Origin of the sequence: Cyanobium sp. CH-040, from assembly GCF_024346135.1 — a bacterium.
In the GTDB taxonomy this organism is placed as follows: domain Bacteria; phylum Cyanobacteriota; class Cyanobacteriia; order PCC-6307; family Cyanobiaceae; genus NIES-981.
Genome location: NZ_JAGQCJ010000002.1, coordinates 1 through 109,319, shown reverse-complemented (window position 1 = coordinate 109,319; position 109,319 = coordinate 1). Strand labels below are relative to the sequence as shown.

The window sequence follows — 109,319 nt, the reverse complement described above, 5'->3', positions numbered from 1 at the left end:
TCGTCCGCGAGGCTGGCCAGGGCGAGATCGGGCAGGCCGCTCTGGCGCGTGCCGAGCACCTGGCCCGGGCCACGCAGGCGCAGGTCCATCTCGGCGATCTCGAAGCCATCGCTGGAGCGCACCAGCACCTCCAGACGCTGCCGGGCCTGCGGATTGCGACCGTCATGCACGAGCAGGCAATGGGAGGCGGCGGCACCACGCCCCACCCGCCCGCGCAGCTGATGCAGCTGCGCCAGTCCGAAGCGCTCGGCGTGCTCGATCACCATCACGCTGGCCTCCGGCACGTCCACCCCCACCTCCACCACCGTGGTGCTCACCAGCAGCTGGGTGTCGCCCCGGGCGAAGGCGGTGATGGCCGTCTGCTTGTCGGCGCTGGCCATGCGGCCGTGCAGCAGGCCCACCCGCAGGTCGGGGAACACCTCGCCGGCCAGCTGGCGGTGCACCTCCACCGCCGAGCGCAGATCGCTCTTCTCCGACTCCTCTACCAACGGCAGCACCACATAGGCCCGCTGGCCCCGGGCCACCTCGGCGCGGATCAGGTCGTAGGCCTCCTGCCGCTGAGATGCCTTCAGCAGGCGGGTGCGCACGGGGGTGCGGCCGGGGGGCAGTTCATCGATCTGGCTCACCTCCAGGTCGCCATGGAGCGAGAGCGCCAGGGTGCGGGGGATAGGGGTGGCCGTCATCGTCAGCAGATGGGGCTGCAGGCCCTTGTGGAGCAGGCGGTCCCGCTGGCGCACCCCGAAGCGGTGCTGCTCGTCCACCACCACCAGCCCCAGGCGGGCGAACTGCACCGGGTCCTCGAGCAGGGCATGGGTGCCCACCAGCAGCTGCAGCTGTCCGTTGGCCAGGTCGTCGAGCAGCTGGCGCCGCCGCCGCGCCGGCGTGGCGCCGGTGAGCAACCCGCAGTTCACATGCAGCCGCGGCAGCCAGGCGGCCAGACGCGCATGGTGCTGCTCCGCCAGCACCTCGGTGGGAGCCATCAGCGCTCCCTGGCAGCCGGCCTCCACAGCGGTGAGCAGGGCGGCGACCGCCACCACGGTCTTGCCGCTGCCCACATCCCCCTGCAGGAGCCGCGCCATCGGCTGCTCGCGGGCCAGGTCGGCGCGGATCTCCGCCAGCACCCGTTCCTGGGCGGCGGTGAAACCGAAGGGCAGGAGCTCCAGGAAGCGCTGCACCACGCCCGCCCCGCCGGCGGGGCTGCCGGCGTGCGGGGCGGCGCCGGGCGCAAGCGGCGGAGCGGGTCTGGCGGTGAGCTGCCGCCGGCGCTGCAGCAGGCCGAGCTGCATGAGCAGGAACTCATCGAACACCAGCCGCCGCCGGCTGGCCTGCAGCTGGTCCCGGTTGGCGGGGGCGTGGATCTGCTGGAGGGCCGAGGCCCGTTCGATCAGGCCCTCGGCCTGGCGCACAGGCTCGGGGAGCGGATCCGGGCAGCCCGGCAGCAACGGCAGCACCGCAGCGATGGCCTGACGCAGACGATCGGCCCCCAGGCCCTCGGTGAGCCCGTACACCGGGATCAGACGGCCGATCTGGGTGGAGCGCACCGGGGCCTGGGGGCTGGAGAGCACCTCCATGAGGGGATCCTGGAACTGGGGCCCGTAGGGCCCGTCCTTCACCAGTCCGCTCACCGCCACGGTGGCGCCGCTGGGAAACTGGCGCTGCTGCAGTTTCAGCCAGGCGGGAGAGGTGAAGCGCTTGCCAGCGTAGAAGCGGCTCACCCGGATGCGGCCGGTGGGATCGGCCAGCTGCAGCTCCAGGATCGCCAGCTGCGGATTGCGCGGACTGACGAAGGTGCGGCAGCTGCGCACGGCAGCGACGATCGTGGCCGTGGTGCCGGGCTCCAGGGCATGGATGCGCACCAGGTTGGCGTAATCGAGATAGTCGCGGGGGTAGTAGTGGAGCAGATCTCGGGCCACGAACAGGCCCAGCTGCGCCATCCGGGTTGCGGTGCGTGGGCCCACACCGGGAATCTCCGCCAGGGGTGTGTCTGCCGTCAGCCGGGCCAGGGCAGCTGGGGCCGGGGCGGGCTCCACCAGGCGCAGCCGTGGGGGGCCCGGGGGATCCGCCGGCCTGCTGCGTTGCCGCCAAGCCTGCAGGCACTGGCGGCAGCGTGTCACCAGGTGCTGCCGTTGGCTCTGGGTGAGGTCGGAGTAGCGGGTGAATTGCTCAGCGAGCTCCAGCTCGGTGGCAGCCGGGCGCAACCCTTCCGGGGGCTGGCGCAGGCTGCGGGCAAGGAAGACGCTGAAGCGCTCACGCCGGCCGGTGAGGTCACCGAAGCCCCTGTCGGACTCCAGCTGCAGGGCCTGGTGAAGGGTGCGGAACCAGGACTCGGCGGCGGCCGGATCTACAGCTGTCGGTACCTGGGGTTGTCCTGGCGCCACAGCTGTTCCGCCTCGAGGGCCTGCAGACGGCGCCTGAGGCGCCGGTGCCGCTCCGCCATTCTGCGCACCTCCTGGCGGTGGCGTTGCAGGCGGCTGCGGCAGGTGCGCAGGCGCGGGTAGTCCAGCTCCAGGTCGGCCGTGCGCAGGAGCAGCGCCACCGACTCCAGTGAACCGGCCAGGGGGTCGGGAACGGGCAGCTGCAGGCGCAGCAGGTTGGCGGGGGCCGCCAGCTGCTCCAGTTGTCCGCTCAGGGCGGCCTCGAGGAGGTTGAGCGGCAGCAGGCTGTGGCTCAGGCCAGCTCGCAGCAGCTCGGCATTGAGGCCATGGGAGAGATCGAGCAGCCGGCGCGCCAGCGCCCGTTCGATGCCGTCGAGCCAGGTGAGCAGCTCCACCGGTTCACGGGGCAGCAGCCCTGAATCCCAGAGCGGGGGCGCACCTTCGCGCAGATGCCCAGCAGGGATTTCAGCGAAGGGATCGGCAGCCTGATCGGGGCCGTCGTCCGGGGAAGGGTCCGGAGGATCGCCGCCGGGTGCTTCGCCCCGGTCGCCGCCGGCTGGCCAGGCCTCGTGTCCCCGCCACCAGGTCATGGCGACGGGGGGGGCCAGACTCAGCCGCACGGAACCATCGGCTTCGCCGGCAGCGCCGGCCCCAGCATCGTGGTCGCTGTCGGCTGCGACAGCTCGCAGCTGGGTCAGCCACGCCTGCTGCCGCTGCTGGCGGCCGCTGGCCAGTGCAGCGGCGAGCTGGACCAGCTGTTCGACGGTGAACAGGCTGCCGGCCTGCCGCACCAGCGCCGCTGCGCGCTCATGCAGGCCGCGGCGCCGATCGGCAGGCAGCTCGCAGTAGCGCCGGGGGTGGAGGCGCGTGGCCAGATGAAACAGGGCCTTCTCCACGGCGTCCGGCAGGTGTTCGCGCAGCACCTGCAGGTAGAGGGCCAGGTCCCGGTAGAGCGCCGGATTGACGCCCTGCAGGGTCACGCTGGCGTGTTCGATCTGCCGTCGCACCTCGCTGAGGGCGTCGGCCTGGACCTGACCGCCGGACAGAGGAGATTCGGCTGTGATGGGTCTGGACTCAGGAGGCGCCGCTCATTGCGGCCACCTCGGCCGCGAAGTCGGCGGTTTCCACCTCGATGCCCTCGCCGAGGTTGAAGCGCACAAAACGGCGCACCTGCACGTTCTCGCCCACCTTGCCGGCCACCTGCTTCACCAGTTCAGACACGGTGATGGTGCTGTCCTTGATGTAAGGCTGATCCATCAGGGCCATTTCCTTGAGTCGCTTGCCGATGCGGCCGGCCACGATCTTCTCCTTCATCTCCTCCTTCTTACCGGCCAGGTCGTCACGACCCATCTCGATCTGCTTCTCGCGGTCAGCCACGTCGGCCGGGATGTCCTCGACCTTCACGTAATCGACGGAGGGACAGGCTGCGATCTGCATCGCCACGTTGCGGATCAGCTCCTGGAAGATCTCACCGCGGGCCACGAAATCGGTCTCGCAGTTCACCTCGACCAGAACACCCACGCGGGCACCGGTGTGAATGTAGGAGCCGATGGCGCCTTCGGCGGCGGTGCGGCCCGCCTTCTTCTCGGCGCTGGCGATGCCCTTCTGGCGCAGCCATTCGATCGCTTTTTCGGTATCGCCGTTGGTCTCGGCGAGAGCCTTCTTGCAATCCATCATCCCGGCGCCGGTCTTGTCGCGCAGGGTCTTGACGAGCTTCGCTGAAATCTCAGCCATGGGGTGAGGAATCTGGGGACGGAGAAGAGGGAGACGGTGGCAGCAGAGGGTGGCTGCAGAGGGTGGCAGCGCTGGTGCGGATGGGCGCCCAGCGCTCCCTTGAGCGAAGGGCTCAGCCCTCGTCGCTGTCGGTGGGCTCGCCGGAGCCATGGCGGCCTTCGTTGATGGCGTCGGCCAGACGGCTCAGCACCAGGTGCACGGAGCGGACGGCGTCATCGTTGCAGGGAATCGGCACATCGCAGAGGTCGGGATCGCAGTTGGTGTCGAGCATCGAGACCAGGGGGATGTCGAGCTTGCGGGCCTCGAGCACGGCATTGGACTCCCGGCGCTGGTCCACCAGCACCACCACATCGGGCAGGCGGCGCATGTTCTTGAGACCGCCCAGGTACTTCTGGAGGCGCTCCAGTTCACGGCGCAGCACGGCCGCCTCCTTCTTGGGGCGCATGGCGATGGCTCCGGAGCTCTCCATGCGCTCCAGGTCCTTGAGACGCTCGATGCGCGCGCGCATGGTGGTCCAGTTGGTGAGCATGCCGCCCAGCCAGCGCTGATTCACGTAGGCGGCTCCGCAGCGGGTGGCCTCCTGGGCGATCACTTCGGATGCCTGCTTCTTGGTGCCGACGAACAGGAAACGCTTGCCGCTGCGGGCTGCAGTGCGCACCCATTTGTAGGCGTTGTTCATGCAGACGGCGGTCTGCACGAGATCGATGATGTGAACGCCGTTGCGCGCGCAGTAGATGTAGCGCGACATCTTCGGGTTCCAGCGACGGGTCTGATGCCCGAAGTGGGCACCCGCCTCCATCATTTCGGCGAGAGTGACGACAGCCATGGTTGTGGGGTTTCGGGTTGGCCACCACCTGCCAGGGATCGCGCGGCGGCCGTGTGGGGAGACACCGGGAGCAGTCCCGGCACCCATGACCACGGGGCCATTGACGTGATCACCCGAAACGCGCAGGTGTGCGGTTTGAGGGAACCGGGTTAGCCTATCAAAACGGCGTCTGCACAACCGGGCCGTCTGCCGCGAGACGTTGCTGGCGCGCCTCCCGGAACAGAGCCCGCACGCCGATGCGATTGAGGGGCAGGCGCAGCAGCTCCATGGCCAGGGCTGGCCTGCCGTGACGGATCAGCCAGGCCAGCAGCGGCCTCAGGCTGCGTTCGTTGATCAGTCCGCCGGCCGTGAGCAGCTCCCACAGCACGCGGTGCAGCCAGGTGTACTGGATGATGAAGCGCACCCGGCGGGTGGGGTGCTTGCGGAAGAACACCAGGGCCATCCGGGCCCGCTCCCGCTCCACCCGGATGAGATCGGGGATCTGCGCGACCGTCAGGGCCGGATGCCAGTGATACCCCACCGCCTCCGGGCAGCGTACGAGCCGCACCCCGAGGCGCCGCAGTCGCTCGCCCAGCTCCAGGTCCTCCCAGCCGTAGAGGTGGAAGGCCGTGTCGAAGAGGCCGGCGCGCTCCAGCAACGCGCGCTCGATGGCCACATTGCCCGTGGCGAAATAGGCCCAGGAGAGATCCCGCAGCTTGTGGCGCTCGGAGGTGGGATCCTCGAAGTTCGCCGTGTTGATCACCGCTCCGTAGGTGAAGCAGAGGCGATCGCCGTGGCGCTGCCATGCACCGGCCAGGGCACGGGCATGGCTGACCAGGAAGTCGGGCCGCACCACCAGGTCGCTGTCGATGAACACCACCACCTCACCGCGGGCGGCGGCCACACCGCGGTTGCGGCCCGTGGCCGGGCCCCCGTGCCGCTGGCGGATCAGGCGCACATGGGGCAGCTGCCGGGCATGGCTCTCGATCCAGGCAACCGTGTCGTCGCTGGAGCCGTCATCCACCACCACCACCTCGAAGTCCCGCAGCGGTTCGACCAGCTGCTGCCGCTCCAGCGCCTCAAGGCACTGGCGCAGGATCGGCAGGCGGTTGTAGGTGGGAATGACGACGCTCAGGAACATGTCCCGGTTGCAAACAAAAAGGGGATCCCGTGGGATCCCCTGAGAGCGGGAGAGAGATGGGCCCGGATCAGTCGGCGGCGCCACCGTTGTTGGCCGTGCCGGTCACACCGTTGCCGACACCCTCGCCACGGCCGTCATTGCGCAGCTTGCGCTTCTTGAACTTGCGGGCGTAGGCACGGTTGCGCTCCTGCTTCTCCTTCTTCAGATTGCGGCGTTTCGCCATATGGACGGGCCCTCAGGGGTTTGCGAACCCTCACCCTAACCAACCGCCTCGGCGAGCGAACCGAACAGGCGACCGTCCTCCATGCGCAGCAGCCGGTCGGCCACGTCGAGGATGCGCGGATCGTGGGTCACCATCAGCACGGCGCAGCCCTGCTCCCGCGCCAGGCCCCGCAGCAGCTCCACCACATCGCGGCCGCTGCGGGAATCGAGGGCGGCGGTGGGTTCATCGGCCAGCAGCAGCTGCGGTTCGGCCGCCAGGGCACGGGCGATCGCCACCCGCTGCTTCTGACCACCGGAGAGATCGTGGGGGAGCTTGCCGAGATGGTCACCCAGCCCCACGGCCCGCAGCCACTCCCGGGCACGGTCGCGCCGGGCCCGGTAGCCCAGCTCCGGCAGCAGGTCGGCGCCCATCTGCACGTTCTGCTCCGCCGTGAGGCAACGCAGCAGGTTGTGGCCCTGGAAGATCATGCCGATGCGCCGGCGCAGCCGCTGGCGGCTGCCGCGACCGGCCCCCGCCAGCTCCTGGCCCAGCACACGCACCGATCCCTGCTGCACCTGCCGCAGGGCCCCCACCAGGGTGAGCAGGGTGGTCTTGCCGCAGCCGGAGGGGCCGGTGAGCAGCACCACCTCCCCCGGATCGATGTGCAGGTCCACGTCCTGCAGCACCTGGCGCGCCATGGCCCCCCGGCCGTAGCTGTGGCACAGCCCCCGCACCAGCACACCCATCAGAAGATCTCCGCCGGATCGGCATCGGCCAGCCGCCGCATCGCCAGCGCGGCCGAGGCCAGGCACATCACCAGGATCATCACCAGCACCACCAGGGCGCGGTCGAGGTTCATGTACACCGGCAGGCGGGTGCCGCTGCGCACCAGGGCATAGAGGCCGAGACCTGCGGCATAGGCCGGCAGGTACCCCAGCACCGCCAGCAGCAGCCCTTCGCGGCCCACCACCCGCAGCAGCGAGGGCAGGGGGTAGCCCATGGCCATCAGGGTGGCGTACTCGGGCAGGTGATCGCTCACGTCGGAGTGGAGGATCTGATACACGATCACGCAGCCGACGATGAACCCCATGGCGGCCCCGAGCGTGAAGATGAAGCCGATGGCGGTGCTGGTGCGCCAGTAGGTCTTCTCGAACTCCTCAAAGCCGGCCTTGGTGAACACCCGCACGTCCTCGGGGAGCAGCCGCCGCAGCCGCTCGGCGGCGGCGGCGGCGTCGGCGCCGGGCTCCAGACGGATCAGGCCGAGCTCGATGCTGCCGGGGGAGCTGGCGGGTGTGAGTTCGAGGAAGGTCTCGCGGCTGGTGATCATGTTGCCGTCAGCCCCGAAGGAGGGGCCCAGATTCACCAGGCCCTCCACCCGCACGCGGGTGCCGGCCACCTCCGTCTCCACCACCTCGCCGGCGCGGAAGCGCTCGGCGATCGGCCCGAACTCGGGCCGGGAGCGCTCATCGAAGAGCACCCGCCCGCGCTGGGTGAGCACCTGGGCCTGGCGGGTGAGGGCGGGATCGATGAACAGCGGGTCGGAGGGCTCGAAGCCGAGGGTGAGGATCGAGCGGGTGGTGCGCGTCTCTGGATTGCGCCAGAGCAGCAGGTTCCAGTGCACCGGTGTGATGCCGCGCACCGCCGGGTCGGCCATCGCCTGCACCAGCCGCCGGCGGGGGAAGGCGGCCATGCCGATCGAGCTGATCGTGCGCGGACTCATCAGCACCAGGTCGGCATCGAACTGCCGGTGGATCGTGACGCTCGCGTCGAACAGCCCGTCCCGGAAGCCCAGCTGCATGAACATCAGGATGCCGGCGAAGGAGATGCCGGCCAGAGCCACCGCCAGGCGCATCGGCTGACGGGTGAGCAGCAGCCAGGCCAGGGGAATGCGGCGGCCCCGCCATGCGCGCCAGACCATCAGTTCTCCATCCGGGCGATCACCCGCAGGCCGGTGAGATCGCGCACGCGCTGCGCGTCCTGAGGCTCGAGGGCCACCCGCACCTCGACGATGCGGGCATCGGCGTCCTTGGCGGGATCGGTGGAGAGCACCTCCCTCTGGCGCACCTGGGGGCTGACGCGCGTCACCCGCCCGCGCAGGCTGCCGCTGAAACCGCCGCTCTCGCTGGTGATCAGCACCGGCTGTTCGAGCCGCACCCGGTCCACGTCGCTTTCGTACACCTCGATCAGGGCCTCCATGCGTTCGCTGGCGCCCAGTTCCAGCACCCCGCGCTCACCCGGGCGTTCACCCAGGCGGGCATGCACCCGCAGCACGGTGCCGTCGATCGGGGCACGCAGCTCGGTGAGCACCAGATCAGCGGTGATCTTGCGCCGTTCGGCCTCGGCCTCCTGCAGCAGACCCCGCAGGGCCAGCAGATCGTTCTCGCGGCTGTCCAGCTCGGTGCCGGGGATGGCGCCGTTGCGGGCCAGCTCGCGGTAGCGGGCGATGTCCCGGCTCTGCACCGCCAGACGGGAGCGCAGGTTGGCGATGCGGGCGTCGAGGAGCTCGCGCTGGGCCTTCAGGGGCGGGCCGGTGTCGAACTCGGCCAGCAGCTGGCCGGCCTGCACCCGGGAGCCCTCCTGCACCAGCAGGCGGGTGATGCGGGGGCTGCCGCCGATGCCGCTGATCGGCGCCGCCAGCTGATGCACCTCACCGCTGGGATCGAGGCGCCCGAGGGCGGCCACCGGCTCGGGACGGTTCGGGGCGGCGGCTGGAGGGGGGCTGGCCTCAGGCTGACGGCCGGCGCCCTGACGCTGCAGCACCTGCGTCAGGCCGAAGCCCGCCAGCAGCGTCAGGGTGAGCAGCGAGCCAGCCAGCAGGACGGGCCGGCGCGAGCGGGTCAGGGCTGCGGAGGATCGTCGAAGAGCAGCTCCTCGATGTAGCGCTCCGCCCAGGCGGGATCGAAGGCCTTCTCGAGCACGCGGCGGGTCTTGTCGTTTTGTTTCTGTTGCTTGCAATAGCGGAGTTGACCCTGCCATCGCTCAACCGTAGCCGGATCATCGGCCCCCTGAACCGGGCAGCGGCGGCTGGCCTCGGCCAGGATGCCCAGGGCTTCCCCCACCTCCTCCACGAACGCCTCCTCCTCGGCCGCGCCGGCGGGGCGCACGAAGCGCACGTAGGGGGAGAAGATCGAGCCCCACGGGGGCAGGTCCCGGGGCTGGCTGTAGACGCGCGGGGAGCGGGCCTCCAGCGCGGCACGGATGGCCTCCGGCAGTGACCCGCTCACGGGCGAGAGGTCCATGATCGCCGCCGACACCCCGGCGGGGCTGGCGACGATGTCGGCTCCGAACACGGGCAGGTCGCAGCGCGGATCGGGGAACCACACGCAGTGCAGGATCTGCAGCCCAAGGCCCAGGCGCGCGGTCTCGAGGTGGAGCTTGCGCAGCCCCCGGCTGCGGTAGAGCTCATTGCGGATGAACAGCGCCTCGCCATCCAGGCTGCCGCTGATCGCCTCCAGCTCCGGATCCACCGGCAGGGCGGCCAGCTCCGGCAGCTCGGCCCAGGCGCTGCGGATCCGCTCAGCCAGCCGGTCCACCAGGGGGTGCAGCGGCAGTCCCGGAGGGGAGGAGGCAGTCACGGCGGCGACACCAGCCAGCAGAATGCGGATCCTGCCACGCGCCTGCCCGTTGCCCCTGGCCCCAGCACCTGTGCCCGCTCCGGCCCCGGATTCCGGATCCCCATCTCTGCCGGGCCTGGAGACGCCCCGGATGCAACGGCTGGCCAACGGCGCCCGGGTGGTGAGCGTCAACCTGCCGGATGCGCCCCTGGTGTGTCTCGATTTTTGGTGCCAGGCCGGCAGTGTGTTCGAGGCGGCCGGGGAGAGCGGCATGGCCCACTTCCTCGAGCACATGGTGTTCAAGGGCAGCGCCCATCTGCAGCCCGGTGAGTTCGACCGCCGCGTGGAGGCGCTCGGGGGCAGCAGCAATGCCGCCACCGGCTTCGACGATGTGCACTACCACCTGCTGATCCCGCCGGATGGCGCCGTGGAGGCGCTGGAGCTGCTGCTCGATCTGGTGCTCGAACCGCGCCTCGACGACCAGGCCTTCCAGATGGAGCGCCAGGTGGTGCTCGAGGAGCTCGCCCAGAGCGAGGACCAGCCCGAGGAGGTGGCCCTGCAGCAGCTGCTCGGAGCCGGCTGCCCGCAGCACGCCTATGGGGAGCCGATCCTCGGCCGCCGCGACCAGTTGCTGGCCCAGACGCCCGAGGCGATGGCGGCATTCCACCGTCGCCTGTACACGGCCGACCGCTGCCTGCTGATCCTCAGCGGCTGCCTCGACCCCGGAGCGGCCCATACGGTCGCCCTGCAGGAGCGCCTGGCGGCCAGCAGCCTGGCGCGGCTGGCGCCGGCCGCCACCGGCAGGCGGGCACTGCCGCCGCTGGCGGTGCGGCCTGGGGAGCATCGCCTGCGCCTGCCCCGGCTGGAATCGGCACGCCTGATGATGCTCTGGGAGCTGCCGGCGGCCGCCGACCTGCATGGGGTGATGGGCGCCGACCTGCTCACCACCCTGCTGGCGGAAGGCCGGCGCAGCCGGCTTGTGGACCGGCTGCGGGAGCGGCTGCGCCTGGTCGAGAGCATCGACCTCGACCTGCACGTGCTGGAGTGCGGCAGCCTGGGCCTGCTGGAGGCCATCGCCGAGGAGGAGGACCTGCCGGCCATCCGGCGGGAGATCGAGGCGGTGCTGCTGGAGCTGGCCGCGGAGGAGATTCCACCGGAGGAATGGGGTCGCAGCCGGCGCCTCGTGGCCAACGGCTATCGCTTCGGCCTGGAGTCGGCCGGCGGGGTTGCCGGCACCCTGGGCAGCCAGCACCTGTGGGGTCACGGGGTGTCCCTCGACGCTCCCCTCAGGGACCTGGAGGGCTGGGATGCACCGGCCCTGGTGCGCGAGGTGCTGCCGCTGCTGGCCCCCGAACGGGCCTGCGTGCTCGAGGCGGTGCCGGCATGACCCTCTCCGCAGCACCTCCCCACGGCTGGCAGCGCAGCCAGCTCCCCGGCGGGCTGCCGCTGCTGAGCCAGCTGCGCAGCGGGGCGGGCCTGGTGGCGGCGCGGCTGTGGATCCGCGGCGGCAGCAGCCGCGACCCCCACGGCCAGCGCGGTGCCATGCAGCTGCTGGCGGGCAGCATGACCCGTGGCGCCGGCGACTACGACACCGACGCACTGGCGGAACTGGTGGAAGGCCGCGGCGCCGGCCTGCGCACCGAGGCCAGCGAGGACGCGCTGGTGATGAGCCTCAAGTGCGCCAGCGAGGACGCGGCTGATCTGCTGCCTCTGCTCCTGGCGATGGCCGCCGAACCGCTCCTCAGCCCGGAGCAGGTGGAGCTGGAGCGGGAGCTCAATCTCCAGCACCTGCAGCGCCAGCGGGAGGACCCGTTCCAGCTCGCCCATGACGGGCTGCGGGGATTGCTGTACGGCGACGGTCCCTACGGCCACGACCCGCTGGGCGTGGAGGACGAGCTGGCACGGCTGGGCACGGCGGAGCTGCGCGCGCTGCTGCAGGACCTGGCTGAACCCGGCGCGTTGCTGGTGCTCTGCGGTGATCTCGATCAGCGGCTGCAGAACCGCCTCCAGGAGCTGCTCACCGCCCGACCCTGGCCCACCCGCGCTCCCCGCGCCGAGTCCTGGAGCGCAACGGCTTCGCCAGCGGCAACGCTGGCCCGGCAGGAGCAGGACACCGAGCAGCTGGTGGTGATGCTGGGCGCCGCCACCGTGCCGCTGGGCCACCCGGATGCCCTGCCCCTGCGCCTGCTGCAGGCGCATCTGGGGTTGGGGATGTCCAGCCGGCTCTTCCAGGTGATGCGCGAGCAGCGCGGCCTGGCCTATGACGTAGGGGTGCACATGCCGCCCCGCTGCGCCGCCGCGCCGTTCGTGATCCACCTCTCCAGTTCGCTGGCGCGAGCCCGCGAAGCCTGCGACGCGCTGATCGCGGAGTGGCAGCGGCTGTCAGCCGAGCTCCTCAGCGACGCGGAACTGGAGCTGGCCCTGGCCAAGTTCCGGGGTCAGGACGCCATGGGCCGACAGACCTGCGCCCAGGTGGCAGACCGTCAGGCCCTGGTGCTGGGCCATGGGCTCGGCGAACGCCACGTGGAGGACTGCCTGGAGCGGGCCGGGCGACTCAGGTCCCAGGACCTGCGCGCCGCCGCCCGGCGCTGGCTGGGCCGGCCCGTGCTCAGCCTCTGCGGTCCGGTGGCGGCCCTTGAGGCGGGTGAGCGGGCGTGGGCGGACCTCACCACCTGAGCCAGCCGGACGCGCAACCACGGCGGGCTCAGGTGGGCTGCAGATCCCCGGCCGCCAGCAGAAAGCTGCCGCGCCGGAAGCGCACGGCCACCAGGCCCAGGGCCCGTACCTCCACCACCTGTCCCACCTCATCCCGATCGACCAGATCGGGTGGGCGCAGCATCGGCATGGGATCAGCCGTCTTGAGGTAAGCGGGGCGTTCTCGCAGGCTCACCCGCTGCCCCACCGCCAGCTCCGGGGTGGAAGCTGCGGGAGCGTCATCGGAACGGATGGGTTCAACCATGGACATCCAGGGCAGTGCGGGAACAAAGGCCTGCACCCTGGCACGGGGCCCAAGACCACCGCTGCCGAGCCCATCAGGTGCATCAGCCTTCAGACTGTGGCGAACTGGACGCTGAGCCATTGAGGGCCCTGGCCAACTGGAGCGGAGCGATCGCCGGTCTGCTGCTGATCCTGCTCGGGGGCATGATCCAGGCTGCTGCACCCCTGCCGGTGGGCAAAGGCGGCTGGGCGGTCGTGGCCCTGCCGATCACCCTCCAGGTTCCCGCGCTGCTGCTCACCGCGCTGGTGTGCGGGCATCGCAGCGCCCTGCTGGCGGCGGTCGCCTACCTCAGCCTGGGTCTGCTGCAGCTGCCCGTGTTTCACAGCGGGGGCGGAGCGCGCTACCTGCTGGATCCGGGTTTCGGCTATCTGGCCGGCTTCGTGCCCGCCGGCTGGCTGGCGGGCAAGCTGGCCCGCCAGCCCGGCATGAATGATGTGCTCAAGCTCACGGGAACGGCGGCCTTCGGCCTGCTGGTGATCCAGCTCTGCGGGATGCTGAACCTGCTCCTGGGGGCCCTGGCCGGTCGCTGGAGGGGCGATCTCCTGCAGCTGCTGGTGAGCTTCAGCGTGGTCCCCCTGCCCTCCCAGCTGCTGCTGTGCACGGCCGTGGCTGTGGTGGCCCTGGCCCTGCGGCGTGTGCTGCTCGTGCAACCGTGAGCGGCCCAGCGCGCAGCCCCCGCCGCCTCAGCCTTGGGCTGGCCGCCGCGGTGGTGCTGGCCGACCAGCTCACCAAGGCGTGGGCCAGCGACCATCTGGCCGGGCGGCCGGCACGCCCGTTCATCCCCGGCCTGCTGGAGTTCACCCACACCACCAACACCGGTGCCGCCTTCAGCCTGTTCAGCGGGTCCTCGACGCTGCTGGGTCTGGTGAGCCTGGCGGTGGCCGTCGGCGTGACGGTGTGGATCTGGCGGCAGGGCCGCGCTCCCCACAGCCTGGCCCGCGGCCTGGCCCTGGGGCTGCTGCTCGGAGGGGCCATCGGCAACGGCATCGACCGCTGGCGGCTGGGCGCCGTCGTCGACTTCCTGGCCCTGATGCCGGTGTCCTTCCCGGTGTTCAATCTCGCCGATGTGGCCATCAACCTGGCTGTGCTCTGCTTCGTGATCGACCTGTTCGCGCCGGAGCCCGGTGATGGGCGCAGACGATGACCCAGGCTGATGGGCCAGGCCGCTGATCCACGCTCATGACTGAGGGCGTGCTGCTGGTGCACCTACCCGGCCGGGGCAGCACCCGGCTGTCCCTGCATGCGGGCGTGTACCGCATCGGCCGCGATGCCGGCTGCCAGGTGTCGATCCCCCATGCGGCCGTCAGCCGTCAGCATGCCCTGCTGGAGCAGGTGGGTCGCCACTGGCTGCTGCGCGACAGCGGCTCCACCAACGGGCTCTGGTGGCGCGGCCGGCGGGTGAGCGAGCTGTTGCTCAGCGACGGCGACAGCGTGCGCTTCGGCCCCAGCCAGCAGGCCGGGCTGCCGGAGCTGGAATTCCAGCAGCGTCCCCGACCCCGTCTGGCGAAGGTGGTGCGCGGCGCCAGCCTGGCGCTGGCCGGCGTGGCCGGCATCGGCCTTGCCACCCTGGCCCTGGCGGTGGCCCAGGTGCCCATCCGCGGCAGCCTGGCGCCGGTGCGCGGGCCCCTGAGCTTCTACGACCGCAGCGGCAAGCCGATCGCCAGCGCCGAAGGGCGCCAGCACCGGGAGCTGGCGGCCCTGCGCGACTATCCCCCGGTGCTGGTGGATGCGCTGCTGGCCAGTGAGGACAGCCGTTTCTGGTGGCACCCGGGCGTGGACCCGGTGGGCACCGCACGGGCCCTGGTGACCAACCTGATCGGCGGCCGGGTGCTGCAGGGCGGCAGCACGCTCACCCAGCAGCTCGCCCGCAGCCTCTACCCCGATCAGGTGGGCCAGGGGGAGACGCTGGGACGCAAGTGGCGCGAACTGCTGGTGTCGCTGCAGCTGGAGGCGCGCTTCAGCAAACGCGATCTGCTGCTCAGCTATCTCAACCGGGTGTATCTGGGCGTGGGCTGGGGCTTCGAGGATGCCAGCCGTCACTACTTCGGCAGGCCGGCCCGGGAGCTGAAGCTGGCGGAGGCGGCCCTGCTGGTGGGCCTGCTGCCCTCCCCGAACGGCTACGACCCCTGCTTCGACCCCCAGGCGGCCCTGAGCTCCCGCAACCAGGTGCTCCAGAAGATGGCCGATACGGGCCGCATCAGCCCCGATGCCGGCCGCCGGGCGCGGCGCAGTCCGGTGCAGCTGCATGCCGATGCCTGCCGCACCAGGGAGCTGGGCCGCGGAGCCCCCTTCTACACCGATCAGGTGCGCCGGGATCTGGAGGCGTCGGTGGGCCGCAGTGTCGCCGCCGAGGGCAATTTCCTCATCGACACCCATCTCGATACCGGCCTGCAGGAGCGGGTGGAGCGGCTGCTGCGCCGTCGCCTGGATGGCAGCCGCAGCCTGGGCGTCAGCGAGGGGGCTGTGGTGGTGCTGGATGCCGGCAGCGGCGGCATCCTGGCGCTGGCCGGAGGGCGCGACTACCAGCAGAGCCAGTTCAACCGGGCCACGATGGCCCTGCGCCAGCCCGGCAGCACCTTCAAGCTGTTCCCCTTTCTGGTGGCCCTCGAGCGGGGGGCCAACCCGGGCGACCCGGTGGACTGCGGCCCCCTGCGCTGGCGCGGGCAGACCTTCAGCAGCGACTGCAGCGGTTCGCTGACGCTGGTGAGCGCCTTCGCCCGCAGCAGCAACACCGCGGCGCTGCGCCTCGCCCAGCGGGTGGGCCTGGAGGCGGTGGTGCAGAAGGCCCGCGACCTGGGCATCACCAGCCCCCTGGACCCCGTTCCCGGCCTGGCCCTGGGCCAGAGCGAGGTGACGCTGCTGGAGCTCACCGCCGCCTATGCGGCCGTCGCCAACGATGGGGTGTGGCTGCCGCCCACCACGATCCGCAAGGTGGTGGATGGGGAAACGTGCCCGGGCGAGGAGCCGGATCAGTGCCGCAGACGGGCCGGTGGGGCTGGACGCGGAACAGCCCCTCCGGCTGCCACCGCCGCGCCCGCGGGCCGGCAGGCGGTGCCGCGGGAGACCGCCCGGCGCATGCAGCAGCTGATGCGTGCGGTGGTGCGTTCGGGCACGGGGACGGCCGCTTCCCTGGGCGGCCAGGAGGGGGGCAAGACCGGCACCACCAATGAGAACCGCGACCTGCTGTTCGTGGGCTACGACGCCGGCCGCAGACGGGTGATCGGCATCTGGCTGGGCAACGATGACAACAGCCCCACCAACGCCTCCAGCGCCCTGGCGGCAGGGCTCTGGGGCGAGATCATGCGCTCCGCCGGCAGCTAGGCAGGGGAGGTTCCGGCATGAAGCACCGCACCCGCCTCTGGATCGCCGCCGGCGTGCTGCTGCTGGCGCTGCTGGTGGTGGGCCTGGTGCTCCAGGCCTTCAACCAGCTGATCTGGCAGCTCAGCGGTGTGCTGCCCTACGGACTGGTGGGGCCGGTGGCCCTGCTGCTGGTGCTGGCGGTGGCGGCGCTGCTGGTGCAGCTGGCCTGGCCATGGCTGCGCCTGCTGCGGCCGGGCGGAGCCGCCGCCGCAGGCCGGGAGCGCGGCGGCAAGGGGGCATCCAGACCCGAGGCGCCCAGCACCAGCCGCGAGGCGGCGGCCCGCAACCTGGAGGCGATCGATCAGACCCTGGAGCGGGTGCGCGACGGCATCGCCCGTGAGGCCCTGCGTCAGGAGCGCCAGCGGATGGCCCGCGAACTGGAGCGCGGCGACCTGACCATCGTGGTGTTCGGCACGGGCTCCGCCGGCAAGACCTCCCTGATCCGGGCCCTGCTGCAGGACCTGGTGGGCAGCGTGGGAGCGCCGATGGGCTCCACCACAGAGGCCCAGCGCTACCGGCTGCGCCTGCGGGGGCTGGAGAGAGCCGTGTGGCTGGTGGACACCCCCGGCATCCTCGAGGCCGGTGCCAGCGGCCGGGAACGGGAGCAGCTCGCCCGGCAGCAGGCCAGCCGGACTGATCTGCTGCTGCTGGTGGTGGACGGCGACCTGCGCGCCAGCGAGGCGGAGGTGCTGCGCAGCCTGGCCGGCATGGGCAAGCGCCTGCTGCTGGTGCTGAACAAGTGCGATCTGCGCGGGGATCAGGAGGTGGAGCGGTTGCTGACGCTGCTGCGCCGCCGCGTCCAGGGCCTGCTGCCGCCGGAGGACGTGCTGCCCGCCAGCGCAGCCCCCCAGAGCGTGCCGATGCCTGGCGGGCGGCCGCTGCAGCCGCCCGCTGAGGTGGAGGTGCTGCTGCGGCGCATCGCCGCCGTGCTGCATGCCGACGGCGAGGAGCTGATCGCCGACAACCTGCTGCTGCAGTGCCGCACCCTCAGTGAGGCGAGCAGGTCCCTGCTGGCGCGTCAGCGCCGCGGTGACGCTGAGGCGGTGGTGGAGCGTTACATGTGGATCGGCGCCGGGGTGGTGGCGGTGACCCCCCTGCCGGGGCTGGATCTGCTGGGCGCCGCCGCCGTGAACGCCCAGATGGTGATCGAGCTGGGTCGCGTCCATGGCGTGACGCTGAGCCGGGAGAGCGCCCAGGACCTGGCCCTCTCCGTGGGGCGCACACTGGCGGCCCTGGGGCTGGTGAAGGGCGGCGTGGGACTGCTCTCCGCTGCGCTGAGCCTGAACCTGCCCGCGCTCGTCGTGAGCCGGGTGGTGCAGGCGGTGAGCGCCGCCTGGCTCACGCGGGTGGCGGGGGCCAGCTTCATCACCTACTTCGAGCGCGATCAGGACTGGGGCGACGGCGGCATGCAGGAGGTGGTGCAACGCCACTTCGACCTCAACCGCCGGGAAGGGGCCCTGCAGCGCTTCCTGCAGGAGGCCCTCAACCGTGTGGTGGAACCGTTGCGGCGGCGGGATCGCCAGCTGCCGCCCCGTCCTGAGGGGCGCTGAGCGGCGGCGTGCCGATCCGGGCCGGCGCCGCACCGAGGGCCTCCGGCGGGGGTGGCTGCAGCGGCCCGCGGCTGTCGAGCACCACGATCAGCAGCAGGTAGAGCACCCCCACCAGCACCGAGATGGCGCCGGTGACGATCGCCACCCAGCGGCCGCGGCGCTGCTGGGAGGAAGGTTGTGGCGGCAGGTCGGTCATGGCGTGGCCGGCAGGGTTGCCGCCACCAGGGCGGCCAGGCGCTCCAGTTCGGCGCTGCCGGTGTGGGGGTTGCCCAGCACCGCCTTGAGATGGTGGCGGCCGCGGTAGAGGGGGCGCGAGAGCATCAGGTCGTGCTCCAGGAGCCGCTGGCGTGCGGCCAGGCTCCAGCGCTCGGCGGCGGCGGCATCGCCGTGCTCCGGGGTGAAGGCGAGCAGGTGCAGGGGGCCACCCACCAGGCGCAGGCCGGGAATCGCCGCCAGCAGCTCCTGCAGCGCCCGCCGGCGCGCCACGGCACCATCCAGAAGCGCCTCGATGCCATCCAGCCCCAGCTGGCGCAGCCCCAGCCAGAGCTTCAGCACCTCCGCCGGCCGCGTGCCCTGGATGCCCTGCTCGCCGCCGTGGCCACCACCCCAGCTGGGCTCCATGTAGGGGAGACCGGTGCCGAAGGCAGTCTCCAGCAGGCGGGGCTCCGCCAGCAGCAACAGGGACGAGGTCTTGGTGATGCCCAGCAGCTTCTGGGGATTGACGGTGAGCGAATCGGCCTGCCCCAGCCCGGGCACGCGGCTGCGGTGGGCGTCGCTGAGGGCGAACACGGCCCCGATGGCCCCGTCCACATGCAGCCACACGCCGTGACGGCGACAGAGGGTGGCGATCGCCGGCAGCGGGTCCACGGCGCCGCGCACGGTGGTGCCCGCGGTGGCCACCACCGCGATCACCGGGATCCCACGCTGGGCCAGCCGCTGCAGCTGGCGCTCCAGATGGGCGGAATCCATGGCTCCGGTGGCGTCCACCGGCACCTGCTGAAGCGCCTCCGCCGGCAGACCCATCACCGCCAGGGACTTCGCCAGTGAGACGTGGGCGTCGGCACTGGCCAGCACCACGGCTTCGCTGCAGGCGGCGAGGTTCCTGCTGCGCCGGGCCGTGACCAGGGCCATCAGGTTGGAGAGGGTGCCGCCACTGGCCGGCACGCCACCGCTGCCCGGCGGCAGGCCGAGGCGTTCCGCCAGCCAGGCCATCAGGCTCCGCTCCAGGCGGGTGAGGGTGGGGGAGAGCTCCTCGGCCAGGAGATTGTTGTTCAGACCTGCGCAGACCAGCTCAGCGACGATCGAGGCACCGAGGGCGGGTGGATCGAGATGGGCCAGGGCGCCGGGATGGCCTGGGTTGTAGGCACCGTCCATCACCAGCTGCAGGTCGGCGAGCAGCTGATCGGCAGGCTGGGCCCCCTGGGCTGGCTCCACCGCCGGCATCAGGCTCAGGCCGGGAAGCGGCGGGCGCTGGCCTGCACTGGCCATCCAGGCGCAGAGCCGACTGCTGGCCTGCTCCAGGAAGTCCTGAAGGGCAGGGTCATGCCCTGGCGGGCTGGCGAAGGGCAGCGGTGGGATCCCCCGCTGGGCCTCTGGCGCGGGTGCCAACGGCGGATGATCAGACCGCACCATTGTCACCCGTTGGTTCCTCCATGGTGAGATGCGGCCCCGGCACCCCTGATCATCGGCTGTGGATGGCCCGCCTGCTGCGGCTGGCCGCGCGGGTGGGCGAGGGGGGCGAGATCCCCGTGGCGGCAGCGGTGCTCGATGGCTGCGGACGCTGCCTGGGCTGGGGCAGCAACCGTCGCCACCGCCAGGGCGATCCGCTCGGGCATGCGGAGATCACGGCGATCGGGCAGGCGGCCCGGGCCCTGGGCGACTGGCGCCTGAACGGCTGCACCCTGCTGGTGACGCTCGAGCCGTGCCCGATGTGTGCGGGGGCCGCGGTCCAGGCGCGCGTGGGCACGGTGGTGTATGGCGCCGCCGATCCCAAGCGTGGTGCCCTGGGCAGCACCCTGAACCTGGCCGCCCACACCAGCGCCCATCACCACATGCAGGTGATCGGCGGCGTCGAGGGGGAGAGCGCCCGGCACCAGCTGGAGGCGTGGTTCCGGAGGCGCCGGAGCGCAGCTGCCGCGCTCAGACGCTGACGACGGCGGGCTCTGTGGCGCCGGCACGGAACGCCGGCAGTTCGGTCTCGAACAGATTGAGCAGCCGGTCCACGTTCTCGGCCTGGCTGTTGTAGCCCATCAGACCGATGCGCCACACCTTGCCGGCCAGCGCGCCCAGGCCGCCGCCCACCTCGATGCCGTGCTTGTTGAGCAGGTGCAGGGTGAACGCCTTGCCGTCCACGCCCTCCGGAATGCGCACGGTGGTGAGGGTGGGCAGGCGCAGCTCGCGGGGAGCATGCAGATCCAGCCCCAGAGCCTCCAGACCCGCCCAGAGACGCTCGGCGTTGCGCTGATGGCGCGCCCAGACCTGCTCGAGGCCCTCGTCGGCCAGCAGGCGCAGGGCCTCACGCATGCCGAAGTTCATGTTCACCGGGGCGGTGTGGTGGTACACCCGGTCGCTGCCCCAATAGCGGTTGAGCAGGGTCACGTCCAGGTACCAGTTCGGCACCTTGCCGCTGCGGGCCTCCATCTTGGCTTCCGCCCGGGGGCCCATGGTGAAGGGCCCCAGACCCGGAGGGCAGCTGAGCCCCTTCTGGCTGCAGCTGTAAGCGAGATCCACCTTCCAGTCGTCCAGGAAGAGGGGCACCGCTCCCAGGGAGGTGACGGTGTCCAGCAGCAGCAGGCAATTGTGGCGACGGCAGAGATCGCCGATCCCCTCCATCGGCTGGCGGATGCCGGTGGAGGTCTCCGCATGCACGATCGCCAGCACCGCCGGACGGTGCAGCTCCAGGGCCGCCTCGATCTCCTCGAGGGTGAACGCCTCTCCCCACGGCCGCTCGATCGTCACCACCTCGGCGCGGTAGCGCTCGGCCATGTCCGCCAGGCGCAGACCGAAGTAGCCCTTCACCGCCACCAGCACCTTGTCGCCGGGCTCCACGGTGTTGGCCAGGGTGGCCTCCATGGCGGCGCTGCCGGTGCCGCTCATCGGCAGGGTGAGGCGATTGTCGGTCTGCCAGGCGTAGCGCAGCAGCTCCTGCACCTCACCCATGAGGTGCACGTAGAGCGGATCGAGGTGGCCGATCGGGGTGCGCGCCAGGGCCTGAAGCACCTGCGGGTGGGCGTTGGAAGGCCCGGGACCGAGCAGCAGACGATCGGGGGTGGCGATGGGATCGAGCTGGAGCCGATGGGCGGTGTTGACGGGAGGCAGCGCGGACAAGGGGCCGGATCGGGGAGCGGAACGGGGACAGTAGGCAGCCACCGCAGGGCGGCCGCGGAAGGGGGGCTGCTGCTCAGCGGGCCCGCACGTTGGCGGGCGCCAGCCCGCGGCAGAGATGGTCGAAGGGATCCCGCACCACGGCGGCCAGATCGGCGGCCTCGGCCATCCCGGTCTCCGCCAGCATCTCGCAGACGACGTCGGCCATCAGGGCGATGCTGCGCACGGTGGGGCCGGTGGGCACGCCCAGACTCTTGTACGTGTCATCCAGGCCATTGAGCACGCGCTCATCGAGGATCGCGGGGTCGGCCGCGATCAGGGCGTAGCTGGCGTAGCGCAGGAAGTAGTCCATGTCGCGCAGGCAGGCCGAGAGACGCCGGGTGGTGTAGGCGTTGCCACCGGGAAGGATCAGTTCGGGATCCTCCAGCCACAGGCGCTGGGCGGCCTCGCGCACGATCCCGGCGGCCTCGCGGTTGATCAGCTCCACCGCCGCCAGGCGCAGGGCCGACTGGGACAGGTAGGTGTTGATGCGGTCGATGGCCTCGCGGTCGAGGTAGCGCCCCAGCTGGTCGTAGCGCCCGATCAGACCGGTGATGGCATCCCGCATGGCTGGAGTGGATCGCATGTGCCCAGGCCGGAAGGTAGCACTCAGATCGGGCAAAATCCCTGACCTGACAGGGCTTCTGGCGGATCTGACAGAAACGGTTACGCAAGCGCCGGCCCGCCGGAACCGGCGTTTTGGTGTCAGCCGCTACAAAGCTGGCCCAGGCCGCTCCGTACGGTCCCGCCAGTCCGCCGCTGGGGCGGTCTGTCCCCCCGTTCTCCGCCATGGCCAAAACAGCCCAGGACGTGCTCCGTCAGATCCAGGACGAGGGCATCGAGCTGATCGACCTCAAGTTCGTGGATCTCCACGGCAAGTGGCAGCACCTCACCGTGAGCAAGGATCTCGTGGATGAGGATGCCTTCACGGACGGCGTGGCCTTCGACGGCTCCTCGATCCGCGGCTGGAAGGCGATCAACGAGTCGGACATGGCGATGGTGCCGGACCCCGACACCGCCTGGATCGACCCCTTCTACAGCCACAAGACCCTCAGCCTGATCTGCTCGATCCAGGAACCCCGCAGCGGCCAGCCCTACGGCCGCTGCCCCCGGGCGCTGGCTCAGAAGGCCCTCGACTATCTGGAATCGACCGGCATCGCCGACACGGCCTATTTCGGCCCGGAGCCGGAATTCTTCGTGTTCGACGACGTGCGCTACAGCTCCGGCAGCGGCAGCAGTTTCTACAGCGTCGATTCCATCGAAGCGCCGTGGAACACCTCACGGCTGGAGGAAGGCGGCAACCTGGCCTACAAGATCCAGCTGAAGGAGGGCTACTTCCCCGTCGCCCCGAACGACACCCTTCAGGACATGAGGACCGAGATGATCCTCACCATGGCGGCCCTGGGGGTGCCGATCGAGAAGCACCATCACGAGGTGGCCACGGCCCAGCACGAGCTGGGCATGAAGTTCGCCGAGCTGATCAGCGCGGCCGACAACGTCATGATCTACAAGTACGTGGTGCGCAACGTCGCCCGCAAGTACGGCAAGACGGCCACCTTCATGCCCAAGCCGGTGTTCGCCGACAACGGCAGCGGCATGCATGTGCACCAGAGCCTCTGGAAGGGCGGCAATCCCCTGTTCTTCGGCGAGGGCACCTACGCCAACCTCTCTCAGACGGCCCGCTGGTACATCGGCGGCCTGCTCAAGCACGCCCCCAGCTTCCTGGCCTTCACCAACCCCACCACGAACAGCTACAAGCGCCTGGTGCCGGGCTTCGAGGCTCCCGTCAACCTGGTGTACTCCCAGGGCAACCGCTCGGCCGCCGTGCGCATCCCGCTCACGGGCCCCAGCCCCAAGGCCAAGCGTCTGGAGTTCCGCTCCGGTGACGCCCTCTCCAATCCCTACCTGGGCTTTGCCGCCATGCTCATGGCCGGCATCGACGGCATCAAGAACCAGATCGACCCCGGCGACGGCACCGACGTCGACCTGTTCGAGCTCTCCGCCGAGGAACTGGCCCGGATCTCCACGGTGCCGGCCTCCCTCAACGGGTCACTGGAGGCCCTCGATGCCGACAAGCACTACCTGATGGAGGGCGGGGTGTTCACCGAGGACTTCATCAACAACTGGATCGCCATGAAGTACGAAGAGGTGCAGCAGCTGCGCCAGCGGCCGCACCCCCACGAGTTCGTGATGTACTACGACGCCTGATCCAGATCCCTGCCCCGGCCTTGCGGCCGGGGCTTTTTCATCGGTCGCCGCGACCGCAGCCCTCAGGGATGGCGGATCTGGGCGATGGCACTGTCATGCAGGTGCTTGAGGTGTGCCTCACGCACGGCCCAGGCCTGAACCTCATGGACGGCGTCGGCGCCGGGGTTGGGGTCGTGATGGCGCGTGATCTGAGCCAGCTGGGCCGCGTGCAGCCGGCGGTCGCGCTGATGGTGACGGGCCCAGGCCAGGAATTCCCGGGCCGGACCGCCCTGGCGCGCGGCATTGGCCGGCAGGGGGACGGCCACCGGAGCCGGGCCGGCGGGAATGCGGTTGGCGGTCATGGCGAGCGGGCTCCTTGCTCCGGTACCCACATTGTCGTGCAGCGCTGTATCAACCACTACAGATGGCCCGAAGGGCTTCATAGGTCTTCAACCTGCGCTCCCGCGCCGCTCGCGGCTGCCGTTTCCATCGGCTGGAATGGGCCTGCAACCGCCCTCACCCATGTCCGATCAGCTCACCAGGCTGGCCTACCGCACCCTGCAGCAGGGCAAGGCGCTGTTCGGCATCACCCACAAGGAGGTGACCAACCGCCTGATGGCCGTGCTCGCGCCCGATGGCAGCCCGCGCACCGTGCCCGTGCCGGCCGAGCTGATCTCCCGCCTGCAGGAGTCGATGGATGACCTCCATGCCCGTGACTGGCAGGAGGCCGAGCAGGGTCTCTACCCCGCCTCGCTCCTCTTTGACGCCCCCTGGCTCGATTGGGCGGGCCGCTACCCCCTGATCTGGCTGGATCTGCCCCAGATCTGGAACCGCCGGCGGGCCCGCCGGGTGCGCGACCTGCCCGATGGGGTCGATGCCTCGCTGTATCCCGACTACTACCTGCAGAACTTTCATCACCAGACCGACGGTTACCTGAGCGACCACTCCGCCGCCCTCTACGACCTCCAGGTGGAACTGTTGTTCAACGGCAGCGCCGACCCCATGCGCCGCCGGGTGATCGGTCCCCTGCTGAACGGTCTGCGCAGCTTCGGGGAGCGCCCTGCCGGTCGGATCCGGGTGCTGGACGTGGCCACCGGCACGGGCCGCACCCTGCGGCAGCTGCGCGGGGCGCTGCCGGAAGCCCAGCTGATGGGTCTGGATTTGTCCACCGCCTATCTGCGCCAGGCCAACCGCTGGCTGGCCCAGGTTCCCGGAGAGCTGCCCCAGCTGGTGCAGGGCAACGCCGAACACATGCCCTTCGCCGACGCCAGCGTGCAGGGCATCACCTGTGTGTTCCTGCTGCACGAGCTGCCCGGCGCTGCACGCCAGGGCGTGATCGAGGAGTGTTTCCGGCTGCTGGAGCCCGGGGGTGTGCTGGTGCTGGCCGATTCCATTCAGCTGGCGGATTCACCGCAGTTCTCGGCCGTGATGGAGAACTTCCGCCGCGTGTTCCACGAGCCCTACTACCGCGAGTACATCAGCGACGACATCCTCGGCCGGCTGCAGGCAGCCGGATTCGACGCGATCGAGGCCACCACCCACTTCATGACACGGGTCTGGTCGGCCCGCAAGCCGGCCAGCCCCCTGCAGCCCGCGAGCACCTAGGGGCGCAGCAGCCAGGCCAGCAGCAGCCCCAGGCCGCCCCAGCGCAGGGCCCTCCAGAACGCCGTGGCGCCGCCATCGGCCATGGTCAGTGGCGCCGGCAGGGGGTCGAGCAAGCGCTGGGCGACGGCCAGACGCTGCTGCTGGCGACGCTGGGCCACGCCGCTGCTGCGGCGGGCAAGGGAGGCCTGGGTGAACAGACCGTCCAGTAGATGCAGCAGCCGCACGGGGTGGCGGCGCCGGACGCGCAGCCGATGGCGACGGAACACAGGCGCAGCTGCGGAAGCCGATGCTGCCGGCGAGGTGGCGGAGGGCGGGGACACGGGTACAGGGCAGGGTCAGGCACCCGGAGTCGCGATGCCCACGACAGGATGGAACGCCGAGACTAGGGATGTCCATCGATGCGCGAGCAAGCAGCACAGCCCGCCGCGGAGTCTGGCGGCGAGACTCGCGGTCCCTGGCCGGACCAGGCCGCGGCCCTGGCCGAGGCGCTGCATCGTCAGCTGACGATCGCCGACCGGGACTGGCACGCCCTCAAGAGCCAGAGGCCACGCCGGGGTGCCGAACAGCTGGCCGCAGCCCTGGTGCAGTTGCTTCGGGGTGACGACCCCCGGCGCCGCTCCAGCACGCCGTCCCGCGAACAAGCCATCGCCCTGGTGGAACACGCCCTGCTCTGGCTGCGCGCGGAGGTCAGCGATCCCGGCTGCCCCAGCCACGGCCGCTGAGCACAGCCGCCGGCGAGAGGCGCTCGCGGCGCACGGCCAGCTGCAGCCGGTTGCCGCGAGGGCTCCAGCGCACGTCGTCGAAGCAATGGCGGATGAGGAACAGGCCCCGGCCCCCTTCGGCCTCCGGAGATTCGGGCAGGCAGGCCAGCCGCGTCCGGGAGCTCTCGGGCACACCGTCCCCCTCGTCCTGCACCTGCCAGACCAGCCAGCGGGGGGTTTCGATCCGGCGGATGCGCAGCAGCTTGCCGGGATCCCCGCCGTTGCCGTGGCGCACGGCATTGACCAGGGCCTCCTGGAGACCGAGGTGCAGCTCAGCCTGCAGGCGCAGGCAGGGGACCGGTTCCAGCAGCAGCTCCACCAGCGGGGCCAGCTGCAGCGTGGATGGGGTGATGAAGTCCGACCAGCGGAGCGTCATCCAGGTGGATCCGCAGGGGCCGAACCGACCCTAAGGCGGCCCATGGCCTCAGCCCAGGGGGTAGAAGGCAACAGCAACGAGACGGCAGCGCTGCTCAGCGCCTGCAGCGCTGCACCAGGGCCGGATGCTGCAGCAGGGCATCCATCAGGCGCACACCGCGCAGCTGGTTGATCAGGGGCATGTGACCCTCGGGGGCGTCGATCGTCCACTGAAAGCCGCCGGGGTAGCGGGACCACTGGGAGCCGTCCTTCCAGCCCAACCTGGGCCAGAGGCGTTCCCAGCGGCCGCCGGCGGCCTCCAGCAGCCTGGCCTGCACGGAAAAGCCGAAGCGCCCCCGGGAGAAACAGACCCAGAGGCGATCGAGAGCGTCCAGATCGGTGGCGGGCATGGCCGGCACCTCGCTGTAATACACATACCCCCGCTGCACGGCTCCCGAACCGGCCAGTTCCCGCAGCAGACTGCTGGTGATGCGGTCCGCCTGCTCGAACTCCTGCAGCGCCAGGGCCCGCTGCAGCGGGGCGTAATCCACACCCCGGGCGCTGGTGGTGGCCAGCCAGCCGCCGGGATAGCGGCTGAAGAAGGCCTCGCGCTGAGCGTCATCCCGAGCCACCAGCAACTGAATCAGACACCCCGCGGCCCAGTCGTCACCGGTGGGGTCGAGCGCGGCGATGTGATCGGGGATCAGGGGACGGATGGCCTCGGCCCGCTCCTCCAGCTGGGGCAGCAGGCGCCGCCGCTGCCGCTCGGCTCCGGCCTGGAAGCGGGCCAGCAGCTCCGAGGGGGTGTCCGAGGGACTGACGGTGGCAGTGACCGGAGGGCCGGAGAGCATGGAAACCGAACCAGATCGGGCCAGCGTGGGCCCACTATGTCAGCCACGAGCATCGCAGGCGCAGGTGGGCGACGGGGGAGCCCGGCAGGGAACCCGCGCGTAGGATCGGCCTTTGCTCAGCTGGCATGGCCGCAGCCATTCAGTTCTTCCGGGGCGTGGACGAGCCGGTCGTGCCCGACATCCGGCTCACCCGCTCGCGGGATGGGCGCACCGGCCAGGCCATGTTCGTGTTCGAGGAACCGGACGCCCTGGCCCCGGAAACCCTGGGCGACATCACCGGCATGTTCATGGTCGATGAGGAGGGTGAGATGGTGACCCGCGAGGTCAAGGCCCGGTTTGTGAACGGCAAGCCCAGCGCCCTGGAAGCCACCTACACCTGGAAGACCCTGCCGGACTTCGAGCGCTTCATGCGCTTCGCCCAGCGCTACGCCGACAGCCACGACCTGGGCTTCTCCGGCAGCCAGGGCGAGGAGCAGGCCGAGGCTGAAGGACAGGGTGACTAGGTCCTCCGGGGGCGCGCTCCAGCCCATGTCCTTCGGCCAGTGGCTGGGGCTGATCGCCCTCATGGCCGCTCTGGTGCTGCTCTGGAACCTGCGCCAGAGCCTGATTCTGATGTTCACGGCCGTGGTGGTGGCCATGGCCATCTGCACCCTGGTGGCCTGGGTGCAGCGGCGCCTGGGCTGCGGGCGCGGCCTGGCGCTGCTGCTCAGCCTGAGCCTGCTGCTGGTGATCACCGCCGTGCTCGCGACGGCGGTGATTCCCCCCTTCGTGGAACAGTTCGGCGAACTGATCGCCAAGCTGCCTGCGGCGGCCAACACCCTCTTCAATCTGCTGCGTGACGCCACGGCCAGCGCCACGCGGATGCTGTACGGCAGCTCCGATGGCGCCGTTGACCGCCTGCGCGAAGGGATGCTGCGCGATGGCCGGTTGCCGATCCCGGATCTGGGCCAGGGGGCGATGCAGATCGTCGGCCTGGCAGGCGGTGTGGGATCCGGGCTGCTGCAGCTCGTGTTCGTGCTGGCCGTGGCCCTGATGGTGGCGGTTCAGCCCACGGCCTACCGGGAGGTGGGGGTGCTGCTGGTGCCGTCCTTCTACCGACGCCGGTTCCGCAGCGTGCTGGTGCAGTGCGGCGAGGCGTTGAGCGGCTGGATGGTGGGGGTGATGATCTCGTCCCTGTGCGTGGGCGTGCTGGCCGCCATCGGTCTGTCGCTGCTGGGGGTGAACCTGGTGGCGGCCAACGCCCTGCTGGCCGGAATGCTGAACGTGATCCCTAACGTGGGGCCGACGCTCAGCACGGTGTTCCCCATGTCCGTGGCCCTGCTCGATTCACCCTGGAAGTCGCTGGCGGTGCTGCTGCTCTACGTGGCGATTCAGAACGTGGAGAGCTACCTGATCACCCCGTCGGTGATGCATCACCAGCTCAAGCTCCTGCCCGGTCTCACGCTTTCCGCCCAGGTGATCTTCACGATCATCTTCGGCCCCATCGGCCTGCTGATGGCCTTGCCCCTGGCGGTGTGCCTGCAGGTGCTGGTGCGGGAGATCCTCATCCACGACGTCCTCGACGACTGGAAGCGCCTGCGCCGCGCCGCCTGACCGTGGCCACAGGCCAGGCCCTCAGCGGTAGTGATGCCAGAGGCTGGGCTGCAGCAGCAGCACCGATACCGCCAGGGGGTGCGAGCGCACCAGAAATCCCAGGGCCGTGAAGGTGAAATGATCCGCCAGCAGGCGAAATTCCAGCCGCAGATCCAGCAGGGCGAGAACGGCCAGCAGCACGGGCACCAGGGGCCAGCGTCCCCAGGATCTGGAGTGACGGCGGGGCGTTTCGCTCACCGCCGCGCCAGCACAGGCAGAAGCGTTGGCGCCACGGCGATGCTCGACCAGGCACCCACCACGACGCCGATGGTGAGGGCGACGGCGAACCAGAAGAGCGTGCTGCCGCCGAAGAGGATCAGACCGAGCAGGGGCAGCAGGGTGGTGAAGCTGGTGAACAGCGAACGGGTGAGGGTGGCCGACACCGCCGCATCGGCCTGCTCAGCCAGGCCAATGTCCTGGAGCTGGGCACGTTTCTCGCGGATGCGGTCGAAGATCACCACCGTGTCGTTCACCGAATAGCCGGCCACGGTGAGCAGGGCGACGGCGAACAGGCTGTTCACCTCCACCCCGGCCAGCAGCCCCAGCCAGGCGAACACGCCGCAGGTGATCAGCACGTCGTGGGCCAGGCAGACCAGAGCCAGCACGGCGTAGAGGCGGTCGTAGCGCAGGGTGATGTAGGCCGAGATGCCCAGGAAGCTCACCAGCAGCGACACGAGGCTGGCCCGCAGCAACTGGGCACCGAGGGTGGGGCCGATGGTGTCGACGCCCAGGCCGCCAGGCTCGATGCCGCCGATGTCGTTCTGGAGACCCTCGATGACCGCCTGCGACTGGTCTGCCGTCAGGGTGGGAAGTCGCAGCACCACCTGGCGGCCGTCATCGAGCAGCTGGACCGTGCTGCTGCCCAGCCGGGGAGGCTGCTCGCCTTCCGCCGCGGGCAGCTCCAGCGCGGCCAGACGGCGCTGCAGGGCGGACACCGTGAGCGGCGGACAGTCACCCTGGCAGAGGCGCTCGATCTGAATCTGGGTGCCGCCGGTGAAATCGAGGCCGGCGCGCAGCGGGGCACCGATGGCGGGCGACAGCCAGGACAGCATCAGGCCGAGCACACTGAGGACCAGCGCCAGAGCGGAGATGGTCCAGAGGGAACGGCGGCGCTGGTTGACGCGCACCTGGAGCAGGGAGGAAAGGGGAGACATGGCTCAGGACGCGGCCGCGGGCAGCTCGTCCCGGGCGATGAAGTTGGTGGGGCGGCGCAGCGCCGGATAGCTCATCAGCAGGCGCAGCAGCACCCGGGTGCAGCTGAGGGCGCTGAACAGACTGATGAGCACACCGATGCCGAGGGTGACGGCAAAGCCCTTCACCAGCCCGGTGCCCAGGATGAACAGGGCCAGACAGCTGATCAGGGTGGTGATCTGACCATCGAGGATGCTGGAGAGGGCCTGGGTGAAGCCCGACTCGATGGAGCGGATGAGCGTGTTGCCCTCGCGCAGCTCGTCCTTGATGCGCTCGAAGATCAGCACGTTGGCATCCACCGCCATGCCCAGGGAGAGGATGAAACCGGCGATCCCCGGCAGGGTGAGGGTCACCGGAATCAGGGCATAGACCGCCAGGTTGAACAGGGCATAGAGGCTCAGGGCGAGCACCGCCACCACGCCGGCCAGGCGATAGACGAGCAGCATGAACAGGGCCACCAGCGCCAGCCCCACCAGAGCGGCCCGGAGGCTGGTGCGCACGTTCTCCGCGCCCAGGCTCGGCCCCACCGTGCGCACCTCGATCACGCGCACGGGCAACGGCAGCGAACCGCCCCGCAGCTGCACCTCGAGGTCGCGCGCCTCCTCGGCCGTGAAGTTGCCGGTGATGCTGGCGGCGCCGCCGGTGATGCCCGCGGCCTGGAACTCGGGCCCCACGCTGGCCTCACTGATCGAACGCCCATCCAGCACGATGCCCAGCAGGCGGCCGCTGCCGGCGATGGACTGGGTGAGGCGGGCGAACTGCTCGCCTCCCTCCCGCGTGAAGTTGAGGGTCACATCCCAGCCGCTGCCGGTCTGCTGCTGCTGACGGCCGGCGCTGACGAGCTCCTTGCCGGTGAGCGCCGCCGGCTCATAAAGAGTGACGATGCGGGTGTTCACCGCATCGAGGAGGAGTTCCAGCTGGCGGGTCTCGCCGCTACCGGCGGGAACGTCCACCCCGAGCTCGCGCAGAGCCTGGCCGAGGGCCTCATCCCCGAGACCGTCGCTGGCTCCGCTGTCGTCGCCGGTGTCGGCGGGCGGCGCGGAGGACTGCTCGGGGGTCTGGGAGGGGGGACGGCGGCGGGCCAGGACCGCCTGGGCCTGGCGCTTGAGGCCCAGCAGCGTGCGCATCTCCGCTTCGCTGCCGGGCTTCTGGGCGCGGAATTCGAGCAGGGCGGTGGTACCCAGCACGCGGGCAGCCCGGCTGGGGTCCTGCTCACCGGGAAGCTGGAGCACCAGCTGGTCGTCGCCAACCGTCTGAAGCGTGGACTCGGCCACGCCCAGACCGTTGATGCGGCGGTCGAGCACTTCCTTCACCGCCTCCAGCTGTTCGGGCTGCACCCGGCGGATGTCTCCGGCCGGCATCACCTGCAGGGAGAGCTGGCTGCCGCCGCGCAGGTCGAGACCGAGCTGCAGCGGGAACTGGAGCAGCAGGGCGCCGGCAGCGATCGCCAGCGCCAGGATGAGGGCGAGCCAGCCCTGTTGACGGGCCATCTCAGATCACGCCCGCTTTCAGCGCCCTGGCGGCCTCCACGATCTGGTGCGGCTGGATGATCGTGAGGTTCTCGAGGGTGCCGTTGTAGGGCGTGGGGATGTCCTGGGACGAAAGGCGCACCGGCCGGGCATCGAGGTCGTCGAAGCACTGCTCGGTGATCAGGGCCATCAGTTCGGCGCCGATGCCCCCGGTCTTCATGCACTCCTCCACGATCAGCACTTTGTGGGTCTTGCGGATCGAGGCCCGGATCGTCTCCATGTCGAAGGGCTTGAGGCTGATCAGATCGATCAGCTCCACATCCACGCCCTCAGCCTCGAGGGACTGCACGGCCTTGAGGCAGTGATGGCGCATGCGGGAGTAGGTGAGGATGGTGATATCCGTGCCCTCACGCACCACCTCGGCCTGATCGAGGGCGCAGATGTAATCCCCTTCGGGAAGCTCCTCGCTGAGGTTGTAGAGCAGCACGTGCTCGAAGAAGAGCACGGGGTTGTCGTCGCGGATCGCCGCCTTCATCAGGCCCTTGGCATTGGTGGGGGTGCTCACCGCCACGATCTTGATGCCGGGCACGGCGTGGAAGTAGGCCTCGAGGCGCTGGCTGTGCTCCGCGCCCAGCTGGCGCCCCACACCTCCGGGGCCACGCACCACGGCCGGGATCGTGTAGTTGCCGCCGCTGGTGTAACGGAGCATCCCCATGTTGTTGGAGATCTGGTTGAAGGCCAGCAGCAGAAAGCCCATGTTCATGCCTTCCACGATCGGCCGCAGACCGGTCATGGCCGCACCCACGGCCATGCCGGTGAAGGAGTTCTCGGCGATCGGTGTGTCGAGCACGCGCAGCTCGCCGTACTTTTCATACAGGTCCTTGGTGACCTTGTAGGAGCCGCCGTAGTGACCCACGTCCTCGCCCATGACACAGACGTGGGGATCGCGGGCCATCTCCTCGTCGATGGCCTCGCGGAGGGCGTTGAAGAGCAGCGTTTCGGCCACGCGTCGGCAGGGATCGGCAGGCGGCCAACCTATCTCAGCCGCGCGCGCCGCCCCGCCCTCAGCCGCCGGCGGCAAAGGTGCTGAGAATCAGCACCGACAACAGCATCCCCGGCAGCAGCAGGGTGATCAGCAGACCGAGGTCGTGGAGGGTCATGGCGGGGGCGCAGGTGACGACCCTAGGAACCGGGCCCTGCACTGTCACCGCTTGGTGAGCTGGAGCCCACCAGGCTGCGCAGGAAGGTGAGGCCGAGCCCCAGGGCGATGAAGCCGAAGCTGAAGGTGGCCAGGAAAGCCATGCCCACCAGCAGGGTCTTGAGGGCGGTGGCGATCGACTGGGCGATGCTCGAGGCGTAGTGGGGAGGGTGCAGGGCGTAATACAGCGCCAGGCGCCGGCTCAGGCCCAGGCAGAGCCAGCTCAGCAGCCCGGCCGTGAGGGCACCGGAGAGGAAGCTGAGGGGCCCCTTGGAAGGCGGCGCAGCGGGGCTGGTGTTGGCAGCAGCACTGGTGCCGGATGCAGGCGTGGGACTCGGGTCGGTCACGGCTCCAGCATGACGCCCGAGGCGCGGAAGCCGCACACCCAGCTCTCGAATCCCGCCGCCCCCAGATCCTCCGCCAGCAGGGCCTGGGCCGCCAGCGCCCGGGGCTGGCCGGCGAACAGGGCGAACAGGCTCGGGCCCGAGCCGCTCATCGCCACCGCCAGGCTCCCGGGCAGGCCGCGCAGGAGGGCCAGGCCCTCCCGGACACTGGCCACCTCGGGCTCCACCACCGCCTGCAGATCGTTGCGCAGCGTGGGCAGCGGACCGGGCTGCGGCAGGGCCTGAAGCAGCGGTCCGCGGCGCAGGGCCTCACGCCGGCGCTCGAAGGCCTCCTCGCCGCTGAGGTAGCTGCGCCCGCGCAGGTCGCGGAAACGGCCATAGGCCCAGGGCGTGCTCACGCTGGCGGCAGGGTGCTTGATCAGCAGCACGGCCAGGGAGGAGGAGGCACCCGGAAGCAGGGGCTCGAGCCGTTCTCCGCGGCCGAAGCAGAGCTGGGTGCCGCCGGCGAGGCAGAAGGGCACGTCGGACCCCAGACGGGCGGCCAGGGCGTGCAGGTCGCCATCCCCCAGTCCCAGCCCCCAGAGGGCGTTGAGCCCAACCAGGGCCGCAGCGGCATTGCTGGAGCCGCCGGCCAGCCCGGCTCCCACGGGGATGCGCTTGCGCAGTCTGATGCGGGCACCGAGCTCGGGCAGGCCGGAGCGCAGCCGCAGCAGTTCGGCGGCCTTGACGATCAGGTTGCTGCCGTCGGTGGGCAAGCCGGGGCGGTCGCACTCCAGGGTGATGGCGGCGTCGGCGCTGGATTCCAGCTCCAGGGCGTCGAGCAGGTCGATGGTCTGCATCACCATCGCCAGCTCATGGAAACCGTCGGGCCGCAGACCGAGCACCTCCAGGTGCAGGTTGATCTTGGCTGGCGACCACACCGTGAGTTCAACCATTGCCGACCTGCGGATCGCTGCTGCGGCGATTCAAGCCCGCCGCCAGGGCCACCCAGGCAGGCGGGGCAATCTCCTGCGGGCGCTGGGAGAGGGCGATGCCCACGGCCTCGGCCAGCTCCGCCAGCTCGGCGGGGGGCAGCAGGCCGGCCAGGGTGTTGCGCAGCATCTTGCGGCGGGAGGCGAAGCAGCGCTGCAGCAGCCGCTCCAGCTGACGTGCCAGCGGCGGATCGAGCCGGTCCGGCTCGGGCAGGGGGTCGAGGCGGATCACCTCGGACTGCACCCGCGGGGGTGGCCGGAAGCAGCGCGGCGGCACGGCACACACCCGGCGGCAGTGCGCCAGCAGCTGCAGCCGCACGCTCAGGGCCGAGTAGGCCCGGCTGCCGGGAGGGGCGCAGATGCGCTCGGCCACTTCCTGCTGCAGCAGCAGCACCAGCCTGCGGTAGGGCGGCGTGACGGGCCGGTCGAGGCGGCCCACCAGGCGCTCCAGCAGGGGGCCGGTGATGTTGTAGGGGATGTTGGCCACCACCTTGTCGGCGGGCGGCAGCTGCACCGCCAGGGCATCGCCGGCCACCAGGCTGAAGCGCGGATCGGCGCCGAAACGCTGCCGCAGCCCGTCCAGCAGATCCCGGTCCAGCTCCACCGCCAGCACCGCCGCCGCTGGCGAGCGCAGCAGACGTTCGCTGAGGGCGCCACGGCCGGGGCCGATCTCCAGGACGCGCTCACCCGGCAGCAGCTCCGCCGCCGCCACGATCCGCTCCAGCACCCCCTGATCCACCAGCCAGTGCTGGCCGAAGCGCTTGCGGGCCCGGTGGGCGCCAGAGGTCATGGTGAAGGGGCCTGAACGCTCCAGATTGCCTGGCGCCGTTCAGGCGGCGGAACAGGAACCGGCTGCCTCAGAAGCCGGCCCGGATCCAGCGGACGGCACCCTGCCGAGGCGGCAGGGGCACCAGGGCATACACCAGCTCCACGGTTCTGGCGGTGTCAGCGGGGTGCTCGGCCAGCCAGCACCGCCAGGCCCGCTCCAGCCGCCCGCGCTTGCCGGCCCGCAGGGCCGCCACGCCCCAGCCATCGACACCGCTGCACCGTCCCTTCACCTCCACGAGCAGCAGGCGCTCGTGCTTCTGGAGCACCAGATCCAGTTCTCCCCAGCGGCAGCGCCAGTTGCGGTCACGCAGCCGCCAGCCGCGCTGCTGCAGCAGCCTCAGGGCACGCTGCTCGGCCCAGCCACCGGAGAGTCGGGGGTGGGGCATCGGCGGCGCCGGCGGGGACGGTCCCTAGGGTTGCCCCAGCTGCAGCGCTGCCATGGCTTCCCAGCCCGAGGTTCCGGTTCGGCAGGCCGCCAGGGGTCGCGGGGCCGCCGGCTTCAGACTGCCGGCCCGGCTGCCGGCAGTGCTGCTGGGCCTGCTGCTGCCGGCGGTTCTGCTGCTGCTGCCGCTGCTGGCGGGAGCGGCGCCGGCGGCGGCGGCCGTGGATGTGGCCAAGCAGGTGCTGATCGGCGCCGACTACTCCGGCCAGGATCTGCGCGGCGCCACCTTCAACCTCACCAACCTGCGCGACGCCGACCTCTCCGGCTCCGACCTCCAGGGCGCCAGCCTGTTCGGGGCCAAGCTGCAGGACGCCGACCTAAGCGACACCAACCTGCGCGAGGCCACCCTCGATTCGGCGGTGTTCAACGGCACCGACCTCAGCAATGCCGTGCTGGTGGACGCCTTCGCCTTCAACACCCGCTTCGAGAATGTGACCATCGACGGAGCGGATTTCAGCAACGTGCCCCTGCGCGGCGATGCCCGCAAGGCCCTCTGTGCCGTGGCCCGCGGCACCAATCCGGTCACCGGCCGGGACACCCGGGCCAGCCTGGACTGCCCCTGAACCCCGACCCGGCACCATGAGCTTCGACCCCCGCAGCCTCGAGCGCCTGCGCCAGCTGGGCCGCAGCCTGCCGCAGCGCCTGCCTGCGCCGGAACCGCCACCAGCGGTCACCCCGTCTGCCACCCCGTCCGCCGCCGAGGGAAAGCGCCACAGGCTGGAGACGGAGATGGATCCGGAGGCGCTGTTCCATGAGCTGATGCGCACCAGTGCCGACGGCAGTGCACCGCCGCACCTGCTCGAGCGGCTGCGGGAACTCGAGGCGCGCCGCAGCCGGCCTGAAACTCCTCAGCCGGGCGCCGCGGCGACCGCGGGCCGAAGCACGGCAGCGGAGCAGGCAGCGGGCCGCGGGGCGGGGCGGACTCGGCGGCGCGGACCGGGAGCCCGGGGCGCCGGCCAACCCCAGCGCGGGCGCGAGCAGGCGGACCTCTACACCGCCTTCGAGCAGTTGCTCCTGGAAGACGACGAAATCTGAGATCCGGCGGCTGCGGACCTGACGGGCGCGGCCTCGATCCGTAGCCTGCCCATGGAGCGTGATCTCACTTCGCCACCATGACCATCCGCATCGGCATCAACGGCTTCGGCCGTATCGGTCGGCTTGCCTTTCGCCGCGCCTGCGCCGTGGCCGACGTGGAGGTGGTAGCGATCAACGACCTGATCGATGTGGACTATCTGGCCTACATGCTCCGCTACGACTCCACCCATGGCCGCTTCCACGGTGACGTGCGCGTGGAGAACGGCCAGCTGGTGGTGAACGGCCAGGCCATCCGCATCACCGCCGAACGCGACCCCGCCAACCTCGACTGGGCGGCGGTGGGGGCCGAGTACGTGCTCGAGTGCACCGGCTTCTTCCTCACCGCCGAGACGGCCGGCGCCCACCTCAGGGCCGGCGCCCGGCGGGTGGTGATGAGCGCCCCCTCCAAGGACGCCACGCCGATGTTCGTGATGGGGGTGAATCACGGCACCTACGCGGGACAGACGATCGTGTCCAACGCCAGCTGCACCACCAACTGCCTGGCGCCGGTGGCCAAGGTGCTGAACGACAACTTCGGCATCGTCGACGGCCTGATGACCACGGTGCATGCCGTCACCGCCACCCAGAAGACCGTGGACGGCCCCTCGGCGAAGGACTGGCGCGGCGGCCGCGGCGCCGGCCAGAACATCATTCCCAGCAGCACCGGTGCCGCCAAGGCGGTGGGCAAGGTGATCCCGGAGCTCAACGGCAAGCTCACCGGCATGGCCTTCCGGGTGCCCACGCCGGATGTGTCGGTGGTGGACCTCACGGTGAACCTGGCCAGACCCGCCAGCTACGAGGCCATCAAGGCGGCGATGAAGGCGGCCAGCGAGGGCCCCATGGCCGGCATCCTCGGTTACACGGAAGATGCGGTGGTGTCCAGCGATTTCGTGGGCGAAAGCTGCACCTCGGTGTTCGATGCCGGCGCCGGCATCGCCCTCACCGACACCTTCGTGAAGGTGGTGGCCTGGTATGACAACGAGTGGGGCTACAGCTGCAAGTGCATCGACCTCATCCGCCACATGGCCACCGTGAGCTGAGGCAGGCCGGGTGACAGGGGTGGCACTGGATCGGGGCCGACGCATCCCCCACCGGTGCCTGCTGCCAGCTCCGCCCTCATCTCCCTGATCGACCCCGCCACCGGCCGTCAGCGGCACTGGTGGCTGGGGGATGGGGGCGTTCCGCAACGGCTGGCCGGGCTGCTGGGGGCGCCCCTGCGCGCCACCGGCCTGCCGCCCCGCCGCTTCCCGGAATTCAGCGCGGTGTTCGCTCCCCTGCCACGGCTGACCGCAGGTGCTGCGGGGCCGGCGGCGCAGCAGGCCGTGTACCGGTATCTGATCCAGACCCATGCCGCCGGCGCCACGCTCAGCTGCTGGCGCCGCTACCCGGGCGGCATCGGCTGGCTGCGGCGCTGCGGTCCGGTGGCCCTGGGCCCGTTCGTGAGCCGATTTTAGGGCGCCGCGATCAACGCCGGTTCTCCCGCTGCATCCAGCTGATCCAGTCGGCCGAGATCTGCTGGGGGCATACGGCCTCGCACTCCAGATTGCTGCTGCAGCTGCCGAAGCCCTCGGCCGTCATCGCCGCCTGCATCGCCCGGGCCCGCCGGACCCGCTCCGGCTGGCCCTGGGGCAGCTGACCCAGGTGAGCCAGCTTAGCGGCCACGAACAGGCTGGCCGAGGCGTTGCGGCAGCTGGCCACACAGGCGCCGCAGCCGATGCAGGTGGCGGTGTCGAAAGCGGAGCGGGCCTGCTCCTGGCCCACCAGCATGGCGTTGGCCTCCGGCGCCTGGCCCGTGTTCACCGAGCAGTAGCCACCGGCGATCAGCAGCCGGTCGAGGGCGGCGCGCTCCACCACCAGATCCTGGATCGGGGGAAAGGCGCGGGCCCGCCAGGGCTCCAAGGTGAGGGTGGCACCGTCGCGGAACTGGCGCAGGTAGAGCTGGCACACCGTGGTGGCGGCCTGGGGACCGTGGGCCTGACCGTTCACCAGGAAGCCGCAGCTGCCGCAGATACCCTCGCGGCAGTCGTGCTCGAAGTGCACCGGCCGCTCGCCGGCGGCGATCAGCCGTTCGTTGAGCTGGTCGAGGGCCTCCAGTAGCGAGAGATCGACAGACACCTGCTCCAGCCGGTAGCTCTGGAAACCGCCCGGAGCCTCGGGCGACGCCTGGCGCCAGATGCGCAGGCCGAGGGAGATCGTGCGCGTCATCGGTAGCTGCGGGCGCTGGGCTGGAGCGCCGTGAAGGTGAGCGGTTCGCTGTGGCGGATCGGCTCGCGGCCGTCGCCCGTGGATTCCCAGGCGGCGATGTGGGCGAAGCGACCGTCGTCGCGCCGGGCTTCGCCGTCGGGGGTCTGGTGTTCCTCGCGGAAGTGGGCCCCGCAGGATTCCTCCCGGGCCAGGGCATCGCGCAGCATCAGCTGGGCCAGCCCGAAGAAGTCGGCCACCCGCAGCGCCTTCTCCAGCTCCGGGTTGGGCCCCTCGAACGACCCGGGCAGGCGCAGCTCGGCGTGGAAGCACTGCTCCAGCTCCGCCACCTCCGCCAGACCCGCTTGCAGTGCCGCGGCCGTGCGGCTGATGCCGCAGCGCTCGATCATCACCGCCCCCAGCTCGCGGTGGAAGGCGTCCACCGGCCGATCGCCCCGCACCGCCAGCAGGCCATCGATGCGGACCTGGGCGCGGGACCTGGCCTCGCGGCAGGCCGGGTGGTCGGCGCTGATCGCCGCGGTGGGCGTAGCCGCCAGCCAGGCCGTCACCGTGGCCGGCGCGATGAAATAGCCATCGGCCAGGCCCTGCATCAGGGCGCTGGCGCCGAGGCGGTTGGCGCCGTGCTCGGAGAAATTGGCCTCCCCCAGCACGAACAGCCCCGGGATCGAACTCATCAGCTGATAGTCCACCCACAGCCCGCCCATCGTGTAGTGGGGCGCCGGGTAGATGCGCAGCGGCACGGCATAGGGATCGTCGCCCGTGATGCGCGCGTACATCTCCAGCAGGTTGCCGTAGCGCTGCTCGATCACGTCGCGCCCCTGCTCTGCGATCGCATCGCCCAGATCCAGATACACCGACCGCCCCCCAGGCCCCACGCCATGGCCGGCGTTGCAGAGCTCACGGGCGCGGCGCGAGGCCAGATCGCGGGGCGCCATGTTGCCGTAGCGGGGGTAGAGGCGCTCCAGGAAGTAGTCGCGCTCGGCCTCGGGGATCTGATCGGGAGGACGGCGGTCGCCGGCGATCGCCGGCAGCCAGATGCGCCCGTCGTTGCGCAGGCTCTCGCTCATCAGCGTGAGCTTGCTCTGGCCCGGATCGCCGCTGGGGATGCAGGTGGGGTGGATCTGGGTGAAGCAGGGATTGGCGAACAGGGCCCCCTGGCGGTGGGCCCGCCAGGTCGCCGTGGCGTTCGACTTGAGGGCGTTGGTGGAGAGAAAGAACACATTGCTGTAGCCGCCGGTGGCCAGCAGCACCGCCTGGGCGGTGTGCACCTCCAGCGCGCCCGTGAGCAGGTGGCGGGCCACCACTCCCCGGGCCACCCCATCCACCGTGATCAGCTCGAGCACGTCGCGGCGGGGCAGCAGGGTGACGCGGCCGGCGGCCACCTGGCGCAACAGGGCGGCGGTGGCCCCGTAGAGCAGCTGCTGGCCGGTCTGGCCGCGGGCGTAGAAGGTGCGGCTCACCAGCGCCCCGCCGAAGCTGCGGCTGGCCAGGGTGCCGCCGTACTCGCGGGCGAAGGGCACCCCCTGGGCCACACACTGATCGATGATGCCGCCGCTCAGCTCGGCCAGGCGCATGCAGCCGGCCTCGCGGGCACGGAAATCGCCGCCGCGCAGGGTGTCGGCGAACAGGCGCTCGATGCTGTCGCCATCGGCGGCGTAGTTCTTGGCGGCGTTGATGCCCCCCTGGGCCGCCACCGAGTGGGCCCGGCGCGGGCTGTCGTGATAGGTGAGCACCGTCACCCGATAGCCCTGCTCGGCCAGGGTGGCGGCGGCCGAGGCGCCGGCCAGGCCCGTGCCCACCACCAGCACCTGCAGCTGGCGCTTGCGCAGCGGGCTGATCAGCGGCAGCTCGGCGCGGGTGCGGCGCCAGGCATCGGCGATCGGACCGGCGGGCAGGCGCGGATCGGGCAGAGGGCTCATGGCAGGGCCACCAGCACGGCCACCGCGGCGAAGCCGCCGCCCACCAGCAGCGCCAGCGCCCGGCCGGCGGCGCGGATGCGACTGCCGTTGGCGGGATCCAGCAGCCCCAGGCTGCGGTGGGCCGCCTCGCTGCCATGGAACAGGTGCAGGGCCACCGCCGTGGCAGCGGCCAGATACAGCAGCAGGGATGCCGGCTGGGCCAAAACGCTGTGCAGAGCTGCCAGTTCCTCACCGGCTGCCGGCCTGGACCAGCGCAGCTGCAGCAGATGCACGACCAGAAAGGCCAGCAGGGTCACCCCCCCCATGGCCTGGCTGCGGGCCGCCAGAGCCCCCAGAGCATCCGCGCGACGGCTCACCAGCGCCGCCCCGTTGCCCGCGCGGCGGTTGGCGATCGCCTTGGCCAGACTGAGGCCGGCGTGGCTCAGGGCCACCGCCAGCAGCCCCAGTTCGGCCACCGGCAGCCAGGCCGCGCCGTGCAGGGCGGCCGCATAGGTCTCGAAGGCGGCCGGATCCAGCGGGGCCAGGGCCACGCCACCGAGATGGACGATCAGGAACAGCACCAGCACCAGCCCTGACGCGGCCGCCCAGGCCGTCCTCACCCCCATCGGTCCGCCATCCACCGCTCCCCCATCGTATGGAGCGCCGGCTGCCGGATCGCCCGGCAGCGCCGAGAGCCGCGCGGCAGACCCGAGTAGTACATCTAAACTAACGGCATGGATGCAGCCTCTCCCGCGCCCATGCCGCACCAGGACGGGCGCCCGCCCGACAGCGGTCCACCACAACGGATTCCGCCGCAGCGGATTCCGCAGCAGCAAGTTCCTCAGCAGCGGAGCCCGCAGCAACAGGTTTCGCAGCAACAGGTTCCGGCGTCACGCGATCTGCCGGAGCCCGATGGGCCGCCGCTCAGGCCGCCGGAGCCCGACCGGCCGCAGCTCAGCCTGCTGGGGCCGCAGCCGCCGCCGGGCCAGCGGCTGCGCCTCCTCCTCCCCCTGGCCGGAACCACGGTGGCCGCGGGCTTCCCCAGCCCGGCCGACGACTACGTGGAGAGCCGCATCGATCTCAACGAGGCGCTGATCCGCCACCCCAGCAGCACCTTCTTCCTGCGGGTGAGCGGCGACTCGATGCGCGGGGCCGGCATCCTCGACGGCGATCTGCTGGTGGTGGACCGGGCGGTCGAGCCGCGGGCGGGCCTGGTGGTGGTGGCCGTGATCGAGGGGGCCTTCACCCTCAAGCACCTGCGCCGCCACCGCGGCCGCTGGCGCCTGGAGGCCGCCCATCCCGACTACCCGCCGCTGGAGCTGGGCGACGGCGACGACAGCCGCATCTGGGGGGTGGCCATCCACGCCATCCACAGCCTCTGAACCGCAACTCCTGAACCACAGCTCCTGAGCCATGGCGCGCCTGGCCAGCGGTCGGGAAGCCACCGTGCTGATCGACGGCAACAACTTCTACGCCTCCTGCGAGGCGCTGCTGGATCCGGCCCTGATCGGCCGGCCCCTGGTGGTGCTCTCCAACAACGACGGCTGCATCGTCTCGCGCAGCGCCGAGGCCCGCGCCCTGGGCATCCCCATGGGCCAGCCGTATTTCCAGGTGCAGCGCCAGCTGGAGCGGCTGGGGGTGATCGTGCGCAGCTCCAACTACGCCCTCTACGCCGACATGAGCCAGCGGCTGATGAGCGTGCTGGAGGAGTGGGTGGAGGAGCTGGAGATCTACTCGATCGACGAGGCCTTCGGCCTGCTGCACCGCCCCGGCCCGGCAAGCGATGGCGGCGGCGATCTCACGGACTGGGGCCGGCGCCTGCGCCGCGACGTGCAGCGGCGGCTGGGCCTGCCGGTGGCGGTGGGCATCGCCGCCACCAAGGTGCAGGCGAAGCTGGCCAACCGGCTGGCCAAGGCCGCCGGCAGGGGAATGGGCCAGGGCGCGGGTGAGGGGGTGTTCGACCTGGGGGCCGTGGCCGATGCCGACCCCTGGCTGGAGGCGGTGGCGATCGAGGACGTGTGGGGCATCGGCCGCCGGCTGGCCCGCTGGTGCCGGCTGCGCGGCATCGCCAGCGCCCGGGCCCTGCGCGACATGCCCAGCGGCGAGCTGCGCCGCGGCTGCGGCGTGGTGGGGGTGCGGCTGCAGCAGGAACTGCGCGGGATCGCCTGCCTGCCGCTGGAGCGGCTGCCGGCGGCCAAGCGTGAAACCTGCGTGAGCCGCAGCTTCTCGCGGCCGATCGCCACCCTGGCCCACCTGCGCGAGGCGATCGCCACCTACACCTGCCGGGCGGCCGAGAAACTGCGGCGCCAGCACCAGCGGGCCGGCGCCCTCACCGTGTTCGTACGCAGCAGCCCGTTCAACGGCACCAGCTTCTACGCCAACGCCGCCACCGTGACCCTGCCGCTGGCCAGCCACGACAGCGCCGTGCTGCTGGCGGCGGCCCTGCCCCTGGCCGAGCGCCTGTTCAACCCCCACAAGCCCCTGCAGAAGGCCGGCGTGCTGCTGCAGCAGCTGCAACCGGACACCCTGCTGCAGCACCACCTGCTGGTGCCCCAGAGCGCGGAGCAGCAGCGCCGCCGCCAGGCCCTGATGGCGGTGGTGGACGGCCTCAACCGCCGCTACGGCAGCGGCACGGTGCAATGGGCCGCCTGCGGGCTGCAGCGGCCCTGGGCGATGCGGCGCGGCCGGCTGTCACGGGCCGCCACCACCCGCCTCGCCGACCTGCCCCTGGTGCACGCCGGCTGAAGCCAGGGCGGTTTCGATCATCGCCGCCGTCACCGGGATCGTCTCCAGCTCATCGGCGTTGTCGAGGAAGGCGTCGAAGGAGGCGTAGCGGCGGATGCAGGGCTCGGCGCGGGGCTGGGCGCAGGCCTCGGGCCAGCTCGGCGGTCGGGGATCCAGCAGCCCGTAGGACTGCAGGGCCTCCTCGAGATCGCCCCCGTCGCCGATGGCCTCACCGTGCCAGAGCACCTCGAAGAAGGCCATCGGGCGCACCAGCGGAGAACAGGATGACCCTAGGCAGAGCCCGTCACACCGCCAGAAGCGACGGGCTCGCCCGCAGGGGAATCGGCATCGCCGGGCGGCCCAGCCACCACCTCCGTCAGGCCGGCACGGCGGTGGCTGTCGAGCTGGTGGAGGTAGCGCCGCTCGCTGTAGTACAGCTCCTGGAAGCGCAGGGCATCGGCGTTGAGGTGGGCGAACAGGGCCTCGATGCGCTGCTCCATGTCACCGACCGGGACCAGCCCATCGGCGGGGGGAGTGCCGCTCCAGCCCTCGGGGGGCTCCTCCTCCAGCAGACGGGCGATGCAGCGCTCCAGGGTCTCCAGCCGCTGGCTGCTCCAGGCATCGAGCAGGTGGCGGCAGCGGCGCAGGCTGCGCTGCCGTTCCAGGGTGGCGGTGGCGCCGCGCAGCTGCAGCAGGGGCTGGGTGAGGGCCAGGCGCTGCAGCTCGCTGGGCTCCAGCAGGGGGGTGAGCCGGCTCAGCAGCTCGCTCTGCTCCACCACCAGCTGGTCGGCGAGGAGGCGGGCCAGATCCAGATCGGCCAGGTCGTGGCCGGGATCGGCGCCGCGGTTGATGGCCTCGAGGCGGCCTGCGCCCAGGTTGTCCTCCTCCAGGGCGGAGATGGCGGCCCAGAGCTGGCGGTGATGGCGAAGGGCGAAGTCATCGAGCTCCCGCTGGCGCAGCTCGGCGCGGATGGCGCCCCGCTGCGCCGGGCAGTGCAGGTAGAGACGCAGCAGCTCCGCCTCGGCCCGCTCCCGCAGGCCCGCCTCGCCAGGCTGCTCCCACTTCTGGGAGCGGCCGTGCCAGCGCTGGCCCTTCACCTGCTGGCGCAGGTCGTCCTCCAGCTGCAGGGCCAGCCGCGCCTGGCCGCCGGAGAGACGTTCGGCCACCTGCTGCAGGTAGTGGCTGCGCACGGCGCTCTGGGGCAGCTTGCCCAGCAGGGCCACCAGGGCCGTCACGGCCTGCTGGAACTGGTCGGCGCGGGCCAGATCCCGACCGGCCAGCACCTGCTCGATCTGCCAGTCGAGCCAGAGGGGGGCCTGATCCAGCAGGGCCCGGTAGTCGCCGGCACCGCGCTCATTGAGGAACTCGTCGGGGTCCTTGCCGGCGGGCAGGTGCAGCACCCGCAGCTCCAGCTGGCCCTGCAGCGCCAGATGTTCCACCTCGCCAATGGCGCGCTGGGCGGCGCGCACGCCGGCGCCGTCGCTGTCGAAGTTGAGGATCAGCCGCCGGCTCTCGCAGCAGCGGCAGAGCTGGGTGATCTGCTGGCTGCTCAGGGCCGTGCCCAGGGCCGCCACGGCGTTGGTGATGCCGGCGGCGTGCAGGGCGATCACATCGAAGTAGCCCTCCACCACCACGGCCCGGTCCTCACGGCGGATGGCGTCAAGCGCGCGGTCGAGCCCGAAGAGGTGCTGGCCCTTCTCGAACAGCTCCGTCTCCGGCGAGTTGAGGTACTTGGGCTCGGCGCCGTCGAGACTGCGGCCGCCGAAGCCCACCACCCGGCCCTGGCGGTCCTTGATCGGCACCATCACCCGGCCGCGGAAGCGGTCGTAGAACCCGTCGCCGCCCTTGCGCGGCACCACCAGGCCGGCGGCCTCGAGCAGGTCGGGCCCCAGGCCGTGGGCCTGACCCAGGTGCTGCAGCAGGCCATCCCAGCGGTCGGGGGCGAAGCCGAGCTCGAAGGCCTCGAGGGTGCCCTCACTGAGTCGGCGGCTGTCGCGCAGGTAGGCCAGGGCCGCCTGGCCCTCGGGGGCGCGCAGCTGGCTGCGGAACCAGCCGGCAGCCAGGGTGAGCACCCGGTGCAGCTGCTCGCGGCGGGAGAGCTGGCGCCGCAGCCGCTCCTGCTGGGGTCCGTCCAGCGTCTCCACCGGCAGCTGATACTTGCGCGCCAGCTCCAGCACCACGTCGCTGAAGCTCTGCCGCTGCAGTTCCATCAGGAACTTGATGGCATTGCCGCCGGCACCGCAGGAGAAGCAGTAATAGAACTGCTTGGCCGGCGACACCGTCATCGACGGCGAACGGTCGTCGTGGAAGGGGCACAGCCCCACGTATTCGCGACCCTTCTTCTTGAGGACCACATGCTCACCGACCACATCGACGATGTCGGCCCGCTCCTTGACGGCCTCGATCGTGCGGGGATGCAGGCGGGGCAGGCTCAAGGGGTGGAGGACGTCGGGTGGACAGGGGTGGCCGGCCGGCCGAGCCGGGATCCCGGGCCGGTTCAGGAGACGATTCTGGGGGAGGCGGACCGATCCTGCCCGGGCCAGGGGCCGCTGTGACGGCAGGGGTCCGGAGCTGGTCGCCGGGACCGGGGGCGGCCATGGTGATCAGTGCCCTGAGCTTCTCGCTGATGGGCATCTGCGTGAAGCAGGTGGGCGGACGCATCCCCGCTGCCGAGGTGGTGCTGGCCCGCTCCCTGGTGAACCTGACCCTGAGCTGGTGGCAGCTGCGTCGGGCCGGGATCCGTCCCTGGGGAGAGCGGCGCGCCCTGCTGGTGTGGCGTGGCGGCATCGGCAGCGTCGCCCTGTTCTGCGTGTACGTGGCCCTCAGCGAGCTGCCCCTGGCCTCGGCGACGGTGCTGCAGTACCTCTATCCCACCTGCACGGCGCTGCTGGCCTGGCTATTGCTGGGAGAGCCCATCGGCCGGCGGGTGCTGGCGGCCGTGGCGGTGGGCTGGCTGGGCGTGCTGCTGGTGACCCGGCCGGCAGTGCTGCCGGGCACGCTGGCACTGGCCGGCGGCGCTGCCCTGCCGGCGCCTGCGGTGCTGATCGCCATCGCCGGCGCCTTCTGCACGGCACTGGCCTATGTGAGCGTGCGCAGCCTGGCCGGCAGCGAGCACCCGCTGGTGATCGTGTTCTATTTCCCGTTGGTGGCGCTGCCCATGAGCCTGCCCCTGGTGCTGCTGAACCCGGTGCTGCCCACGGCGGTCGAGCTGCTCTGGCTGCTGGGGGTGGGCCTGTTCACCCAGCTGGGGCAGCTGACGCTCACCCGCGGGCTGATCGGCCTGCCGGCCGCCCGGGCCACGGCGATCAGCTACGTGCAGGTGGCTTTCGCAGGCCTGTGGGGCTGGCTGATCTTCGGTGAGGCGGTGGATGGCTGGACCATGGCCGGTGCGGCCCTGGTGCTGGGCGCCACGCTGATCAGCCTCGGCCGCAGCCGCGTCAGCCCGGCAACGGCAGCGGGTCGGTGATCCACTCCTGGGTGCTGCCGTCGGCACTGCCGACGGGACGGGCGAGCCGCCAGCTCTGGCCACGCTCGCCGCGCTGCAGGTAGAGCTCGAAGGGGCTGTCGACCCGGATCGGATCACCGGGCAGGCGCCAGTCGAACTGGCCGACCAGCCGCAGGCCCCTGGCCTCGCCGATGCGCAGCGCCTGTTGCTCGGACACCCGCACGCGGCTGACCTGGGGGACGGCATCAGGGTCGCTGGCCAGGTCGAGAGCCTGGGCGATGGCGCTCTGGGTGAGCTGGATCTGCAGGGCCAGGGCCCGGAGCAGCACCCCACGGGGGGGCTGGGGAGCGCCAGCGCAGCCCGCCAGGGGCAGGAGCAGCAGCAGCGCCAGCGCCGCACCCGCGAGGGAACGCAGCGCCGGCCGGGTCCAGCGCGTCAGGGTTGCCGGCAACCGGAACTGGGCAGGGGGCCGCGGGGCGGGCAGCATGGTGCGATCGACAGTGCACCCATGATCGGCTGGTTGCAGGGCGAACTCGCCGATCCCTGGCAACAGGACAAACGCTGCGGCCTGCTGCTGGTGTGTCAGGGGGTGGGCTACGAGGTGCAGGTGAGCCAGCGCCACTGGCGGCAGCTGCCGCCAGTGGGCACCCGCCTCAGCCTGCACATTCACCAGACGGTGCGGGAGGACGGCTGGACCCTCTACGGCTTCGGCGTCCGCCAGGAACGGGAGCTGTTCCGGGAGCTGGTGGCGGTGAGCGGCGTGGGACCGCAGATGGCCCTGGGGCTGTTGGGTTGCCTGGAGCCCGACGCCCTGGTGCAGGCGATCGTGCAGGCCGACCTGCGCCGGCTCTGCCAGGCGCCCGGGGTGGGGCGGCGCACGGCGGAACGGCTGGCCGTGGAACTGCGCGGCCGGCTGCAGCAGCGCTTCCTCGGCGGTCTGGATCCCGACCCCGACGATCTCGCGGCGTTGACGGACGCCCAGCCCGGCGACGACCACCGCGACGACGTGCAGCACACCCTGGAGGCACTGGGCTACGAGGTGCTCGAGGTTCACCGGGCCCTGCGGGCCGCGGCCCGCCAGCAGACGCTCGGGGAGGGGGCGGCGGACTGGAGCGCGGAGGACTGGATCCGCGAGTGCCTGCGCTGGCTGTCGCGCCAGGCGGCCTGACGACCACCGAACGGTAAGGTGGGTCATTGCCGCGCAATGGCCACGGGCCGCGCCCGCCGTTTCCATCTCCATGCCGCTCACCACCACCAAGAAGCAGGAACTGATCAACACCCACCAGACCCACGGCACCGATACCGGGTCGGTTGAGGTGCAGGTGGCGATGCTGAGCGAGCGCATCAGCCAGCTCACCACCCACCTGCAGCAGAACAAGCACGACTTCTCGTCGCGCCAGGGCCTGCTGAAGATGATCGGCCGTCGCAAGCGCCTGCTTGGCTATCTGCGGGGCATCAGCGGCGAGCGCTACAGCCAGCTGATCGCCAAGCTCGGCATCCGCGGCTGATCCCGGCTCAGGCGTCCGGGCAAGGCACATGGCCGGCAAAGGCATCCAGCCCACCGCAAGCAGCAGCCGGAAGAAGCCGAAGGGCGGAGGGAAGCCGCAGGCCGGCCGAGGTGGCAACCCATCCGCCACCGGCCTCCGCCAGCAGGTGATCCCTGAGGCCGTGGCCAACCGCATGGCCCGGCGCATCGCCGTGGCCACGGGCATCCCCACCCTGATGGGCATGGGCGTGTTCGTGGCCAGCTATCTGCTGGTGAGCCGCGGGTTGATGGACATCGCCCCGGGCGCCACGCTGGCGGCCTCCGGCGGCTGCTTCCTTCTCGGCCTGCTGGGCCTCAGCTACGGCGTGCTCTCGGCCAGCTGGGAACCCCAGGCCGGCAGTGTCCTGGGGGGCGAGCAGATCGGCGTGAACGTGGGCCGGCTGAAGGACTCCATCCGCGCCCTTCGTCAGCGCCGGGACAACTGAGGGCAGCGCCGCATAGTGCCAGGCCCGGCCGTGCCTTGTGGTTGCGGCGTGCTGGAGCTGGTGGCCTGGCTCAGGCGGCGCGGGTTGACGGTGCCACTGCCTCCAGCAGTGGAGCACTGATCCGCCCCCTGAACTCGGCCGCGCTGAGGGTCGAAAGGGCAGCCTGCGGGTCAGCCACGCAGAACTGGGGGCCGAGCCGCACGCAGCGGGTCTGATCGCCCTGGCGCACCAGGGCCACCACGGGCACGCGCAGTCCCGCTTCGTCCTGGGGCGGCCTGTGGCGCTGCAGGCACTCGCGCAGGCGGTGCTGAATGGTGATGTCGGCGGCCTGCTCCGCGGGCAGATCCACCATCAGCAGCTGCAGATCGTCCACCTGCCGGCAGTCGTCCACGATCAGCTGCACCCGATCGTCGCGCCGGTCCACCGAGGCCCACACCAACAGGCGCGCATCCACCATCAGGTGATCGGCCAACCGGGCGAAGGTGCGGGGAAACACCACCGCCTCGCAGCTGCCGGTGAGGTCCTCCAGCTGCAGCACCGCCATGCGGTCGCCCTTGCGGGTGGTCACCTGGCGCAGCTCCGGCACCATCACCACGGCACTCACCCTGGCCTTGTCTGCCAGCTCCTCCAGGTTGCCGAGGGCCACGGGTGAGAGCAGCCGCACCTTCGGCGCCAGCTGCTTGAGCGGGTGGTCGGAGAGGTAGAAGCCCACCAGTTCCTTCTCGAGGCGCAGCTTCTCGGTGGGGGGGTAATCGGCCACCGGCGCGGCCTTCGGCGCCGTGCTCAGGGAGCCGGCACCGGCCGCCCCTGGGCCGCCGGCGCCGACCTCGCCCGCAGCGCTGCTGCCGCCGTCACCGCCGAGCAGATCGAAGAGGTTGCCCTGGCCGCTGGCCCGGTCCCTGGCGCGGGAGCTGGCCCAGTCGAGGACCAAGTCGAGATCGGCCATCAGCTGGGCCCGGTTGGCCTTGGGCTCGAGGGCGTCGAGGGCACCGGAGTGGATCAGGGCCTCCAGGGCGCGGCGGTTGAGCTGCTGGCCGGGGATGCGGTCGCAGAGATCGGCCAGGGAGGCGAAGGGCCCATCGCTCTGGCGCACCTCGATCAGCTGGCGGATGGCCCCCTCACCCAGATTGCGCACGGCCGAGAGCCCGAACAGGATGCGATCACCCACGGGGGTGAAGTCGATGCCGGAGGCATTCACATCCGGCGGCATCACCTCGATGCCCATGGCATTGCAGTTGGCGATGTAGCGCTGCACCTTGGCCGAATCGCCGGCATTCACGGTGAGCAGCGCCGCCATGTAGGCCACCGGGTAGTGGGCCTTGAGGTAGGCGGTCTGATAGGTCACCGCGCCGTAGGCGGTGGAATGGCTCTTGTTGAAGCAGTACTCCGCGAACAGCACCATCTGTTCAAAGAGCCCCTCGGCGATCTTGGGATCCACGCCCCGCTCGGTGGCGCCCTTCACGAAGATGCTCTGGTGTTTCTCCATCTCGCTTTTCTTCTTCTTGCCCATCGCCCGCCGCAGCAGGTCGGCTTCCCCGAGCGAATAGCCGGCCAGATCCTGCGCAATGCGCATGATCTGCTCCTGATACACCATGATCCCGTAGGTCTCCTGCAGGATCGGCTCCAGCTTGGCGTGGGCGAAGTCGATCGCCTCGCGGCCGTGCTTGCGGTTGATGAACTTGGGGATCAGGCCCGCATCGAGGGGGCCCGGTCGATAGAGAGCCAGAATCGAGGAGATGTCTTCCAGGGAGGAGGGCTTGAGGTCGCGCACGATCTGGCGCATGCCGCTGGATTCCAGCTGGAAGATGCCCTCCAGATCACCGCGGGCCAGCAGGCCGTAGGTGCCCGGATCATCCAGGGGCAGGGCGTCGGGATCCACCGTTTCGCCGGTGCTCTCCTTCACCAGATCGATGGTCTTGTCGATCATGGTGAGATTTTTCAGGCCCAGGAAGTCCATCTTCAGCAGCCCCATCGACTCCACGTCTTCCATGAAGTACTGGGTGATCACCTGGCCGTCGTTGTTGCGCTGCAGCGGCACCACCTCATCGAGCGGGTCGGCGGCGATCACCACGCCCGCCGCATGCACCCCGAAGGTCTTGTTGGTGCCTTCGATGCGCATCGCCATGTCCACCCAGCGCTGCACCTGGGGATCCTTCTGATACTTCTCGCGGAATTCCGGCGCCGGCGACTCCTCGCCGATCATCTCCTTGAGCTTGGCGGGCTTGCCCCGCACCACCGGGATCAGCTTGGCCAGCCGGTCGGCGTCGCCGTAGGGAATGTCGAGCACGCGGGCCACATCCTTGAGCACCGCCTTGGAGGTCATGCGGTTGAAGGTGATGATCTGGGCCACCTTCTCCTCGCCGTAGCGGCGGGTCACGTAGTCGATCACCTCGCCGCGGCGCTCGATGCAGAAGTCGGTGTCGATGTCCGGCATCGACTTGCGCTCAGGGTTGAGGAAGCGCTCGAACAGCAACCCGTTCGTGACCGGATCGATGTTGGTGATCCCCAGGGCGTAGGCCACCAGCGAACCGGCGGCTGAACCGCGGCCCGGCCCCACCGGGATGCCGCTCTCGCGGGCGAAGCGGATGTAGTCCCACACCACCAGGAAGTAGGTAGGGAAGCCCATCTGCTCCATCACCTGCAGCTCGAAATCCAGCCGCTCGCCATAGGTGGCATCAAACACCGCTCCATCGGCCAGCCCCAGCCGAGCCCGCAGCCCCTGCTCGCTCACCTCGCGCAGATAACTCACCGGCGTGTGGCCCTCCGGGATCGGGAAGCGCGGCATCTGGTAGCGGCCGAGGATGTCGTAGTCCTCCACCTTCTCGGCCACCCGGGCGGTGTTGGCCACCGCCCGCTCGATCAGCTCCGCCGGCAGGTGATCGCCGAAGAGCTGCAGCATCTCCGCCTCGCTCTTGATGTATTCGGTGCCCGTGTAGCGCAGGCGCTTCTCGTCGCTGATCAGCTTGCCGGTGAGCACGCAGAGCAGGGCGTCGTGGGCCTCCACATCGCCCACGCTCAGGTAGTGGGCGTCGTTGGTGGCGATCAGCTCGATGCCCAGCTCGGCGCCGATTTCAGCAATGCCGGTGTTGACGATGCGGTCCTCGATGCCGCCGTGGTCCTGGATCTCCAGGTAGAAGTCGTCACCGAACACCCGCTGGTACCAGCGGGCCACCTCCCGGGCCGCGTCGGGGCGGCCGCGCAGGATCGCCTGGGGGATCTCGCCGCCCAGGCAGGCGGTGGCCACGATCAGCCCCTCGCTGTGCTGCTCGAGGGTGGCCTTGTCGATGCAGGCCCGGGCGAAGATGCCGCGCCCGCGCATGCCGCGCAGGTGGCTGATGCTGGTGAGCTTCACCAGGTTGCGGTAACCCACCGCGTTCTTGGCCAGCACCACCAGGTGGTAGCGGCGCTCCTTCTTGGGCGGGTTGGGGTCATCAAGCGAGCCGTTGATGACGTACATCTCGTTGCCGATGATCGGCTTGATGCCCGCCTTGCCGCAGAGCTTGAGCAGCTCGATGGCGCCATACATGACGCCGTGGTCGGTGAGGGCCAGGGCCGGCATGCCCAGCTCCACCGCGCGCTCGACCATCGCCGGCAGCTGGCTGGCCCCGTCCAGGAGGCTGTAGTCGCTGTGGTTGTGGAGGGGAACGAAAGCCAAGGGTGGTGGGGTCGGCCGTGGGGCCCAGCGCAGGGGCGACACACCAGATGTGGTGTGCCGGCTGCAGCGTAACCGCGCCCAGGGCGGCAGGAAAGCCTCAGGGCAGCAGGGAAGCCTCAGGCACCAGCCCGGCCTGGGGGCGGCGGTCCATCACCCGGGCCGCCTGTTCGTAGTGGTGCGCCACCTGCAGCAGGCGTGGCTCCTGGAGCACCGCACCGATCAGCTGCAGGCCGATCGGCAGGCCCTGGGCATCGAAGCCGCAGGGCACGTTGATGGCCGGCAGGCCGGCCATGTTCGCCGGAATGGTGAGCAGATCGGCCAGATACATGGCCAGCGGATCGTCGGCATGGGCCCCGAAGCGGAATGCCGTGGTGGGAGCCGTGGGGGTGAGCAGCACGTCCACCGTCTCGAAGGCGCGGTCGAAATCACGCCGGATCAGGGTGCGCACCTGCTGGGCCTTACGGTAGTAGGCGTCCACATAGCCGGCCGAGAGGGCGTAGGTGCCGATGAGGATGCGGCGCTGCACCTCGTCGCCGAAGCCCTCGGCGCGGCTGCGGGCGGTCATCTCCGCCAGGCTGGTGGCTCCCTCGGCCCGGTGGCCGTACTTGACGCCGTCGTAGCGGGCCAGGTTGGCCGATGCCTCCGACGGGGCGATCACGTAGTAGGTGGCGATGCCGTCGTTGAAGCGGGGACAGCTCACGTCCACCAGCTCACACCCCAGGGCCTGCAGCTGCTCGGCCGCCGCCATCACCGAGGCCTTCACCGCCGGGTCGAGGCCCTCCGCCTCGAAACACTCGCGCACGATGCCCACCCGCAGGCCCGCCACCGGTTGCTGCAGGGCGGCGGTGTAGTCGGGCACCGGCGCCTTCAGGCAGGTGGAATCGCGGGGATCGGCGCCGGCAATCACCTGCAGCAGCTCGGCCGCATCGGCCACCGAGGTGGTGAAGGGGCCCACCTGGTCGAGCGAGCTGGCGAAGGCCACCAGGCCCCAGCGGCTCACCCGGCCATAGGTGGGCTTGAGGCCCACCACGCCGCAGAAGCTGGCGGGCTGGCGGATCGAACCGCCGGTGTCGGAACCGAGCGAGCCCAGGCACTCACCGGCGGCCACCGAGGCGGCGCTGCCGCCGGAACTGCCGCCCGGCACCCGCTCCGGATCCCAGGGGTTGCGGCTGGGGCCGAAATAGGAGGTCTCGGTGGAGCTGCCCATGGCGAACTCGTCGAGATTGGTCTTGCCCAGCAGCACCGCGCCGGCCTGCCACAGCCGCTCGGTGACGGTGCTCTCGTAGGGGGGCACGAAGCTCTCCAGCATGCGGCTGGAGCAGGTGGTGCGGATCCCCTGGGTGCAGAGGTTGTCCTTGATCGAGAGGGGGATGCCGGCCAGGGGCGGCAGCGCTTCTCCAGCAGCGCGGGCGGCATCGATGCGGTCGGCATCGGCCCGGGCCCGCTCGGCGGTCACCTCCAGGAAGGCGTGCACCGTGCCATCCACGGCCTCGATGCGGGCCAGGTGCTGGTCGGTGAGCTCGCGGGCGGACACCTCCCCGCGCTGCAGCCGCCCGCGCCATTCGGCGATGCCCATCTGAACCGCTCACCTGCTGGGTGGGACGCTATCAGCCAGGGCCCACCGGGGCGGCAGGGGCGGTGATCGGGGGATCAGTCGGTCTCGGTGAGGGGCTCGCCGCGGCGGGTACGCAGGAGCGTGTGCTCGATGGCCCCGGGCTCCTCGCTGCGCAGGTCGTCGAGAAAGGAGCCCAGCTCCCGCTCCAGGGAGGAGCGGCGCACGTAGGGGCCGAACCAGTAGGTGACGTCGGGATCCCGGGTGCGCACCCGCGCCCACCAGGCCAGGCCCAGGGCATTGGCGCTGCTGCGCACGGGCCAGAGCAGGGGATTCATGCGGGGGGTTCGAGCACCGCCCCATTGTGCCCGTCGGTCCTGAGTTCGGTCAGCGGCAGGCTCAGGAGCCCAGGGAGCCCAGATCCACGTCGGCCATGAAGGTGGGCACCGGGGCCGGGGGGACGCTGCTCTGAGGCTCGCCAGCGGCCGGAACGGACGGAGGCCCCTCGGCTTCGGCAGCGATGACGGGTTCCGGCTCCCTGGCTGGGCCGCCGGCAGCTGCAGCCGCAGCAGGGGGAACCTCGGCCAGCGGCCAGACGCCGGCCTCCGCTCGGGAGCTCAACCCGGCATCCACAGGATGGACCGGCTCGGGCTGCGGCTGGGGTTGCGGCTGCAGGGGCTGCTCCGGCTCCGGCACGAGCTCCGTCGGGGGCTCCGGCTGGGGCCCGGCGGGGGCCGGGGAGGGGAGCTGGGGCCTCACCAGGCGGGGTGCGGGATCTCCCCCCCGCAGGCCACGCATCCATCCCCGGCGGGCCACTTCATACAGCAGCAGCGCCGAAGCCACGGAGGCGTTGAGGCTCGCGGTGGCACCGCGCAGGGGGATGCTCACCAGCTGGTCGCAGTGTCTGCGCGTGAGCATCGAGAGGCCATCGCCCTCCGATCCGGTCACGAGCACCATGGGGCCATCCAGATCGGCCTGCTCGAGGCTGACGCTGCCCTCGGCCGCCAGACCCACCACCCGGTAGCCCTCCTGCTTGAGACGCTCCAGGGCCCGGTTGAGATTCACCACCCGGGCCACGGGCAGATGTTCCAGGGCACCGGCGGCCACCTTGGCCACCGAGCCGGTGAGACCGGCGCTGCGGCGCTGGGGCAGCACCAGGCCATGGGCACCGAGGGCCTCGGCGCTGCGGGCGATGGCGCCCAGGTTCTGGGGATCGGTGATGCCGTCCAGCGCCATCAGCAGGGGTGGCTCACCGATGCCGGCGCAGCCCTCGATGAGGCTCTCGAGGTCGAGGGTGTCCGCCGCCGCGGTCTGCAGCACGATGCCCTGGTGCACGGCGCCGGCGGTGAGCTGGCCCAGCCGCGCCCAGGTGACCTCCTCCACCAGCACGCCGGCGGCCTTGGTCTCACGCAGCAGCTGCAGGAACCTGGGCGTGAAGCGCATCTCCGGTGTGCACCAGATGCGGTGGATGGGCCGGCCGCTCTCCAGCACAGCCAGAGCGGCATGGCGGCCCCACACGAGGTCATCCCTGAGGGTGTCGCTGTGCTGCTCGACACCGGACTGTGCGGCTGCCGGAACGGCGGCCGGCTCGATCCGGGGGGCGCTGCGTGGGCGGTCGGCCTGCCGGCGTGCCGGCTCGAAGCGGCGGCCCTCCGGACGTGTTGAGCCGAACCGCCGCGACGGCTGCCGCGTCCTGTCGTCGCGGCGTGGAGCGGACCAGCGGCGTTCGCTGCTCCGCTCCCCCTCCCCCTCGCTGCCACGGGTGGGCCGCCGCTCGCTCCAGTCCTTGCGGGGGCGGGGCTTGCGGGCGCCCTCGGGCTTGCCGCCCTGATCGCGACGCCGGTCGCGGTCGGAGGGACGGCGTTCGAATCGAGGGCTCATGGCAGACAGGTTTATGGATCGGTCTTCTGCAAGTGATCTAGCAGCTCATGCAGCCGCGGCTGATCGTGGAGGAACAGCCAGCCCAGCAGGGCCTCGAAACCGGTGGCCTGGCCGTAGGTGGCGGCATCGACGCTGCGCGAACCGCGACCGGCGCGGTTGCGGCCACGGCGCACCAGATCGCGCTCCTGGTCACGCAGCAGATCGTCGAGCTGAGACAGAGCCCTGGCCTGCGCCTCCGCCCGCACCGAAGCCACCACCTGACGGTGCAGGTCGCGCGGCCTGCCCGGCGTGCGGCAGTGGAGCAGCCGCTGGTGCAGCTCCCACACCGCATCCCCAAGCCAGGCGAGCTGGAGCGGACCCAGCTCAGGAGGCGATGTGGGCGAGGGCACTCTTGAGGTCGGGCTGGAGATGGAGGAACTCCTCCAGACGCACGAGCTTCACGGTCTGCACCACCCGCGGGTTGCCTGCCACCACGAACGGCTGGTCATCGGCCGTGCACTGCTTGGCCAGCTGAACCAGGGCGCCGAGGCCGGAGGAATCGATGAAATCGATGTGGCTCAGATCCACCACAAGGGGCTGGCCGGCGCTGCGATGGCTGGCGATGAACTCCCCGAACTGCTTGTCGGAATAGGCATCCAGCTGGCCGGTGAACCGGAACAGCTGGCAGTGCGCCTGCTGCTCGAATCCACCGCGCAGGGACACCGTGAGTCGCTGCAGGTCGTTGATGGCTGATGCCCTCGAAACTGGTCTGTGGGGCGAGTGTAGGGATGGGGGCCCTGGCTGCAGCACGGACGGGAAAATTGCCACAGGACATCACCATTGCCGCTGCCGGCCCGGCGGGGGCGTCAGCGCCGCGCGGCCATCAGGGCCACGAACCGGGCGAAGTGGTGGTCCGCGTCATGGGGGCCCGGGCTGGCCTCGGGGTGGTACTGCACCCCGAACACCGGCTGGTGCAGCAGCTCCAGGGCCGCCACGGTGTGGTCGTTGAGGTTGTGGTGGGTGATCCGCACCCGCTCGGCGGGCAGCGAGTCGGCCTCGATCGCGAAGCCGTGGTTCTGGCTGGTGATCTCCACCTGGCCGGGGCTGCCGCAGGGGTGGTTGAGGCCGCGATGGCCGTAGGCCAGCTTGAAGCTGCGCCCCCCGAGGGCCAGGCCGAGGATCTGGTGGCCCATGCAGATGCCGAACAGGGGCAGGTCCGGCTGCTCCAGCAGCCCCTTCACCAGGGCGATGCCGCCGCTGACGGCGGCCGGATCGCCGGGGCCGTTGGAGAGGAACACGCCCTCCGGACGCTCGCGCAGCACCGCCTCGAGACTGGAATCGGCCGGCAGCACGGTCACGGAACAGCCGTGCGCCACCAGCCGCTCGAGGATGGCGCGCTTGATGCCGAAGTCGATCGCCACCACCCGGTAGGGCCGGGCCGGACGGTCCTGCAGACGGGTGTCGAAGGTGGCACCGCAGGGCTCGCTCCAGGTGTAGGGCTCGCGGGTGCTCACCTGGGCGGTGAGGTTGAGCCCCTCCATCGACGGTGCGGAGCGCACGGCGGCCAGCAGCGCCTGAGGGGTGGTGCCATCACTGCTGATGGCGCCGTTGATCGCGCCACCTTCGCGCAGGTGGCGCACCAGGGCCCGGGTGTCGACGCCGCGGATGCCCACCACGCCATGGCCCGCCAGCCACTGGTCCAGATCCCCCTCCGCGCGCCAGCTGCTGGCCACCGGGGCCAGTTCGCGGGCGATCACCCCGCGAACATGGGGATGGGGGGCTTCCTGATCGGCGGCGTTGACCCCGGTGTTGCCGAGTTCGGGGTAGGTGAAGGTCACCAGCTGACCCGAATAGCTGGGGTCGGTCATCACCTCCTGGTATCCGGTCATGCCGGTGTTGAACACCACCTCGCCCACCGCGGTGCCGATGGCGCCGAAGGCCTCCCCGCGCAGCAGCGTGCCGTCGGCCAGCACCAGCAGGGCGGCGGTGGCCGTGGGGCCGGGGGCGGCGGGGGGGCTGGCGGTGGAACTCACGGCAACGGGAGCGGGCTGGGCGGTGCTCCGATCATCCCCCAGCCCCCTGCGCCAGCGCCGCGCGCAGCTGCAGCACCTTCTGCCAGGGACTGCCCGCGGCCAGGGCAGCGGCGGCCTGGTCATGCCCTGCGGCGATGCTGTCGGCCGCCCCGGCAGCCCAGAGCACGAGTGCCGTGTTCAGGGCCACCACGTCGCGCTGCGCCGGCGTGCCGCCGCCCTGCAGCACCTCCTCGAGGATGGCCCGGTTGGTGCCCAGATCCCCCCCCGCCAGGGCGGTCACGGGAGCCGGGGCCAGCCCCAGCGCCGGCGCCTCCAGCTCCTGGCTGGTCACCGCCCCGTCCTGCACCAGCCGCAACTGGTTGGGCCCCTGCAGGGAGGCCTCGTCGAGGCCGCCGGCGCCGTGCACCACCACCGCCCTGCGCAGCCCCAGGCGCGCCAGGGCGCCGGCCATGGGATCGAGCAGGTCGGCACGGGCCACACCCAGCACCTGGGCATCGGGCTGCAGGGGATTCACCAGGGGGCCGAGGAGGTTGAACACCGTGCGCACGCCCAGGGCCTTGCGCAGCGGCGCCAGCCCCACCAGGGCCGGATGCCAGCCCGGGGCGAAGAGAAAGGTGACACCCACCTCGGGCAGGGCGGCCACCACCTGCTGGCGCGGGGCCTGCAGGTTGATGCCCATGGCCTCGAGAACATCGGCCGACCCCACCCGGCCGCTGGCGCTGCGGTTGCCGTGCTTGGCCACGTGGACGCCGCAGGCGGCCGCCACGAAGGCCACCGCGGTGGAGATGTTGAAGCTGTCGGCACCGTCCCCGCCGGTGCCGCAGGTATCCACCAGCCGCAGGGCCGGGCGGTCGCCCGGCAGGGGGCAGGCCTGGCGCAGCACCGAGGCCATGGCCGCCAGCTCATCGGCGCTCACACCTTTGGCCCCCAGCGCCGCCAGCAGGGCGCCGGTGAGCACCGGCGGAATCTCCTCCGCCAGCCAGGACTGCATCAGGCCACCGGCCTGGTCAGCGGTGAGCGACTCGCCGCGCAGCAGCTGCTCGAGCAGGGCGGGGACCGCGGAACGGGAGTCCATGGCGCAGCGATGGAGGCGGACGGCATTCCCATTGAAGGAGGAAGCCAGGAGCCGCCCATGAAAAAGCCCGGGTGCGGAGCACTCCGGGCCGGGTGATGGGGACTCTTTCACTATCCCCCGGAAGGGGACCGCTGGCCATGCGCCGGCCGACTTTGCCGGGTGTTCGACACAACAGCGGGGGAACGCTCAGCCCTCCTGGTCGGTGGTGTCGAAGCCGGAGCCCACGGCGTCGCTGCCGGACGGCGCCGGCCGGAAACCCGCCGCCCAGATCGCCCGGGTGCGTTGATGCAACGCCTCCCGGCTCAGTCCCCAGAGCCGCAGCACCTTGGCCAGATCATCCTGAAGGTCGCGGGCGCCGGGAAAGCCCTCGTAGCGCATCAGCAGCCGGGCGGCATCGACCAGATGCTCATCGGCGGGCTGCTCCGCGGCCAGCAGCCGGTCCACCACGACCCGGTCGAGGGCATGCAGGGGGTGGGTCTGCTCGGGGCCGTCCTCACGAACCGGACGGTGCGCCGGCATGGAGGTCGTGGCTGCGGCCGGGCTGGAATCAGGGGGGAGGGCCATGGCACGGCGACGGTGATCCCTAGGTTGGGCCCATCTTCGACCTGACGGCTTGAGCGCCCTGCGGGCTGATCGGATCCTGCGCTACCTGCGCCCCCACAGGCGCACGGTGCTGCTGGGCGCCGCCGCCCTGGTGGTGGTGAACCTGCTGGGGGTGGCCATCCCGCTGCTGGTGCGCCGGGTGATCGATGACCTGCGGGATGGCTTCGAGCTGCGCGACCTGCTGCTCCAGGCCCTGCTGCTGGCGCTGCTGGCCACTGTGATGGGAGGCTTCCGGCTGCTGTCGCGGCTGCTGGTGTTCGGCGTCGGCCGGCAGGTGGAAGCGGATCTCAAGCTGCGGATCTTCGACCATCTGCTGCGCCAGGAGCCGGGCTGGGTGCAGAGCACCGGCAGCGGCGAGGTGATCAGCCGCGCCACCAGCGACGTGGAGAACGTGCGCCGGCTGCTGGGCTTCGCCATCCTCAGCCTCACCAACACGGCTCTGGCCTATGCCCTAACCCTGCCGGCGATGCTCAGCATCGACCCCTGGCTGAGCCTGGCGGCGGTGGGGCTCTACCCGCTGATGCTGCTCACCGTGCGCCTGTTCGGCGGCCGGATGATGGGCCAGCAGCGCCGCCAGCAGGAAGCGCTGGCTGGGCTGAGCGATCTGATCCAGGAGGACCTCTCCGGCATCAGCGCCATCAAGATCTACGGGCAGCAGGACACCGAGCGGGCCGCGTTCGCCGGGCGCAACCGCCTCTACCGCGATGCGGCCCTGGGGCTGGCCCGTACCCGCAGCACCCTGTTTCCCCTGCTGGAGGGGATCTCCTCGATCAGCCTGCTGCTGCTGCTGGCCCTGGGCAGCGGCCAGCTGGAGACGGGCCGCCTGAGCATCGGCGATCTGGTGGCCCTGATCCTCTATGTGGAACGCCTGGTGTTCCCCACCGCCCTGCTCGGCTTCACCCTCAACACCTTCCAGACCGGCCAGGTGAGCCTCGACCGGGTGGAGCAGCTGCTGGAGCGTCAGCCGCTGATCCAGTCGCCGGTCGCCCCCGAGCCGCCGGCGCGCCATCCACGGGGGGCGATCGAGGCGCGCAGACTCACGGTTTCCTATCCCGGAGCACCGCGTGCCGCCCTGGAGGAGCTGAGCTTCCGCATCGAGCCCGGGGAACTGGTGGCGGTGGTGGGGCCGGTGGGCTGCGGCAAGACCACCCTGGCGCGGGCTCTGGGCAGGATGGTGGAGGTGTGCCCCGGCCAGCTGTGGCTGGATGGGGTGGACATCACCCGGCTGCGGCTGAAGGACCTGCGCCGCCAGGTGGCGCTGGTGCCCCAGGAGGGCTATCTGTTCACGGCCACCCTGGCCGACAACCTGCGCTACGGCGAACCCGGCGCCAGCCTGGAGCGGGTCCAGACGGTGGCGCAGCAGGCCCGTCTGGAGGGCGACATCAGGGGATTTCCGGACGGCTACCAGACCCTGGTGGGCGAGCGGGGCATCACCCTCAGCGGTGGCCAGCGTCAGCGCACGGCCCTCGGTCGGGCGATGCTCGTGGATGCGCCCCTGCTGGTGCTGGACGACGCCCTGGCCAGCGTGGACAACACCACCGCCGCCCAGATTCTGCGCACGATCCGCCGCCAGGGCGATCAGGGTCGCACCGTACTGATGATCAGCCATCAGCTCTCGGCGGCAGCCGCCTGCGACCGGGTGCTGGTGCTGGAGGAGGGGCGGCTGGTGCAGCAGGGAACCCACGCCGAGCTGGTGGCGCGGCCCGGCACCTACCGGCGGCTGTGGGCCCGCGAACAGGCCGGCGAACAGCTGCAGGCCGCGGGCTGAACAGGGCGCGGCGGCCCCGGGATCTTGCCCCCGGACATTGCCCAACTCTTGTTGCGGAAGCGGGCCGGACGGCGTCGCCGGGGCTTACGTGGTGGTAACGCAGCCAGCCCATGACCTCGTCCGGTACCGCTCCGATCCCGTCCGCCCTCGGGTCCCAGGGCTACAACCTGCGCTGCACGCTCACCTTCGGGGACATCTACGCCCAGATCCTGATCTGGATGGTGGTGATCTTCGTGAGCCTGGCGGCCGGGCTGGCGCTGATGGGAGCCAGCAGGCCCCTGTTCGCGCTGGTGGGAGTGGGACTGATCCTGGTGCTGTCGCTGCCGTTCCTGCTGTTCGCCTTCACCACCACCCTGCTGAACCACATCGCCCTCGAGCCGCGGCCCCAGGCCCCCTCGTCCTGACTAGGCTCCGCTCAGATGCGGCGGAGCTGTGTTCGGCAGACAGGCGGGCGGTGAACCCACGGCAAGAACCGGTGCTGAGGACGCCACCCACGTGGTGCTCGGCACGCCGATCGCTCTGACCCCGGCGGAGGGGCAGGCCGAGGCGCTGTTCGGCTGCGGCTGTTTCTGGGGCGCGGAGAAGGGCTTCTGGCGCCTGCCGGGCGTGCTCACCACCGCCGTGGGCTATGCCGGAGGTCAGGTGGACCACCCCAGCTACCAGCAGGTGTGTTCGGGTCGCACCGGCCACGCCGAGGTGGTGCGGGTGGTGTGGGATCAGGGGCTGATCGACTTCAGCGACCTGCTCAAGCTGTTCTGGGAGTGCCACGACCCCACCCAGGGCGACCGCCAGGGCAATGACCGCGGCTCCCAGTACCGCTCCGCCATCTACGTGGACGATCCGGCCCTGCTGGCCCAGGCCGAGGCCAGCCGCGCGGCCTACCAGGCGCTGCTGGATGCCGCCGGCCGCGGCACGATCACCACCGAGATCCGCAGCGGCCAGCGTTTCTGGTTCGCCGAGCCCTACCACCAGCAATACCTGGCCAAGCCGGGCAGCCGCCCGTACTGCTCGGCGCAGCCCACCGGCCTGCTGCTGGGCGCTTTCCCCGGCGCCCACTACCGCCTGGATGGACGGGTCTGGGACTGCTACGACTGGACCATTCCCCACTGTGTGCTGCGTGGCGACAACACGCCGATCCGGCTGACCGCAGCTTCCCCGGCCTAGCCGCATCGCCATACCTCCAGCCATGGCCGTTCCGGTTCCCCATCTGCTGCTCACGGCCGCTGCCCTGCTGGCCCAGGTCTCACCCTGGTGGGAGCAGTACGACACCAGCGAGCGCTTTCTGTGTCCACGGCTGGGGGCCGTCCAGCTGGAACGCAACAACGCCCAGGCCTCGCTGATCCGCGGCGGCTCCCGCACCACCGCCTTCCGGGACGACTCGCCCCTGCCCGGGATCCGCTACGTGAATCAGCGCATGACCCTGATCGTGCAGGGTGATCTGCTCACCATCGAACAGTTGCCCAGCCGCATTCAGTGCACGCGCACCGAGCGGGCCTGAGCGTCGTCACCCCCATTCCCCTTCACCGCCGCCAGCGTCGATGAATCCTCTGCCAGACCGGGTGGTGCTGATCGGAGTGCTCGCCACCATCGGCCTCTGTTTCGCCCTGGTGTTCTGGAGCGTGCGACTGAACCCCAGGCTCGAGACGCCGCTGCAGTGGCGGGATGGGCCGTCGGCCCGGCTGGCTGTTGCAGCTCCGGCCCGGGGTTCCGCCCGCCCGGCGACGGGATGAAGGGAGCAGACCCCGGATCCGGGGAACCGCGTCCGTCCTCGCCGTTGCCGCAGGCTCTCGTGGAGCTCTACGGGCTGCTGGCGGTGCTGGTGGTGCTGATGCCCGAGTGGATTGCCGACGGGGCCCTGTGGGGATGGCGGATGCAGCGCCGGGGGGTGGATCTCGCCCTGGTCCGGACCGACTGGCACGAGCTGCCGGAACTGCGGCTGGCGGCGATGGGACTGGCGGAACTGCGGCTGCTGGCCCACGACCTGCGCCTGCCGGGCTACGCCTGCGAGAGCAGGGAGCGTCTCAACCGGCGCTTGCTGCGGCGGCTGCAGCGCCGCGGGGCGGGCCGCAAAGCACTGTGATAGCTTGCCTTTGCCGGATTGATCCGGGGCGTAGCGCAGCTTGGTAGCGCACCACTTTGGGGTAGTGGGGGTCGTGGGTTCAAATCCCGCCGCTCCGATTCCGCTCTTCTTCACTCCAAGCTCTGCGGCAGTCCGGAAGGGCTGCTTTTTTGTGCCCTGCCATGGTGCAGCGCCATCCGCTCCCAGGACCGGCCTCAGGGGTTCAGGCGGGTGAGCACCCCGAAGCGCTCCAGCCAGGGGTTCACCCGCCGCCGCAGGCCGGGCGGCACCTCCTCCAGCAGGGAGCCCAGCTCCTGCGCAGCCAGGCGGTGCATCGCCAGGGCCTCCACATGCCAGAGGGCCTCAGCCTCGCGGATCAGACGGGCCCAGGACCGTGCCGCCTGCCAGCGCTGCAGGGAACAGCGGGGCTGGCTGAGACCCGGGCGCTGGATCGTGACCCCACGGACGGCCATGGCACCCCCGCTTGCTTCTCTCCAAACTGCAGCCTGGCTGTGAAAGTGGCTGTAACCCACCAGCGGGCTTCAGAAAGGGAAAACAAAACGGAAGGCCACCGTCCTCAGGCAGCGGCCTGACCCAGCGCAGGCCGCGTCTGCAGGTGCCCTGCAGCCTCGGGGTCGACCCGCTCCACCGGGAAGGGCAGAGCAGCCGCTTCCGCCTCGGTGAGCCGCCGGCTCCAGCTGCCGGGTACCGGGTCGTTCCAGCGGAACCCGGCGTCGCGCGCCTTCTGGCGCTCGGCGTAGGACAGGCGGGCCCGGAAGAGCTGCCGCGGCTCGAGTGCCCCCAGCAGGAGGGCCTCCAGATCGGCACAGCGCTCCAGCACCTGGGCCAGGTAGGTGCAGTCGCTGAGGGCGCGGTGGGCCGCCCACACGGGCACCCCGTGGGCCAGGGCCAGGTCCCGTACCGACGGGCTGGCCCTGAGGTGCAGGTGGGCGGGCCAGCGGATGTCCTCCATCGAGCAGATCCAGGGTTTGCCCACCGGCGGCAGGGGGTCGATGCCGAACCACTGGCGGTCGAAGGCCGCGTTGTGGGCCAGCACCGCATCCGCCGCCTCGAGCATGGCCATGAAACAGCGCAGGCCGGCCTGCCAGGGCTGGGGCAGCCGGGTGACGGCGGCGGCAATGCCGTTGACGTGTTCGGCCGGGTTGGTGTCGGTGGGCAGCAGGAAGGACACCTGGGAGAGCACGGCCCGCTCGGCCACCGTGAACAGGATCGCGCCCACCTCGATGCAGCGTCCCCGCGCCGGATCCAGGCCGGTGGTCTCGGTGTCCAGGATCAGCAGCGAGGCGGGACCGCGCCGGGGTGCTGCTGGTGCAGAGGCGGCGGCTGGCACGGGGGCGGGGGCTGCAGCGGGGGCGGTGACGGCCGCAGGGTCAGAAACGGGGGCAGGGGCTGGTGGCGGAATCAGTGTCAGCAGGTCGGGCTGCTGCCAGGGGCTGGGCTGCTGGGGAGAAGGAGCGCTCACGGCAGGCCGGCTGCTGCATCCCATCGTCCCAGGCGAAGCAAGTAGGGTTTCGGCTGCCGACCCCCCGTTGCCATGGCCCGTGCGCTCGTCGCCGGCGACCGCGCCCCCCTGATCGCCCTGCCCGATCAGAGCGGCAACGAACGCCGCAGCGACCAGCTGGACGGCAGGGCCCTGGTGCTGTTCTTCTACCCCAAGGACGACACGCCGGGCTGCACGATGGAGGCCTGCGCCTTCCGCGACAGCTACGCCGATCTCCAGGCCCTGGGCGCCGAGGTGTGGGGCGTGAGCGGTGACGATGCCGACAGCCACCAGCGCTTCGCCTCCCGGCACAACCTCCCCTTCCCGCTGCTGGTGGACCGGGGCAACGGCCTGCGCAAGGCCTTCGGGGTGCCCGGTGTGCTGGGGCTGCTGCCCGGCCGGGTCACCTACGTGATCGATGGCGAGGGCGTGATCCGCCACGTGTTCAACAACCTGCTGGACGGGCCTGCCCACCGCCGCGAGGCCCTCGAGGCGCTGCGCCGGCTGCAGGCCGGCAGCTGAGCGCCGTCAGGGGGAGCCACAGGGATGGCCCGCTGGCGGCAGCAGGACGATCTCTGGCTGCTGGAGCCCGGCGGCCGGCCGCTGGGCCTGGTGGAGTTCATCGGCGGCAGCTACCTGGCGGCCCGCCCGGAGCTCAGCTACCGACGGCTGCTGGAGGCACTGGCGGCGCGGGGCTGGCGGGTGCACGCCTGGAGCTATGTGCCGGGCTTCGACCACCAGGCCCAGGCCAACAGCGCCTGGGCACGGTTCCGCGACCAGCGGCAGGCCCTGAGCGAGGTGGATGCCCTCCCCGCCGGTGAGCCGCTGCGGCTCGGCCACAGCCTCGGCTGCAAGCTGCAGCTGCTGGCTCCCGACGGCGGTCGCCGGGCGCGGGGGCTGGTGGCCCTCAGCTTCAACAACTTCTCGGCGGAGCGGTCCGTGCCGCTGCTGGCCGAACTGGGTCAGCAGTTCCGCTTCCGCAGCGAATTCAGCCCCTCACCGGAGGAAACCCTGCGTCAGGTGGCCGCCAGCTACCGCCAGCCCCGCAACCTGCTGGTGCGCTTCAGCCGCGACGGCATCGACCAGAGCCCGCGCTTGCTGGACGTGCTCCAGCAGCGGCCCGACGACGCCAGCAGCCTGGTGGAACTGCCGGGGGACCACCTCAGTCCCGCCAGTGGCGGCCTGCGGCGCCAGCTGCTGGGGGAGTGGGCCGACGACCCCGCGCGCCAGCGCCAGATCGAGCGGCTGGCGCTGGCCATCGACGGCTGGGGCCAGGCTCAGACCCGCAGCTGATCGAGCACCGAGCGGTCCTCCAGGGTGGAGGTGTCGCCGCTCACCTCCTGGCCCGAGGCCAGCGAGCGCAGGATGCGGCGCATGATCTTGCCGCTGCGGGTCTTGGGCAGGGCATCGGAGAAGCGGATGTCGTCAGGCTTGGCGATCGGACCGATCTCCTTGCCCACATGGCTGCGCAGCTCGGCCACCAGCGGATCGCTGCCCTCGCGCCCGGCCTCCAGGGTCACGAAGGCCACCACCGCCTCGCCCTTGATCTCGTCGGGGCGGCCCACCACGGCGGCCTCGGCCACGGCCGGGTGGCTCACCAGGGCACTCTCGATCTCCATCGTGCCGAGGCGGTGGCCAGACACCGAGATGACGTCGTCGACCCGGCCCATCACCCAGAAGTAGCCGTCGGCGTCGCGGCGGGCGCCGTCACCGGCGAAGTAGAGCAGGGACCCATCGGCGGGCCGCACCTCCTCCCAGTAGCTGCGCCGGAAGCGATCGGGATCGCCGTGCACCGTGCGCATCATCCCCGGCCAGGGGCGCCGCACCGCCAGGTAGCCGCCGGCGTCGGCCGGCTGGGAGTTGCCGTCGTGATCAACGATGTCGGCGGCGATGCCCGGCAGCGGCAGGGTGCAGGAGCCGGGCTTGGTGGGGGTGGCGCCGGGCAGGGGACTGATCATCACGCCGCCGGTCTCGGTCTGCCACCAGGTGTCCACCACCGGGCAGCGGTTGCCGCCGATCACCTCCCGGTACCACATCCAGGCCTCGGGATTGATCGGCTCACCCACCGTGCCGAGGATGCGCAGGCTGCTCATGTCGTACTGGTCGGGCACCTCGCGGCCGCTCTTCATGAAGGCGCGGATGGCCGTGGGGGCGGTGTAGAAGATCGTGCAGCGGTGCTTCTCGATCACCTCCCAGAAGGCGCCGGGCTTGCCCGGGCGGGGCGCCCCCTCGTACATCACGGTGGTGGCGCCGTTGGAGAGCGGGCCGTAGACGATGTAGCTGTGGCCGGTGATCCAACCCACATCGGCGGTGCACCAGTGGATGTCGTCGTCACGGATGTCGAAGATCCACTGAAAGGTGACGTGGGCCCAGAGGTTGTAGCCGGCGGTGGTGTGCACCACCCCCTTGGGCTTGCCGGTGGAGCCGGAGGTGTAGAGCACGAACAGGCGGTCTTCGCTGGCCATGGGCTCGGCCGGGCAGTCGGCGCTCTGGCCCTCCACCAGCTCGTGCCACCAGTGGTCGCGGCCGGCGGTCATGGCGCAGCCACCACCGGCGCCGGGCGCGTCGCCAGAGCCAATGCGGCGCACCACCAGCACCGTCTCCACGCTGGGGGCGCCGCCGTTTGCGCCGAGCGCCTCATCCACCGCCGGCTTGAGCGGCACCGGTTTGTCCTTGCGGAAGCCGCCGTCGGCGGTGATCACCGCCTTGGCCGCACCGTCGATCAGCCGGTCGCGCAGGGCATCGGCCGAGAAGCCGCCGAACACCACCGAGTGGGGGGCGCCGATGCGGGCGCAGGCCAGCATGGCGATCGCCGCCTCCGGGATCATCGGCATGTAGAGGGCCACCAGATCGCCCTTGCCGATGCCCAGCGCCTTGAGGGCATTGGCCGCCCTGCACACCTCGGCGTGCAGCTGGCGGTAGCTGAAGGTGCGGGTGTCGCCGGGTTCGCCCTCCCAGATCAGGGCCGTCTTGTCGGCCCGCGGACCGTCAAGATGGCGGTCGAGACAGTTGAAGCTGAGGTTGGTGCGGCCACCCTCGAACCAGCGGGCAAAGGGAGCCTGGGTCCAGTCCAGAACGGTGTGAAAGGGCTCGAACCAGTGCAGCTCGCTGCGGGCCAGATCTCCCCAGAAGGCGTCCGGATCGCTCTCCGCCCGCCGGCAGAGGTCGCGGTAGGCCTGAAGGGAGCCGATGCGGGCACCGGCGGCCAGGTCGGCCGGGGGCTCGAACAGCCGGCCTTCCTGCAGCACGGACTCGATCGTGACCTCAGCCATCACAACGGGGAGCAGGGCACCCCATTGTGAACCGCAGCAGCAGTCCTGCCGCCAGCGCCCGGGGGCTCGTGTACAGCACCCGCGGCAACCACCCGGTGCTGGGTCCCAGCTGGGTTTTCTGGTATCTGCGCTGCAGCAAGAAGGTGTGGTTCCGGCTGCCCGTTCCTCCCGGGGCAGGGGGGCCGCTGCTGTTCCGCTTCGACGGCCGGCCGATCCTGCACCGCAGCGAGCTGGCGGCCTGGCACGCCGGGCGGGGCGAGCACCCGATGCCGGTGGTGTGGGGGGACCGGCTGGGCGTGGGCTGGGGCCAGGGACCGCTCGGCACCAATCTCTATCTGCTGATCTGGACCCGCTGGAGCTGGCTGCATCCGCGGGCCTGCGGCCAGCCCCAGCGCTTCAGTGTGGAGCGACCGCAGGGATGGGCAGCTGGGAGAATGGACCCATGACCCGGCCCGCCGCCTGTCTGTTCGACCTCGACGGGCTGCTGCTCGACACCGAGCCCCTGCACGCCCGGGCCTGGCGACTTGCGGCACGGCAGTTCGGCCGCGAGCTCAGCGACGCCGAACTGCTGCAGCTGCGCGGGCGGCGGCGGCTGGACTGCGCGGCGCAAGTGCAGGAATGGATCCAGGCGCAGCACGGCCGGGCGCCGGGCGTGCAGGAGTTGCTGGCGGTCCGCCAGCCCATCGCCGAAGCGCTGCTGGTGCGGGCTCCGGCGATCGAGGGCGCGCCTGAGCTGCTGCGGCGCTGCCGCGAACTGGCCATTCCGATGGCACTGGTCACCAGCAGCGCCAGGCCCTCGGTGGAGCTCAAGAGCGCTCCGCACCCCTGGCTGCAGCTCCTGAGCGTGCGGGTCCACGGCGACGATCCCCAGCTGGAGGCCGGCAAACCGTCTCCGGATCCCTTCCTGCTGGCGGCTGAGAGACTGGGCGTGTCGCCGGAGCGGTGCTGGGCCTTCGAGGATTCCCCGGCCGGCGCCACGGCCGCAGCGGCGGCCGGGTGCCTGGTGCACGTGCTCCTCTCACCGGAGAGCGATGGAGCGCCGTTTCCCACCGGCAGCCTGCGCCTGCGCTCGCTGCGGGAGGTGGAGCTGGGCTGAGGGGTGCAGTGGGCGTGTGCTGTCAGTAGAGCCGGCTGAGCACGAAGTCGGGCAGGGCGCGCAGGGCGCTGCGCGGCTCCGAAGGGGGAAGCCAGGCGATCGCCTCGGCGGCTTCGCGGGCGAACTGCTCGGCCAGGGCGCGGGAACGGGGAATGGCCTCACAGCCCCGCACCAGCTCCAGGGCCTGCTCCAGATCCCCGTCCTGGCTGAATTCCCGTTCGATCAGGCCGGCCAGGGACGGTCGCTCCTCGAGGGCATAGAGCGCCGGTGCAGTGAGGTAACCGGAGGCCAGGTCGCTGGCGGCGGGCTTGCCGAGCTGCTGGTCGCTGCCGGTGAAGTCGAGGATGTCGTCCACCACCTGGAAGGCCAGCCCCAGCTGGCGGCCGAAGCGGTGCAGGGCCTCCAGCCGTTCCGGGGGCAGCTGGGAGAGCACCCCGGCCGCCCGGGCGCTGTTGGCGATCAGCGAGGCGGTCTTGCAGTAGCTCTTCTCCAGATAGGTGGCGAAGCTCTGGCCGGTGTCGTAGCGGAACAGACCCTGCTTCACCTCACCGTCGGCGAGGTCCATGATCACGCGGCTGAGCAGCTTCACCACCTCCAGGTCGTCGAGGTTGGCGAGATGCCAGCTGGCCTGGGCGAAGAGAAAGTCGCCGGCCAGCACCGCCACCCGGTGGTTGAAGCGGCTGTGCACCGTGTCCACCCCGCGGCGGGTGGCGGCCTCATCGACGACGTCGTCGTGCACCAGGGAGGCCGTGTGGATCATCTCGGTGATCTCGGCCAGGCGGCGGTGCCGGGCGCTCAGCTCACCGTCGGGCGCCACGGCGCGGGAGAGCAGCAGCACGATGCCCGGTCGCAGGCGCTTGCCGCCGGCGGCGAAGAGGTGCTCGGCAGCGGCCTGGAGAATGGGATGACCGGCACCGATCAGGCTGCGCAGGTCGGCCAGCAGGGCATCGAGATCAGCCTCCACCGGCTGGAGCAGCTCTGCAACCGTTGCCACGTCATCTCCTCTGTGGCACGATCCTAGGCGGGGCGGGCGGCCAACCGCAGGCTCACGCGCTCGACCGCGGGACGGCTGCCCAGCCAGGGGTGGGCGGCCACGGCGAAGGCATCGGGGCAGCCGGTCACGCAGAGCCGGGTGGCCTGCTGCAGCGGCGGCGGCAGGGGGGGCTGCTCCGACTCGGGCAGATCGCCCAGGCTGGCGAGCAGGGGCCCGAGCCGCTCCACCGCGGCGATGGCGGGGTCGATCAGCATCGTGCCGGGCGGCAGCAGTTCCTGAAGCAGCCCGCTCAGGAGGGGGTAGTGCGTGCAGCCCAGCACGACGGTGTCCACCCCGGCCGCCAGCAGCGGCTCCAGGTAGCCCCGCGCCGCCTCCCGCAGCGCAGGGCTGTGCAGCTCACCCGCCTCGATCAGGGGCACGAAGGCCGGACAGCCCACCTCGGTGACCTGGGCCTGGGGCCGGCTGGCATGGACAGCCCGCCTGTAGGCGCCGCTGGCGGCGGTGGCGGGGGTGGCCAGCACACCCACCCGGTCGCTCTCGATCACGGCGGCGACGCTGTCGATCAGGCCCACCACCGGCACCCCGGCCTCGGCCACCGCCACGTCCAGAGCCAGGGCGTTGGAGGTGTTGCAGGCCATCACCAGCACCCCCACGCCCTCCTCCCGCAGCCAGTGCACCACCTCGGCGGCGATGGCACGGATGTCTTCGACCGTGCGGGTGCCATAGGGCACGCGGGCGGTGTCGCCCAGATAGAGGCAGGGGGAGTGGGGATAGCGCTGCTGCACCTGACGCAGCACGGTGAGACCGCCCAGGCCGCTGTCGAACAGGCCCACCAGCAGGCTCATCAGCGGCCTCCGAGGAAATCGAGGATGCCGGCGGCGATGGCCAGGGCCATGCGGCGGCGGAAATCCGGATTGGCGAGGCGGGGCGCGTCGATGGCACCGGTGACGAAGCCCATCTCCACCAGCGCCGCGGGCATCACCGTGCGGCGGATCACGAAGAAGCGGCCCTGCTTCACCCCCCGGTTGGGGCTGCCGGAGGAGATCGCCATCATGCGGCGCTGCAGGGCACTGGCCAGGGCCTGGGAGGGACCGCCGGAGAAGAAGAAGGTCTCCACGCCGTTCACATCCGGCCGGGCCATGCTCAGGGCATTGGCATGCACGCTCACGAAGGCGTCGGCCCCGGCCCGGTTGGCGATCGACACCCGCGGCGGCAGGTCGAGGTCGATCTCGCTGGTGCGGGTGAGCGTCACCTGCACACCGCGGGCCTGCAGCAGCCGGGCCGCCTGCAGCGACACATCGAGCACCACGTCGGTCTCGCGCAGGCCGCCGATGCCCACCGCACCGGGGTCCGGGCCGCCGTGGCCGGGATCGATCACCACCCGGAAGCGGCCGCGGGGTACCACCGGCAGGCCGTCGGCCGAGAGCGGGGCACTGGCGGTGGGGAAGGGGGTGGTCGGCGCCGCGGCCCAGCCGCTGGGACGATCCAGATCGCCCTCCCCCAGGCCCAGCAGCACCGGCCGATCCAGACCGCGGAACTCCATCCGCCAGCGATCGGGAGCGGTGCCCACCAGGCGCAGGCTGCGCGGATCGAGCCGCGTGCCCGGGGCGAACTCGACCACCAGGCGGGTGGTGGTGGGGGTTGGCCGGCCGATGCGCACCTCGCGGATGGAGCCGCTGCCGCGGATGCTGCGGGTGCGCTGGGGGGCACCGGGAAGATCGACCCACACCCGCGGACCGCGGCCGGCGTCACCGGCCTCGTAGAACGCCTGGAGGGCCACATCAGGCGTGGTGCGCAGCTCCAGCACCCCCTGGCGGGTCACGCGCCAGGCGGCCAGGCTCGAGGCCAGGGCCGGCAGATCGGCCAGCAGCAGGGCCAGCACCAGCAGCCCCCGCAGTCCTCTCCAGCGCCAGTGAAGCCGCATCAGCAGGCGGCGAACAGGGACGGCCGGCGATGGCGCAGGCTCGGCATCTGGGCCCGCACCCGCTGGCCGTGGCGGGGATCGATGGGCGCCACCGCCAGACCCGGGCTGACGCCGGCATCGGCCAGCACCGTGCCCCACGGGTCGATCACCAGGGCATGGCCATGGGTGTGCCGCCGGGCGTAGTGGAGTCCCGTCTGGGCCGGCGCCACCACGTAGGCGGTGTTCTCGATCGCCCGGGCCTGCAGCAGCACCTGCCAGTGATCCTTGCCGGTGAAGGCGGTGAAGGCCGCCGGCACCATCAGCACGTCGGCGCCCTGGCCGGCGAGGTGGCGGTAGAGCTCGGGGAAGCGCACGTCGTAGCAGATCGAGAGACCGATCCGGCCCAGCCCCGGCACCTCCACCACCGGCGGCAGCTCCTGCCCCGGCTGCACCGTGGACGACTCGCGGTAGGTGTCGCCGTCAGGCAGATCCACGTCGAAGAGATGGATCTTGTCGTAGCGGGCGAGCAGCTGGCCCTCGGTGCCCACCAGCTCGGAACGGTTGAGGGTGTGCCCCTCGGCGGCCGGCACCGGGAAGCCGCCGCCGAGCAGGGTCACCTGATAGCGCCGCGCCATGGTCACCAGAAAGCGGCTGCAGCGCTCCGCCAGGGAAGGGGCCAGCTGGAGGCGCAGCTGGTCTTCGCCCATGAAGGCGAAATTCTCGGGCAGACCCACCAGCTCGGCGCCGCGGCGGGCGGCCAGCTCGATCTGCTCCTCGGCGGCGGCGAAGTTGGCGTCGGGGTCGGGCGTGCTGGTGAGTTGCACAGCTGCCGCCAGATAGCTGCTCACTGCCCCGACCGATCAGACCGGCGAACTGTATCGGAGCTGGCTTCAGCCAGCCCGCAGCACGCCGGGTTCGGCCTGGAACGGCACCACCTGCAACGTGTCCACCGCGCTGCAGCAGGCGAAGTCGCCGTCATGGTCCCCCAGGCGCATCAGCCGCTGGCCATGGCTCGCCACCCGCAGGCAGGTCTCGGGGTCCTGGCGCCACTGCTGCCAGAGGGCCAGGGCGGCGAGCATCTCGTCATTGCCGAACTCCACCCCCACATGGGGCGCCACCGCCAGTTCGCTGGCGGCGGACGCCAGAGCCCCGGCGGCCAGACTGTCCTCGAGGGAGTAGGCGCCCTCCCAGCCGCTGCCGACGATCCACACCCGCTCGCAGCCCCGCTCCACCAGCCGGCGTGCCACGGCGGTGCGGTTGGGCAGGCAGGCCGTGAGCAGCAGCGGCACCTCGCGCACCGCCGCCAGGGAGCGGGTGCCGTTGGTGGTGCTCATGAAGATGCGCTTGCCGCCCACCCGTTCGGGCGTGACGGCCAGGGGGGAGTTGCCCAGGTCGTAGCCCTCCACGGTCTGGCCGCCGCGTTCGCCGGCCCGCAGGCGCCGCTCGGCAGGCCAGGCCCGGGCGGCCTGCTCCAGCTCGGCCAGATCGGCGAAGGCCTGCACCGCCTCGGCGCCGTTCTGCAGCGACCAGGCGATGGTGGTGGTGGCCCGCAGCACATCGATCACCACGGCGGCATCGGGGCCGCCGTCGGCGGCCGGACGCACCGGGGGAACGGCCTCGGAAGTGTGGAAATAGGAGATCTGCACAGGGGCGGCGGGCCGGAACAGCGCTGGCTGGAGAGCCGCCCCAGTGTGTCAGCAGTCGCCGACGCCCTGCGCCACAGTGACCCGGCAACGGCAAACCGGAATCCCGTGGCGAACAAACAGGGCCGCGACCTGCGCCGCTTCCTGAAGCTGCTGGAGGAGCGCGGCCGGCTGCGCCGGATCACCGCCCCGGTGGATCCCGACCTGGAGCTGGCGGCGATCGCCGACCGGGTACTGGCCGCGGGCGGGCCGGCGCTGCTGTTCGAGAACGTGATCGGCTCCTCGATGCCGGTGGCGATCAACCTGATGGGCACCCAGGAGCGGGTGCTCTGGAGCATGGGCATGGAGCGGCCCGAGGAGCTCGAAGCCCTGGGCGAGCGCCTGGCGTTGCTGCAGCAGCCGCGGCCGCCGAAGGGCGCGCGTGAGGCGGTGCGCTTCGGCTCGGTGCTGCTGGATGTGCTCAAGGCCAAGCCGGATCTGGATCTCACCCCCCCCTGCCGCCAGCAGGTGTTCAAGGGCGATCAGGTGAACCTCGATGCCCTGCCGCTGCTGCGCCCCTGGCCGGGCGACGGCGGCCGGATCATCACCCTGGGGCTGGTGATCACCAGGGACCCGGAGACCCGCACCCCCAACGTGGGCGTGTACCGGCTGCAGCAGCAGAGCATCAACACGATGACCGTGCACTGGCTGAGCGTGCGCGGCGGGGCGCGCCACCTGCGCAAGGCGGCGGCGATGGGCAAGAAGCTGGAGATCGCCATCGCCATCGGCGTGCACCCCCTGCTGGTGATGGCGGCGGCCACGCCGATCCCGGTGCAGCTGAGCGAGTGGCTGTTCGCCGGGCTCTACGCCGGCGAGGGTGTGCGGCTGGCCAAGTGCAAGACCGTGAACCTGGAGGTGCCCAGCCACAGCGAGGTGGTGCTGGAGGGCACGATCACCCCGGGCGAGGAGCTCGCCGATGGTCCCTTCGGCGACCACATGGGCTTCTACGGCGGCGTCGAGGAGTCGCCGCTGGTGCGCATCCAGTGCGTCACCCAGCGGCGCGACCCGATCTACTTCACCACCTTCAGCGGCCGGCCGCCCAAGGAGGACGCGATGCTGGCCATCGCCCTCAACCGCATCTACACGCCGATCCTGCGCCAGCAGATCCCCGAGATCGTCGATTTCTTCCTGCCGATGGAGGGGCTGAGCTACAAGCTGGCCGTGATCGCCATCGACAAGGCCTACCCGGGCCAGGCCAAGCGCGCGGCGATGGCCTTCTGGAGCGCCCTGCCCCAGTTCACCTACACGAAGTTCGTGGTGGTGGTGGACAGGAGCATCAACATCCGCGACCCGCGCCAGGTGATCTGGGCGATCAGCGCCCAGGTGGATCCCCAGCGGGATCTGTTCGTGCTGGAGGACACCCCCTTCGACACGCTCGATTTCGCCAGCGAGCGCCTGGGCCTGGGTGGCCGGATGGCACTCGACGCCACCACCAAGATCGGGCCGGAGAAACGCCACCCCTGGGGCGAACCGCTGCGGCGGCCCGCGGAGCTGGAGGCGCGGCTCGATGCCCGCTGGGCGGAGCTGGGCCTGGCGGATGTGGGCACCAGCGAGCCCGACCCGGCCCTGTTCGGTTACACCCTGGAGCACGTGCTGGAGCGGCTTGCCGGCCAGGCGGCGGCCGGCTGAGAGCCAGGGGGAGGGCCAGGGATGTTGTCGCGCCAGGCCAGCCACGCCCTCAAGGCCCTGCTGGCCCTGGCGGCCGACCCCCTGCTCTGGCGGTCCACCCACGAGCTGGCGATCGCCCGGGGGCTGCCCGAGCCGATGCTGGAACAGCTGCTGCTGCGCCTGCGCCGGGCCGGGCTGCTGGAAGCCAGACGGGGACGGCTGGGGGGCTACCGGCTGGCTCGGCCCGCCCGGGAGGTCTCTGTGGCGGCCATCCTCGAGGCAGTGGCTGAACCGGCGGCTGAACCGGCCGACGCGGCTGCCAGTACGGCCTCCCCCGCCGATCAGGTCACCGGCACGCTGCAACGTCGCCTGGAACGAGCCCGCCTCAAAGCCCTCGAAGAACTCAGTCTCGAAGACCTGCTCTTTGACCTGCGCAGCGCCGAGGCCAGCACCGACAGCGGTGCGGGGCTGCTGCTCGGCTGAACTGACTCGGTCCGTGACTGAGCCAATGGAGAGCCAAAACGCCGCCAACCCAGCCGCCCCCCAGCCCCTGCTGGATCGCCTCGCCGCCGTGCCCGCCATGGCCCCCGGCCGCCGGCGGCTGGTGGTGCTGATGGGCCAGCTGGGCGACTTCGACAGCCTGGAATACGCCCAGGCCCTGGCGGCTGCATGGCCGCGGCTGCAGGCGGCCGGCATCGCCCTGCTGGCGATCGCCATCGGCAACGACGCCGGCGCTGAGCGCTTCTGCCGCTACACCGGCCTGCCCCGGCAATGCCTGCAGGTGGACGCCACCCCGGCGCTGCACGAGGCCCTGGGCCTTTACGCCGGCCTGCAGACATCCCTCGGGCCCTGGCCGGCCCTGCTGCTGATGTGCGCCGGCATCGGCTCCCCCGGCACCCTGGCCGAGGTGCTGCGCGGCTACAGCGGCGACCGCCAGGCGCCGCCGCGGCTGGAACTGCCCCTGTTCAACCTGGTGGGGCGCGGCTACCAGCGCCCCTTCGAGCTGGCCACGGTGCGCCTGCAGAACATGGTGGAGGTGCTGGGCCGCTGGCGCACCTACGTGCCCACAGACGACCACCTCACCCAGCGGGGCGGCACCTTCCTGCTCGACGGCGACGACAGCCTGCTTTACAGCCACCGCGACACCGGGATCCTCGGGTTCTCGGCCACCATGGCCCGGCCGCTCAGTTTCCTGGAGCCCTGGCTCGAGGCTGCGGCCGGATAGGCCCCTCAGGGATTGAGCGGCTCCTCCAGCCAGTCGGTGGCTGCTCGCCAGCGGCGACGGCGGTGGGGCTGACCCTGCAGCTCCAGCAGCTCCACCTGCGCCAGCCCAATGCGCAGCAGCCTGAACGCCTCGGGCAGGGGCGTCTCGGGCGGCAGCGTCAGCGGGAACGTCGCCGAGGCCGCCAGGGGCTCCCCCGGCGGCGGCCAGCCCCACAGCGCCCGCCCCTCGGGTGTGAGCGCCTGCCAGTGGCGCTCCCGCTCGGCCCGCTTCTGCTCAGCCGGGAGGGCCAGCACAGTGCCCCTCAGCCGGAACTGGCAGCGGGCCCGCGGCAGCAGCCAGCAGAGTTCCACCGCCGGCCGGGCACGCAGTTCGGCCGCCTTGGCGCTGCGGCCATCGGTGAGCAGATCGAGGCAGCTGGCTCCGGCCCAGCCGCGGAACACCAGGGTGCGCACCCGGGGCGTGCCGTCGCTGGCGACCGTGGCCAGCTGCAGCCAGCGCGCCAGGGGCGAACGCCCCTCCCGCTGGCGGGCCGCGCGCAGCAGCGGCCGCCAGGGGGGAAGAGATTCGGCGGAGGCCATGGGCCGATGGCGGCGGGAGCAGGCGGCGATCATGGCGGCATGACTCCCGCGATCGCCCTCACCATCGGCGGCAGCGATTCCGGCGGCGGCGCCGGCATCCAGGCCGACCTCAAGACCTTCACGGCCCTGCGGGTGCACGGCTGCTCGGCCCTCACCTGCGTCACCGCCCAGAACACCACCGGCGTCAGCCGCGTCGACGCCCTGCCGCCGGCCGCCCTCGCGGCCCAGATCGAGGCGGTGCTCAGCGATCTGCCGGTGGCGGCGCTGAAGACCGGCATGCTGCTCAACGCCGGCCTGATCGAGGCCACCGCCGCGGCCCTGGCGCCGCTGCAGCTGCCGCGCCTGATCGATCCGGTGATGGTGTCGCGGGCCGGATCGGTGCTGCTGGAGCCCGCCGCCATCGAGGCCTACCGGCTGCTGCTGCTGCCCCTGGCCGAACTGCTCACCCCCAACCTGCACGAGGCCCAGCTGCTCAGCGGTCGGGAGATCGGCACCGCGGTCGACGTGGAGGCGGCGGCGGAACGGCTGCTCGACCTCGGCCCCGCCGCCGTGCTGATCAAGGGTGGCGGCAGGCCGGATCTGCGCGGCCGCGACTACCTGCTGCAGCGCGGCGCCCCTGGCCGCTGGCTGGAGCACGCCGCCATCGACACGCCCCACACCCATGGGAGCGGCTGCACCCTGGGGGCGGCGATCACGGCCCAGCGGGCCCTGGGGCTTCCCCTGCTCGCAGCCGTGGGACAGGCCAAGGTGTTCGTGGAGGGGGGCCTGCGCCAGTCCCTGGCCATCGGCGCCGGGCAGGGGCCCCTCTGCCACTGGCATCCCTGGGAGTAGCCCAGCGTCAGCTCAGTCCGCGCGCTCGCAGGTGTAGGTCTGCACCGCCCCGCGGCGCTGCCGGAACTGGGGCTGATCGGCATCGGCCACACTCCACCACCAGCGGCCGTCGGTGTAGCTGGGGGGGCCGGCATTGTTGGTGCGCGGCAGCTGCAGGCTCACGCCGCGCCACTGCAGCACCACGTAGGCGCCGGGCGGCGTGCCGGCGCTGATGTTGGGAATGGCGATGGCATCCACCGCCCCCGCGAACACCCGGGCTTCGAGGGGGTCGCCCTCGCAGCGGTAGCGGTCCACCTGCAGGGGGGCAGCACCGACGGGCCCTCCCAGCAGCAGCGCCAGCAGCACAGACAGCAATCGGGCCATCACGATCGGGCAACGCGGTGGAACACAGCGGCGATCCTGGCGCCGGAGGGCATGCTCCATAGGATCGCCGCTCCAGCGCCCCCCTGCCCGTGGCCGAGTCCAGCGCCGCCTCCAGCCCCCTGCACCTGAGCGGCGGCGGCAGCCTGCGGGGCACGGTGCGGGTGCCGGGCGACAAGTCCATCTCCCACCGGGCGCTGCTGTTCGGGGCCATCGCCGAGGGCACGACCCGCATCGAGGGCCTGCTGCCGGCGGAGGACCCCCTCAGCACCGCCGCCTGCCTGCGGGCGATGGGGGTGGAGGTGTCGGCGATCGAGGCCGGCCAGCCGGTGACGGTGCAGGGCGTGGGGCTCGACGGCTTCCAGGAGCCCCACGACGTGCTGAACTGCGGCAATTCCGGCACCACCATGCGCCTGATGCTCGGCCTGCTGGCGGGGCGGGCGGGCCGCCACTTCGTGCTCACCGGCGACGACTCCCTGCGGGGCCGGCCGATGCGGCGGGTGGGCGCGCCCCTGGCGCAGATGGGCGCCGTGATCCACGGCCGCCGGGACGGCAACTTCGCGCCGCTGGCGGTGCTGGGGCAGCCCCTGCGCGGCGCCACCATCCACACGCCGGTGGCCTCGGCCCAGGTGAAGAGCGCCATCCTGCTGGCGGGCCTCACCGCCAGCGGCAGCACCACCGTGATCGAGCCGGCCCAGAGCCGTGACCACAGCGAGCGCATGCTGAAGGCCTTCGGCGCCCGGCTGGAGGTGGGCGGCCCCGGCCTCACCGAGGTCACGCTCAGCCCCGGCCATGCCCTGCGCGGGCAGAGCGTGGTGGTGCCGGGCGACATCAGTTCGGCCGCCTTCTGGCTCGTGGCCGCCGCCGTCACCCCCGGGGCCGAGCTCACCGTGGAGAACGTGGGCCTCAACCCCAGCCGCACCGGCATCCTCGAGGTGCTCGAACAGATGGGTGCCCGGCTGGAGGTGCTGAACGCGCGCGATGTGGCCGGCGAACCGGTGGGCGACCTGCGCGTGAGCCACGGCCCCCTGCAGCCCTTCACGATCGGTGGCGAGCTGATCCCCCGGCTGGTGGATGAGATCCCGGTGCTGGCGGTGGCCGCCTGCTGCGCCGAGGGCGTCAGCCGCATCGCCGACGCCTCCGAGCTGCGGGTGAAGGAAACCGACCGGCTGGCGGTGATGGCCCGGCAGCTGGGGGCCATGGGCGGCCGCATCGAGGAGTTCGAGGACGGCATGGCCATCACCGGCGTCACGGAGCTGCAGGGGGCCGCGGTGGACAGCGAGACCGACCACCGCGTGGCCATGAGCCTGGCGGTGGCGGCCGGGATCGCCAGCGGCGACACCGTCCTGCGGCGCCCCGAGGCGGCGGCGGTGTCCTACCCGGGCTTCTGGGATGACCTCGAACGGCTGCGGGCCTGAGGCGGGGCCGACGCCAGCGGATGGGACGCCGGCCCTGAGGATCCAGTCCGGGGCCGACGGCAGCTTCAGCCTGTTCAGTAACCGCTTCGGCGAGGGCTTCCACGGCACGATCGGCGCCCTCAGCGAGGCCCGGGCCAAGTTCGTGCGGCCGGCTCAGCTGGAGCGCTTCAGCGCCGGCCAGCGGCTGGTGGTGGTGGATGTGGGCTTCGGGCTGGGCACCAACAGCGCCGCCCTGCTGGAGGCTGCCTCAGGGCAGGGACTGACGCTGCAGATCCTGGGCCTGGAGCTCGATCCCCAGCCCCTGCGCCAGGCCCTCGCCTGCGCAGCCTTCCGCCGCCAGTGGCAACCCGGCACCCTGGCGATGCTGTGGGCCCTGCTGGAGCGCGGGGGCTGGTGCGCCGACGGCAGCCAGGCCCGGCTGCTCTGGGGTGATGCCCGCAGCCGGGTGGGCGGGCTGCTGGAGCGTCACCAGCTCGCCGGCCGCTGCGATCTGGTGCTGCTGGACGCCTTCTCGCCCCGGCGCTGCCCCGAACTCTGGAGCCTGGAGTTTCTGAGCGCCCTGGCCCGGCTGCTGCGGCCCGAGGGCCGGCTGCTCACCTACTGCTGCGCGGCCGCCGTGCGCCACAGCCTGCAGCTGGCCGGGCTGCAGCTGGCCTCGATCCGGCCACCCCAGGAGCTGGGGACCATGGCCCCATCCCAGCGGATCCGTCCCTGGAGCTTCGGGACCGCCGCCAGCCCCACCGCCCTGGGTCTGGGCAGCGGGCCGGACTGCCCGCTGCAGCCGCTCACAACCATGGAGATCGAGCACCTCGGCACCCGGGCCGCCCAGCCCTACCGCGACCCCTCCGGCCAGGCCGCCGCCGCCGTAATCCTGGCGGAGCGCCAACTGGCCCAGGCCGCCAGTGCGGCCGCCTCCACCAGCGCCTGGCGGCGCCGCTGGGGACTGGAGGGGCACCCACGGACCGGCGCCGAGCCCCCTCGGCAGCCCGCGTAGATTCCCGCCCAGTCTCCGTTCCCCCGCCGATGCTCGCCGTTGCCGTGCTCGCCGCCGGAAAGGGCACCCGCATGAAGAGCGACCTGCCCAAGGTGCTCCAACCCCTGGCCGGCGCCACCCTGGTGGAGCGGGTGCTCAGCAGCTGCGAGCAACTCAGCCCGGAGCGGCGGCTGTTGATCGTCGGGCACCAGGCCGAGCGCGTGCAGCAGTCGCTGGCGCGGTACGAGGGTCTGGAGTTCGTGCTGCAGCAGCCCCAGAACGGCACCGGCCATGCGGTGCAGCAGCTGCTCGAGCCGCTGGCCGGCTTCACGGGCGAGCTGCTGGTGCTCAACGGCGATGTGCCGCTGCTGCGGCCCGAAACCCTCGGGCAGCTGCTGGAGCGCCACCGCGCCAGCGGCGCCGCGGTGACCCTGCTCACGGCCCGACTGGCCGATCCCAGCGGCTATGGCCGCGTGCTGGCCGGGGATGACGGCCGGGTGGAGCGGATCGTGGAGCACCGCGACTGCACGGAAGCGCAACGGCAGGTCAACCTGATCAACGCCGGCATCTACTGCTTCGACTGGGAGAAGCTGGCGGCGGTGCTGCCCCGGCTGCGCAGCGACAACGACCAGGGCGAGCTCTACCTCACCGACACGGTGGCCATGCTCAGCCCGGCCATGCACCTGGAGGTGGCCGATGCCGACGAGATCAACGGCATCAACGACCGCCTCCAGCTGGCCCAGTGCGAGGCGGTGCTGCAGCAGCGGCTGCGGGAGCACTGGATGCGCGAGGGGGTGACCTTCACCGACCCGGCCAGCTGCACCCTCAGTGACGGCACCCGCTTCGGCCGGGACGTGGTGGTGGAGCCCCAGTGCCACTTCCGCGGCAGCAATGAGATCGGTTCAGGCTGCCGCATCGGACCGGGCTGTCTGCTGGAGAACAGCCAGGTGGGCGAAGGCAGCCAGATCCTCCATGCCGTGCTGCGCGAGGCCAGCGTGGGCCCGAACGCCGCGGTGGGCCCCTTCACCCAGCTGCGCCCCGGCGCCCGGCTGGCGGCCGGCTGCCACGTGGGCAACTTCGTGGAGATCAAGAACAGCACCCTGGCCGACGGCGTGAAGGTGAACCACCTCAGCTACATCGGCGATGCCGATCTCGGCGCCGCTGTGAATGTGGGCGCCGGCACGATCACCGCCAACTACGACGGCGTGCGCAAGCACCGCACCGTGATCGGCGCCGGCAGCAAGACCGGCGCCAACTCGGTGCTGGTGGCGCCGATCACCCTCGGTGCCAACGTCACCGTGGGTGCCGGCTCCACCCTCACCCGGGACGTGCCCAGCGGCGCCCTGGCCCTGGGCCGCGCCCGCCAGCTGGTGAAGGAGAACTGGACGGGGCCGCGCTAGCTAGCCCCCGGCCGGCTTCGCCGAGGACGAGTCCAGCAGCGGCAGCAGGCGCTCGAGGGCGACGCCGCGGCTGGCCTTGAGCAGCACCACATCGCCGGGCTCGAGCCACTCCCGCAGGGGCTCGGCCGCCTGCTCGGGGGTGGCCGCCCGCGCGAGCCGCGGCAGCGCGGCCGCGGCGACGGCCATGGCGTCGCCCTCGGCGCCGTCCACCACCAGCACCAGACCGTCGAGGTCCAGCTGCGCGGCCCGCTCCGCCACCCGGCGGTGCAGCTCCAGGCTGCGCTCGCCGAGTTCGAGCATCGTGCCCAGCACGGCGTAGCGACGGCCCCCCGGCTGCTGTGCCAGCAGCTCAAGGGCGGCCAGCATCGCCTCCGGCGAGGCGTTGTAGGTCTCATCGAGAACGCTCACGCCAGCGACCTGCAGGCGGCGGCTGCGGCCCCCCGGCAGCTCCACCGCCAGGGGCCGCCAGCGCTCGGGCGGCAGGCCCAGCTGCTCGGCGACGGCCAGTGCCAGCAGCAGGTTGCGGGCCTGGTGGCGGCCCTCCAGCGGCAGCGGCAGACGCACCCCGGCCACCTGCAGACAGGCCCCCGCCTCGTCGAGCACGCCCACCAGCTGAGCCTCGGCCTCCCCCGCATCGCCGGCCAGGGCCACCCGCAGCACACGCCCGCTCCACACCCGCGCCAGGCTGGCGTCGAGCAGGGGATCGCCGGCCGGGATCACCACCACCCCCCCGGGCTCCAGGGCGGTGACGATCTCGCACTTGGCCGTGCCGATGGCCTCGCGGCTGCCGAGACGGCCGATGTGGGCGGTGCCGATGTTGGTGATCACCGCCACATCGGGGCGGGCACAGCGGCTCAGCCGCTCGATCTCGCCCAGGCCGCGCATGCCCATCTCCACCACCACGGCACGGTGCTCGGGACCGGCCCTGAGCAGGGTGAGGGGCACCCCCACATCGTTGTTCTCGTTGCCGCTGGAGGCCAGCACCGGGCCGAGGGGGGCCAGGGCGGCGCGGATCAGCTCCCGGGTGCTGGTCTTGCCGGCCGAACCGGTCACCGCCACCACGGGGGCCGTGAGCCGCTCGCGCCAGAGGCGGCCCAGGTCCTGGTAGGCCTGCAGGGTGTCGTCCACCAGCCACAGAGCCGCGCCGGCCGCCGCCGCCGCCGCCGTGAGCTCCTCGCGGGCAGCGGCGCCCAGGCGATCACGCTGGGCCACCAGGGCCCGGCAGCCGGCGGCCAGGGCCTGCTGGAGGAAGGCGTGCCCGTCGAAGCGTTCCCCCACCAGCGCCAGGAACAGTCCACCGGCACTCAGCTGCCGGCTGTCGGTGCTCACCGCCAGGGGCAGGATCGCCGCCGCAGCGGTCACGGGGGTGAGGGGAGGTCCCCAGAGCGCCTGCAACTGCTGGAGATCAAGGGACATCGGGGCCGGCCGTGGCATCGAGCAGGATCATGCCCGAGCCCACCCGGGCGGTCCGCCCCAGCAGCCTCCCCGATCCGTCGAGCAGCTCCAGCCGCTCATAGCCCAGATCCACGGCCCTCTGGCGCCAGGTCTCGGCCTGGCGCTGCCGTTCGGCGGGCGCCAGGGCCTGGAAGCCGGCGGCCAGCTCGAGCTGCAGGCAGGCAAGGGCGGGACGCTCGCGCACGGCGCGCACCAGCTGACGGGGATCGGCAGGCTGCAGCAGCGCCAGCAGGGGATCAGGAGCAGGGGGCTCGACATCCTGTCCCGGCGAAGCGGGGAGGCCGGAAGGCGCAGCGGCGACAGTGGGGCCGTCCGGTTCCCGGGTCGTGGGGCCGCCCGGTTCCCGATCCTGGTCTTCGCGAACCTCAACCCTGTCGTCCAGGCTGAGCTCGCTGGGCGGGGCCGCCGGGCTCGGGGGCAGGGTGCGCGCCTGCGGCTGGGGCAAGGCGCTGCGCGCCAGCACCAACGGGGCCGCAGGGACGGCCACGGCCAGAGCGAGCACCAGGGGCCAGAACCAGGCGCCGAGACGGCGCGGCCAGAACGGCGGCAGCGGCAGATCCCCCTGGCGGTTGCGCCGGCTCAGCTCCCAGAGGCGCAGCCGCAGCGAGGCCAGCACGGCGCGCAGATCGCGGCGCAGCAGCGTCCACGGATCCTGGTAGGGGGCGGGCAGGTTCCGGCCGTCGGTCAGATCCAGGCCCGCCGGGGCTGGCGCCGGCCGCTCCTCCCCCACCGGCCCCGGCCTAGCGACGCTTGAGCAGGGCGGCCAGACCCTTGCGGCTGGGATCGGCGTCCTGCCCCAGGGAGAACTGCTCCACCGCCGCCGCCTCGGGGGTGGGCTCCTTGACCCCACACACCTCGCGGTACATGGCGTCGTAGGCCAGGGCCGAACGGTCCCAGCTGAAGTCGACGGTCATGCCGCGGCGCTGCAGCCGCGCCCAGGAGCGGGTGTGGCGGTAGGCCTCCCAGGAGCGCACGATCGCGGTGTAGAAGTCGATCGGCTCGTAGCGGTCGAAGCCGTAGCCGGTGCCGCTGCCCTCGCCACCGTCGGCGCCCGGATCGCTGGGGGGCACCGTGTCCACCAGGCCGCCGACCCGCCGCACCACCGGCACCGAGCCGTAGCGCATCGCCAGCATCTGGCTGATGCCGCAGGGTTCGAATCGGCTGGGCATCAGGAAGGCATCGCTGCCGCCGTAGATCAGGCGGGAGAGGGCATCGTCGTAGGTGAGGAACACGGCGAAGCGGCCCGGATGGCGGGCCGCCATCTGCCACAGCCCCGACTCGTAGGTGCGGTCGCCGGTGCCCAGCACCACGATCTGGCTGTCGGTGTAGGCCAGCACCCGGTCGGCCACCTGCAGCAGCAGGTCGACCCCCTTCTGGTCCACCAGCCGGCTGACGACGCCCATCAGATAGCTGCGGGGATTCACCGTGAGACCGAAACGCTCCTGCAGCGCCCGCTTGTTGATCGCCCGGGGAGCCAGGTCGTCGGCGCTGAAGCGGGCCGGCAGGGTGGGGTCCGTCGCGGGATCCCAGGCGCCCATGTCGATGCCGTTGAGGATGCCGCGCAACCTGCCGCTCACGAAGTTGAGCAGCCCCTCCAGCTTCTCGCCGTACTCAGCGGTGCGGATCTCCTGGGCATAGGTGGGGGACACCGCGCTGATGCGGTCGGCGTAGAGCAGGGCCGCCGCCATCGTGTGGTCACCCTGCATGTACCAGGGGCACCAGGTCATGCGGTCGAGCTTCCAGCGCCAGGGGCCCTGGTAGCGCAGGTTGTGGATGGTGAACACGGTGCTCACCTCCGGGTCCTGATGCATCCACACCGGCAGCATGCCGGTATGCCAGTCGTGGCAGTGCAGCACCTGGGGCTTCCAGTGGTGCCAGCAGAACTCGGCGGTGGCGCTGGCGAAGAAGGTGAACCGCCAGTCCTCGTCCTCGCCGCCGTAGATGCGCTCGGGGTCGAACACCGGATGGCCCACCAGATAGAGGGGCAGGCCGCTGTCGGGATGGCGGCTCTCGAAGACCGCGAAGTCGTTGCCCATCGTGTGGCCCCGCCACACCGGCTCATCGGGGATCGACAGGCGCGACCAGAGCTTGCCGTAGCCGGGAATGATCGTGCGCACGTCGTGGCCCAGCCGGGCCAGGGCCGGCGGCAGGGAACCCACCACGTCTCCCATGCCGCCCACCTTGATCAGGGGCGCGCACTCGGCGGCGGCAAACAGGATGCGCATCCGGGCACTGGCGCAGGGTGGGCGCAACTGTAGGGGTGGTGCGTCGTGGTCCCCTCAGGCTGCGGACCCGGCTCAGGGCAGCACGGTGACGGGGGTGCCCAGCTGGACCAGCTCGAACAGCTCGCGCACGTGCTCGTCGAAGAGACGCACGCAGCCGTGCGACACCGCGCGGCCCACGCTGTCACGCTGGGGCGTGCCATGGAAGCCGGAGCTCACGCAACCCTCCACCGTGAGCACTTCCACCCCGTTGAAGCCACGGCGGCCTTCGCAGTCGCGGTGAAACCCGATCCAGCGGCTGCCGAGGGGATTGTCCGGGCCCGGCGGCACATGCACGCCCGTGGCCGGATGCTCCCAGATGGGATCGGCCACCAGCTCGATCACCTGGAACTGCCCCACCGGGGTCTCCCAGCCCGGACGACCGACGGCCACGGGAAACCGCCTCAATTCTTGACCAGCTTCCAGAACTCGAAGCAGGCGGGCACGCCGATCGAGCACCAGTTCACGACTGGACGACTTCTCGGAACCGGCAGACCTGCCGGGACTGGCATAGGGCCTGAGGGCCGGTGTGTAGGGAAGCGGAGATGGTGGGCGGTGAGCAGACGTGGCGCCGGCGGCGGATGGCAGCAGCGCCGCCAGGAGCAGGACCAGGGACGGTCTCCAGAAGCGGGCAAACGCACCAGGCATGGAGGAGCCCAGCGATCCATGGAGCTGCACGCTCAAGGTAACCAGGGATGGGCGGAGAAGTCGGGGGGCCGCTTCTCCAGGAAGGCATTGCGGCCCTCCTGGCCCTCCTCGGTCCGGTAGAAGAGGTGGGTGGCCTGGCCGGCCAGCTCCTGGATGCCGGCCAGCCCGTCGGTCTCGGCATTGAAGGCCGCCTTGAGGCAGCGGATCGCCGTGGGACTGTGCTGCAGCACCTCCCGGGCCCAGCGCACTCCCTCCTCCTGGAGCTGCTCCAGCGGCACCACCGCGTTCACCAGCCCCATCGCCAGGGCCTCGGCGGCGTCGTACTGGCGGCAGAGGAACCAGATCTCGCGGGCCTTGCGCTGGCCCACCACCCGGGCCAGGAAACCGGCACCGAAGCCGCCGTCGAAACTGCCCACCCGCGGACCGGTCTGGCCGAAGCGGGCGTTCTCGGCGGCGATCGAGAGATCACAGAGCAGATGCAGCACCTGGCCGCCGCCGATGGCGTACCCCGCCACCAGGGCGATCACCACCTTGGGCAGGCTGCGGATCAGGCGCTGCAGATCGAGCACGTTGAGCCGCGGCAGGCCGTCCTCGTCCACGTAGCCGCCATCTCCGCGCACGCTCTGGTCACCGCCGGCGCAGAAGGCCCAGCCGCCGTCGGCGGCGGGCCCGGCGCCGGTGAACAGCACCACGCCGAGGCGCGGATCGTCGCGCACCCGCGAGAAGGCGTCGCAGAGCTCGTGCACCGTGCGTGGCCGGAAGGCGTTGCGCTTGTGGGGGCGGTCGATCGTGATGCGGGCGATGCCCTCATCGCTGCGCTCGAAGCGGATGTCCTCGTAGCTGCCGGCCGGTTGCCAGAGCACGGGCTGCCCGGCAGGGGAGGCCATGGTCATGGCGGTGAGACGAGGGCAGCGGCCATTCTGCGCAGCTCCCGCCTGCAGGCCGCGTCGCGGCGGCGCTCGGTGTGCAGCCGCAGCAGGGCCAGCGGCTGCTCCAGCGCCCAGGCCAGGGCAGCGGCGAGATCGGCCGGAGCGGCCACCTCCCGGCCGGGCACACCGTGGGCCGCCGCCAGGGCCAGGGGATCAACCGCCTGGGGCATGGCGAACAGGCGCTCGAAGTCGAGGGCCTCAGGGCGCTCAGGCCGGATCGGCAGCTGCTCGAAGATGCCGCCGCCACCGTTGTCGATCAGCAGCACCGTGAGGCGGCCGCGCAGCTGCCGGTGCCAGAGCCAGCCGTTGCTGTCGTGCAGCAGGGCCAGATCACCGCTCAGCAGCACCGCCCGGCCGGCCGCCTCGGCCACGCCGCAGGCCAGCGACAGGGTGCCGTCGATCCCCGAGGCGCCTCGGAAGCCATGCACCGGGCGCCAGGGCCCGTCGGGCGGGGTGAAGCTCTCCCAGTCGCGCACCGGCGAGCTGTTGGCGATCACCAGGGGCAGCTCCGGCGGCAGCAGCCGCGCCAGCCGCCGGGCCAGCAGCGGTTCGCTCCAGCCGGCGCTGGCGTCGCCGTCCAGCCGGCCGTCCAGCCAGGCCTGAACCTGGCCATCGGCGCTCAGCCAGCTGGCGGCATGGCGGCGATTGGCTGCGGACGCCAGGGCCTGGGCGGGGAGCGCGGGCAGCTGCGCCAGCCAGCGCTCGAGGCCGCTGCTCCACTGTGCCCCGGCCAGCCCGAGCGGATCCAGGGGGCGGGGATCGCCTTCGCTGACCAGCAGCTGGCGGCCACCGCAGCGCTGCAGCAGAGCCTGCAGACCACGGCTGGCGGGCAGCGGACCGAGCCGCAGCACCTGCTCGGCCAGCAGCTCCGCAGGCAGGGCTGCGGCGATCAGGTCGTAGCCGGCCACCAGCTCCAGGCCGGGGCAGCCGCGCAGACCGCTGAGGCCGTCGGCCAGCACGGGCCAGCCGCTGCGGTGCTGCCAGTGCCGCAGGGCGTCAACGAAGCCTGACCAGGCCTGGGGTTGCCCGCGCCACGGTCCGGCCACCACCAGCCCGGGGCGGTGGGGATCGAGGCCGGCCAGGCCGCCGGGCCAGGCCGCGCCAGGTTGCTGCGCCGGCTGGGCCCACGGCGGAGGAGACCCGAGCGCCCGGGAGGTGGCGGCCGCAGGGGATGCCGCCGCCGCTGCCGCCAGGGCATCCAGAGCAGCGTCGCCGGCATGCAGCGGCTCCTCGAAGGGCAGGTTGAGGTGCACGGCACCGGGGGCCGCGCCCTGGCCACCGGCGCTGGCCGCCAGGGCCTGCCGGGCCATGCCCCTGAGATCCTCGTCGGCCATCAGCGCCAGCCCCTCGGGGTGGCCCTCCCCGAGCCAACGCACGCTGGCCGCCAGGAAGCGCTCCTGATTCACCGTCTGGTTGGCGCCGCAGCCCTTGAGCCGGGCGGGACGGTCGGCCGTGAGCAGCAGCAGGGGGATGGCACCGAAGTCGGCCTCCACCGCGGCCGGCAGCAGGTTGGCCACCGCCGTGCCGGAGGTGGTGATCACGGCAGCCGGCCGGCCGCTGGCGCGACCCAGTCCCAGGGCGAAGAAGGCCGCTGAGCGCTCGTCGATGGCCGTGTGCAGCTGCAGCAGCCCACGCCGCTGCAGCAGGCCGGCCGCGGCGGCCAGGGGGCCGGAACGGCTGCCGGGGCAGAGCACCAGACGCTCCAGGCCCCCGTCCCCCAGGGCCGAGAGCAGCGCCAGCGCCGCGCGCAGGTTGGCGGCGGCGGCCTCTCCGGCCGCTGCCGGGGGCGGGGGCGGGGCGGGCGGAACGGAAGCCACCGGAGAACGAGCCGCAGCACTGCAGGATGGGTGGCAGCATCCTCCTGCCCGGCTTGAGCGCACCGGCGACGGACCCGTCCAGCGACGACACCTCTTCCCCCTCAGCCGCGGCGGCGGCGGTGAACGGGCCATGGGCCCTCATCCGCAGGCAGGTGCTGCCGCTGTTGGTGTGGGTCAGCCTGGCCCTGCTGCTGCGCTGGGCGGTGATCGAACCCCGCTGGATTCCCTCCGGCTCGATGCTGCCCAGCCTGCAGCTGGAGGACCGGGTGCTTGTGGAGAAGCTGCGCACCCGTCTGCACCGCGCCCTGCCCCTGGGCACCGTGGTGGTGTTCCATCCGCCGCCGCTGCTGCAGAAGGCCGGCTACGACCCGGCCAGCGCCCTGATCAAGCGGGTCGTCGGCCTCCCCGGCGATCGCCTGGAGGTGCGCGACGGCCGTCTGTGGCGCAACGGCGTGGCGGTGCCGCGCGACTGGAACGCCGAGCCCATGGACTACCGCCTCGAGCCCGTCACGGTGCCCCCCGGGCACCTGCTGGTGCTGGGCGACAACCGCAACGCCAGCCTCGACTCCCACTTCTGGGGGCCGTTGCCGGAGGGGCAGCTGATCGGCACCGCCGTGTGGCGCTACTGGCCCCTGCCCCGGTTCGGCCCGATCCGCCCGGGACAGGACGCGGCCTGAACCTCGACTAGGGTGCAGGCGTGACGTGGCGCACACGCAGGATGTTCAACCCGGAGTTCCTGACGAGCGACAACGAGGCGATCAGCGGCAATCCCCTGATCCAGTACCTCCAGGAGCAGTCACCGGATGTCCTGCAGCGGGTGGCCCGCTCCGCCAGCGGCGAGATCCAGGACATCATCCGCCACAACGTCCAGGGCCTGCTGGGCATGCTGCCCGGCGAGCACTTCGAGGTGAAGGTTCAGACCAGCCGCGACAACCTCGCCGGCCTGCTCGCCTCGGCCATGATGACAGGCTACTTCCTGCGCCAGATGGAGCAGCGCATGGAGCTGGAGGCCAGCCTGATGGCGGCGGCCGGCGGCGATGACCTGGACGCCGATCCCGGTCCCCTGCGGCTCTAGCCCGAAGGCCGCGAAGGCACCAGACCGAGCTTCAGCAGGCCCCGGTCGATGCGCGCCAGCGTTGCCCAGTTGCCCTCGTCGGGGGCCCAGCTGCGGGCCGCGAGCTCGTCGGCCAGCTGATTCAGGAGCTCGGCTGAACAGGCCACCGGCGCCGCGTAGTGGGCGGGCACCAGCCAGCGGATCTCGGGCAGCTGCGCCAGCGAACGGATCCAGGCCAGCAGGGCATCGCGGGCGCGGGGGAACACCAGCCGCTCCAGCACCGGCGCCACCTGCACCCGCGGCACGGCTTCGGGCACCAGGGCCTGGAACGCCTCCTCCCAGTTCTCGTGCCAGTGGAAGGGGTAGAGGCCGAAATGGCTGCGGGGATTGCGCAGGCCCGGGGCAAAGGCCCGACGCAGCACCTCCGGCCAGCCAAGCACGGTGAGGGGCTCCGGACGCAGGTAGGAGGCGAAGATCACCAGCCGCCGCCAGCCGCGCCGGCGCAGCTCCGGGCTGTCCTCCAGGGGCTGATCCCCCCGGTCGCGGGCATGGAAGAGCAGGGGGGTGGGATCGGCGTCGAAGATCTCCGGCGGCTGCGGGTCGATCGCCACCAGGGCATCGGTCACCAGCAGGCTGCCGCTGGCCCGGTGCAGGCAGGCTGCCTCCATGAAGGTGCCGAGACCGAGGTTGAGGGGTCCCAGCGCCGTCCACAGCAGTTCGTCGGCGTGGGGCAGCCCCTGCTCGAACAGCACGCGGGTGCGGCCGGCGGGAAAACCCAGCCAGCTGAGGGGCAGACGCAGGGGAAAGCTCCACTGACCGGGGGTGACCCAGAGCTCCGCCTCGGGGAAGGCACGGGCCAGGGCCGGCGCCGGCAGCTTGTGCTCCAGACCTGAGGCCGTGGGCAGCACGATCGTGCGCACCGGCCCGTAGGCGGCTTCCAGCTGCCGCAGGGCCTCGCGCAGCTCGGCGGTGACCGGCAGGGGCGCGTAGAGCATCAGCCCCCTGCGCAGCCGCACCACGGTCATGCGGATCGGCACGGCCACGTACAGCAGCCCCTGCAGCTGCTCGAAGCTCCACAGCTGGGCCGGGATCAGCTCCCGCACCAGAGTGCGACGCAGGCCGTAGGGGTAGAGGGGCAGCAATGGCCACCACGCCCAGCGCTGGCGGGCCGGTGAGGCGGAAGCGGGGGGGACGGCAGGCAAGGGAGCAGGCGGCGGAGCTGCAGGGGATCGCTGCGGGGGTGGCCGGTGGCGATAGCTGGACCGGGCCGATGCTGCCAGCCCGGGCAGGGGCCTCGCGGGACGGACAGCAAAAAGCCCCCTCGACGAGGGGGCTGCTGAACCTCGGAGGCTGAGGCGGACCTCAGCCGGGCTGTCCGTGATCAGCCAACGGCCGGGGCGGTGAGCGCCACGGGGATCGAGTCGCTGGCGGCCAGGTCGAGCGGGAAGTTGTGGGCGTTGCGCTCGTGCATCACTTCCATGCCCAGGTTGGCGCGGTTGATCACGTCGGCCCAGGTGGGCACCACCTTGCCCTGGGCGTCGAGGATCGACTGGTTGAAGTTGAAGCCGTTCAGGTTGAAGGCCATGGTGCTGATGCCCAGGCTGGTGAACCAGATGCCCACCACCGGCCAGGCAGCCAGGAAGAAGTGCAGGCTGCGGCTGTTGTTGAAGGAGGCGTACTGGAAGATCAGGCGACCGAAGTAGCCGTGGGCGGCCACGATGTTGTAGGTCTCCTCCTCCTGCCCGAACTTGTAGCCATAGTTCTGGCTCTCGGTTTCGGTGGTCTCCCGCAGCAGCGAGCTGGTCACCAGCGAGCCGTGCATGGCGGAGAAGAGGCTGCCGCCGAACACACCGGCCACACCCAGCATGTGGAAGGGGTGCATCAGGATGTTGTGCTCAGCCTGGAACACCAGCATGAAATTGAAGGTGCCGCTGATGCCGAGGGGCATGCCGTCAGAGAAACTGCCCTGACCGAAGGGATAGATCAGGAACACCGCGAAGGCGGCCGAGAGTGGGGCGCTGTAGGCCACGCAGATCCAGGGGCGCATGCCCAGGCGGTAGGAGAGCTCCCACTGCCGACCCATGTAGGCGGAGATGCCGATCAGGAAGTGGAAGACCACCAGCTGGTAGGGACCGCCGTTGTACAGCCACTCATCGAGGGAAGCGGCTTCCCAGATGGGGTAGAAGTGCAGGCCGATGGCGTTGCTGGAGGGAACAACGGCGCCGGAGATGATGTTGTTGCCGTAGAGGAAGGATCCGGCGACGGGCTCACGGATGCCGTCGATGTCGACCGGGGGAGCGGCGATGAACGCCACGATGAAGCAGATGGTGGCCGCCAGCAGGCAGGGGATCATCAGCACACCGAACCAACCCACGTAGATGCGGTTGTTGGTGGAGGTGATCCACTGGCAGAAGCTTTCCCAGCTTCCGGCGCGGCCGCCGCGCAGTGCGGTGGTCATGGAGAAGTCCTCAGGAAACGACGAGGAGGGAAGAGAACGGTTTCAGACCGGTGTTGGGCCGGGATGAGAACCGGGATGAGAACAGAGCCACGGCTGGCACGGCCGGGTTGCCCGCAGGATGCCTGTCGGGCTTCGGATGCTCAGCGGTGACCTGAAAAAGCTACGGACATTCTCAGAAGCGATGAGAAGCCGCAATGAAACGTTCCACCGCTTAGCGATTCGTTACGCCGATTGCTGCGAAGTGTTGCTGGCCTGCTCCGTCAACCACTGCTGCGCCTGTCGCACGAAAGCCGACCAGTCGATGCGCTCGCGTTCGGCGGCGCGCGCCACCAGCAGGGGCGCCTCGCGGCGGATCCGCTCCAGGTCCGGCTCCTTCACCCCCACCGAGCGGGCCAGGGTGTCGGCCATGGCCCGGCCCACCACGCGGGTGAGATAGGCGGCGCTGAGGGCCTGCACCACGCTGCCCAGCAGCCAGGTGGCCCCATGCCACTTCACCGCCCCAGCCAGGGCCTGGGTGCTCCATTCCACAACGCCCAGGCTGAGCGAGGCCCGGGCCAGTTCCACCGCCAGGGCCCGCAGCTGCTCGCCGCTCCAGGGACAGTCCCAGAGCTGAGCCATCTCCCGCACCATCAGGCCATTGGCCACCGCCAGCACCAGCAGGTCCAGGCTCGGCAGCGGCGCCGCCACCACACCGGCGGCCACCAGCCACTGGGTGCGCTGCTGGATCATCTGGAACCGCACCCTGCGCAGACCCTCCAGTTCCGCCTGCCAGCGGCTGTGCAGATCCTCGAGACAGCGCAGCTGGCGATCGCGCCGAAGCCGCGCGGCCTCGGCCGCACAGCTCTGGGCCAGGGGCCGCAGCGCCGTGTGCGGATCCTCGCTTCCGTCCCAGCAGAGAACGGTGGGGGCCGGCTGAAGCCGCAGCTGGCTGAGCAGTTCGGAGCGGGCAGCGGCAGGATCCCCGTGCGCGCCCTGGTTCAGCAGCAGCCACAGGGGTTGGCCGCCGGGGAGGGCCTCGAGCCAGCGCAGGTCGGAGGCCATCAGCGGTGTGCTCAGGCAGAACACCAGGGCGTCGCAGCTGCTGAAGGGCTCCGGCCACTGCCAGTCGCCGGTGGCCGCGGGCAGCGGGCCCGACCAGTGCAGGGTGAGGGGGTGGGAGCCCTGCAGGGCCAGCGAGAAGCGCTGCCGCGAGGCGGGATCGAGCGGGGTGCGGCCGACCACGGCCAGGTGAAGCCCCGGGCGCTGCAGCTGGGCCCGCAGGGCACTGAGTTGGGCATCCCGTCGCTGACAGGCCGGAGCCAGGGACGTCTCGGCGTGCTGGTGCTCCTGCTCGAGCTGCGCGAACTGGCCCTGCAGGGCCTCCAGCCGCTGCAGCCAGCCATCAGCCGTTGTAGGCGCGGCCATGGACGGGCGGGCACGGCCTGGCCGCAGCCACCAGAGCAGCCCGAGGCCGGCGGCGGCGGCCGCCGCGGAAAGAATGGAACCCGGAGCGAGCCGCTCCAGGCCATCGAGCGCCAGGCCGGCGGCCACGGTGCCGGCGGCCAGGGGCCACAGCCGCCGGGCGGCCAGCACAGCGAGCGGCGGCAGCGCCAGGGCCGGTGGGAGCGGGCCGGAAGGCGATGCGGACGAGCCGGACGATGCGGGCGAGCCGGACAATGCGGACGAGCAGGGCAATGCGGGCGATGCGGGTGACGGCGGTGGCGTCAACGCGATGGTGGGAGCTGAGCCTCTTTAGCTCAGGCGGCACGGTGGAGCACCATCGCGGCGCGGCCTTCGCAACCCATGCGGCGGCACCGCGGCGGCGCCGGACGATGCGGCACACTTGCGCCTGATTCAGCGGTTGCAGCCATGGCTGACGAGACCACCACGCCAGCGCCCCAGGCCGGGCGAGCCGGGGGCAACCGCGATGCGGGTGGCTTTCGCATCCGTCTGAGTGATAACGAGATGCGCGCCGCCCGCAGCATCCAGGAAGCCTTCCGTCTGCGCTCCACCGTGGCGGTGCTGGGCTTCTCGGTGCGCACCCTCGGCCAGCTCCTGGAGGAGGGCCAGCTGGAGGCGCTGGTGGCGCAGCAACAGGCCGCGGCCGGTACCCGGCCGGAGCGTCAGGACCGGTCCCCCCGCTCCGAGCGCGCCGGACGCGATGGTGGCCGGGGCGGGCGCCAGGAGCGCGCGCCGCAGGTTGATCCCTTCGCCCGACCCAGCCGGCCGGCAGCCGCCGCGGAGCCGGTGCCGTCCCCGCAACCGCAGGCGGAGCCGGAACCTGCGGAGGCCACCCAGGAGGCAGCCGAGTCCGCAGCGGACGATCACGGGGAGCCGTCCCTGGAGGCAGAGCCCTCCGTGAAGGCGGAAGCTGGGAGCGCAACCGCCGCCAGCGAGAGCTGATCGCCATGACCAGGCCCCGGGTGCTCTCCGGCGTTCAGCCCACCGGCGCCCTGCACCTGGGCAACTGGCTGGGGGCGATCCGCAACTGGGTTGATCTGCAGAGCGACCACGACACCTTTTTCTGTGTGGTGGACCTGCACGCCATCACGGTGCCCCACGATCCGGCCCGCCTGGCGGAGGACACCCTCACCACCGCCGCCCTCTACCTGGCCTGCGGCATCGATCCGGCGCGCTCCACCGTCTTCGTGCAGAGCCAGGTGCCGCCCCACAGCGAACTGTGCTGGCTGCTGAACTGCGTCACGCCGCTCAACTGGCTGGAGCGGATGATCCAGTTCAAGGAGAAGGCCGTCAAGCAGGGCGACCAGGTGTCTGCAGGCCTGCTCGACTATCCGGTGCTGATGGCCGCGGACATCCTGCTCTACGACGCCGATCTGGTGCCGGTGGGCGAAGACCAGAAGCAGCACCTGGAACTGGCCCGCGACATCGCCCAGCAGCGCATCAACGCCCGCTTCGCCCCCAGGGGAGCCGACGGCGAACCCGTACCCATCCTGAAGGTGCCCGAACCCATGATCCTGGCGGAGGGAGCCCGGGTGATGAGCCTCACCGACGGCACCAGCAAGATGAGCAAGAGCGATCCCAACGAGGGCTCACGCATCACCCTGCTGGATCCGCCGGAGCTGATCAGTCGCAAGATCAAGCGGGCCCGCACCGACCCCACCATGGGCCTGGAGTTCGGCAATCCCGAACGGCCCGAAGCCGACAACCTGCTGGGTCTCTATGCGGTGCTCTCCGGCCGCGGCCGCGCTGCGGTGGCCGAGGAATGCGCGGCGATGGGCTGGGGACGCTTCAAGCCCCTGCTCACCGAAGCCACCGTGGAGGCCCTGCGGCCCATCCAGGAGCGCTACCGCGACCTGCGCGCCGAGCCGGCCACCCTTGAGGCCGTGCTGGCCGAGGGCCGGGAGAGAGCACTGGCCGTGGCCCAGAGCACCCTGGACCGGGTTCGGGCTGCCCTCGGATTCCTGCCGGCATCCCCCCGCGCACCGCAGGCGCGCTGATCGCCAGGACAGGCACTGATCAGACGGGCTGATCAATCGGGCCGGCGGTGGCGGCGGGCCCCGATCGCTTCAAGGAATCGCCCGGCAGCAGCCGGCCCTGGGCCCGGCGGAACCCCAGGAGCTCAGGACGCCACAGGGTTTGGCGCTGGCCAGATCCAGCCGTCGCAGCTGCGACACAACCCGTCCTGTGGGTTTTGATACACATCGCCCGGCCTGCGTCAACCCCCCCGTGCCCCCCCTGGCTGTGGTGCACCCCGGCTCAGCAGGGTCATGCAGCACGATTCATTCGCGTCTGACCACCCACCGCCTGTTCGCCTCCACCCTGCTGGCCATTGCCGTGGGCAGCGTGGTGCCGATGCCCCGACCCGCCACCGCCGTCTCCCGGCCCAGGCCCCTGCCGGTGCTGCCGGAAGCGCCCCGCCCCGTGGCCGCACGCGTGGCCGATGCCGGCCCTTACACGATCACCCCGGCCCGCCGCGCCCTGCTGGACACCATCCGCTACGCCGAGGGCACCTGGAAGGGGGGCAGCCCCGAGGGCTACCGGGTGCTCTACGGCGGTGGGCTGTTCAGCGGACTGGAGCGCCATCCCGAGATCACCGTGCAGCGGCGGTACACCAGCGCCGCCGCCGGCGCCTACCAGTTCCTGCCCTCCACCTGGCAGGCGGTGTCCCGCCAGCTCAGGCTGCGCAGCTTCGAACCCCACAACCAGGACCAGGCCGCCCTGCATCTGGTCGAGCGGCGCGGCGCCCTCGCCCTGTTCGACCGGGCAGGCCTCACCGCCGACGTGATGGCGCGCCTGGCACCGGAGTGGGCCTCCCTGCCGGCCCACCACGGCGGCAGCTACTACGGCCAGCCGGTGAAGACCCGCCAGGAGCTGCTGGCCTTCTACCGCTCGGCGCTGCAGCGGCACCAGGCCGCCGGCTGAGGGCCCACGGCAGACCTCGTCCCGCCGGCGTCAGGGCTCGCGGTACACCACCCGGCCCCGGGGGTCGTTGCCGACATCGAGCAGGTGATTCTCGAGGAGCCGCTGAATCTCGGCCCGCAGCTGCTGGCTGTCCACGGGACTGCCGGGCTGCAGCGCCAGCAGGGCGTCGTTGATGGTGAAGCCGCGATCGCCGCTGCGCCGGGCCAGCTCCAGCAGCTGACGCTCCAGCAGCTGCCTCGCCAGCGGCAGAGGCTGGCCGCGGCGCAGCAGGGGCAGGGTGTTGGCCCGATCGACCATCTCCGGCATCAGCCACAGATCCACCAGCTGGCCGACCCCGCAGAGGCCGAAGCTGAGCAGATAGAGAGTGCCGCTGTAGGGCTTGCGGTTGTAGAAGCGCTGCAGCCCGCACACCCCCAGCAGTCCCAGGCCCCAGAGCAGGTAGGAGAGGGCCAGCGTGCGGCGCTCGCCATCTCGCACCAGAGGACCCGCCATCACCGCTCAACGGCCGACAGCTGAGCCTAGAAGCGCTGCGTAGGATCGGCCTTCGCCCCGTGCCGATTGCCCGTGACCGCTTCCGCGCCAGCGTCCAGCGCTGTTCCCGCCGCCGGAAGCGCCGTCCACCTGCCCAAGACCAGCGAGAGCGACCAGCTGCTGCGCATCCGCCACTCGATGAGCCACGTGATGGCCATGGCGGTGCAGAAGCTGTTTCCCAAGGCCCAGGTGACCATCGGCCCCTGGACCGAGACCGGCTTCTACTACGACTTCGACAGCCCCGATCCCTTCACCGAGGCCGACCTCAAGGCCATCAAGAAGGAGATGATCCGGATCATCAACAAGAAGCTGCCGCTCGAGCGCATCGAGGTGAGCCGCGCCGAGGCCGAGGCCAGGATCCAGGCCCAGAACGAGCCCTACAAACTCGAGATCCTGGCCGGGATCTCCGAGCCGATCACCCTCTACACCCTGGGGGAGGAGTGGTGGGACCTCTGCGCCGGCCCCCACGTGGGCAACACCGGCGAGCTCAACGCCAAGGCCTTCGAGCTCGAAAGCGTGGCCGGCGCCTACTGGCGCGGCGATGAGGCCAACGCCCAGCTGCAGCGCATCTATGGCACCGCCTGGGAAACCCCCGAGCAACTGGCCGAATACCAGCGCCGCAAGGAAGAGGCCAAGCGCCGCGACCACCGGCGCCTGGGCACGGACCTGGATCTGTTCTCGATCGAGGATGAGGCCGGCGCCGGCCTGGTGTTCTGGCATCCGCGCGGCGCCCGCATGCGCCTGCTGATCGAAGACCTCTGGCGGGATCTGCACTTCAAGGCCGGCTACGAGCTGCTCTACACGCCCCACGTGGCCGACATCAGCCTGTGGAAGACCTCCGGCCACCTCGACTTCTACAGCGAGAGCATGTTCGGGCCGATGCAGGTGGATGAGCGGGAATACCAGCTCAAGCCTATGAACTGCCCATTCCACGTGCTCACCTACGCCAGCACCCTGCGCAGCTACCGCGAACTGCCGATCCGCTGGGCTGAGCTCGGCACCGTGTACCGCTACGAGCGCCCTGGGGTGATGCACGGGCTGATGCGGGTGCGGGGCTTCACCCAGGACGACGCCCACGTGTTCTGCCTGCCCGAGCAGATCAGCGATGAGATCCTGCGCATCCTCGATCTCACCGAGCAGATCCTCTCCACCTTTGATTTCCGCAGCTACGAGATCAACCTCTCCACCCGGCCGGAGAAGTCGATCGGTGAGGACGCCGTGTGGGAGCTGGCCACCGCCGGCCTGATCGAGGCCCTGAACCGCAAGGGCTGGGCCTACAAGGTCGATGAGGGCGGCGGCGCCTTCTACGGCCCCAAGATCGACCTCAAGATCGAGGACGCCATCGGCCGGATGTGGCAGTGCTCCACCATCCAGCTCGACTTCAACCTGCCGGAGCGCTTCCAGCTGGAGTACGTGGCCGCCGACGGCACGCGCCAGCGGCCGATCATGATCCACCGCGCCATCTTCGGCTCGCTGGAGCGGTTCTTCGGGATCATGACCGAGAACTACGCCGGCGATTTCCCCTTCTGGCTGGCGCCCGAGCAGATCCGCCTGCTGCCGGTCACCGATGAGGTGGTGCCCTACGCCGAGGAGGTGCGCAGCCGGCTGGTGACCGCCGGGGTGCGGGCCACGGTGGACCATTCGGGCGACCGGCTGGGCAAGCTGATCCGCAACGGCGAGCAGATGAAGATCCCGGTGCTCGGCGTGATCGGCGCCAAGGAGGCCGAGAGCCGGCAGATCAGCCTGCGCAGCCGCCGCGACGGCGACCTGGGCTCGGTGCCCCTGGAGGAGCTGCTGGCGGCGGCGAGCGGCGCCAGCGCCAACCTGGCGGCGGGCCTGGGGCTTGAGCCCGCCGCCACGGCAGCCTGAGCTCCCGGCGATGACCATCGTCCTGGCCGGAGACATCGGCGGAACCAAGACCCTGCTCGCCCTCTACCGCACCCGCGAGGAGCAGCTCGAGCCCCTCTGCTCACGCCGCTACGGCTCGGAGGAGTGGCCCGACCTGGCACCGATGGTGCTGGCCTTCCTGGCGGAAGCCCGGGAGACGGGTGCGGCCCAGGAGGCCCCAGCGGCCGCCTGCTTCGCCGTGGCCGGCCCGGTGCAGCAGGGCACGGCCCGACTCACCAACCTCCCCTGGCAGCTGGAGGAGCGGGAGCTGAGCGCCGCCACGGGCATCCCCGTGGTGGACCTGGTGAACGACTTCGCCGTGCTGATCTATGGCCTGCTGCATCTCGGCCCCGCCCAGCAGGCCTCGATCCGCCAGGGCAGCGCCTGCGGGGATGAGCCTGTGCTGGTGCTGGGCGCCGGCACGGGTCTGGGGGTCGCCTACGGCGTGCCGGGCGCGGATGGACTGGTGGCGGTGGCCAGCGAGGCGGCCCATGCCGAATTCGCGCCGCGTCACGAGGCCGAATGGGACCTCAAGCAGTGGCTGGGGGCGGATCTGGGGATCTCCCGGGTGTCGATCGAGCGCGTGGTGAGCGGCACCGGCCTGGGGCACGTGGCCCGCTGGCTGCTCAGCCGCCGCCACCCCGACGGCGACCACCCGCTGCAGCGGGTCACGGGCGATCTGCCGGCGGCGGTGGCCAGCGCGGCGGCGCAGGCGGATCCCCTCGCCCGTGAGGCCCTGGATCTCTGGCTGGACGCCTACGGCAGCGTCGCCGGCGATCTGGCCCTCACGGGGCTCTGCCGCGGCGGCATCTGGCTGGCCGGCGGCACGGCGGGCAAGCTGCTGATGGAGCTGCGCGGCCCGCTCTTCCGCCGCGCCTTCCTGAACAAGGGGCGGCTGGCGTCGGTGCTGGAGCCGATCCCGATCACCGCCGTGACCGATCCGGCCATCGGCGAGTTCAGCGCCGCCTGCCGGGCCCGCATGCTGCTGGGCGCGGCGGGCTGAGACGGCGAGCTGAGACACTGGCCGCAGCAGAGCCATCGCCATGGTGCGCCCCCGGGTCGGCCAAGGGGTCATCGTCCACGTTCCGGCCACCACGGCCAACCTCGGGCCGGGATTCGACTGCCTCGGCGCCGCGCTGGATCTCGACAACGTGTTCGAGCTGCGCTGCATGGAGGGAGACAGCCAGCGCTTCGACCTGATCATCGAGGGGCGGGAGGGGGCCCATCTGCGCGGTGGTCCCGACAACCTCATGTACCGCTCGGCGCAGCGGGTGTGGAAGGAGGCCGGCGAGGAGCCGGTGGGGCTGGAGGCCCGTGTGCGCCTCGCGGTGCCGCCGGCCCGGGGCCTGGGCAGCAGCGCCACGGCGATCGTGGCCGGGCTGATGGGCGCCAATGCCCTGGTGGGTGAGCCCCTGAGCAAGGAGAAGCTGCTGGAGCTGGCCATCGACATCGAGGGCCATCCGGACAACGTCGTGCCCTCGCTGGTGGGAGGCCTGTGCATGACTGCCAGGGCGGCTTCCCACCGCTGGCGGGTGGTGCGCTGCGAGTGGTCACCCGAGGTGGTGGCGGTGGTGGCGATTCCAGCGATCCGGCTCACCACCAGCGAAGCCAGGCGGGCCATGCCCAAGGCGATTCCGGTGGCCGACGCGGTGATCAACCTCGGCGCCCTCACGCTGCTGCTGCAGGGGCTGCGCACCGGCAACGGCGACCTGATCACCGACGGCATGCACGACCGCCTCCACGAGCCCTACCGCTGGGGACTGATCCCCGGCGGCCAGAAGGTGCGCGAGGCGGCCCTGCAGGCCGGCGCCTGGGGCTGCGTGATCAGCGGCGCCGGGCCGAGCCTGCTGGCGCTGTGCCGGGGCGAGGTGGCCGATGCGGTGCGTCGGGAGATGCTGGTGGCCTGGCACCGGGCCGGTGTGGAGGCCCGCGGCGAGGTGCTGGGGGTGCAGCAGAGCGGCAGCCACTGGCTGCCGTTGCCGGATCTGTGCTGAGTAGATCTACTCAGCGCCTGCGGGGCAACTGTTAGCGTCAACACGCTTTCGGCGCGTAAGGGATGGACGCCAACCTGCCCCTCTTGGCTGCGTCCACCCCTCTGCTGACGGACACGGCAGCGGCCACGGGAGCGTTCCCCTGGCTCAGCCTGATCGTGCTGCTGCCTGCGGCGGTGGCGCTGCTGATGCCCCTGCTGCCCGGCGACGGCAGCGATCCCCGCCTGCCCCGCTCCCTTGCCCTGGGGGCCCTGGCGGTGGATCTGCTGCTGATGCTGGTGTGCTTCAGCCGTCACTTCGACGGCAGCCTCAGCGGTCTGCAGCTGGTGGAGCGGGTGAGCTGGGTGCCCGTGCTGGGCCTGGAGTGGTCCCTCGCCGCCGATGGCCTCTCGGCGCCGCTGGTGGTGCTCTCCGGCCTGGTCACCCTGCTCTCGGTGGCGGCCAGCTGGAAGGTGAACCGCAAGACCCGCCTCTACTACGCCCTGATGCTGGTGCAGGCCTCGGCCCAGGGGCTGGTGTTCCTGTCCCAGGACTTCCTGCTGTTCTTCCTGGCCTGGGAACTGGAGCTGGTGCCGGTGTATCTGCTGATCGCCATCTGGGGCGGCAAGCAGCGCCAGTACGCCGCCACCAAGTTCATCCTCTACACCGCCACCGCCTCGCTGCTGATCCTGGTGAGCGGCCTCGCCCTGGCCTTCAACGGCCCCTTCAGCTTCAACCTCTCCGAGCTGGCGGCCCGCAGCCCCGGGGGCACCTTCGGCCTGCTCTGCTATCTGGGCTTCCTGGTGGGCTTCGGCGTCAAGCTGCCGATGTTCCCCCTGCACACCTGGCTGCCCGACGCCCACGGCGAGGCCAACGCGCCGGTGTCGATGCTGCTGGCCGGGGTGCTGCTGAAGATGGGCGGCTACGCCCTGATGCGCTTCAACGTACAGATGCTGCCCGAGGCCCATCTGGTGCTGGCCCCGGCCCTGATCGTGCTGGGCATCGTCAACATCATCTACGGCGCCCTCAACGCCTTCGCCCAGGACAACGTCAAGCGGCGCATCGCCTGCAGCTCGGTGAGCCACATGGGCTTCGTGCTGGTGGGCATCGGTGCCATCGATGCCCTGGGCATGAGCGGGGCCATGCTGCAGATGATCAGCCACGGCCTGATCGCCGCGGCGATGTTCTTCGTCACCGGCGTGTTCTACGAGCGCACCGAGACCCTCTCGATCCCCAACATGGGTGGTCTGGCCAAGGCGCTGCCGATCACCTTCGCCTTCTTCCTGGCCAGCTGCCTGGCTTCGCTCGCTCTGCCCGGCATGAGCGGCTTCGTCAGCGAGATCACGGTGTTCCTGGGGGTGACCGCCAACGACGACTTCACCACCGGCTTCCGGGTGATCACGATCGTGCTGGCCGCCATCGGCCTGGTGCTCACGCCGGTCTACCTGCTGAGCCTCTGCCGCCGCGTGTTCTTCGGGCCCCGCATCCCGGCCCTCGCCGTGGTGGGCGACATGACCCCCCGGGAGCTGGTGATCGGCCTCACCCTGCTGGTGCCCACCCTGGTGATCGGCTTCTGGCCGCGGGTGGCGATCGACTTCTATTCCGCCAGCACCAACGCCCTCTCCAGCCAGCTCGCCGGCACCGTGGCCGTGGCGCTGGGACGGTTCACCGCCCTGGGCTGAACCGCACACCCCCCGCTCGATGGTCTGAAATGGCGGCAGCGACCCCTCCGCCATGGCCAACGCGTCAGCCCCGGCTCAGCCCCCCCTGCTGGCGGGCACCGGTCTGCCCAGCTTCGAGGAGATCACCCCGGAGCAGGTGGACGCCGCGATCCCGGCCCTGCTGCGGGACCTGCACGAGGAACTGGAGAGCCTCGAATGCCGGCTGGAGCAGCGTCTGGGTGCCGCCGACGGCAACGGTCCGGAGCCCCAGCCAGTCATCGGCTGGGAGGAGCTGATGGATCCGCTGCGCCATCTGGAGGAACGGCTGCGCTGGAGCTGGGGGGTGGTGAGCCATCTGCATGGCGTGTGCAACAGCCCGGCGCTGCGCGAGGCCTACCAGAACCAGCAGGGGGCGGTGGTGGCCTTCGGCAGCCGGGCCGGTCAGAGCAGGCCGATCTACCGAGCCCTGGAGCAGCTGGAGCGCCAGCACCTCGATGGCACCCAGCGCCGCATCCTGGCCTCCGAGCTGCGCCACATGCGGCTGCGCGGTGTGGGGCTGGAGGGGAGCGAGCAGGAGGCCTTCAATGCCGCCACCGCCGAACTGGCCCAGCTGGCCAGCGACTTCGGCAACCACGTGCTCGATGCCACCAACAAGTGGAGCCTCAAGCTCACCAGCGAGGAGGAGCTCGCGGGCCTGCCCGACAGCCTCAGGGCCCTGCTGGCCCAGGCGGCCCGCGATGCGGGCGATGACGGCTGGCGCATGGGGCTGGACATGCCGCGGGTGGTGCCGTTCCTGAAGTACAGCCGGCGGCGCGACCTGCGCGAGGCCGTCTACCGCGCCCAGGTGTCCCGGGCCTCCGGTGGCGACCTCGACAACAGACCCCTGATCGAACGCATCCTCAGCCTGCGGCTGGAGCAGGCCCGGCGCCTGGGCTACGCCAACTGGGCGGAGGTGAGCCTGGCCAGCAAGATGGCCGAATCGGTGGCCGAGGTGGAGCAGCTGCTCGACGATCTGCGGGCCGCGGCCTACCCCGTGGCCCAGCGGGAGCTGGAGGAGCTGCGCGCCTGCGCCGCCCGCCACGGCGCCCCGGAAGCCGCCGATCTCAAACCCTGGGACGTGGCCCACTGGGCCGAGGTGCTGCGCAAGGAGAGCTTCGAGCTGGACACCGAGGCCCTGCGCCCCTGGTTCCCGCTCGAGCAGGTGCTGCAGGGGCTGTTCGGGCTCTGCCAGCGGCTGTTCGACATCCGCATCCAGGCCACCGAGCCGGGCGAAGCACCCACCTGGCATCCCGACGTGCGCTACTTCCGCGTGCACGACGGCGCCAGCGGCGACCTGCTGGCGGCCTTCTACCTCGACCCCTACAGCCGGCCAGGCAGCAAGCGCGGCGGCGCCTGGATGGACGAGTGCCTGGGCCGCAGCCGCACCCCCGCCGGCGAGCCGGTGCTGCCGGTGGCCTACCTGATCTGCAACCAGAGCCCCCCGGTGGGCGACACCCCCAGCCTGATGACCTTCGAGGAGGTGGAGACCCTCTTCCACGAGTTCGGCCACGGCCTCCAGCACATGCTCACCACGGTCGACCGGCCCCGGGCCGCCGGCATCAGCAACGTGGAGTGGGACGCGGTGGAACTGCCCAGCCAGTTCATGGAGAACTGGTGCTACGAGCGCACCACCCTGATGGGCATGGCCCGCCACTGGCAGAGCGGCGAGCCGCTGCCGGAGGCGGAGTATCAGAAGCTGCTGGCCGCCCGCACCTTCATGGGCGGCACCGCCACCCTGCGCCAGGTGCATTTCGCCCTCACCGACCTGCGCCTGCACAGCCGGTGGACCCCGGAGTGCGGCCAGACGCCGGAGCAGCTGCGCCGGGAGGTGGCGCGCACCACCACGGTGCTGGAACCGATCCCCGAGGACGCCTTCCTCTGCTCCTTCAGCCACATCTTCGCCGGTGGCTACTCGGCGGGCTACTACTCCTACAAGTGGGCGGAGGTGCTCAGCGCCGACGCCTTCAGCGCCTTCGAGGAGGTGGGACTCGACGACGAGGAGCAGGTGGTGGCCACCGGCCGCCGCTTCCGCGACACGGTGCTCAGCCTGGGGGGGAGCCGCTCGCCGGCGGAGGTGTTCGAGGCGTTCCGGGGCCGCCCGCCCAGCCCCGAGGCGCTGATCCGTCACTCCGGGCTGACGGCCGTCTGAACCGCCCGTCCCCTGCAACCGCCCGTGTGGCACCCGGACCGGGGATCAGGGCCGCAGCAGCTCCGCCACGATCGCCTCCAGACCGGCGGGACTGGTGATCAGCTGCTGGTGATGCCACACCGGCAGCTGGTGCCGTGAGCCCCGGGGCAGCACACCCGTCCAGCTGGGCACCACCATCTGGTCGGGGAGGCACCAGAAGCTGGTGCACTCCACCCCCTCCAGGCCGGCGGGGTCGTCGTTGAGCCTGCGCAGCAGGGGGCTGCCGGGCCTCAGGTCGGCCACGGTGGACAGCCAGCGGCGGGGCCAGGGCAGGGCCAGCAGGCTGCCCCTGTGCGGGCTGCCGACGCTGATCAGGCGGCGGGTGCGCTCCCGACCGCCCAGCAGCTGGATCCAGGTGCGCGCGATCACCCCGCCGAGGGAGAACCCCAGCACATCCACCGGCTGATCCGGTCCGAAGCAGTCCGCCACGGCCTGCCCCAGCTCCTCGGCCAGCTCCAGCACCGGCCGCTCCCCGAGGCCATGGGGCAGGTGGGGCACGAGCACGGGGTCACGGCGGCCTTCGAGCCGCTGCTCGAGACGTCGGAACAGCCCCGGTGTGTCCCAGAGACCATGCACCAGCACGAGCGGCGGGGCCGTGCAGCCGGGCTGGGAGGAGCCGGGCTGGGGGCTGCCGGGCTGGGGGGTGTCGGGCCTGGGGGTGTCGTTGGCGGGCGGGGAACTGGGCATGACGGCGGCGGGGACAGGACGCTCCGCTCAGGTCAGGTCAGGATGGCGCCATGAACGCCCAGGACCAACCCTTCGCCACCGCTGCCGATGGGCGGCTGCAGGCCATCGCCGAGGCGTTCGCCATCGCCACGCCGGTGCGCGGCCTCGCCCCGCTGGGCAGCGGCAATGTCAACGACACCTACCGGGTGGAGGCGGCCGACGGCAGTCTCTACGTGCTGCAGCGGCTCAACACAGGCGTGTTTCCGCGGCCGGAGCTGGTGATGGGCAACATCGCCACGCTGGGCGAGCACCTCGACGGCCGGCCCGCTCCCCGGCTGCGCAGTGGCAGGAGCTGGGAGCTGCCGCGGCTGGTGCCGGCCCGCAGCGGGGGGGCCAGCTGGCTGGAGCGGGACGGCCAGGCCTGGCGGCTGCTCACCCACATCGACGACAGCGTGAGCCACGACACGGTGCAGGATTCCGGCCACGCCCGGGAGGTGGGACGGGCCCTGGGGCGCTTCCACCTGCTGATCCACGACCTGCCCTGCGCTCAGCTGGCCGACACCCTGGAGGGCTTCCATGTGACGCCCCGCTACCTGGCGGCCTACCAGGAGCTGCTGGACAGTCGCGGCCTGGATCAGGCCTGCGAGGCCAGCCGCTTCTGCCGCGCTTTCGTGGCTGAACGGGAGGCGCTGGTGCCGGCCCTGGAGCAGGCCCGTCTGCAGGGCCGACTGCAGGAGCGGCCGATCCACGGCGATCCCAAGGTGAACAACGTGCTGCTCGACCGCCGCAGCGGCGAGGCGGTGGCACTGGTGGATCTGGACACGGTGAAGCCGGGCCTGGTGCAGTACGACATCGGCGACTGCCTGCGCTCGGGCTGCAATCCGGCAGGCGAGGAGGCCGCGGACCTGAACGCCGTGAGCTTCGATCTGGCCCTCTGCCGGCCGATGCTGGGCGGCTACCTGGAGCTGGCGCGGCCGTTTCTCACCCCGGCCGACCTGGAGCTGATCCCCACCGCGGTGCGCCTGATCAGCTTCGAGCTCGGCCTGCGCTTCTTCAGCGACCATCTGGCCGGCAACCGCTACTTCAAATGCCGCCACCCCCGCCACAACCTGGAGCGGGCCCTGGTGCAGTTCCGCCTGGTGCAGAGCATCGAGGCCCAGCAGGGGGCGATCGAGGCGCTGGTGGAGGAGCTGGGATGATGCTGGCTGCCGAGCTGGTGCCCCACGCCGCTCGGGAGGCGCTGACGGAGGCGTCGCGGGGATCCGCACTCAGCCTCCACGCCCGGGCGGAGCGCCTGGGGGCGCACCTGCGGCTCGGCTACGACCTCTGCGGGCCTCTGGAGCAGCTTCGGATTCCGCCGCTCCAGGCGGTGCCGCTACGCCGGGACGGCCTCTGGCAGCACACCTGTCTGGAAGCGTTCCTGGCCGTGCCCGGGCGGGAGGGCTACTGGGAGCTGAACCTGGCGCCGTCGGGGGACTGGAACTGGTATCAGCTGGACGGCTACCGCCGCAACCTGCGCCCCGATCCCGCGCTGGAGGCCCTGCCCCTGGCGGTGGAGCACAGCACCGGCGCCCTGCGGCTGCAGGCCTCGCTGCCCCTGCCACCGCCGCTGGCGGAGGCGGAGGAGCTGGAGCTGGCGCTCACCGCCGTTCTCGAGCACGCCGATGGCGGTCTCAGCTACTGGGCCCTGGTTCACCCAGCGGGAGACGCAGACTTCCACTGGCGCGGCGGATGGCGACGCTGCCGCTGAACCCCGGCACCGGGGCCGCGCACTTGCGCAGCTCCAGCTGCACCGGCAGCGGGCCGTGGCACTCGACGATCAGCTCCAGGATGGCCTGCGCGTAGCGCTCCAGGGTGTGGCAGCGGATGCTGCGGGCCTGGCGCTGCAGGGCGCCGATCAGGGTGGCGTAATCGAGCGTGTCGGCCAGCTGATCGGTGCCGCCGGCGAGCGCCGGATCCACCCCCAGCTCCAGATCCAGTTCGAACCACTGACCGTGCTCGCGCTCGAACGGCAGCACGCCCACGTGGGCCCAGAGGCGCAGCCCCCGCACGGCGATGCCATTGCCGGGGAGGCCAGGGCCCACGGTGGCAGGGGTGCTCACAGGGGCAGGGCGCGGTGGCTGAAGCGGCGGGTGCCGCTGGCGTAGTCGGCGGCGATGTGGCCCTCGCCGCGCAGCCGGTAGCGGTAGGTCACCAGGCCCTCCAGCCCCACCGGCCCCCGGGGCGGCAGGGTCTGGGTGCTGATGCCCACCTCCGCCCCGAAGCCATAGCGGAAGCCGTCGGCGAAGCGGGTGGAGCAGTTCAGGTACACCCCGGCGCTGTCCACCGCCGCCAGGAAGCGGTCGGCCGCCGCGGGGTCGGTGGTGCAGATGGCGTCGGTGTGGCGGGAGCCGTAGGTGGCGATGTGCTCGAGGGCCGCCTGCAGATCGGGCACCACCTTCACCGCCAGGATCAGGTCGGAGTACTCCGTGCCCCAGTCGTCCTCCGAGGCGGCGTGGGGCACCCCCAGGGCCCGGGCGGCGGCGTCGCCGCGCAGCTCCACGCCGGCCGCCGCGAAGGCGGCCACAGCCGCCGGCAGGAACGTGGGCGCGATGGCCTGGTGCACCAGCAGGGTCTCGATGGCGTTGCAGGCGGCCGGGTACTGGGTCTTGGCGTCGATCGCCACCCGCAGGGCCTGGTCGGGATCCACCTGCCGGTCGACGTAGAGGTGGCAGATGCCATCGGCGTGGCCGAGCACCGGGATGCGCGTGTTGTCCTGGATGAAGCGCACCAGGGCGTTGGAGCCGCGCGGGATGATCAGGTCCACCAGCCCGTCGAGGCGCAGCAGGGCCAGGCTCTCCTGGCGGCTGGTGAGCAGCTCCAGGGCGGAGGGGTCCACGGCGCTGCCGGCCAGGCCCGCCCGCAGGGCCTCGAGGATGGCTGCGCAGCTGCGGCTGGCTTCCCTGCCGCCCTTGAGCAGGGCGCCATTCCCGGAGCGGATCGCCAGGGAGGCGATCTGCATCACTGCATCGGGCCGGGCCTCGAAGATCACCCCCAGCACCCCCAGCGGCACGGTGACGCGCTCCAGCACCAGCCCCTGATCGAGCTCGGTGTGCAGCTGGCGCCGCCCCAGCGGGTCGGCCAGGGCGGCCACCTGGCGCACACCGGCGATGGCGGCGTCCAGCTTGGCGGCGTCCAGCTTCAGGCGCGCCACCAGGGCCGGCGCCAGGCCGTCGGCGGCGGCGGCCTCCAGGTCGGCGCTGTTGGCCGCCAGGATCGCCTCCCGACCACGGCCCAGGGCCTCAGCCATGGCCTCCACGGCCGCCCGCCGCTGGCCGTCGGCGAGCTGGCCCAGGGCCATGGCGCTGCGGCGCACGGCGGCGGCGCGCTGCAGGAGCTCGGGGCTGGGGTCGGGAACGGTGGGGTCGGAAACCGTGGGGTCGGAAACCGTGGGGTCGGAAACCGAGGTGGAGCTCGGGGCGGAGATGCTCATGGCTGCCATCATCCCAACTCACGCGCGGCATCCGGAGCCAGCCGGTCGAGGGCCAGGCGGGCAGCCCCCAGGCGGCCGGCGCCGTTGCCGAGGGCACAGGGTTCGATCCGCAGCCCCTCGCGGCTCACCTCCAGCACCCGCTGCCGCACCTGCCGCCAGGCGGCCGGCAGGAAGTGGCGGCTGGCGGCGCTCAGGCCGCCGCCGATCAGCACCAGCTCGGGGGTGAACAGGTAGAGCAGGGAGCTC

At 71.5% G+C, this 109,319-nt stretch carries 117 protein-coding genes and 1 tRNA gene (1 of these 118 running past the window's edge); 52 read left to right on the top strand and 66 right to left on the bottom strand.

The genetic code is table 11. The features are described 5' to 3' along the window. The 10 genes from recG to KBY90_RS03355 form a co-directional block, all read right to left on the bottom strand. Positions 1-2,378 carry the 5' portion of an ATP-dependent DNA helicase RecG gene (recG, locus tag KBY90_RS03400; RefSeq protein WP_254967059.1) on the bottom strand. 139 nt of this gene lie to the left of the window's left edge, so only the first 2,378 of its 2,517 coding nucleotides appear in the window; its start codon is at positions 2,376-2,378; the stop codon falls past the left edge of the window. After that, positions 2,342-3,382, bottom strand: a complete 1,041-nt coding sequence (locus KBY90_RS03395; protein ID WP_254967057.1) for a hypothetical protein — start codon at positions 3,380-3,382, stop codon at positions 2,342-2,344. The genes recG and KBY90_RS03395 overlap by 37 nt, the downstream gene beginning before the upstream one ends. 67 nt (positions 3,383-3,449) lie before the next feature. Next, complete coding sequence (tsf, locus tag KBY90_RS03390) at positions 3,450-4,109, bottom strand: translation elongation factor Ts (protein WP_254967056.1); 660 nt, start codon at positions 4,107-4,109, stop codon at positions 3,450-3,452. Positions 4,110-4,221: 112 nt separating this feature from the next. Then, a complete protein-coding gene (rpsB, locus tag KBY90_RS03385; protein WP_254967055.1) occupies positions 4,222-4,935 on the bottom strand; it encodes a 30S ribosomal protein S2 in 714 nt (237 codons plus the stop codon). A gap of 157 nt (positions 4,936-5,092) precedes the next feature. Continuing rightward, positions 5,093-6,055 (bottom strand): glycosyltransferase family 2 protein, encoded by a 963-nt coding sequence (locus tag KBY90_RS03380; protein ID WP_254967054.1) that lies wholly within the window; start codon positions 6,053-6,055, stop codon positions 5,093-5,095. Between the two features lie 67 nt (positions 6,056-6,122). Then, positions 6,123-6,278: a hypothetical protein gene (locus KBY90_RS03375; protein WP_006910943.1), complete on the bottom strand. Its 156-nt coding sequence runs from the start codon at positions 6,276-6,278 to the stop codon at positions 6,123-6,125. A gap of 35 nt (positions 6,279-6,313) precedes the next feature. Continuing rightward, positions 6,314-7,003 carry a DevA family ABC transporter ATP-binding protein gene (locus KBY90_RS03370; protein ID WP_254967053.1) on the bottom strand — a complete coding sequence of 230 codons (690 nt, stop codon included), beginning with the start codon at positions 7,001-7,003 and terminating at the stop codon, positions 6,314-6,316. Continuing rightward, positions 7,003-8,175, bottom strand: a complete 1,173-nt coding sequence (devC, locus tag KBY90_RS03365) for an ABC transporter permease DevC (RefSeq protein WP_254967052.1) — start codon at positions 8,173-8,175, stop codon at positions 7,003-7,005. The genes KBY90_RS03370 and devC overlap by 1 nt, the downstream gene beginning before the upstream one ends. After that, entirely contained in the window at positions 8,175-9,017 is an 843-nt protein-coding gene (locus KBY90_RS03360; RefSeq protein WP_254967051.1) for an HlyD family efflux transporter periplasmic adaptor subunit, read from the bottom strand. Before KBY90_RS03360 ends, devC begins: the two co-directional genes overlap by 1 nt. A gap of 77 nt (positions 9,018-9,094) precedes the next feature. Beyond that, on the bottom strand, positions 9,095-9,832 hold the full coding sequence (locus KBY90_RS03355) for a phycocyanobilin:ferredoxin oxidoreductase (RefSeq protein WP_396122512.1): 738 nt from the start codon (positions 9,830-9,832) through the stop codon (positions 9,095-9,097). Between the two features lie 130 nt (positions 9,833-9,962). Between KBY90_RS03355 and KBY90_RS03350 the strand changes: the two genes are divergently transcribed. Together KBY90_RS03350 and KBY90_RS03345 are read left to right on the top strand one after the other, a co-directional pair. Beyond that, entirely contained in the window at positions 9,963-11,198 is a 1,236-nt protein-coding gene (locus tag KBY90_RS03350) for a pitrilysin family protein (protein WP_254967050.1), read from the top strand. Beyond that, positions 11,195-12,487 (top strand): pitrilysin family protein, encoded by a 1,293-nt coding sequence (locus tag KBY90_RS03345; protein WP_254967049.1) that lies wholly within the window; start codon positions 11,195-11,197, stop codon positions 12,485-12,487. Before KBY90_RS03350 ends, KBY90_RS03345 begins: the two co-directional genes overlap by 4 nt. A gap of 28 nt (positions 12,488-12,515) precedes the next feature. On the opposite strand, the gene KBY90_RS03340 is transcribed toward KBY90_RS03345, so the two are convergent. Then, positions 12,516-12,770: an NAD(P)H dehydrogenase assembly family protein gene (locus tag KBY90_RS03340; protein ID WP_254967048.1), complete on the bottom strand. Its 255-nt coding sequence runs from the start codon at positions 12,768-12,770 to the stop codon at positions 12,516-12,518. A 119-nt stretch (positions 12,771-12,889) separates the two neighbouring features. Between KBY90_RS03340 and KBY90_RS03335 the strand changes: the two genes are divergently transcribed. The 4 genes from KBY90_RS03335 to KBY90_RS03320 are packed head-to-tail and all read left to right on the top strand — an operon-like array spanning position 12,890 to position 17,719. After that, a complete protein-coding gene (locus tag KBY90_RS03335; protein WP_254967047.1) occupies positions 12,890-13,465 on the top strand; it encodes a biotin transporter BioY in 576 nt (191 codons plus the stop codon). Continuing rightward, a complete protein-coding gene (gene lspA, locus KBY90_RS03330; RefSeq protein WP_254967046.1) occupies positions 13,462-13,953 on the top strand; it encodes a signal peptidase II in 492 nt (163 codons plus the stop codon). The genes KBY90_RS03335 and lspA overlap by 4 nt, the downstream gene beginning before the upstream one ends. A 35-nt stretch (positions 13,954-13,988) precedes the next feature. Next, entirely contained in the window at positions 13,989-16,130 is a 2,142-nt protein-coding gene (locus tag KBY90_RS03325; RefSeq protein ID WP_254967045.1) for a transglycosylase domain-containing protein, read from the top strand. 17 nt (positions 16,131-16,147) lie between these two features. Then, positions 16,148-17,719 (top strand): YcjF family protein, encoded by a 1,572-nt coding sequence (locus KBY90_RS03320; RefSeq protein WP_254967044.1) that lies wholly within the window; start codon positions 16,148-16,150, stop codon positions 17,717-17,719. On the opposite strand, the gene KBY90_RS03315 is transcribed toward KBY90_RS03320, so the two are convergent. Together KBY90_RS03315 and KBY90_RS03310 are read right to left on the bottom strand one after the other, a co-directional pair. Then, on the bottom strand, positions 17,652-17,915 hold the full coding sequence (locus KBY90_RS03315; RefSeq protein WP_254967043.1) for a hypothetical protein: 264 nt from the start codon (positions 17,913-17,915) through the stop codon (positions 17,652-17,654). The two genes, KBY90_RS03320 and KBY90_RS03315, sit on opposite strands and share 68 nt — an antisense overlap. Next, a complete protein-coding gene (locus KBY90_RS03310) occupies positions 17,912-19,327 on the bottom strand; it encodes a pyridoxal phosphate-dependent decarboxylase family protein (protein WP_396122511.1) in 1,416 nt (471 codons plus the stop codon). Before KBY90_RS03310 ends, KBY90_RS03315 begins: the two co-directional genes overlap by 4 nt. An 86-nt stretch (positions 19,328-19,413) precedes the next feature. On the opposite strand from KBY90_RS03310, the gene KBY90_RS03305 reads away from it, so the two are divergent. Continuing rightward, positions 19,414-19,869: a nucleoside deaminase gene (locus KBY90_RS03305; protein ID WP_396122509.1), complete on the top strand. Its 456-nt coding sequence runs from the start codon at positions 19,414-19,416 to the stop codon at positions 19,867-19,869. Here KBY90_RS03305 and KBY90_RS03300 read toward each other — a convergent pair. Further along, the gene (locus KBY90_RS03300) at positions 19,859-21,046 is read right to left on the bottom strand and encodes an alanine--glyoxylate aminotransferase family protein (protein ID WP_254967040.1); all 1,188 of its coding nucleotides are present in this window, start codon (positions 21,044-21,046) and stop codon (positions 19,859-19,861) included. The two genes, KBY90_RS03305 and KBY90_RS03300, sit on opposite strands and share 11 nt — an antisense overlap. 73 nt (positions 21,047-21,119) lie before the next feature. Next, entirely contained in the window at positions 21,120-21,650 is a 531-nt protein-coding gene (locus KBY90_RS03295; RefSeq protein WP_254967170.1) for an allophycocyanin subunit beta, read from the bottom strand. A gap of 221 nt (positions 21,651-21,871) precedes the next feature. On the opposite strand from KBY90_RS03295, the gene glnA reads away from it, so the two are divergent. Continuing rightward, positions 21,872-23,290, top strand: coding sequence for a type I glutamate--ammonia ligase (gene glnA, locus KBY90_RS03290; RefSeq protein WP_254967039.1), 1,419 nt, complete (start codon positions 21,872-21,874; stop codon positions 23,288-23,290). 62 nt (positions 23,291-23,352) lie between these two features. Here the strand turns inward: glnA and KBY90_RS03285 are convergent, their stop codons facing one another. Then, entirely contained in the window at positions 23,353-23,631 is a 279-nt protein-coding gene (locus KBY90_RS03285; protein WP_254967038.1) for a hypothetical protein, read from the bottom strand. 160 nt (positions 23,632-23,791) lie between these two features. On the opposite strand from KBY90_RS03285, the gene KBY90_RS03280 reads away from it, so the two are divergent. Continuing rightward, the gene (locus KBY90_RS03280; RefSeq protein ID WP_254967037.1) at positions 23,792-24,874 is read left to right on the top strand and encodes a class I SAM-dependent methyltransferase; all 1,083 of its coding nucleotides are present in this window, start codon (positions 23,792-23,794) and stop codon (positions 24,872-24,874) included. Here the strand turns inward: KBY90_RS03280 and KBY90_RS03275 are convergent. Continuing rightward, positions 24,871-25,140 (bottom strand): hypothetical protein, encoded by a 270-nt coding sequence (locus tag KBY90_RS03275; protein ID WP_254967036.1) that lies wholly within the window; start codon positions 25,138-25,140, stop codon positions 24,871-24,873. The two genes, KBY90_RS03280 and KBY90_RS03275, sit on opposite strands and share 4 nt — an antisense overlap. 132 nt (positions 25,141-25,272) lie before the next feature. Here KBY90_RS03275 and KBY90_RS03270 point away from each other — a divergent pair, with 132 nt between their 5' ends. Then, entirely contained in the window at positions 25,273-25,596 is a 324-nt protein-coding gene (locus tag KBY90_RS03270) for a DUF6439 family protein (protein ID WP_254967035.1), read from the top strand. Here the strand turns inward: KBY90_RS03270 and KBY90_RS03265 are convergent. Together KBY90_RS03265 and KBY90_RS03260 are read right to left on the bottom strand one after the other, a co-directional pair. Continuing rightward, on the bottom strand, positions 25,562-26,011 hold the full coding sequence (locus KBY90_RS03265) for an ATP-binding protein (protein WP_254967034.1): 450 nt from the start codon (positions 26,009-26,011) through the stop codon (positions 25,562-25,564). The genes KBY90_RS03270 and KBY90_RS03265 overlap by 35 nt on opposite strands. 94 nt (positions 26,012-26,105) lie before the next feature. Further along, entirely contained in the window at positions 26,106-26,840 is a 735-nt protein-coding gene (locus KBY90_RS03260) for a GUN4 domain-containing protein (RefSeq protein WP_254967033.1), read from the bottom strand. Between the two features lie 125 nt (positions 26,841-26,965). Between KBY90_RS03260 and psb28 the strand changes: the two genes are divergently transcribed. Then, positions 26,966-27,343, top strand: a complete 378-nt coding sequence (gene psb28, locus KBY90_RS03255; RefSeq protein ID WP_254967032.1) for a photosystem II reaction center protein Psb28 — start codon at positions 26,966-26,968, stop codon at positions 27,341-27,343. A 25-nt stretch (positions 27,344-27,368) separates the two neighbouring features. Further along, positions 27,369-28,433: an AI-2E family transporter gene (locus tag KBY90_RS03250; protein WP_254967031.1), complete on the top strand. Its 1,065-nt coding sequence runs from the start codon at positions 27,369-27,371 to the stop codon at positions 28,431-28,433. A 21-nt stretch (positions 28,434-28,454) separates the two neighbouring features. On the opposite strand, the gene KBY90_RS03245 is transcribed toward KBY90_RS03250, so the two are convergent. The 8 genes from KBY90_RS03245 to KBY90_RS03210 all read right to left on the bottom strand — a co-directional run bounded on the left by KBY90_RS03245 (position 28,455) and on the right by KBY90_RS03210 (position 34,859). Beyond that, on the bottom strand, positions 28,455-28,670 hold the full coding sequence (locus KBY90_RS03245; RefSeq protein ID WP_254967030.1) for a hypothetical protein: 216 nt from the start codon (positions 28,668-28,670) through the stop codon (positions 28,455-28,457). Then, positions 28,667-29,626 carry a protein translocase subunit SecF gene (gene secF / locus KBY90_RS03240; protein WP_254967029.1) on the bottom strand — a complete coding sequence of 320 codons (960 nt, stop codon included), beginning with the start codon at positions 29,624-29,626 and terminating at the stop codon, positions 28,667-28,669. The genes KBY90_RS03245 and secF overlap by 4 nt, the downstream gene beginning before the upstream one ends. Before the next feature lie 3 nt (positions 29,627-29,629). Next, on the bottom strand, positions 29,630-31,153 hold the full coding sequence (gene secD / locus KBY90_RS03235) for a protein translocase subunit SecD (protein WP_254967028.1): 1,524 nt from the start codon (positions 31,151-31,153) through the stop codon (positions 29,630-29,632). Between the two features lies 1 nt (position 31,154). Then, entirely contained in the window at positions 31,155-32,138 is a 984-nt protein-coding gene (locus tag KBY90_RS03230; protein ID WP_254967027.1) for a pyruvate dehydrogenase complex E1 component subunit beta, read from the bottom strand. 176 nt (positions 32,139-32,314) lie between these two features. Beyond that, on the bottom strand, positions 32,315-32,677 hold the full coding sequence (locus KBY90_RS03225) for a DUF3082 domain-containing protein (protein WP_254967026.1): 363 nt from the start codon (positions 32,675-32,677) through the stop codon (positions 32,315-32,317). Then, entirely contained in the window at positions 32,674-33,609 is a 936-nt protein-coding gene (gene ispE, locus KBY90_RS03220) for a 4-(cytidine 5'-diphospho)-2-C-methyl-D-erythritol kinase (protein ID WP_254967025.1), read from the bottom strand. The genes KBY90_RS03225 and ispE overlap by 4 nt, the downstream gene beginning before the upstream one ends. Continuing rightward, positions 33,602-34,435 (bottom strand): 16S rRNA (adenine(1518)-N(6)/adenine(1519)-N(6))-dimethyltransferase RsmA, encoded by an 834-nt coding sequence (rsmA, locus tag KBY90_RS03215; RefSeq protein ID WP_254967024.1) that lies wholly within the window; start codon positions 34,433-34,435, stop codon positions 33,602-33,604. The genes ispE and rsmA overlap by 8 nt, the downstream gene beginning before the upstream one ends. A 67-nt stretch (positions 34,436-34,502) precedes the next feature. After that, positions 34,503-34,859 carry a YraN family protein gene (locus KBY90_RS03210; protein ID WP_254967023.1) on the bottom strand — a complete coding sequence of 119 codons (357 nt, stop codon included), beginning with the start codon at positions 34,857-34,859 and terminating at the stop codon, positions 34,503-34,505. A 52-nt stretch (positions 34,860-34,911) separates the two neighbouring features. On the opposite strand from KBY90_RS03210, the gene KBY90_RS03205 reads away from it, so the two are divergent. The 4 genes from KBY90_RS03205 to KBY90_RS03190 all read left to right on the top strand — a co-directional run bounded on the left by KBY90_RS03205 (position 34,912) and on the right by KBY90_RS03190 (position 37,443). Then, the gene (locus KBY90_RS03205) at positions 34,912-35,478 is read left to right on the top strand and encodes a pentapeptide repeat-containing protein (protein WP_254967022.1); all 567 of its coding nucleotides are present in this window, start codon (positions 34,912-34,914) and stop codon (positions 35,476-35,478) included. 16 nt (positions 35,479-35,494) lie between these two features. Continuing rightward, complete coding sequence (locus tag KBY90_RS03200) at positions 35,495-35,950, top strand: hypothetical protein (protein WP_254967021.1); 456 nt, start codon at positions 35,495-35,497, stop codon at positions 35,948-35,950. 77 nt (positions 35,951-36,027) lie between these two features. Continuing rightward, positions 36,028-37,029 carry a type I glyceraldehyde-3-phosphate dehydrogenase gene (gene gap, locus KBY90_RS03195; protein ID WP_254967020.1) on the top strand — a complete coding sequence of 334 codons (1,002 nt, stop codon included), beginning with the start codon at positions 36,028-36,030 and terminating at the stop codon, positions 37,027-37,029. A gap of 54 nt (positions 37,030-37,083) precedes the next feature. Beyond that, on the top strand, positions 37,084-37,443 hold the full coding sequence (locus KBY90_RS03190; RefSeq protein ID WP_254967019.1) for a hypothetical protein: 360 nt from the start codon (positions 37,084-37,086) through the stop codon (positions 37,441-37,443). 10 nt (positions 37,444-37,453) lie between these two features. On the opposite strand, the gene KBY90_RS03185 is transcribed toward KBY90_RS03190, so the two are convergent. The 3 genes from KBY90_RS03185 to KBY90_RS03175 are packed head-to-tail and all read right to left on the bottom strand — an operon-like array spanning position 37,454 to position 40,709. Further along, positions 37,454-38,194, bottom strand: a complete 741-nt coding sequence (locus tag KBY90_RS03185; RefSeq protein WP_254967018.1) for a succinate dehydrogenase/fumarate reductase iron-sulfur subunit — start codon at positions 38,192-38,194, stop codon at positions 37,454-37,456. Further along, positions 38,191-40,110: a fumarate reductase/succinate dehydrogenase flavoprotein subunit gene (locus KBY90_RS03180; RefSeq protein WP_254967017.1), complete on the bottom strand. Its 1,920-nt coding sequence runs from the start codon at positions 40,108-40,110 to the stop codon at positions 38,191-38,193. Before KBY90_RS03180 ends, KBY90_RS03185 begins: the two co-directional genes overlap by 4 nt. Further along, positions 40,107-40,709, bottom strand: a complete 603-nt coding sequence (locus KBY90_RS03175) for a succinate dehydrogenase (RefSeq protein ID WP_254967016.1) — start codon at positions 40,707-40,709, stop codon at positions 40,107-40,109. The genes KBY90_RS03180 and KBY90_RS03175 overlap by 4 nt, the downstream gene beginning before the upstream one ends. A 339-nt stretch (positions 40,710-41,048) precedes the next feature. Here KBY90_RS03175 and KBY90_RS03170 point away from each other — a divergent pair, with 339 nt between their 5' ends. Next, the gene (locus tag KBY90_RS03170) at positions 41,049-41,471 is read left to right on the top strand and encodes a LexA family transcriptional regulator (RefSeq protein WP_254967169.1); all 423 of its coding nucleotides are present in this window, start codon (positions 41,049-41,051) and stop codon (positions 41,469-41,471) included. A gap of 31 nt (positions 41,472-41,502) precedes the next feature. Further along, positions 41,503-42,834, top strand: a complete 1,332-nt coding sequence (locus tag KBY90_RS03165) for a Y-family DNA polymerase (RefSeq protein WP_254967015.1) — start codon at positions 41,503-41,505, stop codon at positions 42,832-42,834. On the opposite strand, the gene KBY90_RS03160 is transcribed toward KBY90_RS03165, so the two are convergent. Next, positions 42,781-43,074, bottom strand: a complete 294-nt coding sequence (locus KBY90_RS03160) for a hypothetical protein (RefSeq protein WP_254967014.1) — start codon at positions 43,072-43,074, stop codon at positions 42,781-42,783. The two genes, KBY90_RS03165 and KBY90_RS03160, sit on opposite strands and share 54 nt — an antisense overlap. Before the next feature lie 29 nt (positions 43,075-43,103). Further along, the gene (gene dnaG, locus KBY90_RS03155) at positions 43,104-45,248 is read right to left on the bottom strand and encodes a DNA primase (RefSeq protein ID WP_254967013.1); all 2,145 of its coding nucleotides are present in this window, start codon (positions 45,246-45,248) and stop codon (positions 43,104-43,106) included. 161 nt (positions 45,249-45,409) lie between these two features. Here dnaG and KBY90_RS03150 point away from each other — a divergent pair, with 161 nt between their 5' ends. Then, positions 45,410-46,279: a DMT family transporter gene (locus KBY90_RS03150; protein WP_254967012.1), complete on the top strand. Its 870-nt coding sequence runs from the start codon at positions 45,410-45,412 to the stop codon at positions 46,277-46,279. Here the strand turns inward: KBY90_RS03150 and KBY90_RS03145 are convergent. After that, a complete protein-coding gene (locus KBY90_RS03145) occupies positions 46,251-46,745 on the bottom strand; it encodes a hypothetical protein (protein WP_254967011.1) in 495 nt (164 codons plus the stop codon). The two genes, KBY90_RS03150 and KBY90_RS03145, sit on opposite strands and share 29 nt — an antisense overlap. 21 nt (positions 46,746-46,766) lie before the next feature. Here KBY90_RS03145 and ruvA point away from each other — a divergent pair, with 21 nt between their 5' ends. From ruvA to KBY90_RS03130, 3 genes are all read left to right on the top strand, one after another. Then, on the top strand, positions 46,767-47,426 hold the full coding sequence (gene ruvA / locus KBY90_RS03140) for a Holliday junction branch migration protein RuvA (RefSeq protein WP_254967010.1): 660 nt from the start codon (positions 46,767-46,769) through the stop codon (positions 47,424-47,426). Positions 47,427-47,496: 70 nt separating this feature from the next. Then, entirely contained in the window at positions 47,497-47,766 is a 270-nt protein-coding gene (rpsO, locus tag KBY90_RS03135) for a 30S ribosomal protein S15 (RefSeq protein ID WP_254967009.1), read from the top strand. 28 nt (positions 47,767-47,794) lie between these two features. Further along, positions 47,795-48,229 (top strand): PAM68 family protein, encoded by a 435-nt coding sequence (locus KBY90_RS03130; RefSeq protein WP_254967008.1) that lies wholly within the window; start codon positions 47,795-47,797, stop codon positions 48,227-48,229. A gap of 70 nt (positions 48,230-48,299) precedes the next feature. Here the strand turns inward: KBY90_RS03130 and KBY90_RS03125 are convergent, their stop codons facing one another. The 9 genes from KBY90_RS03125 to KBY90_RS03085 form a co-directional block, all read right to left on the bottom strand. Then, a complete protein-coding gene (locus KBY90_RS03125) occupies positions 48,300-51,884 on the bottom strand; it encodes a DNA polymerase III subunit alpha (RefSeq protein ID WP_254967007.1) in 3,585 nt (1,194 codons plus the stop codon). A gap of 97 nt (positions 51,885-51,981) precedes the next feature. After that, the gene (gene gatA / locus KBY90_RS03120; RefSeq protein WP_254967006.1) at positions 51,982-53,460 is read right to left on the bottom strand and encodes an Asp-tRNA(Asn)/Glu-tRNA(Gln) amidotransferase subunit GatA; all 1,479 of its coding nucleotides are present in this window, start codon (positions 53,458-53,460) and stop codon (positions 51,982-51,984) included. 74 nt (positions 53,461-53,534) lie between these two features. Beyond that, positions 53,535-53,774, bottom strand: coding sequence for a DUF1816 domain-containing protein (locus tag KBY90_RS03115; RefSeq protein ID WP_254967005.1), 240 nt, complete (start codon positions 53,772-53,774; stop codon positions 53,535-53,537). A gap of 61 nt (positions 53,775-53,835) precedes the next feature. Next, entirely contained in the window at positions 53,836-55,317 is a 1,482-nt protein-coding gene (gene rlmB / locus KBY90_RS03110) for a 23S rRNA (guanosine(2251)-2'-O)-methyltransferase RlmB (protein ID WP_254967004.1), read from the bottom strand. 11 nt (positions 55,318-55,328) lie between these two features. Further along, positions 55,329-55,706: a ribonuclease III domain-containing protein gene (locus KBY90_RS03105; RefSeq protein WP_254967003.1), complete on the bottom strand. Its 378-nt coding sequence runs from the start codon at positions 55,704-55,706 to the stop codon at positions 55,329-55,331. Beyond that, the gene (locus KBY90_RS03100) at positions 55,681-56,019 is read right to left on the bottom strand and encodes an STAS domain-containing protein (RefSeq protein ID WP_254967002.1); all 339 of its coding nucleotides are present in this window, start codon (positions 56,017-56,019) and stop codon (positions 55,681-55,683) included. Before KBY90_RS03100 ends, KBY90_RS03105 begins: the two co-directional genes overlap by 26 nt. A 143-nt stretch (positions 56,020-56,162) precedes the next feature. Continuing rightward, on the bottom strand, positions 56,163-57,329 hold the full coding sequence (gene carA, locus KBY90_RS03095; protein WP_254967001.1) for a glutamine-hydrolyzing carbamoyl-phosphate synthase small subunit: 1,167 nt from the start codon (positions 57,327-57,329) through the stop codon (positions 56,163-56,165). Positions 57,330-57,360: 31 nt separating this feature from the next. After that, on the bottom strand, positions 57,361-58,404 hold the full coding sequence (trpD, locus tag KBY90_RS03090) for an anthranilate phosphoribosyltransferase (protein ID WP_254967000.1): 1,044 nt from the start codon (positions 58,402-58,404) through the stop codon (positions 57,361-57,363). Positions 58,405-58,590: 186 nt separating this feature from the next. Then, positions 58,591-58,968 carry a DUF3288 family protein gene (locus tag KBY90_RS03085; protein WP_396122506.1) on the bottom strand — a complete coding sequence of 126 codons (378 nt, stop codon included), beginning with the start codon at positions 58,966-58,968 and terminating at the stop codon, positions 58,591-58,593. Between the two features lie 49 nt (positions 58,969-59,017). On the opposite strand from KBY90_RS03085, the gene KBY90_RS03080 reads away from it, so the two are divergent. From KBY90_RS03080 to KBY90_RS03050, 7 genes are all read left to right on the top strand, one after another. Then, positions 59,018-60,775 (top strand): ABC transporter ATP-binding protein, encoded by a 1,758-nt coding sequence (locus tag KBY90_RS03080; RefSeq protein WP_254966999.1) that lies wholly within the window; start codon positions 59,018-59,020, stop codon positions 60,773-60,775. A 110-nt stretch (positions 60,776-60,885) separates the two neighbouring features. Next, positions 60,886-61,179, top strand: a complete 294-nt coding sequence (locus KBY90_RS03075) for a hypothetical protein (protein WP_254966998.1) — start codon at positions 60,886-60,888, stop codon at positions 61,177-61,179. Positions 61,180-61,207: 28 nt separating this feature from the next. Further along, complete coding sequence (gene msrA / locus KBY90_RS03070) at positions 61,208-61,939, top strand: peptide-methionine (S)-S-oxide reductase MsrA (protein WP_254966997.1); 732 nt, start codon at positions 61,208-61,210, stop codon at positions 61,937-61,939. Between the two features lie 22 nt (positions 61,940-61,961). Continuing rightward, positions 61,962-62,273 carry a hypothetical protein gene (locus KBY90_RS03065; protein WP_254966996.1) on the top strand — a complete coding sequence of 104 codons (312 nt, stop codon included), beginning with the start codon at positions 61,962-61,964 and terminating at the stop codon, positions 62,271-62,273. Positions 62,274-62,313: 40 nt separating this feature from the next. Then, the gene (locus KBY90_RS03060; protein WP_254966995.1) at positions 62,314-62,505 is read left to right on the top strand and encodes a hypothetical protein; all 192 of its coding nucleotides are present in this window, start codon (positions 62,314-62,316) and stop codon (positions 62,503-62,505) included. A 44-nt stretch (positions 62,506-62,549) separates the two neighbouring features. Next, positions 62,550-62,855 carry a hypothetical protein gene (locus tag KBY90_RS03055; protein WP_254966994.1) on the top strand — a complete coding sequence of 102 codons (306 nt, stop codon included), beginning with the start codon at positions 62,550-62,552 and terminating at the stop codon, positions 62,853-62,855. Positions 62,856-62,879: 24 nt separating this feature from the next. Further along, positions 62,880-62,953: transfer RNA gene (locus tag KBY90_RS03050), tRNA-Pro, on the top strand. A gap of 96 nt (positions 62,954-63,049) precedes the next feature. Here the strand turns inward: KBY90_RS03050 and KBY90_RS03045 are convergent. Beyond that, entirely contained in the window at positions 63,050-63,307 is a 258-nt protein-coding gene (locus KBY90_RS03045) for a hypothetical protein (RefSeq protein ID WP_254966993.1), read from the bottom strand. A gap of 104 nt (positions 63,308-63,411) precedes the next feature. Further along, positions 63,412-64,341, bottom strand: coding sequence for a 3'-5' exonuclease (locus tag KBY90_RS03040; protein ID WP_254966992.1), 930 nt, complete (start codon positions 64,339-64,341; stop codon positions 63,412-63,414). 48 nt (positions 64,342-64,389) lie between these two features. On the opposite strand from KBY90_RS03040, the gene KBY90_RS03035 reads away from it, so the two are divergent. Continuing rightward, a complete protein-coding gene (locus tag KBY90_RS03035; RefSeq protein WP_254966991.1) occupies positions 64,390-64,857 on the top strand; it encodes a peroxiredoxin in 468 nt (155 codons plus the stop codon). A gap of 24 nt (positions 64,858-64,881) precedes the next feature. Continuing rightward, positions 64,882-65,628 (top strand): DUF1350 family protein, encoded by a 747-nt coding sequence (locus tag KBY90_RS03030; protein WP_254966990.1) that lies wholly within the window; start codon positions 64,882-64,884, stop codon positions 65,626-65,628. Here the strand turns inward: KBY90_RS03030 and acs are convergent. Next, positions 65,613-67,607 (bottom strand): acetate--CoA ligase, encoded by a 1,995-nt coding sequence (acs, locus tag KBY90_RS03025; protein ID WP_254966989.1) that lies wholly within the window; start codon positions 67,605-67,607, stop codon positions 65,613-65,615. The two genes, KBY90_RS03030 and acs, sit on opposite strands and share 16 nt — an antisense overlap. A 26-nt stretch (positions 67,608-67,633) precedes the next feature. Here acs and KBY90_RS03020 point away from each other — a divergent pair, with 26 nt between their 5' ends. Together KBY90_RS03020 and KBY90_RS03015 are read left to right on the top strand one after the other, a co-directional pair. Next, complete coding sequence (locus KBY90_RS03020) at positions 67,634-68,053, top strand: hypothetical protein (RefSeq protein WP_254966988.1); 420 nt, start codon at positions 67,634-67,636, stop codon at positions 68,051-68,053. After that, positions 68,050-68,703: an HAD family phosphatase gene (locus KBY90_RS03015; RefSeq protein ID WP_254966987.1), complete on the top strand. Its 654-nt coding sequence runs from the start codon at positions 68,050-68,052 to the stop codon at positions 68,701-68,703. Before KBY90_RS03020 ends, KBY90_RS03015 begins: the two co-directional genes overlap by 4 nt. Positions 68,704-68,725: 22 nt before the next feature. Here the strand turns inward: KBY90_RS03015 and sds are convergent, their stop codons facing one another. Genes sds through KBY90_RS02990 form a run of 5 tightly spaced genes read right to left on the bottom strand, consistent with a single transcriptional unit; the run spans position 68,726 to position 73,246 of the window. After that, positions 68,726-69,697 carry a solanesyl diphosphate synthase gene (gene sds / locus KBY90_RS03010; RefSeq protein ID WP_254966986.1) on the bottom strand — a complete coding sequence of 324 codons (972 nt, stop codon included), beginning with the start codon at positions 69,695-69,697 and terminating at the stop codon, positions 68,726-68,728. A 23-nt stretch (positions 69,698-69,720) separates the two neighbouring features. Further along, positions 69,721-70,542 (bottom strand): glutamate racemase, encoded by an 822-nt coding sequence (gene murI, locus KBY90_RS03005; protein WP_254966985.1) that lies wholly within the window; start codon positions 70,540-70,542, stop codon positions 69,721-69,723. Continuing rightward, entirely contained in the window at positions 70,542-71,621 is a 1,080-nt protein-coding gene (locus KBY90_RS03000) for an N-acetylmuramoyl-L-alanine amidase (RefSeq protein ID WP_254966984.1), read from the bottom strand. Before KBY90_RS03000 ends, murI begins: the two co-directional genes overlap by 1 nt. Then, positions 71,621-72,448 (bottom strand): carbon-nitrogen hydrolase family protein, encoded by an 828-nt coding sequence (locus KBY90_RS02995; RefSeq protein WP_254966983.1) that lies wholly within the window; start codon positions 72,446-72,448, stop codon positions 71,621-71,623. Before KBY90_RS02995 ends, KBY90_RS03000 begins: the two co-directional genes overlap by 1 nt. Positions 72,449-72,490: 42 nt before the next feature. Beyond that, positions 72,491-73,246 (bottom strand): 2-phosphosulfolactate phosphatase family protein, encoded by a 756-nt coding sequence (locus tag KBY90_RS02990; RefSeq protein ID WP_254966982.1) that lies wholly within the window; start codon positions 73,244-73,246, stop codon positions 72,491-72,493. A gap of 105 nt (positions 73,247-73,351) precedes the next feature. Here KBY90_RS02990 and KBY90_RS02985 point away from each other — a divergent pair, with 105 nt between their 5' ends. The 3 genes from KBY90_RS02985 to KBY90_RS02975 are packed head-to-tail and all read left to right on the top strand — an operon-like array spanning position 73,352 to position 76,115. Next, positions 73,352-74,911 (top strand): UbiD family decarboxylase, encoded by a 1,560-nt coding sequence (locus KBY90_RS02985; RefSeq protein WP_254966981.1) that lies wholly within the window; start codon positions 73,352-73,354, stop codon positions 74,909-74,911. A 21-nt stretch (positions 74,912-74,932) separates the two neighbouring features. Then, positions 74,933-75,373 (top strand): Rrf2 family transcriptional regulator, encoded by a 441-nt coding sequence (locus KBY90_RS02980; protein ID WP_254966980.1) that lies wholly within the window; start codon positions 74,933-74,935, stop codon positions 75,371-75,373. A gap of 25 nt (positions 75,374-75,398) precedes the next feature. Further along, positions 75,399-76,115, top strand: coding sequence for an AhpC/TSA family protein (locus KBY90_RS02975; RefSeq protein ID WP_254966979.1), 717 nt, complete (start codon positions 75,399-75,401; stop codon positions 76,113-76,115). A 5-nt stretch (positions 76,116-76,120) separates the two neighbouring features. On the opposite strand, the gene KBY90_RS02970 is transcribed toward KBY90_RS02975, so the two are convergent. Further along, on the bottom strand, positions 76,121-76,693 hold the full coding sequence (locus KBY90_RS02970) for a pyridoxamine 5'-phosphate oxidase family protein (RefSeq protein WP_254966978.1): 573 nt from the start codon (positions 76,691-76,693) through the stop codon (positions 76,121-76,123). 39 nt (positions 76,694-76,732) lie between these two features. Here KBY90_RS02970 and thiD point away from each other — a divergent pair, with 39 nt between their 5' ends. Further along, complete coding sequence (thiD, locus tag KBY90_RS02965) at positions 76,733-77,524, top strand: bifunctional hydroxymethylpyrimidine kinase/phosphomethylpyrimidine kinase (protein WP_254966977.1); 792 nt, start codon at positions 76,733-76,735, stop codon at positions 77,522-77,524. A 12-nt stretch (positions 77,525-77,536) separates the two neighbouring features. Here thiD and KBY90_RS02960 read toward each other — a convergent pair whose 3' ends face one another. After that, positions 77,537-77,887, bottom strand: a complete 351-nt coding sequence (locus KBY90_RS02960) for a hypothetical protein (RefSeq protein ID WP_254966976.1) — start codon at positions 77,885-77,887, stop codon at positions 77,537-77,539. An 89-nt stretch (positions 77,888-77,976) separates the two neighbouring features. Between KBY90_RS02960 and aroA the strand changes: the two genes are divergently transcribed. From aroA to glmU, 3 genes are read left to right on the top strand one after another with little or no spacing between them, the layout of a single operon-like run. Further along, positions 77,977-79,302: a 3-phosphoshikimate 1-carboxyvinyltransferase gene (gene aroA, locus KBY90_RS02955; protein ID WP_254966975.1), complete on the top strand. Its 1,326-nt coding sequence runs from the start codon at positions 77,977-77,979 to the stop codon at positions 79,300-79,302. Beyond that, on the top strand, positions 79,277-80,296 hold the full coding sequence (locus KBY90_RS02950) for a tRNA (5-methylaminomethyl-2-thiouridine)(34)-methyltransferase MnmD (RefSeq protein ID WP_254966974.1): 1,020 nt from the start codon (positions 79,277-79,279) through the stop codon (positions 80,294-80,296). Before aroA ends, KBY90_RS02950 begins: the two co-directional genes overlap by 26 nt. A gap of 29 nt (positions 80,297-80,325) precedes the next feature. Next, positions 80,326-81,675 carry a bifunctional UDP-N-acetylglucosamine diphosphorylase/glucosamine-1-phosphate N-acetyltransferase GlmU gene (gene glmU, locus KBY90_RS02945; protein ID WP_254966973.1) on the top strand — a complete coding sequence of 450 codons (1,350 nt, stop codon included), beginning with the start codon at positions 80,326-80,328 and terminating at the stop codon, positions 81,673-81,675. On the opposite strand, the gene murF is transcribed toward glmU, so the two are convergent. The 6 genes from murF to menD form a co-directional block, all read right to left on the bottom strand. Further along, the gene (murF, locus tag KBY90_RS02940) at positions 81,676-83,091 is read right to left on the bottom strand and encodes a UDP-N-acetylmuramoyl-tripeptide--D-alanyl-D-alanine ligase (RefSeq protein ID WP_254966972.1); all 1,416 of its coding nucleotides are present in this window, start codon (positions 83,089-83,091) and stop codon (positions 81,676-81,678) included. After that, positions 83,081-83,860: a hypothetical protein gene (locus tag KBY90_RS02935; protein WP_254966971.1), complete on the bottom strand. Its 780-nt coding sequence runs from the start codon at positions 83,858-83,860 to the stop codon at positions 83,081-83,083. Before KBY90_RS02935 ends, murF begins: the two co-directional genes overlap by 11 nt. 10 nt (positions 83,861-83,870) lie before the next feature. After that, on the bottom strand, positions 83,871-85,355 hold the full coding sequence (gene glgA / locus KBY90_RS02930) for a glycogen synthase GlgA (RefSeq protein WP_315858703.1): 1,485 nt from the start codon (positions 85,353-85,355) through the stop codon (positions 83,871-83,873). 72 nt (positions 85,356-85,427) lie between these two features. Next, the gene (locus KBY90_RS15145; protein WP_396122504.1) at positions 85,428-85,799 is read right to left on the bottom strand and encodes a L,D-transpeptidase; all 372 of its coding nucleotides are present in this window, start codon (positions 85,797-85,799) and stop codon (positions 85,428-85,430) included. A 272-nt stretch (positions 85,800-86,071) separates the two neighbouring features. Beyond that, the gene (menB, locus tag KBY90_RS02920; RefSeq protein WP_254966969.1) at positions 86,072-86,926 is read right to left on the bottom strand and encodes a 1,4-dihydroxy-2-naphthoyl-CoA synthase; all 855 of its coding nucleotides are present in this window, start codon (positions 86,924-86,926) and stop codon (positions 86,072-86,074) included. A 2-nt stretch (positions 86,927-86,928) separates the two neighbouring features. Continuing rightward, positions 86,929-88,785 (bottom strand): 2-succinyl-5-enolpyruvyl-6-hydroxy-3-cyclohexene-1-carboxylic-acid synthase, encoded by a 1,857-nt coding sequence (menD, locus tag KBY90_RS02915; protein ID WP_254966968.1) that lies wholly within the window; start codon positions 88,783-88,785, stop codon positions 86,929-86,931. A gap of 119 nt (positions 88,786-88,904) precedes the next feature. Here menD and lepB point away from each other — a divergent pair, with 119 nt between their 5' ends. Both lepB and KBY90_RS02905 read left to right on the top strand, forming a co-directional pair. Next, entirely contained in the window at positions 88,905-89,462 is a 558-nt protein-coding gene (lepB, locus tag KBY90_RS02910; protein ID WP_254967167.1) for a signal peptidase I, read from the top strand. Positions 89,463-89,503: 41 nt separating this feature from the next. Then, the gene (locus KBY90_RS02905; protein ID WP_254966967.1) at positions 89,504-89,860 is read left to right on the top strand and encodes a DUF760 domain-containing protein; all 357 of its coding nucleotides are present in this window, start codon (positions 89,504-89,506) and stop codon (positions 89,858-89,860) included. On the opposite strand, the gene KBY90_RS02900 is transcribed toward KBY90_RS02905, so the two are convergent. From KBY90_RS02900 to KBY90_RS02890, 3 genes are all read right to left on the bottom strand, one after another. After that, the gene (locus tag KBY90_RS02900) at positions 89,857-91,041 is read right to left on the bottom strand and encodes a DUF4336 domain-containing protein (RefSeq protein ID WP_254966966.1); all 1,185 of its coding nucleotides are present in this window, start codon (positions 91,039-91,041) and stop codon (positions 89,857-89,859) included. The two genes, KBY90_RS02905 and KBY90_RS02900, sit on opposite strands and share 4 nt — an antisense overlap. 179 nt (positions 91,042-91,220) lie before the next feature. After that, entirely contained in the window at positions 91,221-92,297 is a 1,077-nt protein-coding gene (psbA, locus tag KBY90_RS02895; protein ID WP_254966965.1) for a photosystem II q(b) protein, read from the bottom strand. 222 nt (positions 92,298-92,519) lie between these two features. Further along, positions 92,520-93,953, bottom strand: a complete 1,434-nt coding sequence (locus tag KBY90_RS02890; protein ID WP_254966964.1) for a YcjF family protein — start codon at positions 93,951-93,953, stop codon at positions 92,520-92,522. Positions 93,954-94,145: 192 nt separating this feature from the next. Between KBY90_RS02890 and KBY90_RS02885 the strand changes: the two genes are divergently transcribed. The 3 genes from KBY90_RS02885 to KBY90_RS02875 all read left to right on the top strand — a co-directional run bounded on the left by KBY90_RS02885 (position 94,146) and on the right by KBY90_RS02875 (position 96,659). Further along, a complete protein-coding gene (locus KBY90_RS02885; RefSeq protein WP_254966963.1) occupies positions 94,146-94,679 on the top strand; it encodes a hypothetical protein in 534 nt (177 codons plus the stop codon). A gap of 5 nt (positions 94,680-94,684) precedes the next feature. Further along, positions 94,685-95,734: a tryptophan--tRNA ligase gene (trpS, locus tag KBY90_RS02880; RefSeq protein WP_254966962.1), complete on the top strand. Its 1,050-nt coding sequence runs from the start codon at positions 94,685-94,687 to the stop codon at positions 95,732-95,734. Positions 95,735-95,963: 229 nt separating this feature from the next. Continuing rightward, complete coding sequence (locus KBY90_RS02875; protein WP_254966961.1) at positions 95,964-96,659, top strand: glycoside hydrolase family 104 protein; 696 nt, start codon at positions 95,964-95,966, stop codon at positions 96,657-96,659. 30 nt (positions 96,660-96,689) lie between these two features. On the opposite strand, the gene KBY90_RS02870 is transcribed toward KBY90_RS02875, so the two are convergent. Next, complete coding sequence (locus KBY90_RS02870; protein WP_254966960.1) at positions 96,690-97,151, bottom strand: TM2 domain-containing protein; 462 nt, start codon at positions 97,149-97,151, stop codon at positions 96,690-96,692. Positions 97,152-97,328: 177 nt separating this feature from the next. On the opposite strand from KBY90_RS02870, the gene thrS reads away from it, so the two are divergent. The 5 genes from thrS (at position 97,329) to KBY90_RS02845 (ending at position 104,896) form a co-directional block, all read left to right on the top strand. Then, positions 97,329-99,059, top strand: a complete 1,731-nt coding sequence (gene thrS / locus KBY90_RS02865) for a threonine--tRNA ligase (RefSeq protein WP_254967166.1) — start codon at positions 97,329-97,331, stop codon at positions 99,057-99,059. 10 nt (positions 99,060-99,069) lie between these two features. Continuing rightward, positions 99,070-100,080, top strand: a complete 1,011-nt coding sequence (locus KBY90_RS02860; RefSeq protein WP_254966959.1) for a glucokinase — start codon at positions 99,070-99,072, stop codon at positions 100,078-100,080. Positions 100,081-100,120: 40 nt separating this feature from the next. Next, positions 100,121-101,071, top strand: a complete 951-nt coding sequence (gene thrB, locus KBY90_RS02855; RefSeq protein WP_254966958.1) for a homoserine kinase — start codon at positions 100,121-100,123, stop codon at positions 101,069-101,071. A 62-nt stretch (positions 101,072-101,133) separates the two neighbouring features. Continuing rightward, positions 101,134-102,729, top strand: coding sequence for an NAD(P)H-quinone oxidoreductase subunit 4 (locus tag KBY90_RS02850; protein WP_254966957.1), 1,596 nt, complete (start codon positions 101,134-101,136; stop codon positions 102,727-102,729). Positions 102,730-102,781: 52 nt separating this feature from the next. Further along, complete coding sequence (locus tag KBY90_RS02845) at positions 102,782-104,896, top strand: M3 family metallopeptidase (protein WP_254966956.1); 2,115 nt, start codon at positions 102,782-102,784, stop codon at positions 104,894-104,896. A 45-nt stretch (positions 104,897-104,941) separates the two neighbouring features. Here KBY90_RS02845 and KBY90_RS02840 read toward each other — a convergent pair whose 3' ends face one another. After that, positions 104,942-105,622 (bottom strand): alpha/beta fold hydrolase, encoded by a 681-nt coding sequence (locus tag KBY90_RS02840; protein WP_254966955.1) that lies wholly within the window; start codon positions 105,620-105,622, stop codon positions 104,942-104,944. Between the two features lie 50 nt (positions 105,623-105,672). Here KBY90_RS02840 and KBY90_RS02835 point away from each other — a divergent pair, with 50 nt between their 5' ends. Together KBY90_RS02835 and KBY90_RS02830 are read left to right on the top strand one after the other, a co-directional pair. After that, positions 105,673-106,800 carry a phosphotransferase enzyme family protein gene (locus KBY90_RS02835; protein WP_254966954.1) on the top strand — a complete coding sequence of 376 codons (1,128 nt, stop codon included), beginning with the start codon at positions 105,673-105,675 and terminating at the stop codon, positions 106,798-106,800. Beyond that, a complete protein-coding gene (locus tag KBY90_RS02830) occupies positions 106,797-107,351 on the top strand; it encodes a DOMON-like domain-containing protein (protein WP_254966953.1) in 555 nt (184 codons plus the stop codon). Before KBY90_RS02835 ends, KBY90_RS02830 begins: the two co-directional genes overlap by 4 nt. Here KBY90_RS02830 and KBY90_RS02825 read toward each other — a convergent pair. From KBY90_RS02825 to KBY90_RS02815, 3 genes are all read right to left on the bottom strand, one after another. Beyond that, positions 107,275-107,703 (bottom strand): dihydroneopterin aldolase, encoded by a 429-nt coding sequence (locus KBY90_RS02825; RefSeq protein ID WP_254966952.1) that lies wholly within the window; start codon positions 107,701-107,703, stop codon positions 107,275-107,277. The genes KBY90_RS02830 and KBY90_RS02825 overlap by 77 nt on opposite strands. Then, positions 107,700-109,073 carry a glutamate-5-semialdehyde dehydrogenase gene (locus tag KBY90_RS02820; RefSeq protein ID WP_261353022.1) on the bottom strand — a complete coding sequence of 458 codons (1,374 nt, stop codon included), beginning with the start codon at positions 109,071-109,073 and terminating at the stop codon, positions 107,700-107,702. Before KBY90_RS02820 ends, KBY90_RS02825 begins: the two co-directional genes overlap by 4 nt. Positions 109,074-109,081: 8 nt before the next feature. After that, positions 109,082-109,319 (bottom strand): ROK family protein (locus tag KBY90_RS02815; protein ID WP_254966951.1); only part of this gene is annotated, 238 nt, incomplete at its 5' end.

Bases quoted from the DNA above. Each gene is read 5' to 3' on its own strand.
- KBY90_RS02830 (WP_254966953.1), top strand. From the start codon at position 106,797: ATGATGCTGGCTGCCGAGCTGGTGCCCCACGCCGCTCGGGAGGCGCTG.
- KBY90_RS03340 (WP_254967048.1), bottom strand. From the start codon at position 12,770: ATGGTTGAACCCATCCGTTCCGATGACGCTCCCGCAGCTTCCACCCCG.
- KBY90_RS03315 (WP_254967043.1), bottom strand. From the start codon at position 17,915: ATGACCGACCTGCCGCCACAACCTTCCTCCCAGCAGCGCCGCGGCCGC.
- KBY90_RS02850 (WP_254966957.1), top strand. From the start codon at position 101,134: ATGGACGCCAACCTGCCCCTCTTGGCTGCGTCCACCCCTCTGCTGACG.
- KBY90_RS02970 (WP_254966978.1), bottom strand. From the start codon at position 76,693: ATGGCCTCCGCCGAATCTCTTCCCCCCTGGCGGCCGCTGCTGCGCGCG.
- KBY90_RS03270 (WP_254967035.1), top strand. From the start codon at position 25,273: ATGCGCGAGCAAGCAGCACAGCCCGCCGCGGAGTCTGGCGGCGAGACT.
- KBY90_RS03130 (WP_254967008.1), top strand. From the start codon at position 47,795: ATGGCCGGCAAAGGCATCCAGCCCACCGCAAGCAGCAGCCGGAAGAAG.
- KBY90_RS02960 (WP_254966976.1), bottom strand. From the start codon at position 77,887: ATGGCCCGATTGCTGTCTGTGCTGCTGGCGCTGCTGCTGGGAGGGCCC.
- KBY90_RS03250 (WP_254967031.1), top strand. From the start codon at position 27,369: ATGTCCTTCGGCCAGTGGCTGGGGCTGATCGCCCTCATGGCCGCTCTG.
- KBY90_RS03375 (WP_006910943.1), bottom strand. From the start codon at position 6,278: ATGGCGAAACGCCGCAATCTGAAGAAGGAGAAGCAGGAGCGCAACCGT.
- ispE (WP_254967025.1), bottom strand. From the start codon at position 33,609: ATGGTTGAACTCACGGTGTGGTCGCCAGCCAAGATCAACCTGCACCTG.
- KBY90_RS03350 (WP_254967050.1), top strand. From the start codon at position 9,963: ATGCAACGGCTGGCCAACGGCGCCCGGGTGGTGAGCGTCAACCTGCCG.
- KBY90_RS02885 (WP_254966963.1), top strand. From the start codon at position 94,146: ATGGCTGACGAGACCACCACGCCAGCGCCCCAGGCCGGGCGAGCCGGG.
- KBY90_RS03185 (WP_254967018.1), bottom strand. From the start codon at position 38,194: ATGACGCGCACGATCTCCCTCGGCCTGCGCATCTGGCGCCAGGCGTCG.
- psbA (WP_254966965.1), bottom strand. From the start codon at position 92,297: ATGACCACCGCACTGCGCGGCGGCCGCGCCGGAAGCTGGGAAAGCTTC.
- KBY90_RS03085 (WP_396122506.1), bottom strand. From the start codon at position 58,968: ATGGCCCTCCCCCCTGATTCCAGCCCGGCCGCAGCCACGACCTCCATG.
- KBY90_RS03150 (WP_254967012.1), top strand. From the start codon at position 45,410: ATGGTGATCAGTGCCCTGAGCTTCTCGCTGATGGGCATCTGCGTGAAG.
- tsf (WP_254967056.1), bottom strand. From the start codon at position 4,109: ATGGCTGAGATTTCAGCGAAGCTCGTCAAGACCCTGCGCGACAAGACC.
- KBY90_RS02950 (WP_254966974.1), top strand. From the start codon at position 79,277: ATGACCTCGAACGGCTGCGGGCCTGAGGCGGGGCCGACGCCAGCGGAT.
- KBY90_RS03035 (WP_254966991.1), top strand. From the start codon at position 64,390: ATGGCCCGTGCGCTCGTCGCCGGCGACCGCGCCCCCCTGATCGCCCTG.
- KBY90_RS02820 (WP_261353022.1), bottom strand. From the start codon at position 109,073: ATGAGCATCTCCGCCCCGAGCTCCACCTCGGTTTCCGACCCCACGGTT.
- trpS (WP_254966962.1), top strand. From the start codon at position 94,685: ATGACCAGGCCCCGGGTGCTCTCCGGCGTTCAGCCCACCGGCGCCCTG.
- rsmA (WP_254967024.1), bottom strand. From the start codon at position 34,435: ATGACCTCTGGCGCCCACCGGGCCCGCAAGCGCTTCGGCCAGCACTGG.
- secD (WP_254967028.1), bottom strand. From the start codon at position 31,153: ATGGCCCGTCAACAGGGCTGGCTCGCCCTCATCCTGGCGCTGGCGATC.
- KBY90_RS03280 (WP_254967037.1), top strand. From the start codon at position 23,792: ATGTCCGATCAGCTCACCAGGCTGGCCTACCGCACCCTGCAGCAGGGC.
- KBY90_RS03145 (WP_254967011.1), bottom strand. From the start codon at position 46,745: ATGCTGCCCGCCCCGCGGCCCCCTGCCCAGTTCCGGTTGCCGGCAACC.
- KBY90_RS03075 (WP_254966998.1), top strand. From the start codon at position 60,886: ATGACCTCGTCCGGTACCGCTCCGATCCCGTCCGCCCTCGGGTCCCAG.
- KBY90_RS02835 (WP_254966954.1), top strand. From the start codon at position 105,673: ATGAACGCCCAGGACCAACCCTTCGCCACCGCTGCCGATGGGCGGCTG.
- KBY90_RS03260 (WP_254967033.1), bottom strand. From the start codon at position 26,840: ATGCTCTCCGGCCCTCCGGTCACTGCCACCGTCAGTCCCTCGGACACC.
- KBY90_RS03065 (WP_254966996.1), top strand. From the start codon at position 61,962: ATGGCCGTTCCGGTTCCCCATCTGCTGCTCACGGCCGCTGCCCTGCTG.
- ruvA (WP_254967010.1), top strand. From the start codon at position 46,767: ATGATCGGCTGGTTGCAGGGCGAACTCGCCGATCCCTGGCAACAGGAC.
- KBY90_RS03160 (WP_254967014.1), bottom strand. From the start codon at position 43,074: ATGGCCTTCTTCGAGGTGCTCTGGCACGGTGAGGCCATCGGCGACGGG.
- trpD (WP_254967000.1), bottom strand. From the start codon at position 58,404: ATGGACTCCCGTTCCGCGGTCCCCGCCCTGCTCGAGCAGCTGCTGCGC.
- thrS (WP_254967166.1), top strand. From the start codon at position 97,329: ATGAGCCACGTGATGGCCATGGCGGTGCAGAAGCTGTTTCCCAAGGCC.
- KBY90_RS03040 (WP_254966992.1), bottom strand. From the start codon at position 64,341: ATGGGATGCAGCAGCCGGCCTGCCGTGAGCGCTCCTTCTCCCCAGCAG.
- KBY90_RS03045 (WP_254966993.1), bottom strand. From the start codon at position 63,307: ATGGCCGTCCGTGGGGTCACGATCCAGCGCCCGGGTCTCAGCCAGCCC.
- KBY90_RS03345 (WP_254967049.1), top strand. From the start codon at position 11,195: ATGACCCTCTCCGCAGCACCTCCCCACGGCTGGCAGCGCAGCCAGCTC.
- KBY90_RS03305 (WP_396122509.1), top strand. From the start codon at position 19,414: ATGGCCCGCCTGCTGCGGCTGGCCGCGCGGGTGGGCGAGGGGGGCGAG.
- KBY90_RS03030 (WP_254966990.1), top strand. From the start codon at position 64,882: ATGGCCCGCTGGCGGCAGCAGGACGATCTCTGGCTGCTGGAGCCCGGC.
- KBY90_RS03000 (WP_254966984.1), bottom strand. From the start codon at position 71,621: ATGCGGCTTCACTGGCGCTGGAGAGGACTGCGGGGGCTGCTGGTGCTG.
- KBY90_RS03210 (WP_254967023.1), bottom strand. From the start codon at position 34,859: ATGCCCCACCCCCGACTCTCCGGTGGCTGGGCCGAGCAGCGTGCCCTG.
- thrB (WP_254966958.1), top strand. From the start codon at position 100,121: ATGGTGCGCCCCCGGGTCGGCCAAGGGGTCATCGTCCACGTTCCGGCC.
- gatA (WP_254967006.1), bottom strand. From the start codon at position 53,460: ATGGGCATCGCCGAATGGCGCGGGCGGCTGCAGCGCGGGGAGGTGTCC.
- rpsB (WP_254967055.1), bottom strand. From the start codon at position 4,935: ATGGCTGTCGTCACTCTCGCCGAAATGATGGAGGCGGGTGCCCACTTC.
- rlmB (WP_254967004.1), bottom strand. From the start codon at position 55,317: ATGAGCCCTCGATTCGAACGCCGTCCCTCCGACCGCGACCGGCGTCGC.
- thiD (WP_254966977.1), top strand. From the start codon at position 76,733: ATGACTCCCGCGATCGCCCTCACCATCGGCGGCAGCGATTCCGGCGGC.
- KBY90_RS03295 (WP_254967170.1), bottom strand. From the start codon at position 21,650: ATGCGGGATGCCATCACCGGTCTGATCGGGCGCTACGACCAGCTGGGG.
- KBY90_RS03060 (WP_254966995.1), top strand. From the start codon at position 62,314: ATGAATCCTCTGCCAGACCGGGTGGTGCTGATCGGAGTGCTCGCCACC.
- KBY90_RS03265 (WP_254967034.1), bottom strand. From the start codon at position 26,011: ATGACGCTCCGCTGGTCGGACTTCATCACCCCATCCACGCTGCAGCTG.
- KBY90_RS03165 (WP_254967015.1), top strand. From the start codon at position 41,503: ATGGCGCGCCTGGCCAGCGGTCGGGAAGCCACCGTGCTGATCGACGGC.
- KBY90_RS02860 (WP_254966959.1), top strand. From the start codon at position 99,070: ATGACCATCGTCCTGGCCGGAGACATCGGCGGAACCAAGACCCTGCTC.
- menB (WP_254966969.1), bottom strand. From the start codon at position 86,926: ATGGCCTCCCCTGCCGGGCAGCCCGTGCTCTGGCAACCGGCCGGCAGC.
- acs (WP_254966989.1), bottom strand. From the start codon at position 67,607: ATGGCTGAGGTCACGATCGAGTCCGTGCTGCAGGAAGGCCGGCTGTTC.
- KBY90_RS02870 (WP_254966960.1), bottom strand. From the start codon at position 97,151: ATGGCGGGTCCTCTGGTGCGAGATGGCGAGCGCCGCACGCTGGCCCTC.
- KBY90_RS03325 (WP_254967045.1), top strand. From the start codon at position 13,989: ATGACTGAGGGCGTGCTGCTGGTGCACCTACCCGGCCGGGGCAGCACC.
- KBY90_RS02840 (WP_254966955.1), bottom strand. From the start codon at position 105,622: ATGCCCAGTTCCCCGCCCGCCAACGACACCCCCAGGCCCGACACCCCC.
- KBY90_RS02975 (WP_254966979.1), top strand. From the start codon at position 75,399: ATGGAGAGCCAAAACGCCGCCAACCCAGCCGCCCCCCAGCCCCTGCTG.
- KBY90_RS03320 (WP_254967044.1), top strand. From the start codon at position 16,148: ATGAAGCACCGCACCCGCCTCTGGATCGCCGCCGGCGTGCTGCTGCTG.
- glgA (WP_315858703.1), bottom strand. From the start codon at position 85,355: ATGCGCATCCTGTTTGCCGCCGCCGAGTGCGCGCCCCTGATCAAGGTG.
- KBY90_RS03380 (WP_254967054.1), bottom strand. From the start codon at position 6,055: ATGTTCCTGAGCGTCGTCATTCCCACCTACAACCGCCTGCCGATCCTG.
- KBY90_RS03200 (WP_254967021.1), top strand. From the start codon at position 35,495: ATGAGCTTCGACCCCCGCAGCCTCGAGCGCCTGCGCCAGCTGGGCCGC.
- secF (WP_254967029.1), bottom strand. From the start codon at position 29,626: ATGTCTCCCCTTTCCTCCCTGCTCCAGGTGCGCGTCAACCAGCGCCGC.
- KBY90_RS03115 (WP_254967005.1), bottom strand. From the start codon at position 53,774: ATGAATCCCCTGCTCTGGCCCGTGCGCAGCAGCGCCAATGCCCTGGGC.
- KBY90_RS02980 (WP_254966980.1), top strand. From the start codon at position 74,933: ATGTTGTCGCGCCAGGCCAGCCACGCCCTCAAGGCCCTGCTGGCCCTG.
- devC (WP_254967052.1), bottom strand. From the start codon at position 8,175: ATGGTCTGGCGCGCATGGCGGGGCCGCCGCATTCCCCTGGCCTGGCTG.
- KBY90_RS02905 (WP_254966967.1), top strand. From the start codon at position 89,504: ATGTTCAACCCGGAGTTCCTGACGAGCGACAACGAGGCGATCAGCGGC.
- glmU (WP_254966973.1), top strand. From the start codon at position 80,326: ATGCTCGCCGTTGCCGTGCTCGCCGCCGGAAAGGGCACCCGCATGAAG.
- KBY90_RS03015 (WP_254966987.1), top strand. From the start codon at position 68,050: ATGACCCGGCCCGCCGCCTGTCTGTTCGACCTCGACGGGCTGCTGCTC.
- rpsO (WP_254967009.1), top strand. From the start codon at position 47,497: ATGCCGCTCACCACCACCAAGAAGCAGGAACTGATCAACACCCACCAG.
- murI (WP_254966985.1), bottom strand. From the start codon at position 70,542: ATGAGCCTGCTGGTGGGCCTGTTCGACAGCGGCCTGGGCGGTCTCACC.
- psb28 (WP_254967032.1), top strand. From the start codon at position 26,966: ATGGCCGCAGCCATTCAGTTCTTCCGGGGCGTGGACGAGCCGGTCGTG.
- glnA (WP_254967039.1), top strand. From the start codon at position 21,872: ATGGCCAAAACAGCCCAGGACGTGCTCCGTCAGATCCAGGACGAGGGC.
- KBY90_RS03180 (WP_254967017.1), bottom strand. From the start codon at position 40,110: ATGAGCCCTCTGCCCGATCCGCGCCTGCCCGCCGGTCCGATCGCCGAT.
- KBY90_RS03370 (WP_254967053.1), bottom strand. From the start codon at position 7,003: ATGGGTGTGCTGGTGCGGGGGCTGTGCCACAGCTACGGCCGGGGGGCC.
- KBY90_RS03205 (WP_254967022.1), top strand. From the start codon at position 34,912: ATGGCTTCCCAGCCCGAGGTTCCGGTTCGGCAGGCCGCCAGGGGTCGC.
- gap (WP_254967020.1), top strand. From the start codon at position 36,028: ATGACCATCCGCATCGGCATCAACGGCTTCGGCCGTATCGGTCGGCTT.
- murF (WP_254966972.1), bottom strand. From the start codon at position 83,091: ATGTCCCTTGATCTCCAGCAGTTGCAGGCGCTCTGGGGACCTCCCCTC.
- KBY90_RS02845 (WP_254966956.1), top strand. From the start codon at position 102,782: ATGGCCAACGCGTCAGCCCCGGCTCAGCCCCCCCTGCTGGCGGGCACC.
- KBY90_RS03285 (WP_254967038.1), bottom strand. From the start codon at position 23,631: ATGACCGCCAACCGCATTCCCGCCGGCCCGGCTCCGGTGGCCGTCCCC.